103 protein-coding genes and 3 tRNA genes (1 of these 106 running past the window's edge) are annotated in these 112,300 nt (G+C 67.5%); 48 read left to right on the top strand and 58 right to left on the bottom strand.

The window, feature by feature from the left end; all coding sequences use genetic code 11:
* Nucleotides 1–772: 772 nt before the first annotated feature.
* The 6 genes from rsmG to rpmH form a co-directional block, all read right to left on the bottom strand.
* Complete coding sequence (gene rsmG, locus ACFVJ5_RS20730; protein WP_379222251.1) at nucleotides 773–1,519, bottom strand: 16S rRNA (guanine(527)-N(7))-methyltransferase RsmG; 747 nt, start codon at nucleotides 1,517–1,519, stop codon at nucleotides 773–775.
* 84 nt (nucleotides 1,520–1,603) lie between these two features.
* Nucleotides 1,604–2,140 (bottom strand): R3H domain-containing nucleic acid-binding protein, encoded by a 537-nt coding sequence (locus ACFVJ5_RS20725; protein ID WP_056822606.1) that lies wholly within the window; start codon nucleotides 2,138–2,140, stop codon nucleotides 1,604–1,606.
* A 25-nt stretch (nucleotides 2,141–2,165) separates the two neighbouring features.
* Nucleotides 2,166–3,257, bottom strand: a complete 1,092-nt coding sequence (gene yidC, locus ACFVJ5_RS20720) for a membrane protein insertase YidC (protein WP_379222249.1) — start codon at nucleotides 3,255–3,257, stop codon at nucleotides 2,166–2,168.
* Nucleotides 3,258–3,261: 4 nt separating this feature from the next.
* Entirely contained in the window at nucleotides 3,262–3,561 is a 300-nt protein-coding gene (gene yidD, locus ACFVJ5_RS20715) for a membrane protein insertion efficiency factor YidD (protein WP_063005942.1), read from the bottom strand.
* Complete coding sequence (gene rnpA, locus ACFVJ5_RS20710) at nucleotides 3,558–3,977, bottom strand: ribonuclease P protein component (RefSeq protein WP_378634616.1); 420 nt, start codon at nucleotides 3,975–3,977, stop codon at nucleotides 3,558–3,560. Before rnpA ends, yidD begins: the two co-directional genes overlap by 4 nt.
* Nucleotides 3,978–3,999: 22 nt before the next feature.
* The gene (gene rpmH, locus ACFVJ5_RS20705; RefSeq protein WP_082843828.1) at nucleotides 4,000–4,143 is read right to left on the bottom strand and encodes a 50S ribosomal protein L34; all 144 of its coding nucleotides are present in this window, start codon (nucleotides 4,141–4,143) and stop codon (nucleotides 4,000–4,002) included.
* Nucleotides 4,144–4,792: 649 nt separating this feature from the next.
* Here rpmH and dnaA point away from each other — a divergent pair.
* From dnaA to ACFVJ5_RS20650, 11 genes are all read left to right on the top strand, one after another.
* Nucleotides 4,793–7,078 carry a chromosomal replication initiator protein DnaA gene (dnaA, locus tag ACFVJ5_RS20700; RefSeq protein ID WP_379222246.1) on the top strand — a complete coding sequence of 762 codons (2,286 nt, stop codon included), beginning with the start codon at nucleotides 4,793–4,795 and terminating at the stop codon, nucleotides 7,076–7,078.
* Between the two features lie 786 nt (nucleotides 7,079–7,864).
* Nucleotides 7,865–9,040 carry a DNA polymerase III subunit beta gene (dnaN, locus tag ACFVJ5_RS20695; protein ID WP_056822597.1) on the top strand — a complete coding sequence of 392 codons (1,176 nt, stop codon included), beginning with the start codon at nucleotides 7,865–7,867 and terminating at the stop codon, nucleotides 9,038–9,040.
* Nucleotides 9,041–9,064: 24 nt separating this feature from the next.
* A complete protein-coding gene (gene recF / locus ACFVJ5_RS20690; protein WP_379222244.1) occupies nucleotides 9,065–10,267 on the top strand; it encodes a DNA replication/repair protein RecF in 1,203 nt (400 codons plus the stop codon).
* A 132-nt stretch (nucleotides 10,268–10,399) separates the two neighbouring features.
* Entirely contained in the window at nucleotides 10,400–10,936 is a 537-nt protein-coding gene (locus ACFVJ5_RS20685) for a DUF721 family protein (protein ID WP_379222242.1), read from the top strand.
* A gap of 440 nt (nucleotides 10,937–11,376) precedes the next feature.
* Nucleotides 11,377–13,410: a DNA topoisomerase (ATP-hydrolyzing) subunit B gene (gyrB, locus tag ACFVJ5_RS20680; protein ID WP_379222241.1), complete on the top strand. Its 2,034-nt coding sequence runs from the start codon at nucleotides 11,377–11,379 to the stop codon at nucleotides 13,408–13,410.
* A 58-nt stretch (nucleotides 13,411–13,468) separates the two neighbouring features.
* Entirely contained in the window at nucleotides 13,469–15,976 is a 2,508-nt protein-coding gene (gene gyrA, locus ACFVJ5_RS20675; protein WP_379222239.1) for a DNA gyrase subunit A, read from the top strand.
* Between the two features lie 42 nt (nucleotides 15,977–16,018).
* Nucleotides 16,019–16,990 (top strand): DUF3566 domain-containing protein, encoded by a 972-nt coding sequence (locus tag ACFVJ5_RS20670; protein WP_379222237.1) that lies wholly within the window; start codon nucleotides 16,019–16,021, stop codon nucleotides 16,988–16,990.
* 134 nt (nucleotides 16,991–17,124) lie between these two features.
* Nucleotides 17,125–17,198 (top strand) — tRNA-Ile (locus ACFVJ5_RS20665).
* 29 nt (nucleotides 17,199–17,227) lie between these two features.
* A complete protein-coding gene (locus tag ACFVJ5_RS20660) occupies nucleotides 17,228–17,335 on the top strand; it encodes a DLW-39 family protein (protein WP_214516728.1) in 108 nt (35 codons plus the stop codon).
* Between the two features lie 32 nt (nucleotides 17,336–17,367).
* Nucleotides 17,368–17,440: transfer RNA gene (locus tag ACFVJ5_RS20655), tRNA-Ala, on the top strand.
* Between the two features lie 5 nt (nucleotides 17,441–17,445).
* On the top strand, nucleotides 17,446–18,345 hold the full coding sequence (locus ACFVJ5_RS20650) for an acyl-CoA dehydrogenase (RefSeq protein ID WP_379222235.1): 900 nt from the start codon (nucleotides 17,446–17,448) through the stop codon (nucleotides 18,343–18,345).
* 22 nt (nucleotides 18,346–18,367) lie between these two features.
* On the opposite strand, the gene ACFVJ5_RS20645 is transcribed toward ACFVJ5_RS20650, so the two are convergent.
* Entirely contained in the window at nucleotides 18,368–19,951 is a 1,584-nt protein-coding gene (locus ACFVJ5_RS20645) for a serine hydrolase (protein WP_379222233.1), read from the bottom strand.
* A gap of 606 nt (nucleotides 19,952–20,557) precedes the next feature.
* Between ACFVJ5_RS20645 and ACFVJ5_RS20640 the strand changes: the two genes are divergently transcribed.
* Together ACFVJ5_RS20640 and ACFVJ5_RS20635 are read left to right on the top strand one after the other, a co-directional pair.
* A complete protein-coding gene (locus ACFVJ5_RS20640; protein ID WP_379222231.1) occupies nucleotides 20,558–21,559 on the top strand; it encodes an ATP-binding cassette domain-containing protein in 1,002 nt (333 codons plus the stop codon).
* Nucleotides 21,556–22,410 (top strand): ABC transporter permease, encoded by an 855-nt coding sequence (locus ACFVJ5_RS20635; RefSeq protein ID WP_378989384.1) that lies wholly within the window; start codon nucleotides 21,556–21,558, stop codon nucleotides 22,408–22,410. Before ACFVJ5_RS20640 ends, ACFVJ5_RS20635 begins: the two co-directional genes overlap by 4 nt.
* 13 nt (nucleotides 22,411–22,423) lie before the next feature.
* Here ACFVJ5_RS20635 and ACFVJ5_RS20630 read toward each other — a convergent pair whose 3' ends face one another.
* Entirely contained in the window at nucleotides 22,424–22,573 is a 150-nt protein-coding gene (locus tag ACFVJ5_RS20630) for a hypothetical protein (protein ID WP_170112099.1), read from the bottom strand.
* A gap of 52 nt (nucleotides 22,574–22,625) precedes the next feature.
* Between ACFVJ5_RS20630 and ACFVJ5_RS20625 the strand changes: the two genes are divergently transcribed.
* Nucleotides 22,626–23,159 (top strand): peptidylprolyl isomerase, encoded by a 534-nt coding sequence (locus ACFVJ5_RS20625; protein WP_378634585.1) that lies wholly within the window; start codon nucleotides 22,626–22,628, stop codon nucleotides 23,157–23,159.
* Between the two features lie 72 nt (nucleotides 23,160–23,231).
* Here the strand turns inward: ACFVJ5_RS20625 and ACFVJ5_RS20620 are convergent, their stop codons facing one another.
* Nucleotides 23,232–23,681 (bottom strand): PH domain-containing protein, encoded by a 450-nt coding sequence (locus tag ACFVJ5_RS20620; RefSeq protein ID WP_379222229.1) that lies wholly within the window; start codon nucleotides 23,679–23,681, stop codon nucleotides 23,232–23,234.
* A gap of 84 nt (nucleotides 23,682–23,765) precedes the next feature.
* Nucleotides 23,766–24,029 carry a cell division protein CrgA gene (crgA, locus tag ACFVJ5_RS20615; protein ID WP_378634580.1) on the bottom strand — a complete coding sequence of 88 codons (264 nt, stop codon included), beginning with the start codon at nucleotides 24,027–24,029 and terminating at the stop codon, nucleotides 23,766–23,768.
* A gap of 63 nt (nucleotides 24,030–24,092) precedes the next feature.
* On the opposite strand from crgA, the gene ACFVJ5_RS20610 reads away from it, so the two are divergent.
* The 3 genes from ACFVJ5_RS20610 to ACFVJ5_RS20600 all read left to right on the top strand — a co-directional run bounded on the left by ACFVJ5_RS20610 (nucleotide 24,093) and on the right by ACFVJ5_RS20600 (nucleotide 26,041).
* Nucleotides 24,093–24,755, top strand: a complete 663-nt coding sequence (locus ACFVJ5_RS20610) for an aminodeoxychorismate/anthranilate synthase component II (RefSeq protein ID WP_379222227.1) — start codon at nucleotides 24,093–24,095, stop codon at nucleotides 24,753–24,755.
* The gene (locus ACFVJ5_RS20605; RefSeq protein WP_379222226.1) at nucleotides 24,752–25,438 is read left to right on the top strand and encodes a RibD family protein; all 687 of its coding nucleotides are present in this window, start codon (nucleotides 24,752–24,754) and stop codon (nucleotides 25,436–25,438) included. The genes ACFVJ5_RS20610 and ACFVJ5_RS20605 overlap by 4 nt, the downstream gene beginning before the upstream one ends.
* A 144-nt stretch (nucleotides 25,439–25,582) precedes the next feature.
* Nucleotides 25,583–26,041, top strand: a complete 459-nt coding sequence (locus ACFVJ5_RS20600) for a deaminase (RefSeq protein WP_379222224.1) — start codon at nucleotides 25,583–25,585, stop codon at nucleotides 26,039–26,041.
* Nucleotide 26,042: 1 nt separating this feature from the next.
* On the opposite strand, the gene ACFVJ5_RS20595 is transcribed toward ACFVJ5_RS20600, so the two are convergent.
* The 8 genes from ACFVJ5_RS20595 to ACFVJ5_RS20560 all read right to left on the bottom strand — a co-directional run bounded on the left by ACFVJ5_RS20595 (nucleotide 26,043) and on the right by ACFVJ5_RS20560 (nucleotide 36,480).
* Nucleotides 26,043–26,462, bottom strand: coding sequence for a CBS domain-containing protein (locus ACFVJ5_RS20595; protein WP_378634571.1), 420 nt, complete (start codon nucleotides 26,460–26,462; stop codon nucleotides 26,043–26,045).
* A gap of 100 nt (nucleotides 26,463–26,562) precedes the next feature.
* Entirely contained in the window at nucleotides 26,563–28,458 is a 1,896-nt protein-coding gene (pknB, locus tag ACFVJ5_RS20590; RefSeq protein WP_379222221.1) for a Stk1 family PASTA domain-containing Ser/Thr kinase, read from the bottom strand.
* Complete coding sequence (locus ACFVJ5_RS20585) at nucleotides 28,455–29,984, bottom strand: protein kinase (protein ID WP_379222220.1); 1,530 nt, start codon at nucleotides 29,982–29,984, stop codon at nucleotides 28,455–28,457. Before ACFVJ5_RS20585 ends, pknB begins: the two co-directional genes overlap by 4 nt.
* Nucleotides 29,985–30,021: 37 nt before the next feature.
* Complete coding sequence (locus ACFVJ5_RS20580) at nucleotides 30,022–31,494, bottom strand: peptidoglycan D,D-transpeptidase FtsI family protein (protein ID WP_379222218.1); 1,473 nt, start codon at nucleotides 31,492–31,494, stop codon at nucleotides 30,022–30,024.
* On the bottom strand, nucleotides 31,491–32,963 hold the full coding sequence (locus tag ACFVJ5_RS20575) for an FtsW/RodA/SpoVE family cell cycle protein (protein ID WP_379222216.1): 1,473 nt from the start codon (nucleotides 32,961–32,963) through the stop codon (nucleotides 31,491–31,493). Before ACFVJ5_RS20575 ends, ACFVJ5_RS20580 begins: the two co-directional genes overlap by 4 nt.
* Nucleotides 32,963–34,411, bottom strand: a complete 1,449-nt coding sequence (locus ACFVJ5_RS20570; protein WP_379222214.1) for a PP2C family protein-serine/threonine phosphatase — start codon at nucleotides 34,409–34,411, stop codon at nucleotides 32,963–32,965. Before ACFVJ5_RS20570 ends, ACFVJ5_RS20575 begins: the two co-directional genes overlap by 1 nt.
* On the bottom strand, nucleotides 34,408–34,884 hold the full coding sequence (locus ACFVJ5_RS20565; protein ID WP_062992366.1) for an FHA domain-containing protein: 477 nt from the start codon (nucleotides 34,882–34,884) through the stop codon (nucleotides 34,408–34,410). The genes ACFVJ5_RS20570 and ACFVJ5_RS20565 overlap by 4 nt, the downstream gene beginning before the upstream one ends.
* 168 nt (nucleotides 34,885–35,052) lie before the next feature.
* On the bottom strand, nucleotides 35,053–36,480 hold the full coding sequence (locus tag ACFVJ5_RS20560; protein ID WP_378634555.1) for a DUF3662 and FHA domain-containing protein: 1,428 nt from the start codon (nucleotides 36,478–36,480) through the stop codon (nucleotides 35,053–35,055).
* Nucleotides 36,481–36,699: 219 nt separating this feature from the next.
* On the opposite strand from ACFVJ5_RS20560, the gene ACFVJ5_RS20555 reads away from it, so the two are divergent.
* A tRNA-Leu gene (locus ACFVJ5_RS20555) sits at nucleotides 36,700–36,782 on the top strand.
* Between the two features lie 51 nt (nucleotides 36,783–36,833).
* On the opposite strand, the gene ACFVJ5_RS20550 is transcribed toward ACFVJ5_RS20555, so the two are convergent.
* Genes ACFVJ5_RS20550 through ACFVJ5_RS20540 form a run of 3 tightly spaced genes read right to left on the bottom strand, consistent with a single transcriptional unit; the run spans nucleotide 36,834 to nucleotide 38,888 of the window.
* The gene (locus tag ACFVJ5_RS20550; protein WP_379222212.1) at nucleotides 36,834–37,370 is read right to left on the bottom strand and encodes a TetR/AcrR family transcriptional regulator; all 537 of its coding nucleotides are present in this window, start codon (nucleotides 37,368–37,370) and stop codon (nucleotides 36,834–36,836) included.
* The gene (locus ACFVJ5_RS20545; protein ID WP_379222210.1) at nucleotides 37,367–38,206 is read right to left on the bottom strand and encodes an alpha/beta fold hydrolase; all 840 of its coding nucleotides are present in this window, start codon (nucleotides 38,204–38,206) and stop codon (nucleotides 37,367–37,369) included. Before ACFVJ5_RS20545 ends, ACFVJ5_RS20550 begins: the two co-directional genes overlap by 4 nt.
* Nucleotides 38,207–38,249: 43 nt before the next feature.
* Nucleotides 38,250–38,888 (bottom strand): class I SAM-dependent methyltransferase, encoded by a 639-nt coding sequence (locus ACFVJ5_RS20540; RefSeq protein WP_379222208.1) that lies wholly within the window; start codon nucleotides 38,886–38,888, stop codon nucleotides 38,250–38,252.
* A 92-nt stretch (nucleotides 38,889–38,980) separates the two neighbouring features.
* Here ACFVJ5_RS20540 and ACFVJ5_RS20535 point away from each other — a divergent pair, with 92 nt between their 5' ends.
* Complete coding sequence (locus tag ACFVJ5_RS20535) at nucleotides 38,981–40,399, top strand: hypothetical protein (protein WP_379222206.1); 1,419 nt, start codon at nucleotides 38,981–38,983, stop codon at nucleotides 40,397–40,399.
* Nucleotides 40,400–41,210: 811 nt separating this feature from the next.
* Here the strand turns inward: ACFVJ5_RS20535 and ACFVJ5_RS20530 are convergent.
* Complete coding sequence (locus ACFVJ5_RS20530) at nucleotides 41,211–42,245, bottom strand: stage II sporulation protein M (RefSeq protein ID WP_379222204.1); 1,035 nt, start codon at nucleotides 42,243–42,245, stop codon at nucleotides 41,211–41,213.
* 18 nt (nucleotides 42,246–42,263) lie between these two features.
* On the opposite strand from ACFVJ5_RS20530, the gene ACFVJ5_RS20525 reads away from it, so the two are divergent.
* Nucleotides 42,264–43,010 carry an RDD family protein gene (locus tag ACFVJ5_RS20525; RefSeq protein ID WP_379222203.1) on the top strand — a complete coding sequence of 249 codons (747 nt, stop codon included), beginning with the start codon at nucleotides 42,264–42,266 and terminating at the stop codon, nucleotides 43,008–43,010.
* Nucleotides 43,011–43,190: 180 nt separating this feature from the next.
* Here ACFVJ5_RS20525 and ACFVJ5_RS20520 read toward each other — a convergent pair whose 3' ends face one another.
* The 6 genes from ACFVJ5_RS20520 to ACFVJ5_RS20495 all read right to left on the bottom strand — a co-directional run bounded on the left by ACFVJ5_RS20520 (nucleotide 43,191) and on the right by ACFVJ5_RS20495 (nucleotide 49,725).
* Nucleotides 43,191–44,477: a DUF58 domain-containing protein gene (locus ACFVJ5_RS20520; RefSeq protein ID WP_379222201.1), complete on the bottom strand. Its 1,287-nt coding sequence runs from the start codon at nucleotides 44,475–44,477 to the stop codon at nucleotides 43,191–43,193.
* 4 nt (nucleotides 44,478–44,481) lie between these two features.
* Entirely contained in the window at nucleotides 44,482–45,477 is a 996-nt protein-coding gene (locus tag ACFVJ5_RS20515) for an AAA family ATPase (RefSeq protein WP_378634537.1), read from the bottom strand.
* Entirely contained in the window at nucleotides 45,474–46,499 is a 1,026-nt protein-coding gene (locus ACFVJ5_RS20510; protein WP_379222199.1) for a DUF4129 domain-containing protein, read from the bottom strand. Before ACFVJ5_RS20510 ends, ACFVJ5_RS20515 begins: the two co-directional genes overlap by 4 nt.
* Nucleotides 46,496–47,380 (bottom strand): hypothetical protein, encoded by an 885-nt coding sequence (locus tag ACFVJ5_RS20505; RefSeq protein WP_379222197.1) that lies wholly within the window; start codon nucleotides 47,378–47,380, stop codon nucleotides 46,496–46,498. Before ACFVJ5_RS20505 ends, ACFVJ5_RS20510 begins: the two co-directional genes overlap by 4 nt.
* 37 nt (nucleotides 47,381–47,417) lie before the next feature.
* Nucleotides 47,418–49,016, bottom strand: coding sequence for an adenylate/guanylate cyclase domain-containing protein (locus ACFVJ5_RS20500; protein ID WP_379222195.1), 1,599 nt, complete (start codon nucleotides 49,014–49,016; stop codon nucleotides 47,418–47,420).
* Nucleotides 49,017–49,179: 163 nt separating this feature from the next.
* Nucleotides 49,180–49,725, bottom strand: a complete 546-nt coding sequence (locus ACFVJ5_RS20495; RefSeq protein ID WP_379222193.1) for a TetR/AcrR family transcriptional regulator — start codon at nucleotides 49,723–49,725, stop codon at nucleotides 49,180–49,182.
* An 81-nt stretch (nucleotides 49,726–49,806) separates the two neighbouring features.
* Between ACFVJ5_RS20495 and ACFVJ5_RS20490 the strand changes: the two genes are divergently transcribed.
* Complete coding sequence (locus ACFVJ5_RS20490; protein WP_379222191.1) at nucleotides 49,807–51,318, top strand: MFS transporter; 1,512 nt, start codon at nucleotides 49,807–49,809, stop codon at nucleotides 51,316–51,318.
* A gap of 44 nt (nucleotides 51,319–51,362) precedes the next feature.
* On the opposite strand, the gene ACFVJ5_RS20485 is transcribed toward ACFVJ5_RS20490, so the two are convergent.
* Nucleotides 51,363–53,186, bottom strand: a complete 1,824-nt coding sequence (locus ACFVJ5_RS20485; RefSeq protein WP_379222189.1) for a DUF4407 domain-containing protein — start codon at nucleotides 53,184–53,186, stop codon at nucleotides 51,363–51,365.
* Nucleotides 53,187–54,116: 930 nt separating this feature from the next.
* Here ACFVJ5_RS20485 and gltB point away from each other — a divergent pair.
* The 8 genes from gltB to ACFVJ5_RS20445 all read left to right on the top strand — a co-directional run bounded on the left by gltB (nucleotide 54,117) and on the right by ACFVJ5_RS20445 (nucleotide 64,752).
* On the top strand, nucleotides 54,117–58,784 hold the full coding sequence (gene gltB, locus ACFVJ5_RS20480) for a glutamate synthase large subunit (RefSeq protein WP_379222187.1): 4,668 nt from the start codon (nucleotides 54,117–54,119) through the stop codon (nucleotides 58,782–58,784).
* Nucleotides 58,777–60,249: a glutamate synthase subunit beta gene (locus tag ACFVJ5_RS20475; RefSeq protein WP_379222185.1), complete on the top strand. Its 1,473-nt coding sequence runs from the start codon at nucleotides 58,777–58,779 to the stop codon at nucleotides 60,247–60,249. The genes gltB and ACFVJ5_RS20475 overlap by 8 nt, the downstream gene beginning before the upstream one ends.
* A gap of 254 nt (nucleotides 60,250–60,503) precedes the next feature.
* A complete protein-coding gene (locus tag ACFVJ5_RS20470; protein WP_379222183.1) occupies nucleotides 60,504–61,130 on the top strand; it encodes a tetratricopeptide repeat protein in 627 nt (208 codons plus the stop codon).
* 340 nt (nucleotides 61,131–61,470) lie between these two features.
* The gene (locus ACFVJ5_RS20465) at nucleotides 61,471–61,818 is read left to right on the top strand and encodes a hypothetical protein (RefSeq protein WP_379222181.1); all 348 of its coding nucleotides are present in this window, start codon (nucleotides 61,471–61,473) and stop codon (nucleotides 61,816–61,818) included.
* A complete protein-coding gene (locus ACFVJ5_RS20460) occupies nucleotides 61,815–62,747 on the top strand; it encodes a hypothetical protein (RefSeq protein ID WP_379222179.1) in 933 nt (310 codons plus the stop codon). Before ACFVJ5_RS20465 ends, ACFVJ5_RS20460 begins: the two co-directional genes overlap by 4 nt.
* Complete coding sequence (locus ACFVJ5_RS20455) at nucleotides 62,744–63,247, top strand: roadblock/LC7 domain-containing protein (protein ID WP_378897061.1); 504 nt, start codon at nucleotides 62,744–62,746, stop codon at nucleotides 63,245–63,247. The genes ACFVJ5_RS20460 and ACFVJ5_RS20455 overlap by 4 nt, the downstream gene beginning before the upstream one ends.
* 10 nt (nucleotides 63,248–63,257) lie before the next feature.
* The gene (locus ACFVJ5_RS20450; RefSeq protein ID WP_379222177.1) at nucleotides 63,258–63,629 is read left to right on the top strand and encodes a hypothetical protein; all 372 of its coding nucleotides are present in this window, start codon (nucleotides 63,258–63,260) and stop codon (nucleotides 63,627–63,629) included.
* 223 nt (nucleotides 63,630–63,852) lie between these two features.
* Nucleotides 63,853–64,752 (top strand): cutinase family protein, encoded by a 900-nt coding sequence (locus tag ACFVJ5_RS20445; RefSeq protein WP_379222673.1) that lies wholly within the window; start codon nucleotides 63,853–63,855, stop codon nucleotides 64,750–64,752.
* A 67-nt stretch (nucleotides 64,753–64,819) separates the two neighbouring features.
* Here the strand turns inward: ACFVJ5_RS20445 and ACFVJ5_RS20440 are convergent, their stop codons facing one another.
* From ACFVJ5_RS20440 to lysX, 3 genes are all read right to left on the bottom strand, one after another.
* On the bottom strand, nucleotides 64,820–65,440 hold the full coding sequence (locus ACFVJ5_RS20440; protein ID WP_379222176.1) for a histidine phosphatase family protein: 621 nt from the start codon (nucleotides 65,438–65,440) through the stop codon (nucleotides 64,820–64,822).
* Nucleotides 65,441–65,610: 170 nt separating this feature from the next.
* On the bottom strand, nucleotides 65,611–65,928 hold the full coding sequence (locus ACFVJ5_RS20435) for a hypothetical protein (protein ID WP_379222174.1): 318 nt from the start codon (nucleotides 65,926–65,928) through the stop codon (nucleotides 65,611–65,613).
* Nucleotides 65,929–66,090: 162 nt separating this feature from the next.
* On the bottom strand, nucleotides 66,091–69,369 hold the full coding sequence (gene lysX / locus ACFVJ5_RS20430) for a bifunctional lysylphosphatidylglycerol synthetase/lysine--tRNA ligase LysX (protein ID WP_379222672.1): 3,279 nt from the start codon (nucleotides 69,367–69,369) through the stop codon (nucleotides 66,091–66,093).
* Between the two features lie 151 nt (nucleotides 69,370–69,520).
* Between lysX and ACFVJ5_RS20425 the strand changes: the two genes are divergently transcribed.
* Entirely contained in the window at nucleotides 69,521–69,742 is a 222-nt protein-coding gene (locus ACFVJ5_RS20425) for an RNA-binding S4 domain-containing protein (protein ID WP_378637798.1), read from the top strand.
* 22 nt (nucleotides 69,743–69,764) lie between these two features.
* Here the strand turns inward: ACFVJ5_RS20425 and rraA are convergent, their stop codons facing one another.
* The 9 genes from rraA to ACFVJ5_RS20380 all read right to left on the bottom strand — a co-directional run bounded on the left by rraA (nucleotide 69,765) and on the right by ACFVJ5_RS20380 (nucleotide 75,178).
* The gene (gene rraA / locus ACFVJ5_RS20420) at nucleotides 69,765–70,253 is read right to left on the bottom strand and encodes a ribonuclease E activity regulator RraA (protein WP_056822505.1); all 489 of its coding nucleotides are present in this window, start codon (nucleotides 70,251–70,253) and stop codon (nucleotides 69,765–69,767) included.
* Nucleotides 70,254–70,299: 46 nt separating this feature from the next.
* Nucleotides 70,300–70,755: an SRPBCC family protein gene (locus ACFVJ5_RS20415; protein ID WP_378637803.1), complete on the bottom strand. Its 456-nt coding sequence runs from the start codon at nucleotides 70,753–70,755 to the stop codon at nucleotides 70,300–70,302.
* Between the two features lie 65 nt (nucleotides 70,756–70,820).
* Entirely contained in the window at nucleotides 70,821–71,765 is a 945-nt protein-coding gene (locus ACFVJ5_RS20410) for a CopD family protein (protein ID WP_379222171.1), read from the bottom strand.
* A gap of 6 nt (nucleotides 71,766–71,771) precedes the next feature.
* Entirely contained in the window at nucleotides 71,772–72,296 is a 525-nt protein-coding gene (locus ACFVJ5_RS20405) for a copper resistance protein CopC (protein WP_379222169.1), read from the bottom strand.
* Nucleotides 72,296–72,949 (bottom strand): YcnI family protein, encoded by a 654-nt coding sequence (locus ACFVJ5_RS20400; protein ID WP_379222167.1) that lies wholly within the window; start codon nucleotides 72,947–72,949, stop codon nucleotides 72,296–72,298. The genes ACFVJ5_RS20405 and ACFVJ5_RS20400 overlap by 1 nt, the downstream gene beginning before the upstream one ends.
* Nucleotides 72,950–72,990: 41 nt before the next feature.
* Nucleotides 72,991–73,524 carry a hypothetical protein gene (locus tag ACFVJ5_RS20395; RefSeq protein ID WP_379222165.1) on the bottom strand — a complete coding sequence of 178 codons (534 nt, stop codon included), beginning with the start codon at nucleotides 73,522–73,524 and terminating at the stop codon, nucleotides 72,991–72,993.
* 7 nt (nucleotides 73,525–73,531) lie between these two features.
* A complete protein-coding gene (locus tag ACFVJ5_RS20390) occupies nucleotides 73,532–74,206 on the bottom strand; it encodes a DUF6474 family protein (RefSeq protein ID WP_379222163.1) in 675 nt (224 codons plus the stop codon).
* Between the two features lie 143 nt (nucleotides 74,207–74,349).
* Complete coding sequence (locus ACFVJ5_RS20385; protein ID WP_379222670.1) at nucleotides 74,350–74,697, bottom strand: RNA-guided endonuclease TnpB family protein; 348 nt, start codon at nucleotides 74,695–74,697, stop codon at nucleotides 74,350–74,352.
* Nucleotides 74,594–75,178, bottom strand: coding sequence for a helix-turn-helix domain-containing protein (locus ACFVJ5_RS20380; RefSeq protein ID WP_379222162.1), 585 nt, complete (start codon nucleotides 75,176–75,178; stop codon nucleotides 74,594–74,596). The genes ACFVJ5_RS20385 and ACFVJ5_RS20380 overlap by 104 nt, the downstream gene beginning before the upstream one ends.
* A 66-nt stretch (nucleotides 75,179–75,244) precedes the next feature.
* Here ACFVJ5_RS20380 and ACFVJ5_RS20375 point away from each other — a divergent pair, with 66 nt between their 5' ends.
* The 4 genes from ACFVJ5_RS20375 (at nucleotide 75,245) to ACFVJ5_RS20360 (ending at nucleotide 80,220) form a co-directional block, all read left to right on the top strand.
* Nucleotides 75,245–76,879: a TM0106 family RecB-like putative nuclease gene (locus ACFVJ5_RS20375; protein WP_379222668.1), complete on the top strand. Its 1,635-nt coding sequence runs from the start codon at nucleotides 75,245–75,247 to the stop codon at nucleotides 76,877–76,879.
* 13 nt (nucleotides 76,880–76,892) lie between these two features.
* A complete protein-coding gene (gene htpG / locus ACFVJ5_RS20370; protein ID WP_379222160.1) occupies nucleotides 76,893–78,854 on the top strand; it encodes a molecular chaperone HtpG in 1,962 nt (653 codons plus the stop codon).
* A 101-nt stretch (nucleotides 78,855–78,955) separates the two neighbouring features.
* A complete protein-coding gene (locus tag ACFVJ5_RS20365; protein WP_379222158.1) occupies nucleotides 78,956–79,405 on the top strand; it encodes a GNAT family N-acetyltransferase in 450 nt (149 codons plus the stop codon).
* A gap of 8 nt (nucleotides 79,406–79,413) precedes the next feature.
* Nucleotides 79,414–80,220 carry a class I SAM-dependent methyltransferase gene (locus ACFVJ5_RS20360; protein ID WP_379222156.1) on the top strand — a complete coding sequence of 269 codons (807 nt, stop codon included), beginning with the start codon at nucleotides 79,414–79,416 and terminating at the stop codon, nucleotides 80,218–80,220.
* Between the two features lie 57 nt (nucleotides 80,221–80,277).
* Here the strand turns inward: ACFVJ5_RS20360 and ACFVJ5_RS20355 are convergent, their stop codons facing one another.
* The gene (locus ACFVJ5_RS20355) at nucleotides 80,278–81,045 is read right to left on the bottom strand and encodes an SDR family NAD(P)-dependent oxidoreductase (protein WP_379222154.1); all 768 of its coding nucleotides are present in this window, start codon (nucleotides 81,043–81,045) and stop codon (nucleotides 80,278–80,280) included.
* A 149-nt stretch (nucleotides 81,046–81,194) separates the two neighbouring features.
* Between ACFVJ5_RS20355 and ACFVJ5_RS20350 the strand changes: the two genes are divergently transcribed.
* Both ACFVJ5_RS20350 and ACFVJ5_RS20345 read left to right on the top strand, forming a co-directional pair.
* Nucleotides 81,195–82,073, top strand: coding sequence for an SDR family NAD(P)-dependent oxidoreductase (locus tag ACFVJ5_RS20350; RefSeq protein ID WP_379222152.1), 879 nt, complete (start codon nucleotides 81,195–81,197; stop codon nucleotides 82,071–82,073).
* On the top strand, nucleotides 82,070–82,708 hold the full coding sequence (locus ACFVJ5_RS20345; protein ID WP_379222150.1) for a TetR/AcrR family transcriptional regulator: 639 nt from the start codon (nucleotides 82,070–82,072) through the stop codon (nucleotides 82,706–82,708). Before ACFVJ5_RS20350 ends, ACFVJ5_RS20345 begins: the two co-directional genes overlap by 4 nt.
* On the opposite strand, the gene ACFVJ5_RS20340 is transcribed toward ACFVJ5_RS20345, so the two are convergent.
* The 5 genes from ACFVJ5_RS20340 to ACFVJ5_RS20320 all read right to left on the bottom strand — a co-directional run bounded on the left by ACFVJ5_RS20340 (nucleotide 82,705) and on the right by ACFVJ5_RS20320 (nucleotide 89,582).
* On the bottom strand, nucleotides 82,705–86,232 hold the full coding sequence (locus ACFVJ5_RS20340; protein ID WP_379222148.1) for a P-loop NTPase fold protein: 3,528 nt from the start codon (nucleotides 86,230–86,232) through the stop codon (nucleotides 82,705–82,707). The two genes, ACFVJ5_RS20345 and ACFVJ5_RS20340, sit on opposite strands and share 4 nt — an antisense overlap.
* Before the next feature lie 131 nt (nucleotides 86,233–86,363).
* Complete coding sequence (locus tag ACFVJ5_RS20335; protein WP_379222146.1) at nucleotides 86,364–87,071, bottom strand: TMEM165/GDT1 family protein; 708 nt, start codon at nucleotides 87,069–87,071, stop codon at nucleotides 86,364–86,366.
* Between the two features lie 359 nt (nucleotides 87,072–87,430).
* On the bottom strand, nucleotides 87,431–87,958 hold the full coding sequence (locus tag ACFVJ5_RS20330; RefSeq protein WP_378637836.1) for a peptidase: 528 nt from the start codon (nucleotides 87,956–87,958) through the stop codon (nucleotides 87,431–87,433).
* A gap of 152 nt (nucleotides 87,959–88,110) precedes the next feature.
* On the bottom strand, nucleotides 88,111–88,734 hold the full coding sequence (locus tag ACFVJ5_RS20325) for a superoxide dismutase (protein WP_194825332.1): 624 nt from the start codon (nucleotides 88,732–88,734) through the stop codon (nucleotides 88,111–88,113).
* 236 nt (nucleotides 88,735–88,970) lie between these two features.
* Nucleotides 88,971–89,582 carry a hypothetical protein gene (locus ACFVJ5_RS20320; RefSeq protein WP_379222144.1) on the bottom strand — a complete coding sequence of 204 codons (612 nt, stop codon included), beginning with the start codon at nucleotides 89,580–89,582 and terminating at the stop codon, nucleotides 88,971–88,973.
* A 336-nt stretch (nucleotides 89,583–89,918) separates the two neighbouring features.
* Here ACFVJ5_RS20320 and ACFVJ5_RS20315 point away from each other — a divergent pair, with 336 nt between their 5' ends.
* The 4 genes from ACFVJ5_RS20315 (at nucleotide 89,919) to ACFVJ5_RS20300 (ending at nucleotide 93,105) form a co-directional block, all read left to right on the top strand.
* Complete coding sequence (locus ACFVJ5_RS20315; RefSeq protein WP_379222142.1) at nucleotides 89,919–90,278, top strand: rhodanese-like domain-containing protein; 360 nt, start codon at nucleotides 89,919–89,921, stop codon at nucleotides 90,276–90,278.
* Between the two features lie 83 nt (nucleotides 90,279–90,361).
* Nucleotides 90,362–91,348 carry a DUF4328 domain-containing protein gene (locus ACFVJ5_RS20310; protein WP_379222140.1) on the top strand — a complete coding sequence of 329 codons (987 nt, stop codon included), beginning with the start codon at nucleotides 90,362–90,364 and terminating at the stop codon, nucleotides 91,346–91,348.
* Complete coding sequence (locus ACFVJ5_RS20305; protein ID WP_101464998.1) at nucleotides 91,345–92,112, top strand: glycerophosphodiester phosphodiesterase; 768 nt, start codon at nucleotides 91,345–91,347, stop codon at nucleotides 92,110–92,112. Before ACFVJ5_RS20310 ends, ACFVJ5_RS20305 begins: the two co-directional genes overlap by 4 nt.
* A gap of 72 nt (nucleotides 92,113–92,184) precedes the next feature.
* Entirely contained in the window at nucleotides 92,185–93,105 is a 921-nt protein-coding gene (locus tag ACFVJ5_RS20300; RefSeq protein ID WP_379222138.1) for a DUF5926 family protein, read from the top strand.
* A 241-nt stretch (nucleotides 93,106–93,346) separates the two neighbouring features.
* Here ACFVJ5_RS20300 and ACFVJ5_RS20295 read toward each other — a convergent pair whose 3' ends face one another.
* The 5 genes from ACFVJ5_RS20295 to ACFVJ5_RS20275 all read right to left on the bottom strand — a co-directional run bounded on the left by ACFVJ5_RS20295 (nucleotide 93,347) and on the right by ACFVJ5_RS20275 (nucleotide 97,756).
* Nucleotides 93,347–93,895 (bottom strand): ferritin, encoded by a 549-nt coding sequence (locus tag ACFVJ5_RS20295; RefSeq protein WP_379222136.1) that lies wholly within the window; start codon nucleotides 93,893–93,895, stop codon nucleotides 93,347–93,349.
* Between the two features lie 83 nt (nucleotides 93,896–93,978).
* Nucleotides 93,979–94,509: a ferritin gene (locus tag ACFVJ5_RS20290; protein ID WP_379222134.1), complete on the bottom strand. Its 531-nt coding sequence runs from the start codon at nucleotides 94,507–94,509 to the stop codon at nucleotides 93,979–93,981.
* Between the two features lie 9 nt (nucleotides 94,510–94,518).
* Nucleotides 94,519–95,928, bottom strand: a complete 1,410-nt coding sequence (locus ACFVJ5_RS20285; protein WP_379222666.1) for an LCP family protein — start codon at nucleotides 95,926–95,928, stop codon at nucleotides 94,519–94,521.
* Nucleotides 95,929–96,085: 157 nt separating this feature from the next.
* A complete protein-coding gene (locus tag ACFVJ5_RS20280) occupies nucleotides 96,086–96,862 on the bottom strand; it encodes a CPBP family intramembrane glutamic endopeptidase (protein WP_379222132.1) in 777 nt (258 codons plus the stop codon).
* 132 nt (nucleotides 96,863–96,994) lie between these two features.
* Entirely contained in the window at nucleotides 96,995–97,756 is a 762-nt protein-coding gene (locus tag ACFVJ5_RS20275) for a DUF2470 domain-containing protein (protein ID WP_379222131.1), read from the bottom strand.
* A 101-nt stretch (nucleotides 97,757–97,857) separates the two neighbouring features.
* Between ACFVJ5_RS20275 and ACFVJ5_RS20270 the strand changes: the two genes are divergently transcribed.
* Genes ACFVJ5_RS20270 through ACFVJ5_RS20260 form a run of 3 tightly spaced genes read left to right on the top strand, consistent with a single transcriptional unit; the run spans nucleotide 97,858 to nucleotide 99,901 of the window.
* Nucleotides 97,858–98,280: a hypothetical protein gene (locus tag ACFVJ5_RS20270; protein WP_379222129.1), complete on the top strand. Its 423-nt coding sequence runs from the start codon at nucleotides 97,858–97,860 to the stop codon at nucleotides 98,278–98,280.
* Between the two features lie 41 nt (nucleotides 98,281–98,321).
* Complete coding sequence (gene pheA, locus ACFVJ5_RS20265; protein ID WP_379222127.1) at nucleotides 98,322–99,236, top strand: prephenate dehydratase; 915 nt, start codon at nucleotides 98,322–98,324, stop codon at nucleotides 99,234–99,236.
* Nucleotides 99,233–99,901 (top strand): histidine phosphatase family protein, encoded by a 669-nt coding sequence (locus ACFVJ5_RS20260; RefSeq protein ID WP_379222125.1) that lies wholly within the window; start codon nucleotides 99,233–99,235, stop codon nucleotides 99,899–99,901. The genes pheA and ACFVJ5_RS20260 overlap by 4 nt, the downstream gene beginning before the upstream one ends.
* 78 nt (nucleotides 99,902–99,979) lie before the next feature.
* Here the strand turns inward: ACFVJ5_RS20260 and ACFVJ5_RS20255 are convergent, their stop codons facing one another.
* The 6 genes from ACFVJ5_RS20255 to ACFVJ5_RS20230 form a co-directional block, all read right to left on the bottom strand.
* On the bottom strand, nucleotides 99,980–100,816 hold the full coding sequence (locus tag ACFVJ5_RS20255) for an ESX secretion-associated protein EspG (protein ID WP_379222124.1): 837 nt from the start codon (nucleotides 100,814–100,816) through the stop codon (nucleotides 99,980–99,982).
* Nucleotides 100,813–101,934 (bottom strand): PPE family protein, encoded by a 1,122-nt coding sequence (locus ACFVJ5_RS20250; protein ID WP_379222122.1) that lies wholly within the window; start codon nucleotides 101,932–101,934, stop codon nucleotides 100,813–100,815. Before ACFVJ5_RS20250 ends, ACFVJ5_RS20255 begins: the two co-directional genes overlap by 4 nt.
* A 46-nt stretch (nucleotides 101,935–101,980) precedes the next feature.
* Nucleotides 101,981–102,292: a PE family protein gene (locus ACFVJ5_RS20245; RefSeq protein WP_378637867.1), complete on the bottom strand. Its 312-nt coding sequence runs from the start codon at nucleotides 102,290–102,292 to the stop codon at nucleotides 101,981–101,983.
* A 109-nt stretch (nucleotides 102,293–102,401) separates the two neighbouring features.
* Nucleotides 102,402–102,740, bottom strand: coding sequence for a metallopeptidase family protein (locus tag ACFVJ5_RS20240; RefSeq protein ID WP_378661368.1), 339 nt, complete (start codon nucleotides 102,738–102,740; stop codon nucleotides 102,402–102,404).
* Nucleotides 102,741–102,754: 14 nt separating this feature from the next.
* Nucleotides 102,755–103,822 (bottom strand): septum formation family protein, encoded by a 1,068-nt coding sequence (locus ACFVJ5_RS20235; protein WP_379222120.1) that lies wholly within the window; start codon nucleotides 103,820–103,822, stop codon nucleotides 102,755–102,757.
* 36 nt (nucleotides 103,823–103,858) lie between these two features.
* A complete protein-coding gene (locus tag ACFVJ5_RS20230; protein ID WP_379222118.1) occupies nucleotides 103,859–105,541 on the bottom strand; it encodes an aldehyde dehydrogenase family protein in 1,683 nt (560 codons plus the stop codon).
* A gap of 80 nt (nucleotides 105,542–105,621) precedes the next feature.
* Here ACFVJ5_RS20230 and serS point away from each other — a divergent pair, with 80 nt between their 5' ends.
* From serS to ACFVJ5_RS20205, 5 genes are all read left to right on the top strand, one after another.
* Nucleotides 105,622–106,878, top strand: coding sequence for a serine--tRNA ligase (gene serS, locus ACFVJ5_RS20225; RefSeq protein WP_379222117.1), 1,257 nt, complete (start codon nucleotides 105,622–105,624; stop codon nucleotides 106,876–106,878).
* Between the two features lie 77 nt (nucleotides 106,879–106,955).
* The gene (locus ACFVJ5_RS20220) at nucleotides 106,956–108,788 is read left to right on the top strand and encodes a putative bifunctional diguanylate cyclase/phosphodiesterase (RefSeq protein WP_379222115.1); all 1,833 of its coding nucleotides are present in this window, start codon (nucleotides 106,956–106,958) and stop codon (nucleotides 108,786–108,788) included.
* A gap of 88 nt (nucleotides 108,789–108,876) precedes the next feature.
* Nucleotides 108,877–110,238, top strand: coding sequence for an MFS transporter (locus tag ACFVJ5_RS20215; RefSeq protein ID WP_379222113.1), 1,362 nt, complete (start codon nucleotides 108,877–108,879; stop codon nucleotides 110,236–110,238).
* Between the two features lie 37 nt (nucleotides 110,239–110,275).
* The gene (locus tag ACFVJ5_RS20210) at nucleotides 110,276–111,256 is read left to right on the top strand and encodes a DMT family transporter (protein WP_379222111.1); all 981 of its coding nucleotides are present in this window, start codon (nucleotides 110,276–110,278) and stop codon (nucleotides 111,254–111,256) included.
* A 96-nt stretch (nucleotides 111,257–111,352) separates the two neighbouring features.
* A protein-coding gene (locus ACFVJ5_RS20205) for a protein kinase (protein ID WP_379222109.1) crosses the window boundary here: on the top strand, nucleotides 111,353–112,300 show its 5' end (the start). Its footprint extends 948 nt past the window's final position; only the first 948 of its 1,896 coding nucleotides appear in the window; its start codon is at nucleotides 111,353–111,355; its stop codon lies beyond the right edge, outside the window.

Below are 112,300 nucleotides of genomic sequence, written 5' to 3'. Positions count from 1 at the left end.
CGGTTAGCGCTCGAAGCGCATGCGCCGCAGGCGCGAGTCTCGAGCGCTAACCGGCGGCCCCTCAGGGCCGCGGACACGCGCGCGCCAGCGCGCCAACAAACACAGCGTCAAACCTCCTGGGACTACCGCACACCCAATCCCAGCCACCAACACACCAACACCCCGCACCACCCACGCACCCCGCATCCAGCCATCGCCGACCCGCAAACGTAGACCGCCGACCACACAAGCTCACAAAAATCCCGACCCCGACTTCACCAACGCCCCGGCGCACCCCATCATCGACAGACTCACCCCGACGATCACCTAACCAGCAAGCTGAAGATTCGATCTCACCAACCGCGACTCGCCCCAGACAACGCATCTCCCGACAACGACGCCCGGCACACGTGCAACGAGCGGAGCCGAACCGAGTAGCCGAGCCACCAACGAATCGCAGTCACGCACATCGCTGACAAGAAGCCCCTTGCGGCGATCCAGCCAATCGAGCAGATCCACCGCCAGTGCGATCCAACTCCGCAAACCCCCGTACTGCAATCACGAAGTCAGATCCGCAGCGCGGAGGGGAGGGGAGGGGAGGGGAGGAAGCGGGGAGGGGGAGGGAAAAGAAGGTATCCCACGTTCCACGTGAAACACTTCCACACCACAAACGCGACACCCCTCCGCACCTACCGAAAATAGACCCGTTCCAACCCCATGCAACGACCCTCGCCCCAATTCGTCACGTTACGAAACACGCAATCCCACCCAGCCAACCAAAACCGAAACCCAATCAGGATTCCCGACGCTTCCGCGCCTTCTTCTCCACCCCAGCAGCCTTCCGCTCACTCCGACGAGTCGGACGCTCACCCCGGGGGAGAAGCTCAGCACTGATCACCAAAGTCGGAATCTCCACGACCCCAGCCCCACACCCGACAACCCGAAGATCAGTAGCACCATCCCGAATCAACTCAGCACCATCACGCTCGAGTTCCTCAGCAGCACTCGTCCCCTTGAGCGCAAGCATCCGACCATGGTCACGAAGCAGGGGCAGCGACCAGTGCGCGAGCTTCGCAAGAGGAGCGACCGCACGCGACGTCACAACATCCGCACCCCCCGCTTCCTTGATCACCCCGGACTGCTCGGCACGACCACGAACCACCGTCACATCCAACCCGGCTTCTTCGATGAACTCGCTCAGGAAGATCGTGCGGCGCAACAGCGGTTCCACGAGCGTGATCCGAAGATCAGGCCGAGCGATTGCCAGCGGGATCCCGGGAAGCCCGGCACCGCTACCGATATCGACAACCGAAGCGCCCTCATCGATCAGCTCGCCGATGACAGCACAGTTGAGGATGTGACGCTCCCACAACCGGGGAACCTCGCGGGGACCGATGAGACCACGTTCCACACCGGCCGTCGCCAGCGCCGCGCAGTAGCGACGAGCGATGTCCAAGCGGTCACCGAACACGCGGGCAGCGGCGGCGGGCGGTTCCAGCTCGTCGGCCGGCGCACCCAGTTCTCGTTCCACGTGAAACATCCTTCCGAGTGATGGCAATGAAAAAGCCCCCGGTCCGAGACCGGAGGCCTAATCACATCGTTCGTGGTTACGGCGGAAGTCAGCCTACTCGGGCACTACCACCACGTGACGATTCGGCTCGACGCCTTCGCTCTCGCTCGCCACACCCTCGATATCGGCGACAGCGTCGTGCACGATCTTGCGCTCGAACGGAGTCATCGCGGACAGCGCTTCGGGCGCGCCCGACTCGAGCACCCGCTTCGCGGCGGCGACGCCGATCTCGCTCAGATCGGTCCGGCGCTGTGCACGCCAACCGGCCACATCGAGCATCAGCCGGCTACGCACTCCGGTCGCCTGCTGCACGGCGAGCCGGGTCAGCTCCTGCAGCGCGTCGAGCACTTCACCGTTGCGCCCGACGAGCTTGGTCAGATCACGGCCGCCGTCGATGCTCACGATGGCGCGGTCGCCCTCGACATCGAGGTCGATATCGCCGTCGAAGTCGAGCACATCGAGTAGCTGCTCGAGGTAGTCGCCCGCGATCTCGCCCTCTTCGATCAACGCTTCTTCGGCGTCGTTCACGACGTCAACAGCAGTCGTCGCCACAGTGGCGTCCCCTCCGTCGGTCTCGGTCTCAACAGTCATTGGATTCCCTCTATCCGATCGCGTCTCAGCGCTTACGCTTCTGGTTCGCACGGCCACGGTTACCCGGCCGCTGCTGCCCGCCGGGCTTGCGCTTACCGCCGCCCTGCTTGGCCGACTGCTTGGGGGCGCCGTTCGTCGCGGCGGTGCCGTTCGTCGAAGAGGTGTCTGCGGCCGGGGCGTCCTGCACTCGTTTGCGGACGTCGACCGGCTTCGCACCGGGCTTGGGTGTCGTCTCGGTACGAACAGCGGCCTTCCTGGCCTTCGCTTCCTCTTCCTTCGCCTTGGCTTCCTGGTCCATCCGGCCGAAGACCAGATGCTGCTGGCCGTAGGTCCAGATGTTGTTGGCCACCCAGTAGATCAGGATGCCGATCATCAGGAAGGGGCCACCGACCATCACGCCGAGCGGGAAGACCCACAGCGACAGCTTGTTCATGATGGCGGCCTGCGGGTTGGCGGCGGCTTCGGGCGTCTGCCGCTTCACCGAAGCCCGTGCGTTGAAGTGCGTCGCCAGACCGGCGATGATCATCAGCGGGATGGCGACGAGCGCGATGCTCAGCTTCGTCGGCGTGCCACCCCAATCCGCGAAGGCTTCCAACTGCTCGGGCGGCGCGGTGATGAACGCCGCGATCGGCGCACCGAAGATGCGGGCGCTCAGGAAGGACTGGACGTCGGCCGCGCTGAAGATGTAGTTCGCGGTGTGCGCGTTGTCGTAGTTCGACATCCCGATCTGGCCCCAGCCGGTGCCCGTTCGGTTGAACGAGCGCAGCACGTGGAACAGACCGAGGAAGACCGGCACCTGCACCAGGACGGGCAGGCAGCCCATGAGCGGGTTGAAGCCGTGCTCCTTCTGGAGCTTCTGCATCTCCTTCGCCATGGTCTCGCGGTCGTTCTTGTACTTCTTCTGCAGCTCCTTGATCTGGGGCTGCAGCTCTTGCATCTGTTTGGTTGTGCGTACCTGCTTGACGAACGGCTTGTACAGCACCAGGCGCAGCGTGAACACGAGGAACACGATCGCCAGTGCCCAAGTGAGGCCGCTGTCAGGCCCGAACACAAAGCCGAAGGCTTTGTGCCAGAACCACAGAATTGCGGATACCGGCCAATAGATGATGTCGAGCACGGCTCTAGGTACTCCCGTCGTTCGTATCGCCGATCAGCGCGGGCGATGACTGTGTGCAGGCTTTCGACCCGCGCTCAGGCACGGGATCCCACCCTCCAGGGTGCCAGGGCGCGCATTTCGCGAGCCGCACGACCGTGAGTGCCGATCCGACGACCAACCCGCGGGTACGCAAGGCAGTCACCGCGTACTCACTGCAGGTGGGGGTGAACCGGCAGATCGGCATCCGGGTGGGGGAGACATAGGTCCGGTAGAGCTCGATCAGGGCGATCAGGGCTTTCGCGGGCAGGCGGGTGAGGGTCCTCATCGCCGTTCACCGGCCGAGGTGCGACCGAGCGCGAGCTCCGGTTCCCCGCGCAAGCCGAGCTTGCGCAGGCCGGTGCGCAGCTGGCGCAGCAACTCGGCGGAATCGGCGGTGGCGGCACCGGGCAGGGCCCGGATCACGACATCGGTGCCGACCGGCAGTTCATCGACCACCTGGGCGCACATATGACGCAGGCGGCGGGCCACCCGGTGGCGAACCACCGCGTTTCCCACCGCCTTGCTGACAATCAGTCCGAACCGAGGACCACCTACGCGGACCAGAGAATCGCCGTCGGCGACATCGTCGTACGCGTGTGTGAGCGCGTGTACGACGAGATCTCGCCTCCCGATTCGCTGACCGCGGCGCACCGTGCGGGAGAATTCGGCACGGTGGTGCAACCGATACGGCTCAGGCAACACCCGAGCGTCCGACTACGCGCGATCAGGCAGTCAGTTCGGTACGGCCCTTACGGCGACGCGCCGCAACGATGGCGCGGCCCGCACGGGTCCGCATCCGGAGACGGAAGCCGTGGACGCGCGCCCGACGACGGTTGTTCGGCTGGAACGTCCGCTTGCCCTTGGCCACGGTCAACACTCCTGTAGTAGGTGGGCACCATTCGGCGCCCGAAGTCTGTACAAATGATTTGTCTGCGCTGCGGACCGCGGTCTACGCACAGATTGCCTTGGCGATCGATGTGCAGCAGACAGCCGCCAACCGCGCCAAGGGGTGACTGTACGAGGGTACTTATCCCGAAGGGACGGGTCAAACTCGGCCCCCACGTACCTGTCACCGGCACAGGTCAAGGCTACCGGACGCCCGAACGGACCAGAGGCCCGGCCCGACCAGGCACGACACGCCCGGGCCGCAGTGACGCATGCGGCCACTTTTCGTGAGTTCTTCCACACCCCTGGCGTTGCGTGGCGCGGCCAGCTAACCTCTGTAGCCGGGGGATTGCTGAAGAACCGCAGGTCCAGCCCCATTCACTGCCACACGCTGGCAGAATTCCTTTATCCCCAGGTTTGTCCACATCTGTGGATAATTATGTGGACAGACGGCCGCAGTGGCATATTCGTAAGGCCGTCGGTGCCCGCGCCGCAGTCCGGAACAACCGGACCACAGCGTTCGAACCGGCTTCGGTTGTACGCAGGATCACTGGATTACACCTGTTCACGGGTGCTTTCCGGCGTGCGCGAAGGCCGTGGGCCCCAACAAACCGGTCCGGGGAGGACGCTGTATGGACGACGAGCAGAACGTGCTGGCCACAGTGTGGCCGGAGGTGGTTGCCGAGCTCACCACCGGCTCTGCCGACGGCGCCATCCCCGCGGTGAGTCGCGCACAGCAGGCCTGGTTGAAGCTGGTGAAGCCACTCACCGTCGCGCAGGGTTTCGCGTTGCTGTCGGTCCCGTCCTCGCTGGCACAGGAGGCGATCGAGCGTGATCTGCGGGAGCCGATCCTGCGATCGCTCGGCCGTCGACTGGGTCCCCAAGTGGAAGGACTCGGGGTGCGCATCGCCGCGCCGAGCCCGGCCGCGGGGGAGCGGGCCGGTAGTTCGCCCCGCCACGCGAGGATGACGAGCAGGCCGGAGCGTCCGCGCGAGCAGGTGCGCCCGCCCGCCGGTTATCCCGGCCCCGATTTCAGTGTTCCCGATTACGCCGCCCGCGGTGAGTACGGCAGGCCGCGTTACGGCGCGGGCGAGTACCCCGTCCAGGGCGGCGAGTACGGCAACGACTATCAGTCGTCTCCCGACTATCCGGCCAACGGCGAGTACCCGAACAGCTACGGCGGCCGCGAGTACCCCGGGCAGGCCGGCGAGTACGGCGAGCGCAACGACTACGCGGGGCACCGCGAGTACCCGGCTGAATCGGAGTACCAGCAGCAACAGCCCGAATACCAGCAACAGCCGGAGTACCAGCAGAACCCGTCGGAGTTCGGCCAGCAGCCCGAATACCAGCAGGCTCCGTCGGAGTACGGCCAGCAACCGGAGTACAAGCAGCCGCCCTCGGAATACGGCCAGCAGCCGGAATACCAGCAGGCTCCGTCCGATTTCAGCCAGCCTGCCGAGTACCAGGGCGACCGCAACGAGTTCCACGGCACCGATTTCGAGCCGACCGCGGCGTACCCCGTACCCGACTATCCCGGCGCCGAGTTCGGCGGCCGCGGTGAGTTCCGTGGCGCGCGTCCGGACCAGCGAGTCCCCGAGACCGCACCGCCCGCCCGCCGCGAGCAGGCCGCGCCGCCGCGCCGCGACCATTCCGGCCAGGAGTCGCTGTTCACTCCCGACCCGGCGCCGCAGCGCGCGCCGAACCGCGGCAGGCCGTCCGAAGAGCCCGCCGCCGCTCGTGCCGAGGAGCCGAGCGCCGAGGGGCAGGACAAGCCGTTCCCCGGTCAGCCCGGCGCGCAGCCGGTCGACGACGAACCCGTGGTGAGCAACCGCAACAACTGGCCGACCTATTTCAACAAGTCGCCCGAGGCGCCGCCGCAGTCCTCGTCGTCGGCAAGTCTCAATGCCAAGTACACGTTCGAGACCTTCGTCATCGGCGCGTCCAACCGGTTCGCACACGCTGCCGCGGTCGCCATCGCGGAGGCGCCCGCGCGCGCCTACAACCCGCTGTTCGTCTGGGGCGCTTCGGGATTGGGAAAAACCCACCTGCTGCACGCGGCGGGTCACTACGCGCAGCGACTGTTCCCCGGCATGCGGGTGAAGTACGTCTCGACCGAGGAATTCACCAACGACTTCATCAACAGCCTGCGCGACGACCGCAAGGTCGCGTTCAAGCGTCGCTACCGCGAGACCGACATCCTGCTGGTCGACGACATCCAGTTCATCGAGGGCAAGGAAGGCATCCAGGAGGAGTTCTTCCACACCTTCAACACCCTGCACAACGCGAACAAGCAGATCGTGGTGTCCTCGGACCGCCCGCCCAAGCAGCTGGCCACCCTGGAGGAACGGCTGCGGACCCGCTTCGAATGGGGCCTGATCACCGATGTGCAGCCTCCTGAGCTGGAGACACGCATCGCGATTCTGCGCAAGAAGGCGCGGATGGATCGGCTCGATGTGCCGCACGACGTGCTCGAGCTGATCGCGAGCCGGGTGGAGCGCAACATCCGCGAGCTCGAGGGTGCGCTGATCCGGGTGACGGCGTTCGCCTCGCTCAACGGTCAGCCGCTCGACCTCTCGCTGGCCGAGGTGGTGCTGCGCGACCTGATGCCCGACACGGCGGCCCTGGAGATCAACGCGGCGACGATCATGGCCGTCACCGCCGAGTACTTCAACACCACGCTCGAGGAGCTGACCGGCCCCGGCAAGGCGCGTCCGCTGGCGCAGGCCAGGCAGATCGCGATGTACCTGTGCCGTGAGCTCACCGATCTGTCGCTGCCCAAGATCGGGCAGGCGTTCGGTCGAGACCACACCACGGTGATGTACGCCGAGAAAAAAGTGCGCAAGGAGATGACCGAGCGCCGTCGGGTCTACGACCAGGTCCAAGAACTCACAGCCCGAATTAAACAGCGCTCCCGCTGATTTCATCCCCAACCCTGAACACCGCCCTGACCTGGGGCGGTGTTCTTTTTTGCCCTGGGGATTCCTCGAGGAATTCCTGTGGATTCCTCGAGGAATCCCCACCTTTGTGCACCGGTCGGTGCACAGGGTGTTGGGCGAGGGTGTGCAGCGTTCATGCACAGGCAGTTGTCCACATCATCCACAAGACGCTCCACTAACACCTGTGCACTAGCGGTGACCTGCGGCGTCACCGAATCCGGCCTGTGGATTCCTCGAGGAGTCCCTGTGGAGTCCTCGAGGAATCCCCACCGTTGCCACCAGGCTGGCCCGACGTGTGAACAACTGGGTGAATCCGGTGGAACAACTCGAGGACAACTCGAGGATGGAATGGGGACAACTTCGCGCCTCCACAGCCACCGCTGATTCATCCTCGAGTCACCCCAAGGCCATCCCCATGCCATCAAGCGCTCTGACCTGCGGATTCGGGCGAAATCCACAGATTCCACAGTGCCTACTACTACTTCAGTTCTCCTTCTAGAGAGAACTCTTTTAAAACAGGGTGTGTGGAAACTCGGTTGGGGAGGCTCGAGTCAGGCGGTCGTTCACTCACAAGCAGGCAAGGAGGAGCGGGGCGGTTCGACGAGCAGAAATCGACCGGGAGGGTCGATGCGGAGTTCGCGCACTGCACGGGTACCGTTTGGTTGTCGGTTGGTTGTGCGAGACTCAATGCGCGGCCGACACAGCAGTTCAACTCCGCTGACACACCCCCGCACACGGATTCGAAACTCGGAGAGGACAAATCGGGCGATGGAGCTTGCGAGCATGAAGTTTCGGGTCGCCCGAGAGGACTTCGCCGAATCGGTGGCCTGGGTGGCGCGCAGTCTCCCGTCCCGGCCTCCGGTGCCTGTTCTCGGCGGTGTGCTGCTGGTGGCCGACGAGAACGGCCTGACGGTCTCCGGGTTCGACTACGAGGTCTCCGCGCAGATGCGCGTCGCGGCCGAGGTCGCCGGTCCCGGCCAGGTGCTGGTCTCGGGCCGCCTGCTCGCCGACATCACCAAGTCGCTGTCGAACAAGCCGGTCGATGTGTCCGTCGACGGCACCCGCGTGCTCATCGCCTGTGGCAGCGCGAAGTTCTCCCTGCCGACCATGCCGGTCGAGGACTATCCCCAATTGCCCGAGGTGCCGCAGCAGACCGGTGAACTCACCGTCGACGTGTTCGCCGAGGCCGTCGGCCAGGTCGCCGTCGCCGCGGGTCGCGACGACACCCTGCCGATGCTCACCGGCATCCGGGTCGAGATCGAGGGCAACGACGTGGTGCTCGCCGCCACCGACCGCTTCCGCCTCGCCGTGCGCCATCTGCAGTGGCAGCCCACCCGCTCCGATATCGAGACCGCGGTGCTCATTCCCGCGCGCACGCTGTCCGAGGCCGCCAAGACCCTCGGTGCCGCCGAGGCACCGGTCCAGCTGTCGCTGGGCAGTGGTGGCGGCGCCGACGGCCTGCTCGGCATCGTCAACGGCGGCCGGCGGACCACCACCCGATTGCTCGACGCGGAATTCCCCAAGTTCCGCCAATTGCTCCCCAAGGAGCACACCTCCATCGCCACCCTGCCCGTCGCCGTGCTGTCCGAGGCGATCAAGCGTGTCGCCCTGGTGGCCGAGCGCGGTGCCCAGGTGCGGCTCGAGTTCTCCACAGACGGCGTACTGCTGTCGGCGGGTGGGGACGACGCGGGCCGGGCCGAGGAATGGCTGGAAGCCGATTTCCGCGGCGAACCGCTCACCATTGCGTTCAACCCCGGTTACCTCACCGAGGGCCTGGCCGCGCTGCACACCGACCGGGTCACGTTCGGGTTCACCACTCCCAGCCGTCCGGCGGTGCTGCTGCCCGCCTCCGACGAGGAGCCCAAGGTGCTCGAGTCGGGCGCGTTCGCGGCGCTGGAGAGCCAGTACATCTACCTGTTGATGCCGGTCCGGCTGCCCGGCTGAGCAGGCAGGGGCGGCTAGGCCTACATGTTCATCCGTGAGCTGTCGGTCCGTGATTTCCGTTCGTGGGAACACGCCGATCTCGAGTTGTCCCCAGGGCGCACGGTGCTCCTGGGGGCGAATGGCAACGGCAAGACGAATCTGCTCGAGGCCGTCGGTTATCTGGCGACGCTCGGCTCACACCGCGTCTCCGCCGACGCGCCGCTGATCCGGATGGGCGCCACCCAGGCCAGGATCGGGGCCACCGTGGTGAACACCGGGCGGGAACTGCGCGTGGATGTGGAACTCAAGGCGGGCAGTGCCAACCGCGCGCAGATCAATCGCTCGCCGGTGCGCCGCTCGCGCGAGATCCTGGGGATTCTGCAGACCGTGTTGTTCGCGCCGGAGGATCTGGCGCTGGTGCGTGGGGATCCGGGGGAGCGGCGGCGGTTCCTCGACGAGTTGTCCACAGCCCGGTTGCCCAGGCTCGCCGGCGTGCGCGCCGACTACGACAAGGTGTTGCGGCAGCGTTCGGCGCTGTTGAAAACCGCTGGGCGCCAATCGCGTTCACGTGCCGATCTGGGCACCCTCGACGTGTGGGACGGGCACCTCGCCGAGCACGCGGCGGTGCTGCTCGCCGAACGATTGCGCCTGGTCCACGACCTGTATCCCCATCTGTCCCAGGCCTATCGGTCGATCGCACCCGAATCACGTCCTGCCGCAATCGCTTACCGCTCCGGGTATCTCCCACCGGAACTCCTCGATCCGGCCAGGGCGCCCGAGGCGAGTGATGCACAGCTGCTGCACGAGATCATGCTGCGCGAACTGGCCGCCGCCAGGAATCGGGAACTCGATCGCGGGGTCTGTCTGGTCGGCCCGCATCGCGACGATCTGGAGTTGCTGCTCGGCAGCGCGCCCGCGAAGGGATTCGCCAGTCACGGCGAGTCCTGGTCGTTCGCCCTCGCGCTGCGGTTGGCCTCGTTCGAGCTGTTGCGCGGTGAAGGCTCCGAACCGGTGCTGCTGCTCGACGACGTGTTCGCCGAGCTCGACCGCCGCCGTCGCACCGCGCTCGCGGAGGTGGCCGCGGGTGCCGAGCAGGTATTGATCACGGCCGCGGTGGCCGAGGACGTGCCGTCGGAACTGGCCGCCGAACCGCTGCGTGTGCACACGACCGGCGAGGCGGACCGCCGTACCTCACAGATCGTCACCGAAGTCGTCCAACACGCCGAAGATATGCACAGATCGCGATAGTTATCCCCAGCCCCTGTGGAAAACCGGCAACATGCTGGAAATATGCCGGATCGCTGCTCGACGAGGCCGTCGGCGCCCCGGCGTAGACTCCTTCCACACTCGGCCACCCTCGACACCGGAAGGCGGAAACCCGTGCCGGAAGAACCCGCACCGGAACTGCGCGGCATCGATCTGGCCCGCCGGGCGCTGGAAGAGGCGCGGGCCGCGGCCAAGGCCAGCGGCAAGTCCGTCGGTCAGGGCAGGGCCTCCCCGGTGCGCAAGCTGCGGGCCGGTGGCAGGCGTCGCAGCGGCTGGTCCGGGTCGGGTCCCGATGCCCGTGATCCTCAGCTCCTCGGCGCGCTCAGCGGCACGCTCGCGAAGAATCGTGGCTGGTCAGGCAAGGTAGCCGAGGGCACCGTGTTCGGCAGCTGGCCGCGGGTGGTCGGTGAGGACATCGCCTCCCACGCCACTCCGGTGACCCTGGAGAACGGTGTGCTCAAGATCGCCGCCGAGTCCACCGCGTGGGCCACCCAACTACGCATGTTGCAGAGCCAGATCCTGGCCAAGATCAGTGCCGCGGTCGGTCATGGAGTGGTCACGTCGCTGCGCATCACCGGCCCCGCCGCGCCGAGCTGGCGCAAGGGCGATCGCCACATCAAGGGTCGTGGCCCGCGCGATACCTACGGGTAGCCGCGCGGTGACCGGAGCGAGATCCGTTGCGCCCGCGCCGCTCTCAGGCCCCAAGTTGTGGACATGTGCATAGAGCCTGTGGATAACTTCGAAGGCGACATCTGATTTCGCGAGGACATGGGTAACTCCCCTGGAACCCCACAAATCTCACGTGTCCCGACCGCAGGTCCGAGGACATACTCTATTCGCGCCTACGACCGGCAAAATACCCGGGGAGGCGGAACCGCCTCGCGGTCGGACGATTTCTTGCATTCACGGCGAAGCCAGGGGTGTCGTAGGTGCACTGTAAGTTGGGCTTACCAGTAGGATGGTGACGTAACCAGCGGCGAACCCTCGGCGCGTGCTGTGCAGTCCGTGATATCTGATGGCTCTTCCGAGCCGTGCGCGTGCTGCCCGGATCGCTGCGCCAGGGATCAGCAAGTAAGGAGAGCTACCGAGAAGTGGCTGCCAACGACTCCAACGCATCGGGCAACAATTCAGGCTACGGTGCCTCTTCCATCACGGTCCTCGAAGGCCTCGAGGCGGTGCGCAAGCGCCCTGGCATGTACATCGGTTCCACCGGTGAACGCGGTCTGCACCACCTCATCTGGGAGGTTGTGGACAACTCGGTCGACGAGGCGATGGCCGGCTACGCCACCAAGGTCGAGGTGACCTTGCTCGCCGACGGCGGCGTCGAGGTGATCGACGACGGTCGTGGTATCCCGGTCGGGATGCACGCCCAGGGCGTGCCGACGATCGAGGTCGTCATGACCCAGCTGCACGCCGGCGGCAAGTTCGACTCCGACTCCTACGCGGTGTCGGGTGGTCTGCACGGTGTCGGTATCTCGGTGGTGAACGCGCTCTCGACCAAGGTCGAGGTCGAGATCGACGTCGACGGCTACCACTGGACCCAGACCTACAAGGACGCCAAGCCCGGCAAGCTGGTGCAGGGCGAGCCGATCAAGGCCACCGGTACCACGGTGCGTTTCTGGGCCGATCCGGACATCTTCGAGACCACGACCTACAACTTCGAGACCGTGGCGCGGCGCCTGCAGGAGATGGCCTTCCTGAACAAGGGCCTCACCATCAAGCTCACCGACGAGCGGGTCGCCGTCGGCGACGTCATCGACGAGGTTGTCAGCGAGACCGCCGAGGCGCCCAAGGACGCCGAGGTCGTCGCCGCCGAAGCGGTCGAGCACAAGGTGAAGACCCGCACCTACCACTACCCGGGCGGCCTGGTGGACTTCGTCCGCCACATCAACCGCACCAAGTCGGCCATCCACAACTCGGTCGTCGGCTACACGGTCAAGGGCACCGGCCACGAGCTCGAGGTCGCGATGCAGTGGAACTCGGGTTACTCCGAGTCGGTCCACACCTTCGCCAACACGATCAACACCCATGAGGGCGGCACCCACGAAGAGGGCTTCCGCGCGGCGCTCACCACGGTGGTCAACAAGTACGCCAAGGAGAAGAAGCTCCTCAAGGAGAAGGACGGCAACCTCACCGGTGACGACATCCGCGAGGGCCTGGCCGCCATCGTGAGCGTCAAGGTCGGCGAGCCGCAGTTCGAGGGCCAGACCAAGACCAAGCTGGGCAACACCGAGGTCAAGTCGTTCGTGCAGCGCGCCTGCAACGAGCACCTGCAGCACTGGTTCGAGGCCAATCCGGCCGACGCGAAGACCATCGTGCAGAAGGCGGTGTCCTCGGCGCAGGCCCGGATGGCTGCCCGTAAGGCGCGCGAGCTGGTGCGTCGCAAGTCGGCGACCGACCTGGGCGGGCTGCCGGGCAAGCTGGCCGACTGCCGGTCCAAGGATCCGGGCAAGTGCGAGATCTACATCGTCGAGGGCGACTCCGCCGGTGGCTCGGCGAAGTCGGGCCGCGACTCGATGTACCAGGCGATCCTGCCGCTGCGCGGCAAGATCATCAACGTCGAGAAGGCCCGCATCGACCGCGTCCTCAAGAACAACGAGGTCCAGTCGATCATCACCGCGTTCGGCACCGGTATCCACGACGAGTTCGATATCGCCAAGCTGCGCTACAACAAGATCATCCTGATGGCCGACGCCGACGTGGACGGTCAGCACATCGCGACGCTGCTGCTCACGCTGCTGTTCCGCTTCATGCGTCCGCTGGTCGAGCACGGTCACGTGTACCTGGCCCAGCCGCCGCTGTACAAGCTCAAGTGGATGCGCTCGGACCCGGAGTTCGCCTACTCCGACCGTGAGCGCGACGCGCTGGTCGAGGCCGGTCTCGCGGCAGGCAAGAAGATCAACAAGGACGACGGCATCCAGCGCTACAAGGGTCTGGGCGAGATGAACGCCAAGGAGCTGTGGGAAACCACGATGGACCCCGCGGTTCGGGTACTTCGTCAGGTGACGCTCGACGACGCGGCCGCGGCCGACGAGCTGTTCTCCGTGCTGATGGGCGAGGACGTGGAGGCACGTCGCAGCTTCATCACCCGCAATGCCAAGGACGTCCGTTTCCTCGACGTGTAAGCGGCGCGGCGCCTGAAGGGCGCGCCCGCTCGCATGTCGGCCCCTCGAAGGAGATTTGATGACTGAGACCACGCTGCCACCGTCCGGCGGTGCGGGCGACCGGACCGAACCGGTCGATATCCAGACCGAAATGCAGAACAGCTACATCGACTACGCGATGAGCGTGATCGTGGGCCGTGCGCTGCCCGATGTGCGCGACGGCCTCAAGCCGGTGCACCGGCGCGTGCTCTACGCGATGTACGACAACGGCTACCGCCCCGATCGCGGCTATGTGAAGTCCGCGCGCCCGGTCGCCGAGACCATGGGTAACTACCACCCGCACGGCGACTCGTCGATCTACGACACCCTCGTGCGTATGGCCCAGCCGTGGTCGCTGCGCTACCCGCTGGTCGACGGCCAGGGCAACTTCGGTTCTCGGGGCAACGACGGCGCGGCCGCCATGCGATACACCGAGTGCCGCCTGACGCCGCTCGCGATGGAGATGCTGCGCGATATCGACTCCGAAACGGTCGATTTCGTCCCGAACTACGACGGTCGCTCGCAGGAGCCGACCGTGCTGCCCGCGCGCGTGCCCGCCCTGCTGATGAACGGCTCCAACGGCATCGCGGTCGGCATGGCGACCAACATCCCGCCGCACAACCTCAACGAGCTGGCCGAGGCCATCTACTGGGCGCTGGAGAACTACGAGGCCGACGAGGAATCCACCCTCGCCGCCTGCATGGAACGCGTCAAGGGCCCCGACTTCCCGACCCACGGCCTGATCGTGGGCGGTCAGGGCATCCAGGACGCCTACACCACCGGTCGCGGTTCGATCCGGATGCGCGGTGTGGTCGAGATCGAGGAAGACGCGCGCGGGCGCACCACGATCGTCATCACCGAACTGCCGTACCAGGTCAATACCGACAACTTCGTCAACTCCATCGCCGAGCAGGTGAAGGACGCGAAGATCGCGGGTATCTCCGATATCCACGACGAGTCGTCCGACCGCGTCGGCATGCGCATCGTGGTCACGGTCAAGCGTGACGCGGTGGCCAAGGTGGTGCTGAACAACCTCTACAAGCACACCCAGCTGCAGACCAGCTTCGGCGCGAACATGCTCTCGATCGTCGACGGCGTCCCGCGCACGCTGCGACTGGATCAGATGATTCGCTACTACGTGAATCACCAGCTCGAGGTCATCGTCCGGCGCACCCGCTACCTGCTGCGCAAGGCCGAGGAGCGGGCCCACATCCTGCGCGGCCTTGTCAAGGCCCTTGACATGCTCGACCAGGTCATCGCGTTGATCCGCGGGGCGGCCAACACCGACACCGCGCGCACCGGCCTGATGCAGCTGCTCGACATCGACGAGATCCAGTCGACCGCCATCCTCGACATGCAGCTGCGTCGACTGTCGGCCCTGGAACGTCAGCGCATCATCGACGATCTGGCCAAGATCGAGATCGAGATCGCCGACTACAAGGACATTCTCGACAAGCCCGAGCGTCAGCGCGCGATCGTGCGCGACGAGCTGGCCGAGATCGTCGAGAAGTACGGCGACGACCGTCGGACCAGGATCATCGCCGCCGACGGTGACGTCGCGGACGAGGATCTGATCGCGCGCGAAGACGTGGTGGTCACGATCACCGAGACCGGCTACGCCAAGCGCACCAAGACCGACCTGTACCGCTCGCAGAAGCGTGGCGGCAAGGGCGTGATGGGCGCCGGTCTCAAGCAGGACGACATCGTCAAGCACTTCTTCGTGTCGTCCACGCACGACTGGCTGCTGTTCTTCACCAACAAGGGCCGCGTCTACCGGGCCAAGGCCTACGAGCTGCCCGAGGCCAACCGGACCGCGCGCGGTCAGCACGTGGCCAACCTGCTCGCCTTCCAGCCGGATGAGAAGATCGCCCAGATCATCCAGCTCAAGACCTACGAGGACGCGCCGTACCTCGTGCTCGCGACACGCGCGGGTTTGGTGAAGAAGTCGAAACTCACCGATTTCGACTCCAACCGCTCCGGCGGCATCGTCGCGGTGAACCTGCGCGATGACGACGAATTGGTCGGTGCGGTGCTGTGCTCGTCCGACGATGACCTGCTCCTGGTCTCGGCGCACGGTCAGTCGATCCGCTTCGCGGCGACTGATGAGGCGCTGCGTCCGATGGGTCGCGCCACCTCCGGCGTGCAGGGCATGCGCTTCAACACCGACGACGAGCTGCTCTCGCTCAATGTGGTGCGTCTGGAGACATATCTGCTGGTCGCAACGGCCGGCGGGTACGCGAAGCGGACCGCGATCGAGGAGTACACGGCGCAGGGACGCGGCGGAAAAGGCGTATTGACAATCCAATACGATCCGAAGCGTGGCAGCCTGGTGGGTGCGCTCATCGTCGATGACGAGGACGAGCTGTACGCGATCACTTCCAGTGGTGGCGTCATCCGCACCGCAGCCAAGCAGGTTCGTAAGGCCGGACGCCAGACCAAGGGCGTGCGATTGATGAACCTCGCGGATGGCGATACCTTGCTAGCGATCGCGCGCAACGCCGACGAGCCCGATCCCGATCAGCTCCTCGGCGACGTGGCTTCGGAGTAACACACCAAATAGCGGCGGCAACGAACGGATCTGAGGATTCCATTGACCACACCGAATCAGTCGAACGACGATCGGAACCAGACCAACGGCGTCACCGAGCGGATCGCCACGTCTCCGATCCCGCCGCGGCCGATCCCACGCCAGGGCGGTCCGGCCGAGGGCGCGGCGCCGGAATCCGGTGCGGCCGGGACCGATTCGTTCGACGGCAAGGGCAGCAAATCGTCGCCCTACCAGGACGGGTGGGCTCAGCTTCCGCAGCGTGAACCGCAGTCGAACCTGTACCGGCCCGGCGAAGCGCCGAGTCAGGGGCGGCCCTCGTCCGGGGCATCGGGCGGCGGCGGTCTCAAGGGCAGTGGGGCGTCCAACGCCCGCACCACTGCCGACCTGGCGGCCAAGGCGGCTCGCAAGGAAGCGGCGATGGTGAAGTCCGTCGGTATCGACGGGCCGACCCGCAGTATCGCGCGTCCGGAACTGGTCAAGGACATGCCCGACCTGTCCGACGTGCGCCACCCGGCACCCGAGGCGCCGGTGGCGCCGCCCGGGCTGCCGATGGCGCCGCAGCCCCAGCACCACATGGGGCCGAGCGCGCGGGCAGCCGCGGCGGGCAGCGTCTCGCCCGCGGTGCCGGTGGCCATCGCGGCCGCCGCGTCGGGTGAGCCACTACGCGCGACCGTGCAGATCCGCCGGATCGACCCGTGGTCGACCCTGAAGATCACGCTGGTGATCAGTGTCGCGCTGTTCTTCGTGTGGATGCTGGCCGTCGGCCTGCTCTACATCGTGCTGGCGGGCATGGGCGTGTGGGACAACCTGGACAACTCGCTGGGCGAGATGCTGAACCAGGAGGGCAGCTCGTCGAGCCTGATCGACGCGGGCACGGTGTTCGGCTACGCGGGCGTGATCGGCCTGATCAACGTGGTGCTGTTCACTGCGCTGGCCACGGTCGGCGTGTTCATCTACAACCAGTGCTGCGATCTGGTCGGTGGCATCCAGGTAACCCTGGCCGATCCCGACTAGAAACAGGTTTTCCGGTACGGCCGGTCGGTCCCAGGAAACTGGGTCTGACCGGCCGTTTTGGTTATCGGCAGGCAGGTAAGGTAACCTCGTTTCTCGTTGCGGTTCACTGCTCCGGCGGGGATCGAAACGAGTTCGGGCCTATAGCTCAGGCGGTTAGAGCGCTTCGCTGATAACGAAGAGGTCGGAGGTTCAAGTCCTCCTAGGCCCACTCCCGAACAGCACAGTAGGGTGGGAATCATGAAGATTGTCCTCATGGTCGGTGTTGTGATCGCCGTTCTCATCGGTGTCAACAAATTCCGCAAGCGCGACGACGCAGACCTCTGGCGCGAGGTCACCACCCGCTGATTTCGGGTTGCCAACCGGTCGATGACCGGTAAGGGGCCTTAGCTCAATTGGCAGAGCACTGCCTTTGCAAGGCAGGGGTTAGGGGTTCGATTCCCCTAGGCTCCACATCTGTGAATTCCTCGGTATTCGATTTTCTTCTCACCACCACTCCCGCCGACGCCGTTTCGGCTGATTTCGCGGCGGACTGGGCGCGCCACCGCACCAGGACGGCCGGGTTCGCGAGTTCGCTCGATCGGGCCGCGATCGCCGGATTCGACGGCGCGGGAACAGGTCCCGCTTTCCTCGGTGGATATCAGGAAGCCCTGCACGCGCTGGTTCCCTCGCTCGATCCCGCCGAGCTCTCCTCGATGTGCGCGACCGAGGGCGCCGGCGCGCGACCGTCGACGATGACGACAACCGTGCGCGCCGACGGCACCGTCAGCGGCACCAAATCCTTCGCCACGCTGGGCGCGTTCGCCGATCGGTTCCTGGTGATCGCCCGCTCCGGCACCCAGCCCGACGGCAGGCCGCTGCTGCGCGCCGTGCTCGTGTCCGCCGGTGCGTCCGCCGCGGTGACGCCGCTGCCCGCGCTGCCGTTCGCACCGGAGATCCCACACGCGGAAGTCGTCTTCGATGCCGCGCCGGGCGAACTGCTGCCCGGCGACGGCTACGCCGACTACCTGAAGCCGTTCCGGACGGTCGAGGACCTGCATGTGGTGGCCGCTGTGCTCGGTCAGCTCGTTCGGGTTGCCCGGCTAGCGCAGTGGCCCGCGGAGCCCGTAGAACAGCTGCTGGCGCTGTTTGCGGCGGTGCGTGGGGTCGGTGCCGAGGACCCGAGCTCCCCGGGTGTGCACATCGCGCTCGGGGGCATCTTCGATCGGCTGAGCGGCCTGCGTACCGAACTGGAGCCGCTGTGGGCGCCGGTGGATCCGGAGGTCAGGAAGCGCTGGGAGCGTGATGCGCCGCTGCTCGGGGTCGCGGGCAAGGTCAGGGCGGCGCGGCTGGCGACCGCGTGGCGCGCGCTCGCCTGATCGACCGGCGCTCGGTGCGGTGTCAATCGGTTCTGGTGAACGTGCCGAGGCCGCTCTCGTCGAAGTAGTCGATGGTCAGTGTGCCGTCGGCGAACCGTGCGGAGGTGACGCTGCCGGGCGGGGCGTTCTCGCCGCTCAGATCGAAGGCGAAGGTGTCGCCGTCCCAGTGCCGGAGTTGATAGGTCCGCTGTTCGGGGCCGATGGTCAGGCGCAGGCCGGTGTCGGTGGCGACGATCGTGGCGGGACCCCAGTAGGCGCTGTCGTAGGTGCCCTCGTAGGTCGGTAGTGGCTGGGCGGGGGCCGGATTCGCCGGGGCGGGCTTGCCCGACAGGTCGCCTTCGGGATCGTCCATGGTGGCGAACGCGTCGCGGTACAGGCCGCGCCAGTCTTCGCGTATCTCGCCGAACTGCACCAGATCGGCGAACTCGGCGGTCAACGTCTCCGGGATGCCGAGCGGCGCGGCGTTGGTCAGCGCGACGATGGCCACATCGGCGGACGGGATCACCAGGAAGTTGGTCGCCGCGCCGAGGCCGAAGGCGCCGGAATGACTGGTGGCGGTGCGCCCGGCCGCGGAGACCGACACATTGAAGCCGTACCCGTAGCTGCCCGCCCGCGCGGTGGGGGAGGTGGGCGGCGCCGAGACGATCTGGGGTGTGACGGCGGGCAGCAGCGCTTCGGCCGGGGCGATGGTCGTCGCGCCGGCCGTGCCGCTACCGAGCAGCATCGTGAGCCAGCGGGCCATGTCGTTCACCGAGGAGCTCGCGCCGCCCGCGGGGGACTGGGGGTCGGGGTCGCGCACGTAGCGGGCCACCCAGTCGCCGTCGATGTTCACGTGTCCCACCGCGTGATTCGGCCGGGCCAGGAAGTCGTCGAAGCGAGAGCTGGTGTCGCGCATGCCGAGTGGCGTGTAGAGGGAATCCGACGACAGTTGGGCCCAATCCTTCCCGGCCGCCGCGGCCACGGATTCGGCGCCGGCGGTGAGCCCGAAGTTGGTGTAGTGGTAGGTGATCCGGAATGGGTCGAGGGGTTCGAGGCGCAGCTTGTCGAAGATCGCGGCCTGGTCGTAGCCGAGATCTTCGAGCCGGTCGCCCGCGTGATCGGGCAGGCCGCTGCGGTGCGCGAACAGGTCGCCGACGGTGAGCTGGGCGGTGGTGGCGGGATCGGCCAGCGCGAACGACGGGAGGTGGGTGACCACCGGGGTCGTCCACTCGATCGCGTCCGCGCCGACCTGGTTGGCCACGACGGTCGCGGCGAGCGACTTCGACACCGAGGCGAGTTGGAAGACGGTGTCGGCGTCGACCTTGTCGGGCGCGCCTGCGTCACGAACACCGAAACCCTTGGCGTACGCGGTCTTTCCGCCGTGGACCACGGCGACAGCCATGCCGGGAATGCGGCTGGAGTCCATCAGCGAGCCCACCAGTTCGTCGAGCTGTCCGACGGCTTTGTCGACCGCGTCGGCGGGCAGGGCGACACCGGCGACTTGATTCGGGGGGAGCTCGGCGGTGGCCGGCGTGGTGGTGTGCGCGTCGTCGGTGGATCCGCTACAACCAACGAGGATCGTCATCGATAAGACGACCCCGGCGATCGCACCGCGACCAGGCACCATGGGCCGACGATAACCCTGGTTGCCGGGTGATCGCCGGAACGTGGCCGGACTGTGACGCCCGGCATTGGGTGCGCTTCGGCTGATCTGCCGAGCTGCGACCTTGCCGGAAAATGGGGAGCGGGCCTCGGCGAAGGGGGGGAGTTAGCCGAGGCCCGCGTAGGGTCGGCCCGGGGGGGAGGGGCCGACCTGAACGATCCTACGCGATACGCGCGGAATTCGTGTACGCGCACCGGGCGAGTTCGCGAGATTTTTCGGGTGTCGGTGCGGGTGGCGGCGGTGGCCCGCGGTGTGGCGATCGGCCGGTGCGCGCTCCCGGTACCTGTCAGGTGTCGTACGAACATCGGAATCTGCTGGTACGCAAGGTTTTACGGGGAATTGCCGATGAACAGGTTCTTGTCTGGCGTGTGGCGACCGTCCAGCGAACAGGCATTCTCGTTCGTGTCGGGAGACAGAAAATCAGTCCGATTCGCCGCGTGTCGCGACACGTCGGCATGTCGAACAATTGTGTACATCTGACATTCGGTCGCGCGGAAATTTGGGGTGCGACTTGTCGGTGGGTAGGGCAATACTGGGCACAGCATCGCCAACCACGACTTCAGGAGAATCATGCCCGACGCAATCGTCGCCGAGGGTCTGGTCAAACGGTATGGGCAGCTCGTCGCCCTCGACGGACTCGACCTGTCCGTTCCGGAAGGTACCGTCACCGCGCTTCTCGGCCCCAACGGCGCGGGAAAGACCACGACTGTTCGCGTTCTCACCACTCTGCTGATACCCGACGAGGGCACCGCCACCGTCGCCGGTATCGACGTGCTCGGCAATCCGCAGGCCCTGCGCTCGCGCATCGGCGCCTCCGGCCAGTATTCCGCGGTCGACGAATACCTCACCGGTTTCGAGAACCTCGAAATGGTCGGCAGGCTCTACCACCTCGGCACCCAGCGAAGTAAGGAGCGGGCCCGCGAACTGCTCGACCGCTTCCGCCTCACCGACGCCGCCGACCGGCCGGTGAAGGGCTACTCGGGCGGTATGCGCAGGCGCCTCGACCTGGCAGGCGCCCTGGTGGCCAACCCGCCGGTGCTGTTCCTCGACGAGCCGACCACGGGTCTGGACCCGCGTGCCCGGCTCGACCTGTGGGACGTCATCGAGGAGCTGGTCGCCGGCGGCACCACCCTGCTGCTCACCACCCAGTACATGGACGAGGCCGACCGCCTCGCCGATTCGATCGCGGTGATCGACCGCGGCAAGGTGATCGCCCGCGGCACCGCCGACGAACTCAAGGCCCTCGTCGGTGGCGACCGGATCGAACTCACCGTCGGCGCCGCCGACCAGCTCGCCGTTGCCCAGCAGGTGCTGAGCGGGCTCGCCGACGGCGAGATCCATCTCGAACCCGGCCTGCGCAAGCTCATCGTGCCCGTCGCCGACGGGTCACAGGACCTGGTCACCGCCATCGGCAGGCTCACCGAGCACAAGGTGACCATCAACGATGTCGCCCTGCGCAGACCCTCGCTCGATGACGTCTTCCTGACGCTCACCGGGCACGAGGCCGAAGAACTCGTCAACGGTGATCGCGAATCCGAGACCGTGGGCGCCGCGGAAGGAAAGAACCGATGACCGTCGCACTCGACAAAGCCGAGCTGCACCCTCCCAGCCTCGGCGAACGACTGTCGATGGTGGTGAGCGACAGCATCACCATCGCCAAACGCAACGTCATCAAGATCAAGCGCGTACCCGACGTGCTGATCTTCACGACGCTGTCGCCGATCATGTTCGTGCTCCTGTTCGCCTACGTCTTCGGCTCGGCGATTTCGATCCCCGGGCTCGAAGGCGGCTACCGGGAGTTCCTGATCGCCGGCATCTTCGCCCAGACGGTGGTGTTCGGTGCCACTTTCACCGGCGCCGGCCTGGCCGAAGACATGCAGAAGGGCATCATCGACCGGTTCCGGTCGCTGCCGATGGCGCCGTCGGCGGTACTGGTCGGGCGCACGATCAGCGATGTGGTGATCAACGTCGTCAGCCTGGTGGTGATGTCGCTGACCGGTCTGGTCGTCGGCTGGCGGATCCGCGGATCGTTCCTCGACGCGGTGCTGGCGTATGCGCTGATGCTGCTGTTCGCCTACGCGCTGTCGTGGATGATGGCCGTGGTCGGCCTGATCGTGCGCGCGCCGGAGGTGTTCAACAACGCCAGCTTCATGGTGATCTTCCCGTTGACGTTCCTGTCCAACGCGTTCGTTCCGCTCGACAACATGCCCGCCCCGCTGCGGGTGTTCGCCGAATGGAACCCGGTCTCGGCGCTCACCCAGGCGGTGCGTGACCTGTTCGGCAACGTCAACCCGATGGCGCCGCCCTCGGACGCGTGGCCGATGCAGCATCCGGTGACCACCACGCTGATGTGGATCGTGGTGATCCTGATCGTCTTCGTGCCGCTGGCTCAGATCCAGTACAAGAAGTCGGTCAGCCGCTGAGGAACAGCCGGAACTAGTGCGCCGAGCCGTTGCGGGAATACCCCAGACGCGGCGGCTCGGCGGCCGGTTCCGGCAATTGTGGACGCTTGGCGCGGGCCAGGTAGGCCAGGGCGCCGGCCCCGGCGAGCGCGATCGACGCGAGCAGCGGATTACGAAGCTTCATTCGACCACTGTGGCACAAACAGATTCGACGTGTCGCGTGGCACCATAACTGCGTGACCTCACCCAACCAGACGGCCGTGGCAACTCTGCACACCAACCACGGCGATATCAGGATCGCGCTTTTCGGCAACCACGCCCCGAAGACGGTGCGCAACTTCGTCGGTCTCGCCGACGGCACCGCGCCGTACTCCACCGTCAATGCCGGTGGTACGGAAAGTGGCCCGTTCTACGACGGCGCCGTCTTTCACCGGATCATCCCGGGGTTCATGATCCAGGGCGGCGATCCGACAGGCACCGGCCGTGGTGGGCCGGGCTTCGAGTTCGCCGACGAGTTCCACCCGGATCTGCGCTTCGACCGCGGCTATCTGCTCGCGATGGCGAATGCGGGCGCGGGCACCGAGACCAATGGTTCGCAGTTCTTCATCACCGTCGGCGCGCAGCCGCACCTCAACCGCAAGCACTCGATCTTCGGCGAGGTGGTCGACCCCGATTCGCGCAAGGTCGTCGACGCGATCGCCTCGGTGAAGACCGATCGCAATGATCGCCCCGACGAGCCGGTCATCATCTCGGCCGTCACGATCGACTGATCAAGGCCACACACAGAACTCCCCGCCGCGGATCATCGCGGCGGGGAGTTCTTTGCTTCACGTGAAACAACGTCAGTCGGTGGTCACCGAGGCGAAGCCGTTGACGACCAGAGCGTCGTACACGTCGTGGGGATTGGTGCCGAGGTCCCAGCGGCCGAAGATCAGCAATCGCTCGGTGTCCTCGTGGCGCACGTCGATCTCGAGCATCGCGGATTTGCGGCCGATGCGGCGGTAGGAGACCATCCGGATCCGGTCGATCCGGTCGAGTGGGTAGTCCTTCGGACCGGTGAGCGTGCCGACCACCAGGCGCGGCGCGGGGCCGGGAACCATGGTGAGCCGGGGGCGCTGCCGGATACCGAGCGCGGACATCGCCAGCACGGCGACCGCGGCGATACCGATGAGCAGCCTGCTCGGGCCGTCCTGGGCGAGGATTGCCATCACGGCCAGCAGGATTCCGCCGCCGCTGATGGCGAGCAGGCCTGCGACAGGGGTCGACCACGAGACGGGTTGTGCATCGTTCACGCGGTAGTTCGCCCCTCTATCCTCGAGTTGTGCACAGGGTTATCCACAGGTGTGCATGAATAACACCGGTGTAATCCGCTGCGATCAGCGCCATCGCATGGTCATGACCAGGCCGATGACCATCAGGCCGAACCCGATCAGGAAGTTCCAGGCGCCCAGATCGAGCATGAAGCCGATGTGGTCCTGCGCCAGGTAGTAGACGATCAGCCACACCAAGCCGGCGAGCATGAAGCCCAGCATGATCGCGACGTACCAGACCGGCGACGGCCCCGCTTTCACCTTCACCGGCGTGCGGCTGGCGGGGCTCGGGGTGTAGTCGGCCTTCTTGCGGACCTTGGACTTGGGCATGACGTCCTCGAATTCGGAGTACAGGTAACTCCTAGGCTATCGCAACTCCCGTACCCTCGACGCATGCGTGTATTGGTCGTCGACAACTACGACAGCTTCGTGTTCAACCTGGTGCAGTACCTCGGCCAGCTTGGTGCCGACGTCGTGGTCTGGCGCAATGATGACCCCCGCCTCGACGATCTGGACACCCTGCTCACCGATGGGGACGAAGGTGGCGCGTTCGACGGCGTGTTGGTGAGCCCGGGCCCCGGCAGCCCCGACCGGGCGGGCGCGAGCATCCCGCTCGTGCACGCGGCCGCCAGGCACAACAAGCCCCTGCTCGGCGTGTGCCTCGGGCACCAGGCGATCGGCGAGGCCTTCGGCGGCACCGTCGACCGCGCGCCCGAACTGCTGCACGGCAAAACCAGTGACGTTTTCCATCTCGGGTCCGGCGTGTTGGCCGGCCTGCCCGACCCCTTCACCGCCACCCGCTACCACTCGCTGACGGTTCTCCCGGAAACCATCCCCGAGGAGCTGGTGGTCGTCGGCCACACCGAGAGCGGCATCGTGATGGCGATGCGCCACCGCACGCTGCCCATCCACGGCGTGCAGTTCCATCCCGAGTCCGTGCTCACCCAGGGCGGCCACCGGATGCTCGCCAACTGGCTCGAGGTCTGCGGCGAACGTCCGTCGGAGGCACTCGTCTCCGCGCTCGAGGCGGAGGTCGCCGCGCTGGTGACACAGTGAGGCCGTGGGTTCTGCTCTCGGTGGCGGCGAGTCTGGACGGCTACATCGATGACGCGAGCGCGCAGCGCCTGCTGCTGTCGAACACCGCGGACTTCGATCGGGTCGACCAGATCCGGGCGGAGTCCGACGCGATCCTGATCGGTGCGCACACTCTGCGCACCGACAATCCCCGCCTCCTGGTGAACAGCGCCGAGCGCCGGGCCGCTCGGATGTCGGCGGGCAAACCGGAGTTCCCGGTGAAGGTGACCGTCACCGATTCCGGTGATCTCGATCCGGGGTTGCGTTTCTGGCACACCGGCGGCGACAAACTCGTCTACACCTCCGATGCGGGCGCCGTGAGGCTGGGTAACCGGCTCGACGGGCTCGCCGAGGTGGTCGGCCTCGGCGAGCGACTCGCGCTCCCGGCCCTCGTCGCCGACCTCGGCACGCGCGGTATCCACCGGCTGATGGTCGAAGGGGGCACCGGTATGCACACCGGCTTCCTCGCGGCCGACCTGGTCGACGAGATCCGCCTGGCGATCGCGCCGATCCTGGTCGGCGATCCGGCGGCGCCGCGCTTCGTCGGACCGGCGCAATTCCCCGGTGGCGCCGGTCGCAGGCTGCACCTGGCGGGTGTGGAACAACTTGGGGATGTCGCTGTGCTGAACTACCTGGTCAGCCCCGATCCCCAGCCCCGCAACTAACTGGTACCGCGAACAGAATCACTGCATTGACCTGGGAAAATTCAGCTGTCCACAGTTCGCGGACAACTTTGCTCCACACCTGAACATGACCGATTCCACATCACGCGAGGGTTGTGGATAACTCGCCGACCACAGGGAAACGACATGAGCCACGACGACACCGACCACCGGTTCATGCACAGGGCGATAGAGCTCGCCAGGAACTGTCCGCCCAGCGAGACGGCTTTTTCGGTCGGCGCCGTGATCGTCGCCGACGGGGTGGAGATCTCGACCGGCTACTCCCGCGAAACCGACGAGAAGGTGCACGCCGAGGAGTCCGCGCTGAACAAGCTCGACCCCGACGACCCCCGCCTGACCAGGGCCACGATCTACAGCACCCTCGAACCGTGCTCCACCCGCGCCACTGCGACCCGGCTGCCGTGCACCGATCGCATCCTGGCCGCGGGCATCCCCACGGTGGTGATCGCCTGGCGCGAGCCGAGCCTGTTCGTCGCCGCCTGCGAGGGTGTGGACAAACTCCGCACCCATGGCGTGCGGGTGGTGGAGCTCACCGACCTGGCCGCGGAAGCCATGTCGATGAACACCCACCTGGATTTGAGTTAGCTCAGGGCCGCCCGTAGATGGCGGTCACGAACTCGCCGAGCTGATTGTCGTCGAGGTGCCGAGCCAGATCGGCCTCGCTGATCATCCCGACCAGGCGCTTGTTCTCGATCACCGGCATCCGCTTCACCCGGTGCGATTCCATCTGGTCGAGCACGTCTTCCACATCGGCGTCCGCGCTGACCCATCGCGGCGTCGACTCGCACAGTTCCGCCGCTGTCGTCAGATCAGGTGACAGACCGAGCGCGACGCACTTCACCACGATGTCGCGGTCGGTGATGATGCCGCACATGCGCTCGTCGTCATCGGCGACGACGATCGATCCGACCCCGAGATCGGCCATCGCCGTCGCCGCGGTCGTCACGGTGTCACCGCGGGTGATCCACTGCGCACCGGGCTTCATGATGTCCCTGGCTGTCGTCATAGGGGGCTACCTCCTCGTCAGCAACGCTGGATGGGATGAAAGCAGCCTCATTCTGCGCCCGCACGGCCGCGGCGGACGCGTTCGCCATCCAATCGAGACCTCATCGCGGAATCGGCGACGCTCCCACGTGCAGCACCACATTGCCGTTGATCGTCACCGAGGAACCCGCCGCCGGGCTCTGCCCGACGACCTTGCCCGAGGCACTGCCGTCGAGGGTGATCACCGTGGTTTGGCTGAGCTGACCGGTCCACCCTTCGCTGCGCAGCCGTTCCTGGGCTTGCACCGGCGTGAGCCCGGTGAGATCGGGGACGGTGATGCGGTCACCGGCGGAGACATGGACCGTGATGGTCGAGCCCTTCTCCGCGTTGCTGCCGCCTGCCGGGTTCGTGGCGAGCACCTGGCCCTTCGGCAGCGAGGATTTCATTTCCTGGATCTCGACCTTGAAACCGGCGGAATCCACCAGATTCGGCTGGGCGACGGAGATGTCCTGGCCGACCACGGAGGGCACTCGGACCTCTTCCGGCCCGCCGCCGATGGTGACGATGATCGGCTGATCGATGTCGACCCGCACACCAGCACTCGGTTCCTGCGCGATCACCTTGTCGGTGTCCGCCGTACTCGACGGCTTGCGGGCCACATTCGGATCGAGTTGCAGCCCGAGCGAATTCAGCTGCCGTTCGGCGTCGGCCTGACTCATGCCGATCAGTCGCGGCAACTGCACCTGCGTCGGCCCGGTCGAGATCTGCAGCGTCACGGTGCTGCCCTCGTCGATGCGCGAACCGCCGAGCGGCTGGGTCGCGATCACATTGCCCGGCGCGACCTTGCCGTCCGGCTTCTCCTGCACGGCCACATAGAAACCGGCCTGCTGCAGTGCGGTCTGCGCCTGCTGGGCGGTCTTGCCCGACAGATCGGGGACGGCGACCTGATCGGCCCGGCTACCAGGGCCGACCAGCACCCAGAACAGCCCGAACGCCACGGCCAGCGCGGCCGCGACGCCGAGCGCGATCAGCCCGGTGCGGTTGCGTTCCTCGCCGTCGGGCCCGACCACGGGGTGTTCGGAGGTGTCGTCGCGGCGGTCGTGAAAACTGCGCGGGCCCGGCTCGTCGTCGTAGTCGGTGCGGTCTTCCTCGTTCATCACCATCGGCGCGCTGGGCTTCTGCCCGCCGAGCACCCGGATCAGGTCGGCCCGCATCTCCGCGGCCGTCTGGTAGCGGTTGGCCGGGTTCTTGGCCATCGCCTTGAGGATCACCGAATCGAGCTCACGCGGCACGCCGGGATTGACCGACGACGGTAGCGGCGGATCTTCCTTCACATGCTGGTAGGCGACCGCGACCGGCGAGTCACCGGTGAACGGCGGCTGCCCGGTGAGGATCTCGAAGAGCACACAGCCCACCGAGTACACGTCCGAGCGCGCGTCGACGGTCTCCCCGCGCGCCTGCTCGGGCGAGAGGTACTGGGCGGTGCCGATCACCGCGGCGGTCTGGGTCATCGGGTTGGCGCTGTCGGCGATCGCGCGCGCGATGCCGAAGTCCATCACCTTCACCGCACCGGCGCGGTTGATCATGATGTTGGCCGGCTTCATGTCGCGGTGCACGATCCCGGCTTTGTGGCTGAAGTCGAGCGCGGCGCACACGTCGGCCACGACTTCCATCGCCTTGCGCGGCGCGAGCGGTCCCTTGCCGCGCACGATGTCGCGCAGGGTGTCGCCCTCGACGTATTCCATGACGATGTAGGGCAGCGGCCCGCCGTCGACGGTGGCTTCGCCGGTGTCGTACACGGCCACGATGGCCGGGTGGTTCAGCGCGGCCGCGTTCTGGGCTTCGCGCTTGAACCGCAGGTAGAACGTGGGATCGCGGGCCAGATCGGCCCGCAGCACCTTGATCGCCACGTCGCGGGACAGCCGCACGTCGCGGGCGCGGTGCACCTCCGACATGCCGCCGAACCCGATGATCTCGCCCAGCTCGTACCGCGAGGAGAGATTCTTCGGGGTCGTCATGGTTGTCCTATGGTCGGGCCTACCGCCGTGTCGCTATCGGGGAACGGCAGGTCGAAGGTGGGCAGCCGGGGACGGCCGACGGTGGTGGTGCCCGCGGCCGGCGCCGTGGTGGTCGGCTCCGGTTTGGTCGGCTTCGGCGTGGTCGTCGGCTTGGTCTTGGTCGTGGTGGTCGGCGGCACCGTGGTGGTGGTCGGCGGCTCGGTGGTGGTGGTCGGCGGCTCGGTGGTCGTCGTCGGGCGTTCCGTCGTGGTCGGCGGTTCCTCGGTGGTCACCGGCGGCGGCGGGACCGGCCGGGTGGTGGTCACCGGCGGCGGCAGCGGTCTGGTGGTCTGCACGGTGGTGGTCGTGGTCCCCGAATCCCGGTTCGGTTCAGTGCCGAACAGCAGCCACAGCACACCGCCGCCGAGCAGCAGCGCGCCGACACCGAGCGCGATAAGCCACTTCTGGTTGTTCTTGGCGTTGCTCGCGGGCACGGGCGCCGGCGCGGAAGCTTGGGTGGCCGGACCGCTGTAACCGCCGGTGGGAGGACCGACCGGACCGCCGGGCTGATGGCCGAAGCGCATGGTCGCGCCGTCGTATTCGGCCGCGGCCGCGGCTGCCGCGGCGGCGGGGAGCACCACGGTCGGGCCGGGCGGAAGTACCCGGGTGGCCCCCGTCATCGATGGACCGGTGGCGCTACCGGGGATCGGCGGCATGTGTCCGGCACGCACCGCGGCCACGGCATCGGCGAACTCGCCGCCGCTGCTGTAGCGCTGCAACGGGTCCTTCGCCATCGTGATGGCGATCAGTTCGTGCACGTTCGCGGGCAGGTCGTCGGGCATCGGCGGCGGCGCGTCGCGCACGTGCTTCATCGCGACCGTGATCGCGCCCTCACCGGTGAACGGGCGGACACCGGCCAGTGCTTCGTAGCCGACGATGCCGAGGGAGTAGACATCCGACGCCGCGGTGGCGTCCTCGCCGACGGCCTGTTCGGGCGCGATGTACTGGGCGGTGCCCATCACCATGCCGGTCTTGGTCACCGGCGAGGCGTCGACCGCCTTGGCGATGCCGAAGTCGGTGATCTTCACCTGCCCGGTCGGCGTCACCAGGATGTTGCCCGGCTTCACGTCACGGTGCACCACACCGGCCGCGTGGGCGACCTCGAGCGCGCGCCCGGTCTGCTCGAGCATGTCGAGACCCTGGACGACCGAGAGCCTGCCCATCCGGTTGAGTACCGCGTTGAGCGGTTCGCCCTGCACGAGCTCCATCACCAGGTAGGCGGTCTCGCCGCCCGACGGGTCGGTGGTCTCGCCGTAGTCGTAGATGCCCGCGATCCCGGGCGCGTTGAGCTGCGCGGTGGTCCGCGCCTCGACGCGGAACCGCGCACGGAAGGTCGGGTCGGCGGAGAACTCGGTCTTGAGGACCTTGACCGCCACCCGGCGGTCGAGCCGGGTGTCCATCGCTTCCCACACCTGACCCATACCGCCCGTGGCGATGAGCCGCTGCAGGCGGTAGCGGTCGGCGATCATGGCGCCGTTGTTCAGCATCGGGGCCCCCGTGTTGTCACTCGCACACTCATTTCGTTCAGCCGCCTGCCAGGCCCGCGTCCAGTACCGACCTGGCGATCGGCGCGGCTACCGAACCTCCGGTGGCCGCCAGCGCCCGATCGCCGCCGTTCTCGACGATCACCGCGATGGCGATCTTCGGGTTCTGCGCGGGCGCGAAGGCCATATACCAGGCGTGTGGCGGGGTGTTACGGGGATTACTGCCGTGTTCGGCGGTTCCGGTCTTGGACGCGATCTGGTACGGCGACCGTCCACCGCCCGCGGTATTGGCCTCCGAGGCGACCATCAGATCCGTCAGGGTCGACGCTACCTGGGGGCTCACCGCCTGCCCGATGCTGACCGGCTTGGTCTTGCTGAGTTCCGACAGATCGGGCGCTTGGGTCTGATCGACCAGGTACGGCTGCATTCTGGTGCCGCCGTTGGCGATGGTCGCGGCGATCACCGCGACATTGAGCGGCGTCACCGACACATCGCGCTGACCGATGCTCGACTGGCCGAGCGCGGCGTTGTCCGGGATCGGGCCGACGGTCGATTCGGCGACCGGGATCGGTACGCCGGGCGGATCCTCGACGCCGATGCCGAACGCGGCGGCCTCATCCTTGAGCTTGGCCGCGCCGACCTTCACGCCGAGTTCGACGAACGCGGTGTTGCACGAACGCCGGAACGCGTCGTAGAGGCTGGCCGTCGGCTGGTCGCCGCAGGTGCTGCCGTTGTAGTTCTCCAGTGTGGTGCTGGTCCCGGGCAGGGTGATGTTGGGCGCGGCCGTGAACTGGTCGTTCGGACCGGCGACACCGTTGGACAGCGCGGCCGCGGTGACGACGGTCTTGAACGTCGATCCCGGCGGATAGGTCTGCGAGACGGCGCGATTGAGCATCGGCTGACTCGGATCGGTGCTCAGGCGTTCCCAGGCCGCGCGTCCCGCCGCGCCGTCGTGGCCCGACAGCTCGTTGGGGTCGTAACTGGGCGTGGAGACCATGGTCAAGATCTTGCCGGTGCTCGGCTCGATCGCCACGACGGCACCGGTGTAGCCCTTCGACGTCATCTGTTCGTAGGCGACCTGCTGCATCATCGGGTTCAGCGTGGTGAGCACGTTCGCGCCGCGCGGATCGCGCCCGGAGAACATGTCGATGAGCCGACGGCCGAACAGGCTCGAGTCGTTGCCCGAGAGCAGCGGGTCCGCGGCCAACTCGAGCCCGGTCTTGCCGTACTGCATCGAGTAGAAGCCGGTGACCGGCGCGTACGCCGAGGGGTCGGAGGGGTATTCGCGCAGGTACTTGTACCGGTCGTCGGTCGCGACGGAGCCGGCGAGCACGGTGCCGCCCGCGGAGATCTGACCGCGCTGGCGCGAGTACTCGTCGAGCAGCACCCGCGAGTTGCGCGGATCGCTACGCAGATCGTCGGCCTTGACCACCTGCAGATAGGTCGCGTTCACGAGCAACGCCACCACCATCACCATCACGGCGACGGCGACGCGACGCAGAGGCGTGTTCATTCGCTCACCCTGCTTTCCGGCCTGCGGACCAGTTCCGTGGCCGCGTCCGCGATCGGGGCGGGCGCGCGCTTACGGGTCGGTGCCGGTGCGCGGGCCGCATCGGAGATCTTGATCAACAGCCCGAGCAGCGCGTAGTTCGCCAGCAGCGACGAACCGCCGTAGGAGATGAACGGCGTGGTCAGACCGGTGAGTGGAATCAGTTTGGTGACACCGCCGACGACCACGAAGATCTGGATCGCGATGGTGAACGACAGGCCGGCCGCGAGCAGCTTGCCGAAGCTGTCACGCACGGCCAGCGCGGTGCGCAGCCCTCGGACGATGAAGATCAGGAACAGCATCAGCACCGCGGTGAGCCCGATCAGGCCCAGTTCCTCGCCGATGGTGGTGACGATGAAGTCGGTCTTGGCGAAGGGCACCTGCTGGGGACGTCCGCTGCCGAGGCCGGTGCCCGCGAGCCCGCCCGTGGCGAAACCGAACATCGACTGCGAGATCTGGTAGCCGGTGTTGTGGTAGTCGTCGAACGGGTGCAGCCAGGTGTCCACGCGCACGCGCACATGCCCGAACAACTGATAGGCGAACACGAAACCGAGCCCGAGCAGCCCGCCGCCGATGACCAGCCAGCCCACCCGCTCGGTGGCGATGTAGATCATCACCAGCACCGTGCCGAAGATGAGCAGCGAAGTGCCGAGGTCCTTTTCGAGCACGAGCACGCCGATGCAGACGATCCACACGATCAGGACCGGGCCCATATCGCGTGGTCGGGGCCATTCCATGCCGAGGAAGTGCTTGCCCGCCGCGGTGAACAGGTCACGCTTGGCCACCAGCACGCCCGCGAAGAAGATGATCAGCAGGATCTTCGCGAATTCGCCCGGCTGCATGCTGAATCCGGGCAGCCGGATCCAGATCTTGGCGCCGTTCACTTCGGAGAACCGGCTCGGCAACAGTGCCGGAATCGCCAGCGCGACCAGGCCTACCAGGCCTAGTGTGTAGGTGTAGCGCGCCAGCGTGCGGTAGTCCCGCAAGACGATGAGCAGGCTGATGAACACCACGATGCCGAGGCCGGTCCACATGATCTGCTGGTTGGCGTCGGGGGAGGGGACCGATGTCGCGTCGTACGCCGCCTTCTGCGCTTCGGCGAGATCGAGCCGATGGATCAGCACCAGCCCCAATCCGTTGAGCAGCGCCACAATCGGTAGTAGGAGCGGGTCGGCGAACGGCGCGAACCGGCGCACCGCGAGATGGGCGATGCCGAACAGCGCAAGGAACGCCACCCCGTACTTGGCGATGTCGGTGGTGATCGACTGTTCCTGGCTCGCCTCGACGATGAACAACGACACCGTCGTGATGCCCGCCGCGCCCGCCAGCAACAGCAACTCCTGGTTGCGTCGCGTCGACGGCGGCGGCGCCGGCGCGAATCCACCAGGGGGACTGGGGAACGCCCCAGCCGACGGCGGTGGCGGTGCGGACATCAGTCCGTCACCCGGCAGTTCTCCCCTGAGATCTGCGGGGTTGTCGGGGGGACGGTGGTGGTCGGGGCAGGCGTGGTCGTGGTCGGAGTCGCGGGCTGGTCGGGACCGGGAGTCGGTGCGCCACCGGGGATCACCGGGGTCTGCTCGGGCGGCAGCACGCCGGGCTGCGGCACCGATTCCTTCTTCGGGCACGGCGGCAGGAGCTCGTTCTGCGCCAGCACCTTCATGCTGCCGCGCGCCTTGTCCAGCGAATCCGGCGGCAGGCCCTTCTGTACCTGGTCGCGCCCGGTCTGCTTCAGATCACTGACCATCAGCGGCTTGCACCCACTCGGCGCGGACTTGCCCACCTCGACGAGCGTGAGTTCGCTCTTGCTGTTCACACAGCCCGTCAGCTCCACATCGTGGATCGAGTAGCCGAGGATCGAACCGGGCAGGCCGCGCATCACGACCACCTTGTCGTTGTCGGCGCCCACGTAGTAGTTGCTGCGAATCATCTTGTAGCCCACCACGAGTCCGACGGCGACCGCGGCGATCAACGCCAGCGACAGCAGCAGCCAGCGCAGCTTGTGCGACTTCGTCTCCGGCGGCGGCGGTGCGGCGGCGGCCCGGCGCGGTTGCGCCCGCGGCGGACGCATGGCGGCGGCACGCCCTGCGGCGGTGTTCGGCGGCGGGGAGTCCTCCTCCTCCTCGGTGGAGGCGGCGCCCGCGAGAATCGGGTGGCTCTGCCCGTAGTCGAGGTCGATCACATCGGCGACGACGACGGTCACATTGTCGGGACCACCACTGCGCAGCGCCAGTTCGATGAGCCGGTCGGCGCACTCGTCGGTGTTGCCCTCGCGCATGGTGTTGCCGATGGTCTCGTCACTCACCACGTCCGAAAGTCCGTCGGAGCACAGCAGATAACGATCACCGGCGCGGGCCTCGCGCATGATCAGCGTCGGCTCGATCTCGTTGCCGGTGAGGGCACGCATGATCAGCGAACGCTGGGGATGGGTGTGCGCCTGCTCGGCGGTGATCCGGCCCTCGTCGACCAGCGACTGCACGAACGTGTCGTCGCGGGTGATCTGGGCGAGTTCGCCGTCGCGCAGCATGTAGGCACGCGAGTCGCCGATGTGGACCAGGCCGAGTTTGCGGCCCGCGAACAGGATGGCGGTGAGCGTGGTACCCATGCCGTCGAGTTCGGGTTCGGCCTCGACGTGGTCGGCGATGGCGGCGTTGCCGGAATGCGTGGCGTGGTCGAGCTTGCCGAGGATGTCGTCGCCCGGCTCGTCGTCGTCGAGATGCGCCAACGCGGCGATCATCAACTGGGAGGCCACTTCTCCGGCGGCATGGCCACCCATGCCGTCGGCCAGCGCTAGCAGGCGTGCGCCCGCGTAGACCGAATCTTCGTTGTTGCCCCGGACGAGTCCGCGGTCGCTTCGCGCGGTGTAGCGCAGAACAAGTGTCACGATCGCAGCTCGATCACTGTTTTGCCGACTCGCACAGGAGTGCCGAGCGGAACACGGACGGCGGTGGTGACTTTCGCGCGGTCGAGATATGTGCCGTTGGTGGAACCGAGGTCTTCCACGTACCAGTCGTCACCACGCTGAGACAGTCGCGCGTGCCTGGTCGAGGCGTAGTCGTCGGTGAGTACCAGCGTGGAATCGTCGGCGCGTCCGATGAGAACCGGTTGCGTGCCGAGGGTGATTCGAGTGCCGGCGAGTGAACCATGAGTCACCACTAGATACTTGGCGCCCTTCTGGCTTCGGCTGAAGGAGGGCAGACCGATGGATCCCCGATTTCCGCGGGTTGCCCTCGGCTGTATCCGTATGCCGGATGCCGCGTAGATATCGCTGCGCAAGGTCCGCAGAACGGCCCAGACGAACAACCAGAGCAGCAGCAGGAACCCCGCGCGGGTCAATTGCAGGATCAATCCCTGCACGGCGTTCCACCTCCTGTTCGCCCGGGTACGTCGGTACGGCAGGTGCGGGGCGAACCACCCCCACCAGCGTGCTGGCTTGCGGGCCCCGAGGTCGGGACCGTGCGTGTAATGGCAGCATCATAGAGCCGACCGCGTCGACTCGTGACGTGCACCGCGCAGCTTACGGGATCAGACGATCCGGATCAGGATCTCGGAATGTCCGGCCCGGATCACGTCGCCATCGGCGAGCTGCCAATCCTGCACGGGGGAACCGTTGACGAGGGTTCCGTTGGTGGAACCCAGGTCGGAGAGCATGGCCGTCTGGCCGTCCCAGCGCACCTCGATATGACGACGCGACACACCCGTGTCGGGTAGCCGGAAGTGGGCGTCCTGGCCGCGGCCGATGATGTTGGAACCCTCGCGCAGCGCGTAGGTGCGGCCGCTGCCGTCGTCGAGCTGGAGCGTGGCCGAGTAGCTCGACTGGGCGGCGCCGTAGCCCGCGCCCTGCGGCTGGCCGTAGCCCTGCTGGCCGTAACCGGCGGCGGGCTGGGCGTAGCCGCCCTGCTCCTCCTGGCCGTAGGCGGGCTCGGCGTAACCGGGCTGCGCACCGTATCCCTGCTGGCCGTAGCCCTGCTGCTGGGGTTCGGCGTAGCCCTGCTGGCCGTAGCCACCCTGCTGGTCGTAGCCCGGGTCGGCGTAGCCCTGCTGGCCGTACCCACCCTGCTGGCCGTAGCCCTGCTGCTGGGGTTCGGCGTAGCCCTGCTGGCCGTAGCCACCCTGCTGGTCGTAGCCGGGCTCGGCGTAACCGGCCTGGCCGCCCTGCGCGCCGTAGCCGCCCTGCTGGCTGTAGGCCTGCTGGCCGTACCCGCCCTGCTGGTCGTAACCGGGCTCGCCGTACGCGGGCGCGGCGCCGTAGCCACCCTGCTGGCCGTAGCCCTGCTGTGCGGGTGCGGCGGGGTCGTAGCCGTTCTGGTATTCGCCACCCTGCTGGCCGTACGCGTCGCCGTATCCGGGCTGCGCCTCGGGCGCGCCGTAGCCGCCACCGCGGCCGTAATCGTCAGCCGGGTAGGAAGCCCCTGGTGCGCCGGCGGGCGGCGGTGCGTACCCGCGGTTGCGTGGATCGGACTCCGCGGGCTCTCGGCTTGGCTCGTAGCCTGAGTTATGCGTCATGGGGCCAGCTCCTGGTTGCGGGTGTGCGGGTCGTTGTGGCGGTCCGGGGCGAGGTGGGGCCGTCCCACGACCGGCGTCGGGGTCGACGCGGCCGCTCGCTCTGAACATTCCGGTGTGCAGCGTAGGTGATGCCTCGAACGCCACGTGTACTTCGCCGTAGGTCTGCCAGCCCTGCTCGCGGATGTAATCCTGCAGATGTTTGGCGAACGCTTTGGTCGTCAGGTCGTGATCGGCGTCGAGCTTGCCGTGATCGGTTTCGTTGATCGTGATCACGTAACTGTTCGGCGCGAGTCGGTGCCCGCCCTCCAGATCCTGGATCTGATCTGCGGCTTCCTGCTGCAGCGCGGCCTCCACCTCCTGGGGAACCACGCTGCCGCCGAACACTCTCGCGAACACGTCACCGACAGCGCCCTGCAAGCGACGTTCGAATCTCGACACGATGCCCATCACAGCCCTCCCTTCGGTGCGCGTGTCCGCCCTCCTCGACACGCTGGTTACGGCGTGTCCGGACCCGACCACGTTCCTTGCATGATATCCACGATCCTCTACCTGGGTAACTCCCGGCGGCGCGACCCAGTTCCCCTGTCCTTTCAAGCGGCATCAGCGCAGGTCAGGGAATCGATTTTATTTTCGCCCGCGGGGCATGTTAGATTTTTCCAGTCGCTCGGGCGAGTGGCGGAATGGCAGACGCGCTGGCTTCAGGTGCCAGTGTCCGTAAGGACGTGGGGGTTCAAGTCCCCCTTCGCCCACAAGACTAAAGGCTCGATCCTTCTGGATCGGGCCTTCGGTCGTTTCCGGGGTCAGTGACGGGCGATGCGAAGCAGGGCCGCGCGCAGATCCGGCCGGGGCGACTGTGAGTCCAGCTCGAGCAGGGCGGTCTCGGCGATCGCGGCTACCAACAGGACCGCGACCGGCGCCGCGTCGGACCAGCCCATCGCCGTGAGGTTCGTGGCCAGCAGGCCGGCGGCGGCGGAATTGCGGGCGCTCACCTCGGTGGCCAGGCCCGCGTCGGTTCTGGCCTGTACCAAGAGGCCCTTCGTCGCGGAGGCGGCCAGACAACCGTCGAGGTAGGCGGCGATCCCGGCCGCGAGCCGTTCTTCACCGGGCGGAAGGTCGGCGGTCGCCGCGCTGACCTGATCGTCGAGATCGTCGTGGAAGGCACGGTGCAGGGCGAGTATGTAGGACTCTCGGCTCGGCCAGTGCTGGTAGAAGCTGCCCTTGGCCATCTTGGCCTCGGCCGCGATCGCGTTGACCGAGAGCTTGCTCAGATTCTCGGTGGCCAGTAGCTGCCTGCCCGCGTTCAGGAGGGCGCGGCGCCCGGGTTCGGCGGATCTCATTGCCGCATTCCAGCACGGGTGGCGAGGAACTCGCGCACGGCGTCGAGGAACAACCCGGGCGCCTGTGCGAACGGTTCGTGCCGGGTGGGCAGTACGACGACCCGCGCGTCGGGCAGGGCGCGGGTAATGCCGCGCCGGTTCACCAGCCAGGGATTGGTGGGGTCGTCGCGGCCCCAGACGACCTGGACGGGGAGGCCGGGCAGCAGGGGCGCCGCGGCGGGCAGGTCGACGCGCGGGTCGTCCAGGCTCCGCCAGAGACTGCGGTACACGGCGAGCCGGATCGGATCTCCGGATACCTCGCGGGCCCGCTCGAAGAGGGGGCGAACACCCTCGTTGCGCAGCGAGCCCAGATACAGCCGCGCGTGCGGGACGACGAACCACCGGGCGATCGAGGGGCGGGCGATCAGCTGGAACATGGCTCTGGTCAACCGATTCAGCGGTGCGAAGCCTGCCGACTGCACCAGGACCAGCCCGCGCACCAGGTCCGGTGCGCGCTCGGCCAGCCGCACCGCGGCGTAGCCGCCGACACTGTTGCCGATCACGGTGAGCGAACCGAAACCACGCTGCGCCAACGACTTCGACACCTGCACGGCGATGTCGCCGAGTGCGTCGACGGTGATGGTGTTCGGGTCGACGGCCGTGGACGCGCCGTAGCCCGGCCAGTCCACTGCCGCGACGGCCCATGTCTTGCCCAGCACGGGGACGATCTGATCGAAGTCGCGATGGTCACCCGGATTCGCGTGCAGCAGGAGCAGTCCCGGTGCGTCGTCGGGCGAGCATCCGCTCAGGTGGACCGCGATCGCGCCGTACCGCGTGGTGACGGTGATCGGTGTCATGGACTGACGGTAGCCATGACCGACCGGTCGGTCAAGGGCTGGGTCAGTCCTTGCGGGCGATCAGCAGGTGATGGGGGATCGGCGGATTCGGCACGGTGCGCTGCTCCACCGTCAGTCCCGCGGAGCTCAGCGCCGCCACCACATCGGCAACCGGACGCAAGGTGAATCCATAAGGAGTGAAGGGCATTTTCGCCATGGCTTCGGGATCGCCGATGCCGATCACCGCGGCGCCGCCGGGGCGAAGGACACGGGCGAGTTCGGTGCAGGCGGCCGGCAGGTCGGCGAGGAAGTAGATGGTGTTGACGGTGATCGCCGCGTGCAGGCTCGCGTCGGGCAGTGGGAGCGCGGTGAGAGTGCCGTCGGCGAGGACGAGGCGACCTTCCGCGACCTCCACCGCGAAACGGCCACGGGCGCGGGCGCGCATGTCGGGGGAGGGCTCGATGCCGTGCACCGCGCCCTCGGCGCCGACCCGGGCCAGCAGCAACTCCAGTCCCACCCCGCCACCGAAGCCGATATCGGCGACCGTCGCCCCGGTGGTCGGCGCCGCGGCATCGACCGCCGCCGCGATGGCACGCTTGTTTCCGCGATTGAGGACGAACGCCACACCCTTGCCGAGCACACCGTGCGGATTGCCGAGCTGCCCGGCGATTGTCGTGAGCAGGCGATCTTTGACCCCGGTCATTTCGCCATCGTAGGCGGCATTTTCTCGCCGCCGGTCCCGCAGGGTGATCCGAACACTTCTCCCCGGCCCGGAATTCGGGTTCGATACACATCGTGCCGTCTGTAACCCGCCGCCGCCTCGCCCGTGCCGCCGTCCTGACCCTCGTCTCGGCATGCGCCTGGTCGGGTCCGGCGTCGGCCGCGCCGCCGGTGACCGGACCGCTCGCGGCCAATCCCTTCCTGGGCCCCCTCGGGACGGCGACGATGCACGGGGACGCGGGCTCCTCGGATGTGACGCCGCTGGCCGGGCCCGCGCCCGGAGCCGGTGTCACGGTGTATCCGCTCGGAGCGGCGTGCCCGACGCTGCTCGAAGGCGCGGATGGCTTGGTGGTCGGCTTGTGCACCGCCATCGCGGGGCAGACGCCGACGGTGTTCCTGTTCGACTCGGCCGCGTCGGGGCCGGTCGGTGGTGCGCTGGCTTCGTTGCCGTTGACCAAGGGGAGCTTGCTCGGCGGCGTGTACGCCTATCTCGACAACGAGGATCGGCTGGTGGTCGTCGACGGTGGGCGACGGCTGTTGCGGGTCGCCCACGTTCGCGGTGACGACGGTGCGTGGCGGTTGACCGCCACGGTGCAGGCGGACCTGAGCGGCGCGATTCCGCAGGGCGACAATGTGACCGGACTGGTTCCCGATTGGTCGGGCAATGTCTGGTTCGCGACGGGACACGGGGTTGTCGGCCTCGTCGGACGCGATGGGCGAATCGGGACGGTGGCACTGCCGTCCGGGGAACTGGTGGCCAACAGCATCTCGTCCGCCCCCAATGGCGGTGTCGCCGTGGCGAGTACGCACGCGCTGTACGAGCTGCGCGCGAAAGCCGGTGAACCCGAGATTCTTTGGCGAGCCGCCTACGATCGTGGATCAGCGCGGAAGCCGGGTCAGCTCAGCTGGGGCACCGGCTCCACGCCGACGTACTTCGGGCCGGTGCGCGGCGACGAATATCTCGCCATCGTCGACAATGCCGACGACCTGGTGCGTCTCGTCGTGGTGCGTTCCGGTTCGGGTGAGCAGGTCTGCTCCCTCCCGGTGCCCGTCGGCGGCAGCGAGAATTCGCCGATCGGGGTCGGTGCGTCGATCTTTGTCGCGAGTACCTACGGCTACCCGTATCCCACCGTTCCCGAGGGCGCGGGCCCGGCCGTTCCGGCGAGTGCGCCGTTCGGCGGTGGTCTGAGCCGGGTCGACCTCACCGCCGAGGGCTGTGTCCCGGTGTGGGACAGCCGGGTACGCAGCGCGGCCGTTCCGCGGCTGTCGCTCGCCGACGGCGGCATCCACACCCTGCGGCGTGTCGGACCCGACGCGACAACCCCCCTCGACGGATTCGACTATGTCGTTCTCGACCCCTCGACCGGCGCCGTACGCACCTCGACTCCGCTGCCGGGCACGGTCGCCGAGGACCCGCTGCAGATGGCCGCGCTCATCACCCGGGGCGGCGCGCTCTGGCAGGGAACCGTCACCGGGGTCGTCCGAATCGGCTGAGCCCGTCTCGCGCGCTGAACCCGACCTCGCGCCTGTTTCGCGGCCCGATGACCACCGTGGCCTGCCGGTATAGCTGCTGCCCTGCCGAGGGGCGCAGCGGGCTCACATGCCCGCTCGCACCGCAGGCTACTCCCAATTCTCGCAGGTGAGGCGAAGGTCACACTGCCCGTGCAACCTTGTATTCCGGATGTTCTTCTGCCGATTTCTGTCCGTTCGGCGGACAGTTCGCAACCAGTCGTTCGTCCAGTTAGAGGCGATGAATTCGGTGTTTCACCGTGATTGCTGGGCGCGCATCTCGTTTGCAACGTAGTTAACAAACCTGAGGTTTCTTTTAACGTTTCAAGTAGGCGGCAACTGTAATTCCGTTGCCGAAACCCCAGGTGACAGCTATGCCAGGGCCCCGGTGTGATCCGAAGCAACCTTGCCCGACATTCGCGCGCGGGACCCCTCGGGGCTGCGTGATTCGTTATCGAAGGTTTGCTCGGGGTGAATTCTCGGTGCCGCCGACTGCGCGGTGAGGGTCACGCCAGAAGTTTGCTGAAGGTGTGAAAATCGCTGCGTCCACAGGGCATTACAGGTTCACAATTCCTACCTCGGACCTGCGCGTTGGGGGTTGCGTGGGCATAACGATTGTGTACAGTTGACGGTAACGCTGGCCGCAGTTCGAGCCCGACTCGCTGCGGCCAGCGGAACTCAAATGGGGGAGTTCGTCACCGTCTCTTAATCTTCCGTAGCTGCCGATTGTCCGGTGCTGTCCCGGCGCGGTGTGCTCGGAGTTGTCGGCCTCACAAATGCACGCACAGTTGCGAACTCACGCCCGGTCAAGGGCCTTCGCCGGCGCCATCAGCCACCGATCGGCCGGATCCGCCGACGTGACCGGCACCACCGCCGCGGCATCCTGTTCCTCGGCCACCCGCCTGCCGATCCCGAAGACGTAGTAGAGGAACAGCGCCTCGGCCGCGAACCCCAGCGCGATCCGTACCGGCGCGGGCAGCGGACTCGGCGTCACGAAACCCTCGAGCAGGCCACACACCAACAGCACGCACACCAGCCCGAGGGCCACGGTCGCGGTCGCACGCCCCTGCCTGGCCATCGCGGCCGCTCTGCTGCGCCGTCCCGGGTCGACCAGCGTCCACCCCAGCTTCAACCCCACCCCGCCCGCGACGAACAGCGCGGTGAGCTCCAGCGTGCCGTGCGGCAGGATGAAGCCGAAGAACGAATCCAGTCGCCCCGCCTCGGCCATCAATCCACCGGTTATCCCCAGATTCAGCGCATTCATGAACAGTGCGTACACAGCCGGGAGGATCAGGACACCGGTGAACAACGCGATCGCCGACACCAGCGAATTGTGTGTCCAAACCTTCGCGGCGAAGGCCTCGTTGGGGTGCGCGGAGTAGTACGACTCGAACGAACCCCCAGGTCCAGTGACATCCGACAGGTCGCCCTCCGGTATCCCCAGCGCATCGCGGGCCGCCGCCGAACGATCCACAAGCACGGCGATCACGCCCGCGACGGCGAGGAAGATCGCAGTTGTCCCCAACCACCACGGCCAGGCTCTGTACACAGCCGCGGGAAAGTGCCGGGTGAAGAACCGGCCGACTTCGCGCCACGGCTGCGACCGCGCCGCCAGCACCCGCCCGCGGGCCCGCGCCAGCAGCGCGCTCAGCCGGCCGACGAGCTCCGGGTCCGGATGATGGCCCTGCAATCTCGCCAGCTGCTGCGAGGTGGACCGGTACAACCGGACCAGCTCGTCGGCCTCCGCGCCGGACAGCTTGCGCTGGCGGACCAGCTGATCGAGCCGATACCACGACCGTTGACGTGCCCAGCTGTAGGCATCGGTGTCCATATCGGGAATGCTAGCCACATGGCTGAATTCACCACCGGCGAAGCGGTGGCGCTCGACCTCCCCATCGCGCGCATCCCCAGCCGTGCGGGCGCTTTTCTGCTCGACCTGATGCTCCAGATCGCCCTCGCCGCGACGCTGGAGTACGTCTTGATGCTCGTGCTGTTGGCCACCGATGCCGACTCGGCCTGGTTCTCGGTGACGGCGGTCATCACGCTGGTGGCCGTGCTGATCGCCTATCCGGTGGTCAGCGAAACCGTCTCGCGCGGCCGGTCGCTGGGCAAGCTGGCCTTCGGCTTGCGCGTCGTGCGCGCCGACGCCGGGCCGATCGACTTCCGGCACGCGCTCACCCGCGGCCTCGCGGGCGCGATTGTGGATTTCTGGATGCTCGGTGCGTTCGGCGCGGTCGCCGTTGTCACGTCGCTGTGTTCGCGCGAGGGCAGGCGGGTGGGTGACGTGCTCGCCGGGACGGTAGTTGTGCACACTCGCCAGACCATGCCGGTGCCGTCGCTGGCCGTCGCCCCGCCGTGGCTGACCGGCTGGTCGGCACAGCTGGATCCGAGCGGGATCTCCGACGAACTGGCCGCGGCGGCACGGCGGTATCTGACCAGGCTGCCCACGCTGACGCCGCCCACACAGCACTATTTGGGTACACAGCTCGTCGAGTCCATGTGCGCTGCGCTGCGCTGCCCGGTGCCCGTCGGCTACCCGCCCTATCACGTACTCGGCGCGATTCTCGCTCGGCGACAGCAGCTTTCACGGGTGTAGCTCAACAGCCTGTGGATGAATCAGCCTGTGCACGAATCAGGTTGTGCGGGAACCCACCTGTGCACAAACCCGCCTGTGGATGAATCTGTTGGTGAGTCGGTGGATGAACTGTGAGTACCGGTGGAAACTGCGGTTATCCACAACCACGTGCGGTTGTGCACAATTCGCGATGTCCTCCGATCACAGCGAGCCGGACTGCTTGAGCTCGAGGTATTCGTCGGCCAGCGCCTCGGGCAGTCGATCGGGGTCGGCGGCCACCACGGCCACACCGCGCCGCCGCAGCGATTCCTGCACGAGCGCGCGTTCGGCCAGCACAGTTTCGGCGGCGGCCGCCGTGTAGACCTGCGAACTGTCACCCGCCGCGGCGGCGATGTCGGGATCGATCACGGAGACGATCAGCACCCGGTGACGCCGCGTGAGCGTCGGCAGCGCGGGCAACAGGTGCTCGGTGACGGTCGGCCCGTCGAGACTGGTGAACCACACGATCAATGCCCGCCGGCGAACCCGCGAGATCACGGTGCGCACCAGCCCGTCGGTGTCGGTGTCCACCAGCTGTGGAGTAACACCGGCGAGGGTGTGCATAAGTTTCAAGGGCAGCTGATTGCCGCCCACGCCACTCACTTCCGCGCGGACTCGACGGTCGTAGGCCAGCAGGTCGACCGTGTCGCCCGCGGCGGCCGCCAGACCACCGAGCAGCAGCGCCGCTTCGATCGCACTGTCGAGCCGCGTTCCCTCACCGACCCGGCCCGCACTGGCCCGCCCGGTGTCCAGGACCATCAGCATGTGCCGGTTGCGTTCCGGCCGCCAGGTCCGCACCAGCACGTCATTGGCGCGCGCGGTGGCCCGCCAGTCGATGCTGCGCACATCATCGCCCGCCACGTACTCGCGGAACGAATCGAACTCGGTGCCCTGCCCGCGCGTATTGGCGACATTGCGCCCCTCGAGATGATGCAGCCGCTTCACCTTCGAACGCAGCAGTCGCTCACTGCGAAACGCGGGCAGCGCGCGCACCCTGGCAGGCACGTCGACCCGGCTCTGCCGTCCGGCCAGACCCAGCGGCCCGAGCAGTCGCACCGTCACCGGGCCCGCGACCCGATCACCGCGATAGGTGGGAGTCAGGCTGGTGCGCAAGCGGATTCGGGTGTGCGGGGCCAGATCCAGATGGTGTTCGCGGATGTCGGCACGCGCGCTGTCGGGCCAGGCGTCCCACAGCAGGCCGCGCACGGTGGCCGTGCCGGTATTGGTGACCGCCAGTTCCACCTCGGTGCCGCGACCGAGCCGCACCACCGTCAGCGGATCGCGGGTCAGCGACAGCGCGTCCGCCCGTGCGGTGAGCGCGATATCGGTCAGCAGCAGCGCCACCAGCACCGCGCAGGCGCCGAGCACGCCGACCCACGTCGGCACCACGAACATCACCACCGCCGCCGCCACCGTGGCGAGTAGCGCGAACCGGCCTGTGACCACCACGTCGCTAGACCGGAACCGGCACCGAGACCAGCAACGACGAGAGCACGCCCTCGGTGCTCACCCCGTCCAGCTCGGCCTCCGGCCGCAACTGCAGACGGTGCCGAAGTACCGCCATCGCCACGGTTTTCACGTCGTCGGGCGTCACGTACGCGCGGCCGTTGAGCCAGGCGAAGGCGCGGGCGGCGGCCAGCAGCGCGGTCGCGCCACGGGTGGACGCGCCGTGCGCGACGGCGGGGGAGGAGCGGGTGGCACGGCACAGATCGACGATGTAGGCCAGCACCTCCGGACTCACGGTCACCTGGCCCACCGCGGCGCGCGCGGCCGCGATGTGTTCGGGTCCGGCGACCGGGCGCAGTCCGGCGGCGCCGAGGTCGCGCGGATCGAAGCCGCTCGCGTGGCGTTGCAGGATGCGGAACTCGTCGTCGCGGTCGGGCAGCCGGATGTCGACCTTGAACAGGAACCGGTCGAGCTGTGCCTCTGGCAGCGGATAGGTGCCCTCCTGCTCGATCGGGTTCTGGGTGGCGACCACCACGAACGGATCGGGCAGCGGCCGCGGCTGACCGTCCACCGAAACCTGGCGCTCCTCCATCGATTCCAGCAGCGAGGACTGGGTTTTCGGTGGGGTGCGGTTGATCTCGTCGGCCAGCAGCAGGTTGGTGAAGACCGGACCCTTGCGGAAGGTGAACTCGGCCGAATGCGGGTCGTAGATCTGGGAACCGGTGACATCGCCCGGCATCAGGTCCGGGGTGAACTGCACGCGTGCGTGCTCGAGCGCCAGCGAGGTGGCCAGCGCGCGCACCAGCAGCGTCTTCGCCACGCCGGGAACACCTTCCAGCAGCACGTGGCCGCGGCACAGCAGGGCGAGCACGAGGTACAGCACGGCCTGGTCGTTGCCGACCACCGCCTTGCCGATCTCGGTGCGCAGCGCGGCCAGTGCCGCCGCGGCCTCCTGCGCGCTCGGCGTCTCGAGCAGCACAGCGTCCTTGGAAATATTTGTCATCCGAGCTCCGTCTCGATCCATTCGAGGTGTGCGGCAATGTAATGGAGGGTTGTCTCGTCCGGCACATCGCCGAACAGGACAGTGCCGATCTGCTGACCGGGTACGCCGAGACGGCTGGACACGGCTTCGACGAGTTGATCGTCGGTGAGTTCGCCGCCCAGCCGCGGCTTGATCCGGCGCAGCGTCGCCGCGCGCAGGACATGGGCCACATGGGCCACGTCGCCGGAGCGGCGATACAGGCCCGCCTGCCCCGCGAGCAGTTCGTTCGCGGGGACCTCGACCGGGCGCGGCTCGCCGACCAGCGCGCCACGCCTGCGCGCCCGCCACCAGATCAGCGCCGCGAAGGCGAGCAGGAACTGCAAGCCGCCGAACGCCAGCCAGCCGGGCAGGCGGGTGAAGATCGAGTCCTTGCCGCTGCCGAAATCGAGGTCGTTGTCATCGGGGGGCGGCTCGGGCGGGTCGGGTGGGTTGGGCAGATCGGGAGGGTGGGGCGCGTTGGGGGCGCCGCACGACTGCATGGTGGCGTAGACCAGCAGGGCGATGGCGAGTCCCGCCGCGAGCACCGCCCAGAAGCGGGGGCTGCGCAAGATCGGGGGCAGCGGCGGAAGCTTCCTGCGCTGCTTGGGTTCTCGCTCGACAACCTCGACCTCGAGCGGATCGAGGACGGGCGGTGGTGCGGACTGGGAGTACCGATCGGCGTATTCGAGGCGGCGGTACTCGTCCTCGGTCGCGCTGCGTCCGCCGTAGACGACCTCGTCGAAACTCCGCGCCGCCGGATGCAATTCGGTGGACTGCTCCAGCGGCAGTGCCGTGGTCGCGTCATCGGCGGTCTCCTGCGCGGTGCGCGAGCGGCGCACCGGCAGGCTGCCGTCCTGTTCGAGTCCGCGCAGGACGGCGCGGAAGCGTTCGCGCAGTGCTCGGTCGTAATCGCGGCGGCCCGCGGCGTTCTCGGCGGCGGCGCGGTGTTCGGCGGCGGCGCCGAGACGAGGCTTCGGTGGGACACCGTCAGGAAACTCGGTCACCGGCGATCACCGGGAATGCGAATGTCCATGCCTTCGCGCACACACCGCCGACTGATGTAGCAGAGCACGCGGCTGGTCGCCTCGACGATCTCGCTCACGGTCACCACCAGTACGAACCCGCCGACGAGCAGGGTGATGAAGGCCCAGCGATGAGTACCGGAGAAGTCGGAGAGGAAGAACGGAATACCGAACGCGGGCACCGCGAGGACCGCGAAGATGCACCGCTGGGTGAGCCACAGACCCGCGGTCGACCAGTCGGCACCGTGCACGAGCTCCTTCGAACGGGCAACGCCCCTGCTGAAACCCGCGTGTTCGGCCATGATCACCGGTTCGGTGACGAACCGTCGCGCCCGCACATGCGAGAGCCAGATCAGCGCGAGCGGATAGGTGATCACCAGAATGCTGCCGAGCAGCAGCACCCCGATTCCGGTGAGCGTGAACATGATCTGCGCGAGCACCAGCGGCGTCGCTCGCCTGGCCGCGGCCCGCAACCCGTCGAGCACGCCGTAGCGCACCCCGTGGAAATCGGCGAGCGCGATCGCGACGGTCGCGCCGCGCAGAACAAGGCGTACCAGCCACACACCTGCCGCGGTGGCCAGGATCGCGGCCCACGCGGTACCCGCGTCGGAACCGTCGGTGAGGTGGGAAACCAGCCCGGTGACCCCCAGCACGCCGAGCACCGCCAGCACCAGCGCACTGCCGCCGAGCACCGCGAAGGTCCGAAGATGGGCCTGGATCAGGGCGAACGGCTCATCGAGCAATTCGCGGAAACGCAGGGGGCGGATCGGCACCGTCGGCGGTGTTGGCGGCACCGGCGCGGGCGCCCGTGCCGGATCGACTCCCGCCCCGACGGCGCCAACCGTTTCGACGGCGGGACGCACAGGCCCGAGTGTAGTCAATCCCACCCGAACCGCCCGGTCATGCGTACTGCGCCGGGGCACCCTCGTCAGCCCGCTCGGACAGCCTCGGCAGCGCAACCTGCGTGGGCTTCAAACGCCCACGGAGCGTGACCGTCTCACCGAGAATCCACTGCGCGGATTCGGAGTCGGCGGCGGCGGCGAGCGTGGTCGCCGACGTGAGCAGACGTTCGTCGTGCTGCTTGGACAGCTCACACAGCCGAGCGGCCTCGTTGACCGCGTCGCCGATCACCGTGAATTCGTACCGGTTGTGCGTACCGACATTGCCCGCGACCACCCGTCCCGCCGCGACACCGATACCCGCGTCGAGATCGGAAGCATCACGCAATCGACGCTGGATCGCACGCCCGCACGACAGCGCCGCACCCGCCAGGTCGTCGAGCGGAGCCGGAGTGCCGAACACGGCCAGCGCCGCGTCGCCCTCGAACTTGTTGAGCAGCCCGCCGTGCCGTTCCACCTCGTCGACGACGATGTCGAAGAACCGGTTGAGAATGCCGACGATCTCGGGCGCGGGCAGCGTGGCCGCCATCGTGGTGGAGCCGATGATGTCGATGAACAGGGCCGCTGCCTCGGTTTCGGTGCCGCCGAGCACCGGCTGGGAGGCGATCGCCGCCATCGCGACATCGTGGCCGACGTGCTTGCCGAACAGGTCCTCGATCATCGCCCGCTCGCGCAGCCCGTGCACCATCGTGTTGAAGCCGCTCTGCAGTTCGCCCAGTTCGGTGCCGTCGTAGAGCGCGATCTCGGCGTCGAGGTCACCGTTCTCCACGCGGCGCAGCGCCTGCCGTACCCCCTTGATCGGGGCCACCGTCGCCGCGACGACCTGGGCCATCAGGATCAACCCGAACACCAGCGCCGAGCCGCCGAAGCTGAGCATGCAGACCGCGAGCCTGGCCTTGCTCACCGCGGGATCGGCCAGCGCCCACACCGCCACCGTCATCGTCAGCGCCACTGGCACCCCGACGCCGACGAACCACGACAGCATGGTCCGGCCGAACACGCCGATGCCGCGGCGGCGGTGCGGGTCGGCGGCCAGTACGCGCGCGGTCACCGGACGCAGCGCGAATTCGATGATCAGGTAACTGTTGGCGCACACGACGATCGCGGCGGCGCCGGTCGAGAGGATGACCTTGGGAATCAGCGCCGGCTCCAGCACCCCGTAGACGACGGTGAGCACGGTCAGGGTCAGCGTCCACAGGATGGCCTGCTGCAACACCATCCAGCGCGGCGCCGACACGGTGACCTGTTGCTCGGCCGGCGTCGGCACGTGTTCGGGATCGGTGGCCCAGCCCATCGAGCGCACCCCGGCCACGGTGCCCCACACGGCGCCGCCCACCAGCGCGAGCGCGGCGCACAGTGGCGTGAAAACGCTGTTGACCAGCAGGAGTTGCCGAGTGAACACGGTGGGACCTGGCAGGACGAAGCCCGCGAGCACCACCACCATGGCGATGCCGATCAGATTGGCGATGAGCAGCGGAACGGTGAGCAACAACTGCACCCGAACGCGACGGATCTTCGATGCCTCGTCGACCGGCCCGAGCAGCGGCGAGCCCCATGGCGCTGATCTTGCCGCGCCCGCTGGTCCATCGCGGTTGATCACTTCTGAACTGTAAACCGGTGAACCCGGTATCGGCCACAGAGTTGCGCAGGTCACTGCATCAGTCAGGTGGCTATACCAACTGGTCGCACCCAGTTTTGTGACCGTCCACCGGCCTGTCGACCGTGCTGTTGTCCACAGCGCCGGTCGGTGTACATATGTGCACTCAACTCTGGAGCAGGCTGTCGACGACGGCGCGGTAACGCGCGGGTTCGATCTGCGGCAGACCGAGCAGGGCGCGCAGGTAGACCCCGTCGCCCACCAGTCGGATGGTGTCGGCGCGGACGGGGTCGGCCACCTCGGTCTCGAGATTGTCCGACCAAGCCGCCATCACCGCGTCGAGCGCGCGCTGTACCTCGTCGGGTTCGCTGCCCGCCGACGCGTCGATCGTGCGCATGGTCGCCAGCAATGAGCGGTACAGGGCGAGTTCGACGGCGTCGTCCTGCGCGGTGGGATCGGGCGTCTGCAGGTACCACTCGGCGATCGAGCTCCCGCTCGCTCTGGCGGCGTCGAGTTGGGAGCGGGCCCGCTCACCGAGTCGCTGGACCAGGCCGACGAGCAGGGCGTCCTTGCTCTTGAAGTGGTACAGGAGCCCGCCCTTCGACACGCCCGCCGCGGCGGCGACGTTGTCGAGGGTCATCTGGGCCGCGCCGCGTTCGAGCAGCAGGGTCTCCAGGGCGTCGAGGATGCGATCACGGGTGTCAGAGCTCACGGCAATCACTGTACCGTCTGGACGGTTTTCTTGTTACTGTACCGTCTGGACGGTTTACCAACCCCGAAAGACGAGAGAGCGATGAACACCCCCACAGCACTCACCCCGCCGCGCGCCACCCCGCGTGAATGGGCGGGCCTCGGCGTACTCGCCCTCGCCCTGCTGCTGCTCGCCGTGGACGCGACCGTGCTGGATCTGGCCGTGCCCGCGATCAGCGCCGACCTGGCCCCGAGCACGCCACAGCTGCTCTGGATCATCGACGTGTACTCGTTCGTGCTCGCCGGTCTGCTGGTGGTGATGGGCAATCTCGGCGACCGGATCGGCAGGCGCAGGCTCCTGCTGATCGGTGCGGTCGGCTTCGGCATCGCCTCGGCGCTGGCGGCGTGGGCGGTGTCGCCGGAGATGCTGATCGCGGCGCGCGTCCTGCAGGGCGTCGCGGGCGCCACGCTGATGCCCGCCACGCTCGGCCTGATCCGATCGATGTTCCAGGACCCGCGTCAGCGCACCGTGGCGATCGGCGTGTGGAGCGCGATGGCCGGTGGCGGCGCCGCGGCCGGTCCGCTGGTCGGCGGCTGGCTGCTCGAGCACTTCTGGTGGGGCTCGGTGTTCCTGGTGAACCTGCCGGTGATGCTGGTGCTGCTGGCACTCGCCCCGCTGCTCATCCCCGAATCACGTGACCCGAACCCGGGCCGTTTCGACGCGCTGAGCGCGCTGCTGTCGATGCTGGCGCTGGTGCCGGTGGTCTACGCGGTGAAGGAAACCGCCGCGCACGGTCCGGCGGTGGGCGCGCTGCTGGTCGGCCTGGTCGGTGTGGTCTCGGCCGTGCTGTTCGTGCGCAGGCAGCGTCGTCTCACCGATCCGATGCTCGACCTGCGGCTGTTCGAACTGCCGAGGTTCCGGGTGGCGGTGTTCACCAACCTGCTCGCGGTGTTCGCGCTGGCAGGCGTGCTGTTCTTCGGCTCGCAGTACCTGCAGCTGGTGCTCGGCCGCACGCCCTTGGAGGCGGGTCTGCTGATGCTGCCGGGGCTCGCGGCGAGCGTGCTCGGTTCGCTGGCGGCGGCCTGGCTCGTGCGGCGCTGGCGCGCGGCGCTGGTGCTGGCCGGTGCGCTGGTCGTCACCGCGATCGGCGCGGCGGCTTTCCTCGCGGTCGACGCGGTGAGCGGCGCCGAGGCGTTCGTGCTCGGTTTCGTCGGCATCGGTCTCGGCGCCGGCGTGGCCATGACCGTGGCCGCCGACCTGGTCGTCGGATCGGCGCCGGAGGAACGTGCCGGTGCGGCCGCGGCGATCTCCGAGACCGCCTACGAGACGGGGCTCGCCCTGGGTGTCGCCCTGCTCGGCAGCACCGTGATGGCGATCTTCCGGCGTGGCCTCGACGTGTCCTTGCTGCCGGATGACGCGGTGGCGGCCGCGTCGGGTTCGCTCAGCGGCGCGGTCGAGGTGGCCGGTGAGCTACCCGCCGCGGTGGCGGAGGAGTTCCTGTCGTCGGCGAATCAGGCGTTCGTCAGCGGCATCCATCTGACGGTGCTCGGCATCGTCGCGGTGCTGTTGTTCGCGGCCTACAGCGCCGTGCGGACGAAGACCACGCGCGGCTGAGCCGAGGGGTGGCCGACAGCGGGCTGTCGGCCACCCTCGTGCGATCAGCGGGCCGGCGGCAGCTGACGCCGGTTGCCGGGGAGTTCGTTGGCGTTGCCGCCTGCGAGCTCGCCGTGGCCGTCCGCCTCGGGCAGGCCGTTGCCCTGACCGGCGGGCAGCGCGGTGTAGTTCGGCGCCGAGGGGTACTGACGCGGGTCCGGGTGGAAGCGGCTCGACGGTGCGTCGACCACGTTCGAGGCGATCTGCTGGGCGTAGGGCTGGTACGGCTGCTGGTACTGCTGCTGCGGGTACGCGCCGGGCGGCAGGAAACCCTGCGCGGGCTGACCCTGCAACTGATATCCGGCGGGGACCTGCTGCTGCTGCGCGGAATCCTGTGTGTCGACGGTGACCTTGCGCGTGCGGCGCAGCGTGAACGTCACCTCTTCGACCTCTTCGAACGCCTGTCGCGCGGTCCGCATCGGGTGGGTGGCCGAGTCGAAGGCATTGGCCACGAAGGCCGGTACCAGCGGACGGATCCAGCGGGCGGCGGTGTCGGTGAACGGCACCGTCCCGATGATCGGCAACTCCAATCCGCCACCGCTGGTCGGCGCCTGCGCGGGCGGCTGCTGCGTGGGCGCCTGGTGGGCGGGGACGAGAGTCCCGGCGGTGCCGGCAGGCAGCGCGTGCTGGATGTACCCCGCGGGCAGCTGCGATGTCACGTTCGGCTCCAGAGACACGGAGTCGTCCTTTCGATGCGGCTCGGTGAACCCGAGCTCGAAACCGCCGATCGCGGCGATGATCCTGGTGCGCTGACGTTCTCGATCGATCACGGTATCGGCTTCGATGGCCAGTTGCGCGGCGGTGAGCTCGTGTTCGGCGCGCAAGGCGGCCGTCTCGGTGCGTACCTCGGCGCGTTTCACCGCGATGGCGGCGTCGGCCTCGCGCTGGGCCCGATCGGCCACCTCCGCGGCGTCGACCCGGCGATCGAGCGAGGTTTCCCCGCGCCACCAGCGCAGCAGCAGCGGCAGCAGGGCCACGACGATGCCCGCGAGCAGGATCAGCAGGCGCAGCGACGCGGCGCCGGCGTGTGACGCGGTGTAGCTGTTCATGGCCAGCCAGCGGGCGCCCAAACCACGGTCCCCGTCGGCGAACGCGCTGTTCCGTGCGGTGGCGAGCGCGGCGGATTCGGTGCGGACCCGCTGGTCGAGGCCCTCGATGCGGCCCTGCGCCGCGGCGAGCTGTTTGCGGGCGTCGTCGAGCATGTCGTTGGCGGTCTGGGTTTCCGGACCGCGACCCGGTACCCCGGTGATCCTGGTCTGCGGGCATTCCGCGGTGGGGTTGTACTCGCAGCGGGCGATCACCAGCGCGCGGTCGATGTCGGCCTGCGATTTGGCGATGCTCAGATCGAGCGCGGCACGGTCGGCGGTGGACAGGTCGAACGAGGTGCGGGCGGCGACCACGGCGGGCGCGTTCTCGGCACTCGCCTGGGCGCGCACATCCAGTTCCCGGTCGACGGTCCCGCCGAGCAGCACGGTGGCGGCGAGTTCGGCGACGAAGACCCCGGCCAGCACCCCGACCCCGATCCGGGCCGCGATACCGAACCGATCGTCGTCGGCACCCGGCCGCGTGGTTGCCAGCGCCCGGCCGAGCGCACCCGCGGCGACCGCGATGACCAGCGCGAACAGCACCGCGACGAGCACGCCCGCGTCGGCGGCGAGCAGTGCGGACACCGCGACGAGACCGGCGATCACCGCGAACAACGTCACGGCGGCGCCGGTGACGAGATAGCGGCCCTGTTCATGGCTGAAAGCGAGGTCGGCGCCCGATTCGTGGTCCCGGCGCCGTGGCGAGGCGAGGCCTCCGCCGAGCCAGGTGAGTAAGCCGGTCATGAGTTCTCCCCGGGTCGTGCGCTCCACTGGGCATGGCGAAACTGGTAGGTAAGGCGAAACTGGCATGGATTCGTTGTGTCAGCGTGACAGGCCGGAGACCGACACACCGAGTGCCGAGGTACTGCTTGTGGTCAGCCTCACAGTCGAATGGGTCCACTCATCGCGCTGACCGAAATATTTCTGTGCCGACCTCGGCGTGTCGTGCGCGGCGAGCCGGGCCGCACCGCCGTCCGCGCCCGATTTGTGTCGAACGACACTGCCAGAAGTTTGCCAGCGGTGTGCTGTGGCGCACATTTCGCAATACAGACCGTACGGTCGGCTGACTGGAGCGCTTGTGGGGGCCCGTGTCGGGAATATCTCACAGTCGCCACCCCCGGTTAGCGGAGGTGGGAGGTTTGACCAGGGCATCTGCAGGGAAATCTGCTGCGGTGCAGGTGAGTTCAGCTTTCGGCCCCCGGCCGACGGTGGAACCGAGTCTGCTCGTCGACAGTGTTCACGCAGGTAGGCGGGGGTTGTCCGGGATCGATCCGGTCCCCGGTCTGCTTTACACTGGACGACGCGCGCGACGATGCAAGCAGCCGTTACAAACCCCAGCTAGACGGGTTACTTAGCACAACCTTAGTTGGTTGGGTCTGCGGTCTGACTTATCGTTTGCTCTTACGCCGAACGCACCCATGTTCGGCACAACCACCTGTTCGAGGTCCGGTGAAACCGGGCCAAGAGTAGCGGGTGAAACCCCGCGCAGAGGTAAGGGAGAAGTAAGCATCCCGTTACCTCTGAGCACCCCAACTACGTCAACGCCGCAAACCACCACCGTCGCTGGTTTCGGATCGTACGGACGCAGTCTTGACGGAGGCGAAACGACGAAGGGCCCACGCTCAGCTTGCTGGGTGGCCGACATCGACAGCCGACTTTCTTGAAGGCAGAGGCATGACGCAACTTCCTGGCCACAGGTCACCCGGAGTCACCGGGCTCTACGATCCGGCATTCGAACACGACGCCTGCGGCGTCGCGTTCGTCGCCGACATGCATGGACGACGCAGTCGAGACATCGTCGACAAGGCCATCACGGCCCTCCTGAACCTGGAGCACCGCGGTGCTGCGGGTGCCGAGCCGAACTCCGGCGACGGCGCGGGCGTCCTGATCCAGCTCCCGGACAAGTTCTTCCGCGCGATCATCGCCGAAAGTGCAGCCCCCTTCGAGTTGCCGCCGGAAGGCTCCTACGCCTCCGGTATCGCCTTCCTGCCGCAGGCCCGTCGCGAAGCCGCGCGTGCCGCCTACGGCGTCGAGAAGATCGTCACCGAAGAGGGCCTGGCCGTGCTCGGCTGGCGCGAGGTGCCGATCGACGAGACCTCGCTCGGCGCGCTGGCTCGCGACGCCATGCCTACCTTCCGGCAGATCTTCATCGGTTCGCCGAAGAACTCGGCCGAGCAGCTGTCGGGCATGGACCTCGAGCGTCGCGCCTACGTGATCCGCAAGCGGATCGAGCACGAGCTCGGCAAGGCAGGCCCCGGCGAGGGCACCGTCGGCAAGGAATCGGTGTACTTCCCGAGCCTGTCCGGCCAGACCTTCATCTACAAGGGCATGTTCACCACGCCCCAGCTGCGTGCGTTCTACCTGGACCTGCAGGACGAGCGCGTCGAGTCGGCCATCGGCATCGTGCACTCGCGCTTCTCCACCAACACTTTCCCCTCGTGGCCGCTGGCGCACCCGTTCCGCCGGGTCGCCCACAACGGTGAGATCAACACCGTCACCGGTAACGAGAACTGGATGCGCGCCCGTGAGGCGCTGCTGCGCAGCGACGTGTTCGGCAAGGACGAAGCGGGCAAGGACCGTCTGCAGAAGATCTTCCCCGTCTGTACCCCCGGCGCTTCCGACACCGCGCGTTTCGACGAGGTGCTCGAACTGCTGCACCTGGGCGGTCGCGAACTGCACCACGCCATCATGATGATGATTCCCGAGGCGTGGGAGCGCAACGAGAACCTCGACCCCGAGCGGCGCGCGTTCTACGAGTACCACTCGATGCTGATGGAGCCGTGGGACGGCCCGGCAGCGGTGTGCTTCTCCGACGGCACCAAGATCGGCGCCGTGCTCGACCGCAACGGTCTGCGCCCCGGTCGTATCTGGGTCACCGAAGACGGTCTCGTCGTGCTGGCCTCCGAGGTCGGCGTGCTCGACATCGACCCCGCCACCGTGGTCCAGAAGATCCGCCTGCAGCCGGGCAAGATGTTCCTGGTCGACACCGAGAAGGGCCGCATCGTCACCGACGAAGAGGTCAAGTCGGAACTGGCCGCGGCGCAGCCGTACCAGCAGTGGCTCGACGAGGGCGTCAGCCGCCTGGCCGACCTGCCCGACCGCCCGCACGTGCACATGTCGCACGACCGCGTGCTGATCCGTCAGCAGATCTTCGGCTACACCACCGAGGACCTGAACCTGCTGATCACGCCGATGGCCAAGACCGGCGGCGAGGCACTCGGCTCGATGGGTACCGACACCCCGATCGCGGTGCTGTCGAACCGGTCGCGTCTGCTGTTCGACTACTTCTCGCAGCTGTTCGCGCAGGTCACCAACCCGCCGCTCGACGCCATCCGCGAGAAGGTCGTCACCAGCCTCAAGCGCAACCTCGGCCCCGAGGCCGATCTGCTGCACCCGGGCCCCGACTCCTGTCGCATGATCGCGCTCGAACAGCCCATTCTGGACAACGACGAGCTGGCCAAGCTCGTCCACATCAACGACGACGGCAGCCAGCCGGGCCTGCGCTCGGTGGTCGTGCGCGGTCTGTACCCGGTCGCCGAGGGCGGCGAGGGTCTGCGCAGGGCACTGGCGGCCATCAACACCCAGGTCTCGGCCGCCATCGACGGCGGCGCGCGCATCATCGTGCTGTCCGACCGTGAGTCCAACGAGAAGCTGGCGCCGATCCCGTCGCTGCTGCTCACCTCGTCGGTGCACCACCACCTGGTGCGCGAGCGGACTCGCACCATGGTCGGCCTGGTCGTGGAGGCCGGTGACGCCCGCGAGGTGCACCACATGGCCCTGCTGATCGGTTTCGGCGCCGCCGCGATCAACCCGTACATGGCCTTCGAGACCATCGAGGACATGCTCGAGCGCAGCTCGCTGCAGATTCCGGGCAGCACCGGCGATCTGGCCGCCGACTTCCGCAAGGCCGTCGCGAACTACTGCACCGCGGCCAGCAACGGCGTGCTCAAGGTGATGTCGAAGATGGGCATCTCCACCCTCGCCTCCTACAACGGCGCCCAGCTGTACCAGGTCATCGGCCTGGCCCAGGACCTGGTCGACGAGTACTTCACCGGCCTGCGCTCCCCGCTGGGCGGCATCGGTCTCGACGAGATCGCCGAAGAGGTGGCCATCCGCCACCGCGTCGCGTTCCTGGAGAACCGCAACGAGCGCGCGCACCGCGAGCTCGAGGTCGGCGGCGAGTACCAGTGGCGTCGTGAGGGCGAGTACCACCTGTTCAACCCGGACACGGTGTTCAAGCTCCAGCACGCGACCCGCACCGGTCAGTACTCGATCTTCAAGGAGTACACCAAGCTGGTCGACGATCAGTCCGAGCGCCTGGCGGCGTTGCGTGGCCTGTTCAAGTTCAAGTCGAACCAGCGCGCGTCGATCTCCATCGACGAGGTCGAGCCCGCGAGCGAGATCGTGAAGCGTTTCTCGACCGGTGCGATGAGCTACGGCTCCATCTCCGCCGAGGCGCACGAGACCCTCGCCATCGCGATGAACCGCATCGGCGCCCGCTCGAACTCCGGTGAGGGCGGCGAGAGCCCCGCTCGCTTCGAGGTCGAGGAGAACGGCGACTGGCGTCGTTCGGCGATCAAGCAGGTCGCGTCCGGTCGCTTCGGCGTCACCGCGCACTACCTGACCAACGCCACCGACATCCAGATCAAGATGGCCCAGGGCGCCAAGCCGGGCGAGGGCGGCCAGCTGCCCGCGCACAAGGTGTACCCGTGGGTCGCCGAGGTGCGTCACTCCACGCCGGGCGTCGGCCTGATCTCGCCGCCGCCGCACCACGACATCTACTCGATCGAGGATCTGGCGCAGCTGATCCACGACCTGAAGAACGCGAACCCGCAGGCTCGGATTCACGTGAAACTTGTCGCGGAGCCGGGCGTCGGCACCGTCGCCACCGGTGTGTCCAAGGCACACGCCGACGTCGTGCTCATCTCGGGCCACGACGGCGGCACCGGCGCTTCGCCGCTGACCTCGCTCAAGCACGCGGGTGGACCCTGGGAGCTCGGCCTGGCCGAGACCCAGCAGACCCTGCTGCTCAACGGCCTGCGTGACCGCATCGTCGTTCAGGTGGACGGTCAGATGAAGACCGGCCGCGACGTGATGATCGCCGCGCTGCTCGGCGCCGAGGAGTTCGGTTTCGCGACCGCGCCCCTGGTGGTCTCGGGTTGCGTCATGATGCGCGTGTGTCACCTCGACACCTGTCCGGTCGGCATCGCCACCCAGAACCCGGTGCTGCGCGAGCGCTTCACCGGCAAGCCGGAATTCGTCGAGAACTTCATGATGTTCATCGCCGAGGAGGTGCGTGAGCTGCTCGCCGAGCTGGGCTTCCGCACTCTCGACGAGGCCGTCGGCCGGGTCGACCTGCTCGACACCGCCAAGGCCAAGCAGCACTACAAGGCCGCCAAGCTGGACCTGTCGCCGATTCTGGACATGCCGGAGACGGCGTTCATGAACCAGAACACCCGGTGCACCGGAACCCAGGACCACGGTCTGGACAAGGCGCTGGACAACGAGCTGATCGCGCAGAGCGCCCCCGCGCTCGAGCGTGGCCAGGCGGTCAAGATCGAAACCAAGATCACCAACGTGAACCGCACGGTCGGCACCATGCTCGGCCACGAGGTGACCAAGCTCTACGGTGGCGCGGGCCTGCCCGACGACACCATCGACATCACCTTCACCGGTTCGGCGGGCAACAGCTTCGGCGCGTTCGTCCCGGCCGGCATCACGCTGCGGGTCTTCGGTGACGCCAACGACTACGTCGGCAAGGGTCTGTCGGGTGGCCGCATCGTGGTCCGCCCGTCGGCTTCCGCACCGGAAGCCTTCGTCGCCGAGGACAACATCATCGCGGGCAACGTGATCATGTTCGGCGCCACCAGCGGTCGCATCCTGATCAACGGTGTCGCGGGCGAGCGCTTCGGCGTGCGTAACTCCGGCGCCACCGCGGTCGTCGAGGGTGTGGGCGACCACGCGCTCGAGTACATGACCGGTGGCCGTGTGGTCATCCTCGGTGACACCGGCCGCAACCTCGGCGCCGGTATGTCCGGCGGCGTGGCCTACATCTACGACCCCGAGGGCAAGCTGCCCGGCCGGGTCAACCCGGATCAGGTCGACGCGATCGAGCAGCTCGCCGGTGACGACTTCACCTGGCTGCGCGACATCATCGCGACCCACCGTGACGAAACGGGATCGGCTGTGGCCGAACGCATCCTGAGCGACTGGTCCCAGCAGGTGAACCACTTCGTGAAGGTCATGCCCCGCGAATACAAGAAGGTTCTACTCGCCATTTCCGAAGCCGAGAAGGCAGGCAAGGACGTGGATACCGCGATCATGGAGGCGGCTCGTGGCTGACCCACAGGGATTTTTGAAGCACACCTCGAGGGAAACCCCGGCCCGTCGCCCGGTCGAGCTGCGTCTGCTCGACTGGAAAGAGGTCTACGAGGAGAAGAAGTTCTCCCAGGACACCTTGAAGAACCAGGCCAGCCGCTGCATGGATTGCGGAATTCCCTTCTGCCACCAGGGCTGTCCGCTCGGGAACCTGATTCCCGAATGGAACGACCTGGTCTACAAGGGTGCGTGGCGCGAAGGCATCGACCGCCTGCACGCCACCAACAACTTCCCGGAGTTCACCGGCCGCCTGTGCCCGGCTCCGTGTGAGGCGTCCTGCGTGCTCGGCATCAACCAGGAGCCGGTCACGATCAAGCAGGTCGAGGTCGAGCTCATCGAGAACGCCTTCGACGAGGGCTGGGTCACCCCGGTGTACCCGACCCGCCTCACCGGCAAGAAGATCGCCGTCGTCGGCTCCGGCCCGGCCGGTCTGGCCGCCGCCCAGCAGCTCACTCGCGCCGGTCACACCGTGACCGTGTTCGAGCGTGACGACCGCATCGGCGGCCTGATGCGCTACGGCATCCCGGAATTCAAGATGGAGAAGTCGGTCATCGACCGTCGTCTGGCCCAGATGGAAGCCGAAGGCACCATCTTCAAGGCGGGCGTCAACGTGGGTGTCGACATCACCGCCGAGCAGCTGCGTGAGCGTTTCGACGCGATCGTGCTGGCCGGTGGCGCCACCATCGCCCGCGACCTGCCGATCCCGGGCCGCGAGCTCGACGGCATCCACCAGGCGATGGAATTCCTGCCGCTGTCCAACCGGGTGCAGCTCGGTGACGACATCGCCGACGCGGACGGCCTGCCGCCGATCCACGCCAAGGGCAAGAAGGTCATCATCATCGGCGGTGGCGACACCGGCGCCGACTGCCTGGGCACCTCGCACCGTCACGGCGCCGAGTCGGTGCACCAGTTCGAGATCATGCCGCGTCCCCCCGAGGAGCGCGCGGGCTCGACCCCGTGGCCGACCTACCCCCTCATGTACCGGGTCGCCTCGGCACACGAAGAGGGCGGCGAGCGTCTGTTCTCGGTGAACACCGAGCGTTTCGTCGGCAAGGACGGCAAGGTCACCGGCCTCGACGCGCACGAGGTCAAGATGGTCAACGGCCGTTTCGAAAAGGTCGAGGGCACCGACTTCACCCTCGAAGCCGACCTGGTCCTGCTGGCCATGGGCTTCGTCGGACCCCAGAAGCCGGGCCTGCTCACCGATCTCGGCGTCGGCTACGACGGTCGCGGCAACGTCCAGCGCGACAAGAGCTGGGCCACCAACATCCCCGGCGTCTTCGTGGCCGGTGACATGGGCCGTGGCCAGTCGCTCATCGTCTGGGCCATCGCCGAGGGCCGCGCCGCCGCGTCGGCCGTCGACAAGTTCCTCGAGGGCGAGACCGCGCTGCCCGCGCCGATCCCCCCGACGGCTGTCGCCCAGCGCTAGCCGCTGAACCAACTAGGCGCCCGCAGGCTTCCGAGCCCGCGGGCGCTTTTTTTGTCATTCCCCCCACACGAGGCATGTGTCGCTGCGAATCCGGATGCGTTGCCGGATACCTGCGGGTTTGCGGGGAATGTGCGTAGGGAGTGAACGGGGAAGGGGTGCAAGGGGTTCGGTAGGCGGCCAAACGACGTGGCTGATCTTCCCTGCAGCACATAGACTTTCCGTGTCGAGGTGTACGGGAGATCCGAGGGGGAGCTGTGCCGTTGCCGCCGGAAGCGTTGGCGAACCTTCGCCGCGCCGCAGAGCGTGGTGACGGTACCGCCATGCACAATCTCGCCCACTTCTACCATGACCACAGCGATTTCGAAGCCGCCGAGTACTGGTTCCGGCGCGCCGCTGCCGCGGGGCACACGCGTTCGATGAACAACCTCGCCGTGCTGCTCGACCAGTTCGGTGAACTCGACGAGGCCGAATCCTGGTACCGCCGTGCGGCTGCCGCGGGTAATGCCAACGCCATGTTCAATCTGGCCACCATGCTCTACCAGTGCGGTGACCGCCGTGATGCCGAAACCTGGTACCACCACGCCGCGATGGCGGGCCATGTCGACGCCATGTACAACCTCGCCCGCCTCTTCGAGGATCAGGACCGCCTCGACGACGCCGAAGCCTGGTTCGGCGAGGCCGCCGACCACGGCGACATCGATGCTGTGAACAACCTCGGCATCCTGCTGCGCCACCGCGGCGCCACCACCGAGGCCCGTCGTTGCTTCCGTCGCGCGGCCGATCTCGGCCACCCCCGAGCCATGGCCAACCTCGCCGCCCTGCTGGAATCCCAAGGCGCCCACCGCGAAGCGGAGACCTGGTACCGCCGCGCCGCCGGCTGATCGCACACTTCGAGCACATCGGTGGGGGACCGGTGTGCGGGGAGATCGGCGAGGTCTGCGAAGACACAATTTTCGATGTTTACGCGATGATCGCTGGCGAGTGGAATAGGCGAGTGATCACCGGTTATAGCGGTCCGCAGCGAATGGGCGTCGAAGTTACTCAAAAGTATTGATACCGAGCGGTTTTCCAGCAACCATCAGCAAACATATTGTGCGGCAGCAATTTTCCGGCGTTCAAGATGCGAGGAATAGCCGAGGGGTATAACGTCTCGTCTCGATCAATAGTCGATGACGGTTCGGGGGCTCGGTGAATTCTCTTGATGGGTGTCTGAAACGCATCATGGATATTCCTGGAGCGCGCAGTGTGACGCTGGTGGACGGGGCGAGCGGGTTGGCTGTCGCCGGCGCCGGCGAGCGCCAAGGCGTCGACGAGCACGAGGACGCGGCGGGGACCACCGATGTGGTGCGGGCCGCCCTCGCGTGTCCGGCCCTGGGGAGCGCCGACGACGACCTCACCGAGATCGTGGTGTGCCGGACCAGGGGATTTCACCTCCTACACCTTGTCGACGGCGATTTCGACGGCAGGTTGTTCATGCATGTCGTCTTCGACGGCGACACCGGCAATCTCGGGATGGCCCGCTATCAACTCAGGTCGGCACTGGAAGAATTGACGGGCGGGAATCGATGAGTGTCGCGCTCGCCGATGAATTGCATCGGCTCGGCGAAGAAGGCTCGACCGGAGTATTGCGCGCAGGCGACGGCGAATTCCACTTGGTGCGTGGAACTATCGCCTCGGTCGGCTGCGGACGCACCATCGGACTCGACCGATTGGTAGTCGAAGCGGGGGTGGCAACGGCGGAGGACTGGCGTCGCGCCGGTGCGGGCGACCCGGGTCCACTGCTGGACCAGCCACAACTGGAAACCCTTGCGCTGCTGTCGGTCTTCGATGCTGCCTACTTTTTGCTGGCCTCCGCGGGCGAGCCGGAATTCCGGCCGACGCCCGAACATTGGCTGGCCCCGGTCTGCCACATCGCACCCCGCGCACTTGTTCACGAATGCGAACGCCGCACCGACAACGAGTACGGCCCGTGGACCGCCGACCTCGTCACCGCGGTCCCGGTGGTCCCGGCACGCCGGATCAAACGGAACCAGGTGGTGATCACCGGAAGTCAGGCCGAAGTTCTCGCCGCCGCCGACACCCGCCGCAGCATCGCCGACATCGCCCGCGACCTGGGCCGCACGACCTACGGCTGCCTCGTCGCGGTCCGCGACCTGACCACAGCGGGCCTGATCGAAGCGCCGGAACCTGTCGCGACCGAACAACCACAGCGCGGGCGCCACCTCGCCCTCGCACCGGACCCGGCCGACCACCGAACCTCGGCTCGGTCGACAACATCCGTGCCCACGCTGCCCCGACGTGTTCCGGGCAGCGCGGGACCGATCCGCCCCCATCAGGAGGCGGGTGCACGACAGGGTAGGCACGCGATCGACGAGGAAGCGACCGCGACCGCCCGACACCGCGGAAAACCGGCCGGCGCAGCGGAACCCGAACGCTGGCGACAGGTCGACCGCGAAACACTCATCCGGCTCAGGGCGGCGTTGGAGGAGCTTGCGTGACCGTGCGGAAGAAGCTGCTCGGTGAATGGAGGGGAAGGTTGACCAAACCGGCGATGACCGCGCCCGAACCCCGGGCGCCCGAACACACAGCGCCAGAACACTATCCGGCCGTGCTGGCCGAATTGAAGGCGTTGCGCGAGCGGCTACCGCAGCTCACCGGGTCGCTGGTGGCCTCCAGCGACGGGCTGCTCATCGAACACGACCTGCCCGTCCATCTGGAACCCGCGGGCATGGCGGCGCTGTCGGCCGCACAGTTGTCGCTGTCGTATCGGCTGGCGAACGTCGCGCACGGCGGCGGGTTCAGCGAAGTCGTCGTGCACGGCACCGAGGGGCAGGTAGTGATCTACGCCGCCGGCTACACCTCGTTGACCGTGCTCGCCGGACCAGAGGTGAATGTCGGTCGGCTCCACCTGGAGTCGCGACCAGTAGCTCGCGCCATCGCCGGCCATCTGGCGGCGGCGCACTCGCCCGGGAACGACCTGGCGAAGATCGACGAATGAAAGGCACGATATGTCGAACATGGATCTTGCTCTGAAGGACATGATGGTGATCGAAGGCGCGATCGGCGCCGCGATCGTCGACTACAGCAGCGGGATGGCGCTCGGAATGCTCAGCAGCACCAAGTCGCTCGACCTGCAGATCGCCGCGGCGGGCAATACCGAGGTGGTGCGGGCGAAGATGCGCACTATCGAGCAGCTCGGGCTCAACGAGGACATCGAGGACATCCTGATCACCCTCGGCACGCAGTACCACCTGATCCGCCCGATGACAGGACGCAAGTCCAAAGGGCTCTTTCTCTACCTCGCCCTCGATCGTGGCCGGGCCAATCTGGCGCTGGCGCGGCACAAGCTCAAGGGCATCGAAGAAGACCTGGAGGTGTGAGTTCCGCGAACGGGGGGTGTGTCGGCGGTGACGTGCCGCCGACATCCCATCACTCCGGTGCGTGGCCTGCTCGATCCGCCGGTGTTTTCGGCCATGAAATCGAGAGGTCGTGTGGCACGGGATCGCTCGTACGCCTATTGTGATTCGCGGCGAGGTCTGGGGCCACAACGTCAGTATTCGGGGTTTGCTCTCACATCGACGAGCAAGGGTGAACTGGAGCGGTATGCAGGTGAAGAAGGTTGTCGCGGCTCTGGGAGCGTCCGCGGCGATGATGTCCGGAATTGTTGTCGGCAGCACGAGCGCCAGCGCGGCGCCCGCCTGCCCGAGTCTGTATGTGGTCGCCATTCCCGGCACCTGGGAAACCGGCCACGAGAAGGCCCCCGGCCCCGGCATGCTCGCCGGCGTCACCAACGGCCTACCGAGAAACACCGACGTCGACTACGTCACCTATGCCGCGACCGCGTTCCCCTGGGAGGGCGATGTCTACGGCAACTCCAAGAAGCAGGCGGTCGACGCCGCCCGCGGGCTGATCAGCGAGAAGCTGGCCTCCTGCGGCAACACCAAGGCCGCGATCGTCGGCTACAGCCAGGGTGCCGACGCCGCAGGCGATCTGGCCGCCGAGATCGGCACGGGCATCAGCCCGATCCCGCAGGACCGGGTCGCCGCTGTCGGCCTCATCTCTGATCCTCGTCGTTCGCCGACCGATATCCAGGTCGGCCCGCACGCCGCGGGCGCCGGTGCCGGTGGCGCTCGGCCGGGTGGCTTCGGTTGGCTGAGCGACCGCACCCGCACGATCTGCGCGGTCGACGATCTGTACTGCGCGACCGCCACCGACGACTTCGTGACGCGGTTCGCCGGCTTCCTCGCACAGAGCTCGGATGCGAACCCGGCCAACCTGTGGCGCTACCAGCTCGAGGCCGGGGCGATCGTGAGCGACCTGATGTCGTTCGGCGGCATCCCGACGCTGGGGGCGCAGCTGACCGACGCGGCCAACCAGAAGCGGGCCAAGGACCTGGAGCAGTTCTACCGCTCGCAGGCGCACACGCTGTACGGCAGTTACTCGGTGGGTGGCGGGCAGACCGCGATCACCTGGATGCACAACTGGATCGCTCAGCAGGCCTGAGTCGTTCGCGCAGAGCCCGGTATCGCTTCGGTGGTGCCGGGCTCTTCCGTATGTCGGCAACCGCGGATCAGGGTGTGCTTCGCGACAGGGCCCTGGGGAGCAGGTTCCAGACGTGGCCGTTTTCGTTGATGGTTGCCGCTGTGCGGGTGCCGGTGCGGGAGTAGAGGATTCGGGTGATCGAGCAGTAGTCGATCGGGAAGGTGAGGGGGCGGGGAAGGGCGAGGATGTCGGCCAGGAGGACGTTGATGACGCCGCCGTGGGCGAAGGCTACGACCGTGTCGCCGGGAGCTGTCGCGGCGACCAGGGTTTCGACGGCGGTGAGGACTCGCGCGGTGAAGGCGGGACCGTCGATCTGGTCGGGGAGGTGGCCCGCCTTGATGCGGGCGTAGGCGTCGGCGAATTCGGTTTTCGCGTCTTCGATCGGGATGTAGGCGGGCAGGTCGCGGTCGTACTCGGCGAGGTCGTCGACGACGTCGACCGGTAGGTCGCGGGCGGTCGCGGTGGGGAGCGCGGTGTCGCGGGCGCGGCGCTGGGGGCTGCTGACGATGCGAGCGATGTCATGGGATGCGAGCGCGGCGGGGACGCGGTCGGCTTGGAGCTTGCCGATGTCGGTGAGGCCGGGGTCGGCGGCGGTGGTGTCGCCGACCACGCGTTCGGGTTGGGCATGACGCACGAGTATCAGCTGCACGGTCAACACTCTGCCCTATCCGCCGGGGACCAGGGCTGCGGGTCGACCTCCTCGCGGCCGGTGATGTCATCCCGTGGCGGAGAGCCCCTTGGCGAACAGGTGGTCGTTCGAGGACTCGCGGGGATCCCTCGTCATCGACGGAGGGTATCGCCGCGAGTCCTCCGGTCAGGTCAGGACTGGCCGTAGGGCGGCTGGCCGTACGGCGGCTGACCACCCTGCGGGCCGTTGTACGGCGGCTGACCACCGTTGTGCGGCGGCTGGTCGCCCTTCTTCTTGTTCTTGAGCAGGAAGATGCCGCCGACGATGAGCACCACGATGATCAGGCAGCAGATACCGCCGATGATCAGGCCGGAGCTGTTCTTCTTTTTCTTCTTGGCCGCGAGTTCCATCGCGGTGTTGACTGCGTCCGAACTCGCCAGGGTGTCGAAGCTGCTGGTGAGCATGTGCGGATCGACGAGTGCGGCTGTGGTCAGCAAGTCCAGATACATGAAATCCCATCCCGATGTGTTGGTGGCCCGACATCCTCCCGGTGCCGGAACTCCGAGAGTAACGGTCTCACTGTGGCTTTCGGTACGAAAGCCTCGCAAGCGCCACACAGAGCATTTGTTGATCGCGAACGCGCCGCGATCCGTATACACCTGTACCCGAATTCATCGTGGTTTCACCAACGGGAACGGCAGGGTCTCGCGGATGCTGCGTCCGGTGATCAACATGACCACCCGGTCGACGCCCATTCCGAGCCCGCCGGTGGGCGGCATCGCGTGTTCGAGCGCGGTCAGGAAGTCCTCGTCGAGTTCCATCGCCTCCGGATCGCCGCCGGCGGCCAGCATCGACTGCTCGGTGAGCCTGCGCCGCTGGTCCACCGGGTCGGTGAGTTCGCTGTAGGCCGTGCCCAATTCGACGCCCCAGGCCACCAGGTCCCAGCGCTCGGCCACCCCCTCGATGCTGCGGTGCGAGCGGGTGAGCGGGGAGACCGAGGTGGGGAAGTCCAGGTAGAAGGTGGGGTAGGTGGTCTGCGATTCCACCAGGTGCTCGTACATCTCCAGCACCACTTGGCCCGCGTCCCAACCGTGTTGGTAGGCCACGCCCGCCTCGTCGCACAGCTCGCGCAGCCGGGCCAGTTCGGTGCGCGGGGTCACCTCGGTGCCGATCGCCTCGGAGACCGCGCCGTGTACGGTCTTGACCCGCCACTCGCCGGAGATGTCGACGGTGTCGAAGCCGCCGTCGTCGTTCGGCCGCAACGCCACCTCGGCGCCGTTGGCGGCCATCGCCGCGTGCTGGATCAGCCTGCGGCACAGGTGCATCATCTGCTGGTAGTCGCTGTGCGCCTCATAGGCTTCCAGGATCGTGAACTCGGGATTGTGGCTGAAGTCGACGCCTTCGTTGCGGAAGGTCCGGCCGATCTCGAACACCTTCTCCATGCCGCCGACGCACAGCCGTTTGAGGTAGAGCTCGGGGGCGATGCGCAGGTACAGGTCGAGATCGTAGGCATTGATGTGGGTGCGGAACGGAGTGGCGTTGGCGCCGCCGTGCACCTGTTGCAGGATCGGTGTCTCCACCTCGAGAAAGCCCCAGACATAGAGCGAATCGCGCAGCGAATGCAGGACCGCGCTGCGCTTGGCCATCACCTCGCGGGTCTCGGGGTTGATCGCCATGTCCACATAGCGCTGCCGGACCTTGGCTTCCTGATCGGCCAGCCCACGCCACTTGTCGGGCAGCGGATGCAGGCATTTGCCGTTCATCCGCCAGTCCTGCGCGAGCAGCGAGAGCTCACCGTTGCGGCTGGCGCCGATCTGTCCGCTCACCTCGATGAGATCGCCCAGGTCGAAGAATTCGGTGAACTCGTTGCTGCGATCGGCGCCCACCCGTTCGCGATCGATCACCAGCTGGATCTCGCCGGTCCAATCGCGCACCAGCGCGAAGATCACGCCGCCGTAGTCGCGAATCCGCAAGAGCCTGCCCGCGATACGTACGGTGGTGCCCTTGGGGCAGCGTCTCGCCTGGGCGATGTCGTGGGTCGGCGGGTAGGCCACCGGATAGGCATCGATGCCGGAAGCCGTGAGCCGGTCGAGTTTGTCCAGGCGCACCCGCACCTGCTCGGGCCTGCGTGGACCCTGTTCGGCGTCGGCGCCCTCCGGTGCGTCCGGTGCGCTGCCGTCGGCGTGCAGGCCGGTGACCGTCGCGGGGACCGCCGCCTTCGTGCCGGTGTGCACCCCCGCGTCGGGCGCCTTGCCGATGCGCGGCAGGAACCCTTCGGCCAGCCCGCTGGCCGTGGCCACCCGCGGCAACTGCCTGCGTTCCTCGAACAGGAAGAATCGCGGCACCCAGCGTGGGTGGTATTTCACATTCGACCGGTACAGCGCCTCGAGCTGCCACCAGCGCGAGAAGAACAGCAGCACTCCGCGCCAGGCCCGCAGGATCGGACCGGCGCCGATCCGGCCGCCCTCCTCGAACACCGATCGGAACACCGCGAAGTTCAGCGACACCTTGGTGATGCCGTACTGATCGGAGTTCAGGGCGAGCTGCGAGATCATCAGCTCCATCACGCCGTTCGGGCTCTGCGGGTCGCGGCGCATCAGTTCCAGCGAGACGCCGGTGCGGCCCCACGGGACCAGCGAGAGCATGCCGTGCACGCGGTCGTCGTGATCCACGGCCTCGACCAGCAGGCAGTCGCCGTCGAGCGGGTCGCCGAGGCGGCCCAGCGCCATCGAGAAGCCGCGCTCGGTCTCGGTATCGCGCCAGGCGTCCGCCCGCGCGACGATTTCGGCGAACTCGGCGGCGGGGATGTCGCGGTGCCTGCGGATCCGCACCTCGAGGCCGTTCTTGCGCAACCGGTTCGCGGCCTGACGCACCTGCTTCATCTCCGGGCCCGCCAGCGAGAACGTGCGGGTGTCGAGAATCGCCTCGTCGCCCAGCCGCAGCGCCGACAGGCCCGCCTTGCGGTACGCGGTGGCGCCGAGTTCGCTCGCGCCCATCACCGCAGGCTGCCAGCCGAACCGGTCGGCCTGCTCCAGCCATGCCCGAATCGCCTGTGGCCACGCCTGTTTCGGACCGATCGGATCGCCACTGGCCAGGCACACACCCAGCTCGACGCGATAGGTGATCGCCGCCTTACCGTTCGGCGCGAACACCACCGCCTTGTCGCGGCGGGTCGCGAAGTAGCCGAGCGAGTCCTCGACATCGCTGCCGGCGAGCAGGCCGCGGATCGCCGACTCGTCCAGCGCGGTCATCGCGTTGTCGGCGCGCTGCGAGCGCAGCAGCACGACCACCGCGGCCAGCAGCGCGAGCGCGCCGAACAGGCCCAGCAGGAAGTTCACCCAGGCTCGCGGATGCCCGTCGAAATGCTCGTTGTTCACCAGCACGGCGGCGGTGACCCGATACACCGCCCACAGCGGACGCTGCACACCCGAGGGCAGCGAACCGGGGAACAGTTCGACCAGTCCCCAGCCGAGCAGGCAGCCGAGCACGAGCCCGGACACCAGCACGCCCAGCGCCTTCCACAGCGCGCCGGGCCGAACCCGGGTGTAGAACTCCTTACGCGCGGCCAGCAGTATCGCGATGACCGCCACGTGCACGATGAAGGCGACCAGCGCGTCCACATCGTCGTCGGCGAAGAAGTCCAGGATGTTGGCCACCGCGTACAGCAGCAGGTACACGACCAGCAGCCACCAGGCGATCCGCTTGCGAGCCGCGGTCGCCCCGGCGAGCAAGCCGACGATCAACGCCCACACGAGGCTGGTGTCGGGGGCATCGAAGTAGTAGGTGTCCACATAGTGGCGCGGCACCTGCGTGAGGATCCGCAGGCTGGGCGAAACACTCCACAAGAACAGCAGCACCGCGAACACACCGAGGATCAATCCGGCGATGTGCGGTACCTCGGACAACTTGCCGTGCGCGCGATGGGGCACCGGCGTGCGGTCCTCGACGATGGGGTGCTGCTCGGCCTGCGTGGGAGTCACCGATCCAGTGTGCGTCCAATCGAGCCGGATCCGGGTGGCGGCGGCTGCGGCGTGTTCGTCACCGCCCGCAACGCCGGGGCCGGTGGCGACCGGTTTCGCGCGACCGGGTAAGTATTAGCGCATGTCGGAACCAGTTGATGTGCCGATCGATGACGTTGTCATCCGGCTCGGGCAATTCCTGAAACTGGCCAACCTGATCGATTCGGGTTCCGAGGCCAAAACGGTGATCGCGCAGGGATTGGTGCGCGTCAACGACGAAGTGGAGTTACGCCGCGGCAGGCAACTGCAGATCGGCGACATCGTGATCCTCGCCGGAAACAAGGTACGGGTGTCCGAGGGCTGACCCTCGAACACCCGCGTCGCCGTCAGTCTTCGGCGCGAACGACCACGCCGTCGGAGTCGCTGTAGAGCATCTCGCCCGGCACGAAGGTGATGCCGCCGAACTCGACGGGCACGTCCTGCTCGCCGCTGCCGGTCTGGGTGCTCTTGCGCGGGTTGGTGCCCAGCGCCTTCACCCCGATGTCGAGGGTGCGCAGGATCGCGGAGTCGCGCACGGCGCCGTTCACGATCACGCCCGCCCACCCGTTGTCCACGCCACGGCCGGCGATGATGTCGCCCACCAGCGCGGTGTGCACGCTCGCGCCGCCGTCGACGACGAGCACCTTGCCCTCGCCCGGCTCGCTCAGCGTCTGCTTGACCAGCAGGTTGTCCTGGAAGCAGCGGATCGTGGTGATCCGGCCCGCGAATTCGGCGCGGCCGCCGAACTGGATGAACTGCGTATCGCAGCTACGGATCTCGGGGCCGATCTCGTCGGCCAGATCGGCGGTGGCCACAACATTCGCTGATTCGGTCATGGATCAGATTGTGTCAGGCCCGCCCGGCCGCGCCATTCGTAGGCTCTCAGACCTGCTCGCTGTGTGATTTCTCGATCTCGCGAATGAGCGCGTCGGTGGTGTGCTGAACCGCGATCTTCACGAACGGCTCGATCGTCTTGCTGAGCATCTTGCCCGTGATGCCGCCGCCGACGGAGAAATCGATGTCCGCGTCCACTGTGCACGCGATGTCACCCTTGGGGATGAACCTGAAGGTCGCGACGATCTCGATGCCCTTGATCGACTTGGTGGCGATCAACCGGCCCTCTTCCCAGCCGACGACCTCGACACGCGAGGTCAGCGACGCGGGGCCCAGCTTCATCTTCCCGTCGAACGTCGCGCCGAGGCCGTCGGTCTGCGCGGTGAGGGGTGTGAAGGATTCGATGCCGTACCAGAACTTCGGCAGATTGCGGTAGTCGTTCATGAACGCGAACGCCGCTTCGGCGGGCGCGGCGCAATCTTCGGCAATCCTCACTTCGGTCATACCGGCCACTCTAATCGGTGGAATCGACGTCGAGCGGCACTCGGCGCCGAACGTGATCGAGGTGACTACCCGGTCACCGCCAGCGTCGCTGCCAGGCCGAACGCCACCGCCATCACCAGTACCTCGGTCGCCGCGTTGCGCAGGGAGACCTCGGCGGTGACCCGGTGGTCGGCGGCTTTGCGGACCCAGGATCGACGCCACCACCAGCCCAGCGCGACAAGCGCACACAGGATGATGAGCTTCGCCAGCAGAATCCGTCCGTAGCCGCTGGTCAGCAGCGAGGTGATGCCGCCGAGGCGGACCAGGCCGTTGATCAGGCCGGTGAGCGCGACGACAACGACCAGGGGCGCGGCGAGCCGCGAGTAGTGGGGCAGGGTCGCGGCCCATTCGCCCCGGGTGCGCAGGATCAGGACCATCGCGAGCAGCAGGCCGAGCCACAAGGCGGCGGCGAGTGCGTGGACCGCGGCGAGTACCGAGCCGAACATCTGCTGGGACATGTGCCCGGTGATCGGCCGCAGCGACAGCGCGACTGCCGCGAACACGAGCACCAGATCCGCCGACGCGGTGTCGGGTCTGCGGAAGGCCAGTGCCGAGTAGCAGGCGATCGCGCCGGTGCAGAACAGGATCGCGATCCCGATCTGGCCGCCGCTGAGCCTGCCGAGGAAGGTGAGGAAATCGCCCGCGTCGAGCTGGGTCACGGGCACGCCGACGATCTCGGCGGCCTCACACACCAGCACGGTGAACTCGGCGGCGAACCAGACACCGGCCAGCGCGGCCAGCGGTCGCCAGGTGACCGTCAGCCGGTCGTTGAGCCGGGGCAGCGCGGCGAGGCCGATCACGACCGCGCCGACGCCGTCGGCGAGCACGCGCGCGAACGCCACCCACGCGAACCCGCCGGAGCTGCGCAATATCCAGGCCAGCACCACCCCGAGCAGCGCGGCGACCACGACCGGCACCAGGACACGCCACTGCCGCAGCACGGCACGGGGCGCCCGGCGACCGGTCGTCATCGTCGACTACTTCTTGCGACCGGACCGGCCGCCGAGCAACGCCACCGCGAGGCCGGCGCCGAACAACACCACGCCGCCGGCGATGAACACCCACACGGGCACCCCGCCGTCGCCGCCGTCGTCGGCCTTGTCCTCACCCGGACGCGCGCCCGGCGTGCCGGTGCCCGCCTTGCTCAGCGTGAAAGTCCTCGTGCCGCTCACGGGATGACCGTCGGCCGAGGTGACCCGGAACGCGATCGTGTACTCGCCGACCGGCCCCAGCTCACCCAGTTCCACACTGACACTGCGTCCTTCGACCAGCGCCTTGCCCTTCGACCACAGCCTGCCATCCGGGCCGACCACGGTCAGCGACGGAAAGTTCTGCTGCAGTTCCTCGTTGAAGGTGACGCTGGCCCGCGCCGGTCCGGCCTCGACGGTCGAACCGTTCTCGGGAACGCTGCTCACCGCGCCGGAATGCGCACTCGCCGTGCCCGCCGCCGCGAAGGCGCAGGCGAACAGCACCGCGAGCAGACCGACGAGCATCTTGCGCATCACGACGACCGCCGGGAGCGGAAGACCAGGCCGAGGCCGAGCGCGGCGGCGAACAGGCCGAGGGCCAGGCCGATCCCACCCATCCAGCGGGCGACGCTGTCGGTTTCCGACTGGGTCGACTCACCGGAGGCGACCTGGTGATCGCCTCCCTCGGCGCCGCCGTTCGCGGTCAGCGTGATCGCCGGCGCGGGGTGCTCGGGCTCGGCGCCGCCGGTGCTCGGCTGGTCCCAGGCCACGACCTTGCCGTCGCTGTAGGTCTGCTGGGTCGGGAAGTTCACGGTGTCCTGCGTCGGCAGCGGGCCGAGCGAGAGCACGAACCGCTGGAACTGGCCCGGGCCTACCCCGGGGTTGCCCGGATCGGCGGACCACGCGACGGCTACCGTCTCGCCCTTGTCGTTGCGCTCGACCTTCGACGTCCAGCCCGGCATCGGCTCGGTCCGAACACTTTTCAGGTTCGGCACGGTCACGCGCAGCGCGGTGGTGGACGCGGTCTCGGATTCGGTCGGCACCTTGAAGGTGGCGACGGTGTACTTGCCCTGGGCGGCGCCCGGAGCATCGACGGTTACGTGGGCGGCCGCCGAACCGCAGGCAGCGAGCACCAGGCCCGTCGCGAGAGCGACGGTGCCGGTGCCGCGGGTGATGAAGTTGTGCATGGAATGCCTTGTCGTCCGAAGAATACTGAAGTGGTCGCGAATCAGGCGAACAACGGCGGTGCGCGCGGACATCGCGCACCCTTCGGACGAGCCCCACGCGCGACGGTGGGCGCGGCGAACCAGCGAACGGTCCGGTGGACAACAGCGGAGGGCCTGCCGAGCACAGCCCGAAGCACGCTCGACGCAACGAGATACAGCCGCTCGGCGACGAGAATCAGTGCGGCACAGGCACCCGCCGCCACCAGGTGCGCGGCGATCATCGGCAGACTCGGGAGATGCAGTAGTCCGTGATGGTCGAGTGTCGCCGACAGCGCGAAGTGCCCGGCCCACTGACCACCGATCAACGCGGCGCCCGTGCGCATCGTCGCGGCATTCGTGAATCGGGACGAGTGCCCGCGTGGCCCGGCGCCATGGGCGAACATCCCGGCGGTCAGCGAAACCAGCAGCAGCAGTGCGATTTCCGACGACCGTGGCACCCCGCCGCCGCCGATCCCGTGTGCGGCCGTCGCCAGCGCACCCACGAGTACGCCGCAGCCACCACCGCGTAAGCGGGAGGTGAGCTGCGGCGTTGTCACGGCAGGATCAGCGGACGCCGAGGCGGGCGAGCACGTCGTTCTCCAGCACGGACAGCTCGGCCGAGATGGACGCGTGCACGGCCTTGCGACGCGCGGCCGGCATCTGCTCGGCCGTGCGCACGGCCACGTTCAGATCGGCCATGCGCGAGCGGGCCGCTTCGACGAACTTCGTGGTGTCGGCGTCGCCCGCCTTGTCGGCGGCGATCTTGTCGAGGGCTTCCTCGGTGTTGGTGATGCGGGCCTGCAGGCGCGCACCGTGCCCGCTGAACTCGCCCAGCTGGTCCATGCCGATACCGAGCTGCTGGGCCTTGCGCGCGTCGAGCTGCCCGCGCACCATCGTCGCGCCGCGATAGGCCAGCGGGGCAAGCACGGGGATCAGCACCCTGGCCACGCCGATGTACTTGCGGATCTGGCTCGCGCTGAACAATTCGCGATCGGCCTTCGCGGCCGCCTTCTGCGCGGCCTTCTCCTCGGCGTGCAGGGTCGCGATCTGCGCCTTGGCCACCTTGTCGGCCGTGCGTGCCTGAGCCTTGGCCGCGCGCCGGTTGACGCGCTCGCCCGCCTTGGCCGCCTTGCGCTCGTTCTTGGCGCTCAGCTTCGCCTCCACCGCGGCTTTGTGCTTGAGTGCTTTCGCCTCAGCGCGTCGGCTCGGCCGCCGCTTCCGCTTGCTGAACAACCCCATGGGATCAGGCCCTCCGTCATGCTCGCCAAGTCATGAGGCAGGACCGCCTCCAAGCGGCCTGCCGTTCTTCGTAGCGTAGTGGGTTGACATCCCCCAGCCGTGAACGACTGGGATTCCCTGCTTCACAACACAGAGTTCCTGTTTCATCGACGGTTGCCTTCCCGCGCTGGACGCGGGGCGGTCTCACACCATCTCCGCAGGCGAGCACCGCAAGCCCTGCGGCGCGTAGTATCGCTGATTCGCCCGCATGTCGAACATGTCTTCGACGACGGGTAGAACCGGTCCACGGTCACAACGGTGCGCCCGTACCAGTGGGCCTTGTACTCCAGCATCGACCGGAACTCCGACCACGACGCGTCCGAGATCGCGCGAGCGAGGCGGTGGTTGCTAATCATGTTCCGAACACTCAGATGCTCGATGGCGATCACTTGATTTTCGCGAACCAACCGAGTTGAGAGCTCGTGTAGATGGTCGCGGCGACGATCCGTGATCCGAGTATGAATACCGGCTACGAAAGACGTGCCTTTGTCCGATTCGCTGAGCCTTTCTGTTTCTTCGACAACATTCGTTGGGCTTTGACCAGGCGGCGCGGTCATGCTTTTCATGGCGAGGATTGGACACCTTCTCACTGGTCGAGAACGTGTACAGCGAAGTGGTTCCCGCATCCGAACCGATGGCGGTGTCGGTGCGGACATGGTCAGCGATCGTCTCCTCGACCAGGATCGAGATGTGATAGCGGCCTGCGCTGTCGCGTGACACCGTCACCTGCGTTGGCACCGAACTGTCGGGCAGTGGTCGAGACCATCGGATATCGAGTGGCTTGGAGTGCTCAGCGAGCAACGCCCGGTTGTAGACGTACCTCGCACACCCAAAGGTTCGTGAGAGCTGCTCGACTGTTCGGAGGTCGGGTAGATGCGGTTTAGCAAACCCGGAGGACTGACGGTTTGCGCGCTCAGGGGAGCGATTGGGCATCGTGTCGGGGGTAGAGGCCATACTGCTTGCGTGCGTGCAGCCGAGGACGACTTCGACGGCGGGCCGGTGCGTAGCCCGGTCCCCGCTTCCGCTGCGGATTTCCGCACCGCCTTCCTGGACGCGCGTTCACTGATCGGATGCAGGCATCGGCTGCGCCTCGATGCCGAGAATCCGGGCGTGCTCGCCGAGGTCCGCGAGGATCCGGGCGTGCAGCAGCGGCGCGATGCCGCCACCGCCCATCGCACCAAGGTCCGCGACGAACTGGTCGCGGCCGCCCCCGCCGACTGGGTGGTGATCGACCCGGAACTGCGTGGCGCCGCCAAGGCCGCGGCGACGATGGCCGCCATCGAGGCGGGCGCCCCGCGCATCTGGGGCGGGCTGCTTCCCCAGGAAGCCGATACCGGGCGGCGCGGCGGCGTCGAAATCCTGCTGCGCGACGAGGATCGCGGCGGCTATATCCCGATCATCGTGGTCAACCACAAGGTCACCGACCCGCGCAGGCCCGACCCGGCCGATTTCCACCCGCTGACCTCGGACCTGTTCCGCTGGCAGCCCCGCCGCGACAAGCACGTGAAACTGCGCCCGCAGCCGCGCGACCAGCAGCGCCTCGCCCACCTGTACCGCATGTTGCAGCGCTACGGAATGGCCAGCCCCGCCCTGATCGGCGGCGCGATCGGCCTGGTCAGTGACCGCATCCTGGTGCACGATCTGACGAATGTGCTGGCCGACTACGACCAGCGCTACGCCGACCGGATCGCGGTGGTGCGCGGCGAATTGCCGACCCAACCTTCGAAGGTGCCCGAGTGCAGGCAGTGCCCGTGGTGGGTGCGCGGGCCGGACGGTGAACCAAGTTGTGAGGCCACGCTGGCGCAGATGCGAGATGTGAGCCTGGTCGCGCCGGGTTCGCGGGCCGACGTGCTGCGCCTGCACGGGATCGAAACGGTCGACGAACTGGCGGCGTGGGAGGGCGACGATCCCGACGACTGGCAGCACGGACCGTTCGCCGAAACCGTCGTCACCGCCCGCGCCTGGATCGACGGCGCCCCGCTGGTGCGCCGGTTCGAGCAGGTCAGCGTGCGTCGCGCCGATGTGGAGATCGACGTCGACCTGGAGAGTTACCAGGAAGACGGCGCCTACCTGTGGGGCACCCTGCTCGACGACGTCTACCGCCCGTTCGTCACCTGGGATCCGCTGCCCACCGAGGATGAGGGCCGCTCGTTCGGCGAGTTCTGGACCTGGCTGATGCAGCGGCGCGCCGAAGCCCATGCCCAGGGCAAAACCTTTGCGGCCTACTGCTATTCGCGAACCGCCGAGGACAAGTGGCTCTACGAATCGGCCCGCCGGTTCGCGGGCCGCCCCGGCGTCCCGACCCACGAGGAAGTGCGCGCGTTCGTCGACTCCAAGGAATGGGTCGACATGTTCCAGGCTGTCACCGAGCAGTTCATCTGCCCGAACGGCAAGGGGCTCAAGAAGATCGCGCCGGTCGCCGGATTCGGCTGGCGTGATCCGGAAGCGGGCGGCGAGGCCTCGATGGGCTGGTACCGCCGCGCCGTCGGTTACGACGACGCCATCGACATGTCACAGCGCACCCGCCTGTTCGTCTACAACGAAGACGATGTCCGCGCCACCCAGGTGCTGCGCGACTGGATGTCGAAGCGCGCGGTTGCCGAGGTGCCCTCACTGGCCGATTTCGGGCGGTAATACCATCGAGGGCGTGACTGAGCAGCACGTCGAAACCCTCGAGTTCCAGGCCGAGACCCACCAGCTCCTCGAGCTGATGATCCACTCGGTCTACTCCAACAAAGACACCTTCCTGCGGGAGCTGATCTCGAACGCTTCCGATGCGCTGGACAAGCTCAAACTTGCCACCTACCAGGACAAAGACCTGGGCGCAGACACCTCCGACCTGCACATCGAGCTGGAGGTCGACCAGGACAAGCGTGTCCTGACCGTCCGCGACAACGGCATCGGCATGTCCCGCGCCGAAGTGATCGACCTGATCGGCACCCTCGCCAAATCCGGCACCGCCGACCTGCGCCGCAAGCTGACCGAGGCCAAGTCCGACGCCGCCGCCGAGGAGCTGATCGGCCAGTTCGGCATCGGCTTCTACTCCACCTTCATGGTCGCCGACAAGGTCGTCCTCACCACCCGTAAGGCGGGCGAGACCGAAGGCACCCGCTGGGAAGCCGCCGCGGGCAGCTCCACCTACTCCATCGACACCGTCGCCGACGCACCACAGGGCACCTCGGTGACCCTCGAGCTCAAGCCCGCCGACGAAGACGATCACCTCTTCGATTACACGCAGGAATGGAAGCTGCGCGAGATCGTCCGCAAGTACTCCGACTTCATCGCCTGGCCGATCCGCATGCAGGTCGAGCGCACAGTGACCGAGGGCGAGGGCGAGGACAAGGTCGACAAGACCATCGTCGAGGACCAGATCCTCAACTCGCAGAAGGCGTTGTGGACGCGGCCGCGCAGCGAGGTGAGCGAGGAGGAGTACAAGGAGTTCTACCACCACGTCAGCCACGCCTGGGACGAGCCGCTCGAGATCATCCCCATGAAGGCCGAGGGCACCTTCGAATACCAAGCGCTGCTGTTCATTCCGTCGATCGCGCCGTTCGACCTGTTCACCCGTGAGCACAAGCGCGGTGTCCAGCTCTACGTGCGTCGCGTGTTCATCATGGACAACTGCGAAGAGTTGATGCCGGAGTACCTGCGTTTCGTCAAGGGAGTCGTCGACGCCCAGGACCTTTCGCTCAATGTCTCCCGCGAGATCCTGCAGCAGGACCGCCAGATCCAGATGATCCGCAAGCGCCTGGTGAAGAAGGTGCTGTCCACGGTCAAGGACATGCAGGGCGCCGAGGATCAGACCAAGTACCAGACGTTTTGGGCGCAGTTCGGCCGAGTCCTCAAGGAGGGCTTGCTCTCCGATACCGACAACCGCGAAACTCTGCTCACCGTCTCGTCTTTCGCCTCCACCGCCTCGGAGTCCGAGCTCACCACGCTCGCGCAGTACGTGGAGCGGATGAAGGACGGCCAGGACTCGATCTACTACATGACCGGTGAAAGCCGTGCGCAGGTGGAGAATTCGCCGCACCTGGAAGCCTTCACGGCCAAGGGTCGTGAGGTGCTGATCCTCACCGATCCGGTCGACGAGATGTGGGTCGGTTCGGTACCGGAATTCCAGGGCAAGACGTTCCAGTCCATCGCCAAGGGCGAGGTCGACCTGGAAACCGAGGACGAGAAGAAGGAAACCGAAGCCCTGCGCGAACAGCAGGACAAGGACTTCGGCGACCTGCTCACCTGGCTCGGCGGCACGCTGACCGATGTCGCCAAGGAAGTGCGCCTCACCAACCGTCTCACCACCTCGCCCGCCTGCCTGGTCGGTGACGTCTACGACTTCACCCCCATGCTCGAGCGCATGTACCGGGCCTCGGGCCAGGCACTGCCGGAGTCCAAGCGCATTCTGGAGCTCAACCCGACCCACCCCCTGGTGACGGGCCTGCGCGACGCCTACGACGCCCGCAAGTCCGACGCGGACGAGGGCAAGGTCCCCGAACTCGCCGAAACCGCCGAGCTCCTCTACGGCACTGCGGTACTCGCCGAGGGCGGCGAACTCAAAGACCCGGCCCGCTTCGCCCAGCTGCTGACCGAGCGCCTCACCCGCACGGTCTGATCTGGGAAATCCTGAACTGCCCGCTGCCGTTTCGGCGGCGGGCAGTTTTGTTCACCAGCAATTCCGGTGCTGAGCGCCCACATCGGGGTCACCATGGAGTGATGGTGGGGCACGAGATTCGTCGCGCAAGACCCGATGACTACGACAGCATCATCGGCGTGGTCGACAACTGGTGGGGTAGAGCGGCCGTCCACAACCTTCCCCGCATGTTCCTCGACCACTTCCATCGCACCAGCCTGATCGCCTCCGACGACAACGGGATCTCCGGTTTCCTGGTGGGTTTCGGCTCACCCTCCGACCCCTACACCGCCTACATCCACTTCGTCGCCGTCCGCCCGGATGCCCGCAAGGCCGGCCTGGGCAGAACCCTCTACGAAGCGTTCTTCACCATCGCCCGCTCCGACAACCGCACCACGGTCACCGCGATCACCTCGCCCGCCAACTTCACCTCGATCGACTTCCACCGCAGCCTCGGCTTCGCGGTCGCCGGCCCCGTCCCCGACTACAACGGCCCCGGCCGCGCCCTGATCACCTTCTCCCGCCCGGTATGAATGTTGTTATGTCAGAACAGTTGTCCTCCGATGTTCGTCCGTGGGACCTCGTCGCCGAGGGATATGCAGAGACCGGTGCGACCGTGCTCGCGCCCTTCGCCGCGCACGCGCTCGAATACGTCACTCTCAGCTCGGAATCGGAGATCGTCGACGTCGCGGCGGGTACCGGGTTGTTGAGCATCGCCGCCGCCGAGCTCGGCGCTCGGGTGCAAGCCATCGATCTCTCGCCGTCGATGATCGACCAGCTGGTCGCGGCGGCCGCCGATCACCCCACGATCACCGCGCAGGTCGGCGACGGACAGGCCCTGCCTTACGAGGACAACCGATTCGACGCGGGCTTCTCCCTGTTCGGGCTGATGTTCTTCCCTGACCGGCCCGAGGGCTTCGCCGAGCTGCGTCGCGTCCTGCGCCCCGGCGGCACCGCGGTGGTCGCCGCCTGGGCGCCCGCGGCCGAATCCTCCCTCATGCGTGCACTGTTCGGCGCACTGACCGCGGCGGACCCGACAGCCACACTCCCGCAGCCGGATTCGCGCAGCCTCCAGAATCCCAAGGTGTTCGACGCGGAGATGCGCGCGGCGGGCCTGCTCGACGTGCGGATCCAGCAGCACACCGCCGAGATCCGCTACCCGGACGCCACCGCCCTGTGGGAATCGGTGACCCGCAGCAGCGCGCCGCTGGCTGTCGTGAGAGACGAAGTGGGCGAAGAGGAATGGCAGCGGCGCAGCGAAGCGGCCATCGCCCACCTCACCGTCACCTACCGCCCGAACACCCCGCTGCGCACCACCGCCCTCTTCGGCATCGGCACCGCGCCCTGAAGACGCCGACGGCGCCCTGCCCGGGTGGGCAGAGCGCCGTGAGGGTGTGCCGCGTGACTAGCGCGGGGCCATGCGCAGCGCACCATCCATGCGGATGGTCTCGCCGTTGAGGTAGTCGTGGGACGCGATGTACTCCACCAGCTGGGCGTACTCGTCGGGACGGCCGAGGCGCGACGGGAACGGGACGCCGGCTTCGAGGCCCGCGCGGTATTCGGGGGTGACGCCGGCGAGCATCGGGGTGTCGATGATGCCGGGGGCGATGGTGTTGACGCGGATGCCGAACTGGGCGAGGTCGCGCGCGGCGGGGACGGTCATGCCGTGGACGCCGCCCTTGGACGCGGAGTAGGCGATCTGGCCGACCTGGCCCTCGAAGGCCGCGACCGAGGCGGTGTTGATGACCACGCCGCGCTGGCCGTACTCGTCGACCGGTTCGGTCTTGGCGATGGCGTCGGCGGCCAGGCGCATCACGTTGAACGTGCCGAGCAGGTTCACGGTGATGACGGTGCGGAAAAGCTCCAGGTCGTGCGGGCCGTTCTTGGACAGGATGCGACCCGCCCAGCCGACACCGGCACAGTTCACCACGATGCGCAGCGGCGCCGGGCCCTCGGTGATCTGGGCGATCGCGGCGGCGACCTCGTCACCGCTGGTCACGTCGGCCGCGATCAAGGTGACGCCGGCGGGCACGTTGTCGCCCGCGCGCTCGATGGACGCGGGAACGTCAAGTCCGAACACAGTGGCGCCCGCGTCGGCGAGGCGCTTGGCGGTGGCGGCACCGAGACCGGACGCGCCTCCCGTAACGATGGCAGCGGAACCCGAAATCTCCACGACAAATCCTCCTGTATTGAATGGCGGCTTATTGTGCCGCTTGCCAATAGTGGCACCCTAGCGTGAACCGGGTGTGGTCTGGAACACGCATCCGCAGTGCTGGGGAAATCGTCGTGAACACCGGTGTTTACCGGTGGTAGCGTGCCGTCATGAGATCGTTCGCCGGTCCTTCGGTAGCCGGACGCAAGGTCCTGATCACCGGGGCTGCTCGTGGGATCGGTGCCGCGCTCGCTCGCAGGCTGGCCGCGCACGGAGCCCATGTCGCCTTGCTCGGGCTGGAGCCGGAACTGCTGGCCGAAGTGGCCGCAGAATGCGGTGATGTGCCGTGGCGGTATTGCGATGTGGCCGATCGGGCGCAGGTCGAGCGGGTGGTCGAGGTGCTGGTCGCCGAACTCGGCGGGCTCGATGTGCTGGTGGCCAACGCGGGAGTCGCCAAGCAGATGGCGATGATCGGCGGGGATCCGTCGGTGCTGGAGGAAACCCTCGCGGTGAACGTGCTCGGGGTCGCCTACACGGTGTCGGCGGCGGGCGCGCATCTTTCGCATCCGGGCGGGTATGTGCTGATGATGTCGTCGATCTCCACCGCCGTACAGTTGCCGCTCGGCGGGGCCTACAGCGCCTCGGCCGCGGCGGTCGCCTCGCTCGGCGCCACACTGCGCGCGGAACTCCGGTCGACCGGGGCCAAGGTGGGGGTCAGCTATTTCGCCGGAATCGACACCGACATGACGGTGCGTGGATTCGGTACGGCGGCCGCGCACACCGTGCTGGGGGAGACCAGCCTCACCGGGAGTTCACCCGTCGGCCCCGCGGTCGAAGCGCTGGAACGAGCCATCGCCCGACGGCGCAAGACCGTGGTCTCACCCTGGTGGGTAGCGTTGGTCCGGCCGTTCCGGCTGCTGGCCCAACTGGTCGTGCAGCGCGTGCAGGGTGACCGCCTGGCCCGCGCCATCGACATCGCCCGCACCGAGGACGTCCCCTTCACCACCGAACAACCGGCCCGGCCCCGCAGAATGGAACGGCAACCATGAGCGATTCGACACTGCGGCAACAACTTCCGCGTGGACGCCACCACCTCTCACGCGAAGAAGTCATCGCCTCTCAGCGTGAGCGCATTCTCGTCGCGATGGGGGAGGCGATGACCGTGGGCGGCTATGTCGGCACGCCGGTCGCGGCCGTGCTCAAGCGCGCCGGGGTTTCACGGGAAACGTTCTACGAGCTGTTCCGGTCGAAGGAGGACTGCTTCAACGCGGCCTTCGACCGGGTATCGAGCGCGCTGGCCGAGAAGCTCCAGACGGTGATCGCCGACTGCGCCGACACCGACGCACTCACCAGAATGGACCGCATCCTCACCGCCTACTTCGACCACATGATCGACGACCCGGCCTCGGCCCGGCTGTTCCTCGTGGAGGTCTTCGCGGTCGGTCCGTCGGCCATCGAGGCGCGCATGGCCCTGCAGCAGCGATTCGTCGAGGTGGTCTCCACCATGCTCGGCGCCGAAACCGAGGACCAGCGATTCGCCTGCGCGACCCTGGCCGCCGCCATCGGCGCCATGGTCACCGGCCGCATCGCCGCCGACGACCCGGAAAGCCTGCGCGGCATCAAGGACCAGCTGATCGCCCTGGCCCGCCGCTCCGGCACCCTCTACGGCAACGCCTTCGCCTAGCCCTTTTTTCGGCTGAGCCCGGAAACCACCCGACCCGCTGGGAAGGACAGCCTGCCGACCTGGTGAATCCACCGCTGCCACGCCGTGATGTCCTCGGGCAGCACAATCCCGACCTGTTCGGCGCGCGTACCGATACCGCGCAATGCCGACGAAAGCAGCTGCCACGCTTCGGCTTCGGACGCTGTGAGCTTGGTGTCGGCGGCGTTGGCCCACTGTTCGGTGGACGACTGTGGGTACAGTCCATCGACGAATTCGGGCCAGGTCGAGGTCGAGGGTGCGGCGTCCAGATGCGTCAGCAGCACCGGCCCCAGCTGGGGGAACGCGACCAGAGTTCCGAGCAGCACGAGGGCGGGAAGACGGGCTTCGTCGGTACCTTCATCGGATCGGATGCGCTCGATCGCGGAGAACAAGCCGTAGCTGTTGGCCAGGCGTTTGACCGAGCGCGGCGTATTGATGAGTGGCGGACCGAGGAGTCCGAGCAAGGTGATCTCGTTGTCGCTCATGGTCATCGGCGCGATGGTCTCGGTGAGCTCGATGTGGCCGAGGTCGGGGACCGTGGTGGTGCTGCGTTGCTTCGCGGGGAGGGATTCCTGGCGATGGGTTTGCACCTGCGGTGGGGGAGTCGCTGTCACGGTGGACCGTTCGACCGGCACGGCATCGTTCGGCGCCTCGCCTCGGCGACCGATGAGTGTGTTCATCATCGACAGATACCCGCCGGATGCGAGCGGAGGCAGGGTGAACACCACCTGGAAGATCTTCTCCAAGTACTGCGGCGGAGTCGACGACCAATGGCCGTCATCATCGGGATCGACCACCAGGCCGTCTGATTCAGGTCCGGACATGAGCATTTCGCGGTAATGCGTGGCGATCGAACGCAGCATCCAGCGTGGGTCCACGGCAACGACAACGACGAACAGCTCGACCGCGAGTAGAAGGTGGATGGCCTCGAGGAGCTGCACGACGCGCTGGGGCGGGCAACGGTCCAGGTCATCGATGTAGAGGACGATGCGGTCGATGGACGGTAGCCCGTCTCCCACAGAATCCACTGCGGTGCGCGGAGAGTCCGGTTCATTGCCGAGCAACAGCCGCGACATCTCCTCGAAGTCCTCGCGGATGCGGGTCATCACGCCGAGGCTGCTTCGGTAGCCGCCCTCGGCCGCGCGGTCGGTGACCAGGCCCGCCAATTGCCCTGCGGCAGTGAGTCGGTGCTTCTCGCGGCGCAAGGCGTCGAGATTTGCCCGGCTGACTGCCAACGCCGTCGCGCGCTCGCCTTCGATTCGCGTGCGTTCGATGTCCACCTTGCGCATGAGCTCGGCGATCGAGTTAGTGTACCGCTTACTCGTGTGGTGCAGCCGCTGCAGGAACGCGATGGCGATGACCACTGCGGCCGTGCTGGCGCCACGGGCCAAATCGGTGAGGAAGAACAGGCCGACGACGCCGGTGGTGATCAGGATCATTGTCAGCGTCCAGCGGATTCGGTTTCCCTTGTTACACAACGCTGCTACGTCGCGCGCGTCTTTCCACCACTGCTCGTCGGTGGCGGTCTGGATCCGCTGATCCAGCGCATCGCTCTGCTGCTTCGCCTGCTCCCACAATGTGTTCGAGAACGCAACGCGCAAAGCTGACAATTCCATCCGCCACCACGGTGGGGTCGGGTCGGACTCCAGTTCCGCGATGCGCTCCGACTCCGCAGCGATCCGTTCGTCGATACGATGCGCGGCAACGAGTTTGGCCTCCAGCCGCGACATCTGACGTTGCGCGGTCACGAGATCGGTGCCTTCAGGGCGGGACAACTGCCCGAACATCTCGGTGACCAGACTGGACCACAGATCGGTTTCGGCATAGTGCCAGGCATTGAAACTTACCTGCCGTACGTGGTGGCACGCCCATTGCTGCTTCTTGGCGTCGCGCACTTGTTCGCGCAAGAGCCCGAGGAAATGACTTTTGCCCTCGCCCCACTCACCGAACAGCCCAACGGCGAGCGGGAGGCTGGTCGAGGCGGAGGTGACAAGTTCGGCGAGAGCTTTTGCCTCGGTGGTTCGGTCCAGCTGGTCGACGGTGGTGGTGTTGTCGGTGCGGTAGGCGGGGAGTCTGGGGTGTTGGACTTCGGCGTGGAGTCGCCAGACGGTGACAGTTCCGCTGGTCGCGTCGCCGGTGGTGAGCGTGGGGATGTCGTCGATCAGCTGCCACATTCCCCAATTGCCTTGGGATCGTCCCGATGTCAGGTCGACTACCAACCGATGATCGAAGACGTGCAGCTGCACGCTGCCGTTGGCGTAGCCGGCCGCCAACACTGGGATGTCATTGACCTTTGCCCACGAGCCCCAGGTGCTCGGTCCGATCGGTGAGGGAGGCAGCTCCATATGTGCCACCTCGATTCCCGCGGGATTCAGCGGGTCGGGTGCTCGGGAGGGCCGGACGTCGATGCGGACCTTCGACAGGACAGACAAGCCGTCGTCGAAGCCGCACGCCAACCAGAGGTATGTGTCCTCGAACGAGGTCAACCATCGGGCGCCTCTGCCTTGCGTGTTTGCCACGCTGGCTTGACGTGCGGGGTGGTTGTCGAACAGTGGGGTGCGCTCGAGACGTCTGTCCCCGACGGACAGGAAAGCTTCGACCTCCCCGCGCTCGGTGCCGACGATCAGCAACCGATCGTCTTCGGTGTGATCGATCCAGGTGCCGCAGGTGACGGCGCTGCCGACCTCGACTCTCCCTACGCTTTCCCAAGGGACGGGGTCGTTCGGTCGAATTCGCCAGACGATGATGACGCCGTCGTCGTCCCCGGTAGCGAGCAGTTGTGAGCCCTCGTTCCACGCACCCCAGCGCGTCGGGGCGACGTGGCCCCGGAGTAGGTGTTCGATGTCGCGTGAAGCCGGATTGCCCGCGGCGGAGGCAGATCGCCTGCCTGGGACTTGACGGATGACCACCGCACCGTTGCCGTATCCGCAAGCCAGGGTCGGCCGCCCGTCGATCGAGGACCACGCGCCCCATCGTGCCGGGCCGCCCGGTTGGGCGCTGAAGACCCAGAGCGGGTCCCAGTCGGGGATCTCGGGAGGGATCCGGCGCGCCGAGAGATCCGTGTCGCTCCACTCGGGTGGGGCGCAGACGCGAACATCGCCATTGCCCATCCCGACAGCCAGCAACCACTCCCCATCCGCCTCGGTCTGCACGCCCCACAGCGCAGGCCCGCTGCCGTCGACCCGCGAGTACATCGACCGCCCGGTGGATTCCTCCCGCGACTCGCTCCGGGTGAGAACAGACCTTATGACGCTGCTCGAGCGGCGGCCCGTGAGGTGTCCGGTATCCCCCGACTGAAATCGCAAGGTCCCATCGCTGCAACCACAGACCAGCACCTGCTGACCCTCGATCGTCGCCCACAGACCCCATTCGGTAGGGGCTGCCGCGAGGCTGTCGGGGTCATCACCGCCGAAATAGGTGGCGGACGGCGCGAGATGTAGATGATCAAAGGCCGTCGTCGATCGGCCGAGTGTCGCTGAGCCCGCATCGTCGGCGGCCGCTGTCATCGAGTAATTCAACCGCCGAATGCTGGGGACACGCAACAGACTCGCCCGTATCGAACTTCGTGGGGTGGCCCAGATCCAGTGCAAGCGGCGCGGCGACCGCTCGGTGCCGCGCCCCCCGAAGGTTTCCGAACTCAGCTCTGGACGTCAGCGAGCTCGCTCGCCCGCGCTGCGGACAGCCCGCGCCGACGCCACACCAGGACGCCGAGGCCGAGCACCGCGGGCGCGATCAGGGCGACGCCCGCCGAACCCCAACCGCTGAGCGCGGGGACGAACGCGTCGAGGACGGTTTTGCCGGCGAAGAACAGGAACAGCAGGCCAGAGGCGATGGCGATGCCGCGTTCGGGAAGATGCTTGCCCGCGAGCTTGCCGACCAGGATCGCCAGTCCGCCCGCGGCGACCATGCCGGCGACCGAGCCGATCCACACGGCCAGCCAGTTGTTGTTGGAGGCGAGGGCGGCGGCGGCGAACATGGTGCGGTCGCCGAGTTCGGCGAGGGTGAAGGCGGAGATGACCACCAGGAAGGCGTTGCGGGCGCTCGGCGGCTCCGGGGCTTCGTCGGAGTCGTTGTCGCTGCTCAGCGCGTCGCGCAGGGTCCAGAGGCCGACCACCAGCAGGGTGAGCGCGGTGATGACGGCGATGGCGTTGGCGGGCAGGGCGGCGCCGAGGAAGTGGCCGACGCCCGCGGCGATGAGGTTCACGGCCACGCTGGCGACGCTGATGCCCGCCAGCACCACCCACCAGCGGTAGCGCAGCGAGAAGGTCAGCGCCATGAGTTGCGATTTGTCGCCGAGTTCGGCGAGGAAGAGCACGCCGAAGCTCAGCAGGATCGTGGCGATCATGAAGTCAGCTCCCAGGAAAATACTCCGGCCTGTGGCTGAAAGACGGGTGCGCCCTCAGCCACACCGGTCGACGGATCGGTTCGTGGCCGAAGGTCTCGCCCACCGGTGATCACCGGTTCACACAGCCGGACCGCGCCGAATTCGGCGGCGATCAGTATGTCGACTGGGCGATTGCGGGCTACTCCCCTTCGCTGTCCACCACTCTAGTCCGGTTGCTCCCGGTATGCCAAGTCCTGGTAATCCAAATCTCAATGGGCACAATAAGTTTGGGTATACGGCGGTGATAGTTCGGTTTCCCTGATTTCTGTGGCACGCAGACCCGTTGCTGAACATTCGCCCGCCCGTCGCGGGCGAAAGATTCAGGCCGCCAGCAGCATTGCGAGCACGGCGGTATCGGGGTCGCTGATCAGATCCATCCCGACCCGGCTCACCAGCGAGGTGATCGTGCCGTCGAGCTCGGCCTCGGCCCATGCCGCGCGATGCTCCAAACCGAGGTGCGGCACGCCGGGCAGCAACACGCAGCCCGAGGCTGCGCCCGCGCATTCGGGCAGCGATGGACGGGTCTCCGACGGCGGATGCAGCATCAGCAGCGCCGGCGGGGTGTGCGCGGCGAACCGGCCTGGTTCGATCGCTTGATCACCGAGTACCGGCCCCTCGGCCATCACCAGGCCCACCGTGCCCGGTTCCGGGTCGTCGGGTAGCTCCTCGCGCACCCCGAACACCGTGCTGGTCACCAGCAGGCCAGGCATCGACGCCACCCGCACGGCCAGCACCAGCACCTGAGCCCATTCCTTGGTGGTATCCGGCCACCGCCCCGACACCACGAACCCGCTCAATCGTCCACGCGCCTGAAACGGCGTGATCCCGATCGGACCCTGTGTATTCATGATGGCCTCCCGACTAACGGGGGCGACTGTGCCCGTATGACAGGAATAGCCCCAAACCCGTCTGGCACACAAGTACCAAAGAGTGCTAATCGGGCAAAACGACAACGGGCCCGCATGCGAAAGTCGCATGCGGGCCCGTTGAAAGGCTTAACTCACCCGAAGATGAGGCCCTTGCCCTGGCCGACGGCCCGGGCGAAGCGGTCCTGCACGTCAGCCCAGTTGACGACGTTCCAGAACGCGGTCACGTAATCGGCCTTGACGTTCTTGTACTGCAGGTAGAAGGCGTGCTCCCACATGTCCACCTGCAGCAGCGGGATGATGCCGGTGGGCACGTTGGCCTGCTGGTCGTACAGCTGGAAGGTCAGCAGCTTCTGGCCGAGGGTGTCGTAACCCAGGACGGCCCAGCCGGAGCCCTGCAGCCCGTTGGCGGCAGCGGTGAACTGCGCGCGGAACTTGTCGAACGAACCGAACTGGTCGGCGATGGCCGCGGCCAGGTCGCCGTCCGGCTGGTCGCCACCGTTGGGGGAGAGGTTCTTCCACCAGACGGAGTGGTTGTAGTGGCCACCGAGGTGGAAGGCCAGGTTCTTCTCCAGCAGCAGGATGGCAGCCAGGTCGCCGGACTCACGGGCTTCCTCGAGCTGCTCGAGTGCCTTGTTCGCGCCTGCGACGTAGGCGGCGTGGTGCTTGGTGTAGTGGATCTCGTTGATCTCACCGGAGATGTGAGGCTCCAGTGCGCCGAAGTCGTAATCCAGTTCCGGCAGCGTGTAGACGGCCACGATGTCCCTTTCCGTGTGTCGGGCTGTGTGCGCCCAGTTCGGACGACAACACCAACCATCATTCGTACACCCGCCCCGTGCAACCCGCGAACCGTGCCCCCGATTCCCTGAGGCCCGGATGTCTCTGAAGGGGCCCGCCCTGATCTGGCTGAGTGGAGGGTGCGACGAAGGAGTACCCGGAGGGAGGGAAGATCAGGGGCCCGAAGGGCCCCGCTCGAGCGCGCCAGCGCTCAAAATTACAGCGGCGGTGCGATGTCGGCTTTGGTGGTCCTGGCGTCGCCGGTGGCGTGCGCGTCCCACCAGCGCCGTCCACCGTCGATGAATTCGTTCATCGGAATCTCACGCCCCGTGGTGTCGGTGACGGAGATCTTGTCGAACCACACGCGGACGTCGAGTTCGCGCGGGTCGATGCCTTCTTCCTGGGAGAACTCGATGACGTGCGCGGCGATGCGCTGATCGAGCACCGTGTCGAAGCTGAGCAACTCGCTCCACAGCGTCCAACCGCTGTCGTCGAGGTCGATGAACTCCCAGCCGTGCAGCCCGCCGCCACCGAAGCTCTCGATGGCCTCGTCGAGCTGGTCGAGGCTCAGGGGAAGCACGCGGGCGTCGACATCGTCCCAGCGCTGGATGCGCAGGGAGGCCGCGACGCGGGTGACTCCGGTGAAGGTGAGCAGAACTTTCGTGTCGATCGGCGCGGGTCCATCCGTGGGTAGCGTCAGCACCTCCAGAGCGAGTTGCAGCCGGCCCGCCGCGGCATCCACTTCTACCCCTAGACACGTGGATTCGGACAAAGCGGTATTCAAGCCGTTGATGTCGAAACTGTCGAGTAGCCCCCTGCTCACGTTCATGCGCCCAGGCTACCGATCTGGCCGCCCAGATCCCAGGATTTAAGATTTTCTCTAGTGTTCTCGTTTTTATGGAACCGAATCGGTCCCGCTTGCGTCCAAGTAGATGTCGGGACAGAACACACTCCACGAATCCCGACGTCAGCGGCGAACGACCGCTCCGGGATGACATGGAGGGGAGTCCCGGATCGGTCGTTCCCGGCTGGTTCCACCCGGCTGTCGGCGTTGTCGGCAGCCGGTTCCCGTTGACTGTGTGCTGACCGATAGCTGAGGCCCGCGCAGCACCTCGTCCTCGCACAGGCTCGCCCGGCAACGCGCGTGGCATGGCAGGATCGAGGCGTGACGAGCTCCGATGTCCCCGCCGTGCCGGTGGGTGCGGTACCCGCCGCGTTCGACAACGCGGACCCCGCGCCGGGTGCGCAGCTGCTCGACGTGCGCGAACCCGACGAATGGAACCTCGGGCACGCGCCGGGCGCGATCCACATCCCGATGGTCGACGTGCCAGCCCGCCTCGACGAGCTCGATATCGACGCCGAGCTCTACGTCGTGTGCAGACAGGGCGGCCGGTCCATCGAGGTCGTCCGGTATCTCGCCCACATCGGGTACGAAGCGGTCAACGTCGCGGGGGGCATGGTGGCCTGGCAGCAGACCGGCCGCCCGGTGGTCGCCGACGGCGACCACGAAGCCAAGATCTACTAGTCCGGAAGCGGGGTGCGCGGGTGAGTTCGGTGGTGCAACCATGTGCACGCTGTGGTGCGCGGTGGGCTGTGCAGGGCGCGCCGATGCACTGGTGCCCGCGCTGCCGAGGGGTGCTGCTCTCGCCCGGCAAGGTCGACGCGCCCGCCACCCAGCGCAACTACCGCTGGGTCGCGCGCCGACCCGACCACCGCACCCGTAAGGCGGGCGCCACCACCTCGGCCCCGCTCGGGCCGACCCCGCGCTACACCCAGACCCCGCCCTGGGGCCTGCTCGACCCGCCACCGTCGCCGGCTCCCACGCCGGAACGTCCACTGCGCGGCATCGCCGCCCAGCGCGACCGGCTGCTGATCGGCACCACGATCGTCTTCCTGCTCGCCGGGCTGGCCGAGTACGGCCGCTACCTGATCCTGTTGCAGAACCGCGCCCGGCTCATCCCCGGCTGGCTGCTGTCGATCTCCGACGCGACGGTGCTGGTGTTCGGCGTCATCGCGCCGATCTACGCGCTGGTGACCGCGGTGGCGCTGGTCGCCTGGCTGATCGAGGCGCGCACGATCGTGTTCACCGCCTACGGCAGGCGTGACCCGCGCAAGCGCTGGTCGCTGATCGCGGGATGCCTTGTGCCGGGCGTCAATCTGATCTGGCCGGGAGTGTTCCTCACCGAGCTCCTCGGCACCGACCCCGATCCGCGCTCGTGGCGGGCCGTGCGGATCTGGTGGGCCGCCTGGGTGTTCAGCGGGCTGCTGTTGATCGCGGCGACGCTGTGGCGCGACGCGTCGACCCTGCAGGCCGAGGCCGACGGTGTCTCGTTCACCGGTTTCACCAACCTGTGCGCGGCCGGGTTCGCGGTGCTCACGCTGTGGATGGTGCGCACGCTGGAAGGTCGCGACCTGCGCGGCGACATCAGGTCCGCGCATCGTTGGGTGATGGCGGCCGACCCCGCGGAGGTCGTCATCGCGCCCGTCGAGCCGGGCGCTGTCGCGGCGCTCGACGATGCCGGGCACGATGAGGTCGAACGCGCGGATGCTGTCCGGACAGGCGAGAATACGCAGGAGGAGGTCGTGGCCAAGTGAGCCAGAACAATCGTCCACCCTTCGTGGTGGCGCATCGTGGCGCGTCGGCGGCACGACCCGAGCACACTCTCGCCGCGTACGAGCTAGCCCTGCAGGAAGGGGCCGACGGTGTGGAATGCGACGTCCGGCTCACCCGCGACGGCCACCTGGTCTGCGTGCACGACCGCACCGTCGACCGCACCGCCGACGCCACCGGCCTGGTCAGCGAACTGACGCTGGACGAGCTGCGCGACATGAACTTCGGGACCGACGAAGCGCCGCAGGGCGTGCTCGCGCTCAGCGACCTGATCGGACTCGTCCTCGACTGGCGCACCCGCCCGACGAAACTGTTCATCGAGACCAAACACCCGGTGCGCTACGGCGCGCTGGTGGAGAACAAGGTGCTCGCCGAACTGCAGCGCTTCGGCATCGCCACGCCCGCTTCGGCCGATCATTCCCGCGCGGTGGTGATGTCGTTCGCGGCGACCGCGGTCTGGCGGATCCGCCGCGCGGCACCACTGCTGCCGACGGTGCTGCTCGGCGAATCGTCGCGGTTTCTCGGCGGCGGCGCGGCCACCACGGTCGGCGCTACCGCGGTGGGCCCGTCGGTGAAAACCCTGCGTGAGCATCCCGAACTGGTCGACAAGGCCGCCGCCGCGGGGCGGGCCACCTACTGCTGGACCGTCGACGATCCCGAAGATGTCACGTTGTGCGCCGACCTGGGCGTCAGCTGGGTCGCGACCAACCACCCCGGTCGCACCAAGGCGCTACTCGCCGGAGTCTGACCGGACGCGGCTTTCGGCGGGTCGGCAGGGGGCGCGGTAAGCGAACGTGCCGCTCGGCCATAAACTCCACGCGTGGGTAAAAGCAAGCGGAACAGTCCGAAGCCCGACAGTAATCGGGCTCAGCGTCTCGCGCAGCGGCGTGCGGCGCAGGAGCAGGCATCCGCGGCCGTGACACGGCCGTTCGAGGGTCTTGCCGCCGAATGTGATCTGGTGGCGCTGCGGGAGTTCGTGCCGTCGGCGACCGCGACCTTGAAGCTCGCGTCCGGTGTGGCCGCGCAGCGTGAGGTCACCCTGGCGACGGTGCTGCCCGGCGCGGTGGCCGCGCTGGTGCGCGCCGGTGACGAGCCGGTCGGCTTCGTCGGCACGCAGATGCAGTTCCGTGGCGAGGACCCGTCGGCCGATATCGCGGCGGCGATCCTGTGGACCCAGTCGGCCGAGCCCGGTGAGTCGCTGAACTCCGCCGACGCCGCCGATGGTGGTCCGCGCCTGGCCGATGTCATCGATCCCGGCGCCGATCTCGAGCTCACCGTGCACCAGGACTTCGACTGGTGGGTGCCCGAGGGCGTCACCCCGGATCCGCAGGTGGCGGCGACGATCGAGCAGGCCAAGCAGGCCATCATGCCGTCGGCGCGTCTGGACCTCGGCCCGGATTCCGTCGGCGCGGCCTGGTGGGTCGACGCGGGCGAGAAGGCGCATGTGCGCTGGGTGCGTCCCGAAGACGAGGACGCGCTGATGCTGGCGCTGGCTCGCGTACACGCCACCGGTGGTCTGCACCTGGGTGAGGGTTCGCGTTTCGCCGGTTCGTTCCGCACGCACGGTCTGCTGGTGCCGGTGTTCGACCTCGATCCCGAGCGGCACCCGGCCGAATGGGAGGCTCCGGCACGTGAATTCGGTGCTCGCCTGGCCGAGGCGCTGGCCTCCGACGCGCCGATGACCAGCGAAGAACGTCGTTCGCGCGACGGTCTGCGTTCGCGTCAGGTCACCCTGCGCTGAACTTAATGAAACATGCCTCTTTCACAGATTTGGTCGGCTAGGTTCACGACTGAACCGGACAATCGGTGACAAGGAAAGTAAGAGGCATCGTGGAATTTCTCGGATCTATCGCCGGTCTCGCCCAGATCTTGATCGGCACCGTGCTGGCCAACACCGGCTCGGGCGGCTCCGGCTCCGGCTGGTAAAACGCACACAAAGGATTCGGCTCGCAGCCCGCGAGCCGAATCCTTGCGCGTTCGAGCTAGACGCTGCCGCCGGCAACCGACGGTGCGCCGGCCGCGTCCTTCGGGGTGCTCAGCTCACGCCACATGAACGCCTCCAGATCGAACAGGTTCGACCCGGCGCGATCGGCGATATTGAGCAGCGTCGTCATGTGCGCCACTTCCTCGACCTGTTCCTTCAGGAACCACTGCATGAACTGCTCGCCGAGGTAATCGCCCTCTTCCCGGGCGGTGCTCGCCAGCTGCACGATCTGGTCGGTGACCGTCTTCTCCTGGGCCAGCGCCAGCTCGATCGGCTCACGGGCGGACTCGAACTTCGACTTCGCCGCATCGATGCCCGAGATCTCCACGGAGATATCGCGGTCGACGAAATACTGCACGATCATCATCGCGTGATTTCGCTCTTCCACCGACTGCGCGTAGAAGCGCTTGGCCAGCTGCGGCAGGTCGTTGTTGTCGAACCACACCGCGATCGCGATGTACTGGTGCTCGGCATTGAACTCATGCCGGATCTGGTCTTGGAGCAGAGTGTGGAACTTGCTTCGCGGGCTTTCCGGATGAATCGACATGGCGGCAACATTAATGCTGGTCATAGGGGGTTGTCATCCAAGTGCAGCCTTATTGAGGACAGTATTCCCTAACCAAGTATTTCCTAAGCCGCGCCTGCCATTCGGGGTGCGGTGGTATCGATTCGCACCGTTCCGCGCAGCTCACGGCGGATGAATTCCTCGACGTCGAACAGGTTGTCCTGTCGGTCGAGAACGGTGAGCAGGGTGGTCATTCCGGCGACATCGTCGACTTGCTCACCCAGGAACCACTGCATGAATTGTTCGCCGAGGAAGTCGTTTGTGTCACGCGCGGCCGCGGCAAGAGCGCTGATCTGCGCGGTGGTGACTCGTTCACGGTCGAGCAGAAAGGCGATCGCGGCACGCGGGGAATCGAATTCGGAACGTACTTCGTCGAGACCGCCGATCGCGATCGGCATATCGCGGTCGAGCAGGTACTGCACCATGCGCATCGCGTGCCCGTGGTTCGCCGTCGAACGCGCGTAGGTTTGCCCGGCCAGCTCGGGTAAGTCCTGGGCGTCGAAATAGACGGCGGCGGCCAGATACTGATGAGCCGCGGTCAGACCAGCTCTGACCTGGTCACGGAGGAGTTCGGTGAACGACAGGTACTCGGGCATACCTCGACGTTACCGCGTGAGCAGCTCCTCCGGAATCTGCTGATCGGTCGCGAGCGCCTCGAAGAACCCGGAGGCCTTCGACTTGTCCCAGAGCAACACGTTGCCCACGTCGGTGTCGTCGAAGCCGCCGATCGGGACGCTGGTGGTGACGGTGTCGCCGCGCATCGCCCAGCCCAGCGCGGCCAGGTTCCAGATGTGGTCACCGTCGTCGACCTTCAGCGAACCCGCGACCCCGGTTGCCATGGGCCACAAAGCGAACGGATTCGCGAGGGTGCCCATGCTCGTCGCCTTCTTCAGCAGCGCCGCCATGAACATCCGCTGATGGTTCATCCGGTCGACATCGGCGTTCGGGGTGGCCCTGGTCCGGACGAAACCGAGCGCCTGCGGACCGGACAGTTCCTGGCAGCCCGCCGGCAGGTCGAGCCCCGCCAGCGGGTCGACGATCGGTTCGTCCAGGCACATCTCCAGCCCACCCAGCGCGTCGACGACGCTGGCGAAACCACCGAAACCGATCTGCGCGTAGTGGTCGATCCGCACGCCCGTCGCTTCCTCCACCGTCTGCACCAGCAGCGACGCGCCGCCGATCGCGAACGACGCGTTCAGCTTGTCCTTGCCGTGGCCGGGAATGTTGACGTAGGAGTCGCGCGGGAGGCTGACCATGGTGGTCGCGCCGGAGGACGGGATGTGCACCATCATGATCGTGTCGGTGCGCTCGGGCCCGGTGTCGCCGCCGGTCGCGAGTTCCTGTTCCTGCTCGGTCGAGAGGTCACCGCGGCCGTCGGAGCCGACCAGCAGCCAGTTGGTGCCGGGGGTATTGCTCACGCGGTCGCTGTAGGAGGGCAGCGCGGTGATGCGGGTGAGCGAGTTGTCCAGGTGCACGACCGCGGCGATGAGGCCGGCGATCAGCAGCACGACGATCACCGTGAACCACCGGAACGGATGACGTTTGCGCCTGCGCCGTGGCGGCTGCGGCTGCCTGCCCGCGTCGACCGGCGGCGGCGTGCGGCGGGGCGGCAGCGCGTCGTGATGGGGGACCGGCCGCTGGGTCGGCGCATGTCTGACCTGCTCACGACGTGGCGGCGGCGGTGGTGGGGGCTGACGAGGCTTCTCGCGCTCGTACGGCATCTGCGAATAGGCCAGCGGCTGGTCGCCGGAGTTGCCGCGGTGCAGCACCTGGGTGGGTTCTACGTGCGATGCGCCGCGGCGGGGCGCCGGGTTGTAGCGCACCGTCGGCCCGTCCTCGGGATTCGGGCGCCGATCGTTGCCCGGCGGGCGACCGTAGCGCGGATCGGGCGGCATCGCGCGGCCCGGCGGCGGCACGGGACGACCTGGTGGGGGCACCGCGGGACCGCCTGGGCGGCCGGACGTCGGCGGCACCCGGCGTCTACGGGGGTCCTCGCGGGGATCGTCGCCGTTCATCACCGTCAAACTCTACTGATCGTGGAGAGCGCGAGTCGGTTCTGCGCGCTCGGTTACTACTGGGATACCCCGTCGGCGGGCCACTGTTAGCGCGAAACGCGGTGATGTGGTGAAACTCGCCGCGACACGCCGTCCACATCAGTGCGTTGGCACGGTCTCACGGCAGCCAGCCGACACGTCCGCGCAGCACGTTGTAGCCGAGATAGGCGACAGCGTCGATCGTCGCGTGGGCCAGGATCAGCGGCCACAGGCGGTTGGTGCGCTGCCAGTAGCGGCCGAAGATCAGGCCCATCACGATATTGCCGAGGCCGCCGCCGATCCCCTGGTACAGGTGATAGCTGCCGCGCAACAGCGCCGACGCGGCCAGCGACGAGTTCTCCGACCAGCCGAGCCTGCGCAGCCGGGTGATCAGATAGCCCACCACCAGTACTTCCTCGGCCACGGAATTCGCGCACGCCGACAGGATCAGCACCGGCAGCCGCCACCAGTGTTCCGACAGCGAACTCGGCACGATGGTGACGCTCACCCCCATCGCGTGCGCGATCAGATACAGCGCGAGCCCCGGCACCCCGATCACCGCGGCCAGCACCAGACCCGCCACGACATCGCCGCGCCGGATCCGCGCCAGCCCGATCATTTTCGGCCCGATCCCGCTGCGCCACAACAGATACAGACCCAGCGCAGCCCACGCCAACAGCCGGGTCACCCCGACGAGCTGGAACAGCAGATCGAGGAACGAGTTGTTCGACCGCGACGCGTTCAACGCCACCGTCCGCCCACCGACCCCACCCGGCGACAACGCCGAATCGAGCAGGGACAGACCGGCGCTGATCCCACTCAACCCGAAGGTCACGAGCAGAACGATCGCGATCTCGACTCGCAGCCCGAGCCTGTCCCGCTCGCTCAGCGGGGCCTGGGGAGGATCGACACGCATGCCGCGCAGTGTAAGCAGCGAACCTGTCGCAGTCGGTTGTGCCCACCGTCCGGGCCGGGTAATCCCGATGTGTCTCTGCACAAGGGGCCTCAGGGGCCCCGCTCGAGCGCGCCAGCGCTCCGAAAGCACAACTCAGATGCGGCGCAGACCATTCAAGAACGGGCAGCCGGCCAGCACCCGCACCGCGCGGCTCAGCGACTCGATGTCGTCGGCCGGGGTGGGGAAGGGCAGCCGCACATCGTGGTCGCCGTCGTTGCTCTCGACCCGCAGCGTGAGCCCGTAGCGGTCGATGGCCAGCGGATGCACCAGCCCGCCCCGCAGCCGAGTCGGCAGGTGGCGGGCCAGCTGGGCGACAACGTCGGCGTGATCCTCGGACATGTGTTGCAGCCAGGCGCTTTCCAGTTCGCAGAACGGGTCGGCAGTGGCGGCGCGCAGGTCGGCGTGGTCGACGGATTCGGCGCCTGCCGTGTCGGCCAGCACCGCCGAGTTCACCACGATCCGCAGCAGTGTGACGCCGTGCCCGACATCGAGCAGACCCGGATGCGGGTACTCCTTGGCGATTTCGATGGCGAGCGCGCGTTGCGCCTGCTCGGGCACCTGGCGCACCCAACCGCGCAACCACACCAGCGCCCTGACCGGCTCACGCAGCGGCAGCGGCGCGTGATCGGTGAGTTCGAGGACCGCGGAGGTCTCGTTGGCCGTGGCGGCCAGCGCGGCCGCGAGTGAGGACCCGGGCACCGCGATCACCGCGTCGCCGCAGCGACGCAGGTGGTGCAGCGTGGTGGGGACCGGGTCGATACCGGGGAGCGCGAGCACCGCAGTCTCGGCATGGGTGCACGCACTTCGCACCCGCTCGGCGGTGGTCGGCGCGAGGATCGTGGTGGGGCTCGACATGACAACCTCCGCGAACGTTTGATTAGGTAAACCTAAGCTAAGTTACAAACGCCCGACGCGCAAGAGGACACCCCGATGAATCGAGCCGATACGGTGGACGGATGACGCACGACGACCACGGCGACGACCATTCCGCCCCCGCCGAACCCGTCCTGCTGAATCTGTCGGCCCCCGCCCGCCGCAGCCTCGTGGCAGACCTGGTCCGCCCCGACGGCAGTTCCCCCACCCCCGTCGACGTCGACATCCCCGACCCCGACCTCACCGCCTTCCTGGCCGGCATCGCCCACGCCGACCGCGGCTTCGTCGCCCGCACCACCAGCGGCCCCCGCGCCCTGGCCATCGTCGCGGGCACCGTGGCCGCCCTCTGCGGCGACGACATCCCCACCGCCCTCACCACCCCCGACCTCCCCTTCCTGAAATCACTGAAACCCGCCGCGATCGAGGCGACCCGTACCGTCCTGCTCGCCATCGAAACCCCCAACCAACAGGAAATAGCCGAAGCGCTGCGCATCCTGGATTCCTGAGGCGGGCCGTCCCACGGCGGCAGTCCAGCTAATCTTTCTGTGTGCCGTCTATTGCGTATTTCGGGCCGTCCGGGACCTTCACCGAGATGGCTCTGGTCAAGTTCGAGAGCTCGGGGGCCTTCGACGGGCCGGTCGAGCGGATCGCCGCGCCCAGTCAAGGGGCGGCGCTCGACCTGATCCGGACCGGCGAGGTCGACGGTGCGGTGGTGCCGATCGAGAGTTCGGTCGAGGGCTCGATCCCGGCGACCCTGGATTCCCTCGCCATCGGACCGCGCCTGCAGATCATGGCCGAAACCGAGCTCGAGGTCACCTTCACGATCCTGGCGCGATCGGGCACCTCGCTGGCCGATGTGCGCACCCTCGCCGCCTATCCGGTGGCGGCGGCGCAGGTCAGGGAGTGGGTGGCCCGCAACATGCCCGAGGCGCGCCCGTTCACCTCGGCATCCAACGCGGCGGCCGCCGAAGACGTGGCCGCGGGCACCGCGGATGCCGCGATCTCGACCGCGCTGGCGGGCGAACGACTCGGCCTGCAGACCCTGGCCGCGGGCGTGGCCGACCACGACCAGGCCATCACCCGCTTCGTCCTGGTCACCCAGCCGGGCATCGCCCCCGCCGCCACCGGCGCCGACCGGACCTCCGTCGTCCTGGAACTGCCCAACGAGCCCGGTTCGCTGATGCGCGCGTTCGCCGAATTCGCCACGCGTGGCGTCGATCTCACCCGCATCGAATCGCGCCCGACCCGCACCGGCATGGGCACCTACCGGTTCTACCTCGACTGTGTCGGCCACATCGACGACCCGGCGGTAGCGGAAACTCTGAAAGCCTTGCACCGCACGACCCATGTCCGGTTCCTCGGATCATGGCCTGCGACAGCGGCAGTCGGCACGCCACCGCCGTCGGACGAGCCGGCGGCAGAATGGTTGACGCAATTGCGAAAGGGGGTCGCGGACCTATGACTACCCGCGCGAAACTGATTCTGGTGCGCCACGGCGAGACCGAGGGCAATGTCGCGAAGATCCTCGACACCGCCGTGCCCGGCCTGCCGCTGACCGAACGTGGCGTGGCACAGGCGAAAGCGTTCGGTGCGGGCCTGGAGCGCGCACCCCAGGTACTGGTGTCGTCGGACGCGCTACGCGCCCGCCAGACCGCGAGCCACATCGAAGAAGCCACCGGCACACCGGCTCACGTCCTCGACGGCCTGTACGAGGTGCAGGTGGGCGATCTGCACGGCCGCTCCGACCGGGAAGCGCACGAACTCTTCCAGCAGATCTATCGCGGCTGGCACCTCGGCGAACTCGACGTGCGAGCCCCCGGCGGCGAATCGGGACACGAAGTGCTGGCCCGCATCCTGCCCGTCCTCGACGGCCTGCGCGAGGAATTCCTGACCGCCGACGCCGACGGTGACGTAGTGGTGGTGAACCACGGCGCCGCCATGCGCCTGATCGGCAAGGCACTGGCCGGGGTGGCGCCGCCGTTCACGACGAACAACCACCTCGACAACACCGAGACCATCGAACTGCTCCCCACCGAAGACGGCGGCTGGGAATGCCTACGGTGGGGCAAATTCACCCCACCGTTCACCATCAAAGCCGACCCTTCCGCCGACGACCCCATGGGTTGAACGCTCCGGCTGCGCCTACGGTTTACAGCTGAGTTGTGGGGGCGTTTGGTGGGGCGGTTCCGGTGGGGTGGGGTGGGCTTACGCCGGGTTACTGGCTGCCGCGGTAGGGAATTCGGTGCGGACTGGGAGGGACTCGATGAGGTCGGCTACCGCGGTGCGTAGGCGGGCGTTGGTGCCGCTGGCGATGGACGACCACTTCACCCCGTCGTCGGCGACGCTGGCGGTGATGATGAATCTGCCTGCGCGCGTGTTGAATACGGCGATGTGGTTGTCCTGGATATCGCGGGTGCCGTCGCCGTAGGCCACGCCGACGATCTCGGCGTAGGAGTGGATCTCCACCAGCGCCGAGGCCAGTGCCTGCGCGTCGGTGGCCGGATTGCCCACCGCTGTAAGGCGCTTCGTGGTGGCGGCCGCGTCACCGGTGTCGCCGAAGATCGGCGCCAATTGTTCGGTGGGAGCGTTCATCCCGTACAGCTCGAGCGCTTCGACCGGACCGAGCGCCTGCAGCACCGCGCCGGGCAGATCGAGCCCGGCGTCGTCGATGACGTAGGACTCCGGCCCGCGCAGGGCGACGACCGCGCGGTCGTCGCCCTGCGCCAGACAGAATCGGTTGACCTGGCCGGCCACCACCCACCGCAGCGCGATGATCCACTGCGGCCGGTAGAGCACCCGCAGCCGTTCGGCGAGCTCGGGTGCCACCGCCTGGCCGAACAGCAGCTCGCGTTCGGCCAGGGCGGCCTGTGCCACGTTCATGGCGGCGTCGTGCGCGGTGACGTTGTCATAGCGGCCCATGGCGTCGAGCACCACGGGCATCTCGTCGAACTCCAGTTTCTCCAGGAGGAACTGCATGTCGTCGAGCGAGAGCACGACGGCGCCGAGCAGCGAACCTCCGCTGCCCGTGCCGAGAACCGTCACTTGGCCGTTCCGGCGAGGTCGGCGCCGATCACACCTTCGGCCGCGTAGCGACCATCGGTGAACTCGTCGGAGCGCACGTAGTCGACGCCATCGTGCTCGTCGTCTTCCTCGCCCTTCTGCCGGTTGCCCATCAGCGGGTTGCCGCCGCTGTTGGCGTTGCGCACGGGTGCGCTCTCGACCCGGTTGACGATCGATTCCGAGACCGGCGCGCTCGCGGACGCGCTCGCGGCGGGCGCACCCCAGCCCTCGGGCAGCTTCAGCGACCCCGCGCTGACGCCACCGAGACCGGCCGAGGTGGTGGCCATGCCACCCACCGCGGCACCGGCGGCCCCGACACCCGCCATGACGGGCGCGGCGGCGGTGCCCGCGGGCACGGTGGCCGTGGCCGCCGAGATCGCGGAGGCGCCGATATTGCCGACCGTGCTGACGCCGCTGGTGAGCACGCCACCCGCGGTGTTGGCCGCCTGGGTGGCCGCGCTGACCACACCGGGGTTGGAGACGAAGGCCTGCGCCGCGGCGACCGCGGTCTGCAGCGGATCGCCGCCACCGAAGTCGCCCTCCGAGGCGGAGCCCGCACCGCTGGCGATGGCGGGCGGCATGGTGAACTCGCTGGGGATGGCGACGGTGGCCGACGTGGCGGCCTCGTAGGTCTCCATCACCAGCGCGGCGCGGATGTCCATGGCATGGCGCGCGACTTCGGCGACCTCGAAGGCGCCGGAGACGACACCGGGCGGGTTGGCCGAGGCGGCCACCGCGGCGTTGGTGCCGACGATCTCGGGCAGGCTCGGCATCGCGATCGAGGCGACGGTGTAGGCGGTGGCGTTGGCCGCGCACTTGGCGCTGATCGCCGCGGACGCGATGCCCTGCTGGCTGGCCCAGCCCGCGAACGGCGCCAGGCGGGCGAGCACGGCGATGCCGTTGACGCCCTGGAGGCCCACACCGACTTCGGCGATCACGCGCGTGATGGTGAAGGCGGCGTCGCCCCACGCGGCGGCCAGCGTGCCCCACGAGGTGGCGGCGGCGCTGATCGGGATGGCGTGTGCGCCCGTGTTGAGGGTGGTTGAGTTCACTTCGGCCATACGAGGCAGCCAGAACACCCCGGTGATCCCTGCGGTCATGCTTGTTTCTCCCCTGAGTAAATGATCGTCGACAGGATCGGTGCGACTACACCTGGACGGCGTTGATCGTCGCCGCGCGAGCCACGTCTTCCCCGATATGAGTGGTCAGCTGCGAGCGCAGGGTCGCGGCCGCGTGATGCAGCTCGAGGATCGCCTGGGCGACCGAACCGTCGTGCTTGCCCGCCGCGGTGTTGAAGTGGGTCGCCGCGAGCAGCGACACCTCTTCGGCGCCGGAAGGCAGCACGTGCGTGGTCGGCCCGGCGAGCCCGGCCGCGATGGCGAGGCGCTCGGCGAGCAGATCCAACTCCGCGGACGCGGCGAGGACGATTTCAGGTGCAACGAGAACGTGTCCAACCATGACCCGACTCCTTCTGGTGGCGGCTATCGGGAACCACGAGAATTCCCCCTACGAGTACTAGGACGCGAGAGCGGTTCATTCGGTTCCATCGATTCCCCACCCAGTTTCGCTAACCCCATCCCAGCTCATGCAACCGGTCGTCGTCAATCCCGAAATGGTGTGCTATTTCATGGATCACGGTGATCGCGACTTCTTCGACCACCTCGTCGTCGCTGTTGCAGATGTCGAGAATAGCTTCTCGATAGATCGTGATCGTATCCGGCAACGATCCGGCGTAGTAGCTGTCGCGCTCGGTGAGGGCGATGCCGTGGTACAGCCCGAGCAGCGACGGTTCCTCGTCGTTTCGGGGCTCTACCAGCACCACAACATTGTCTATGGCACTGGACAGCTCCGCCGGGATCTGGTCGAGCGCATCGCTCACCAACTCCTCGAAACGCCGCTCCGGCATCCGCTCGGACAACGTCACCTCGGCTGGGGCTGCGGCGGCAGCGGCGCGGCACCCGGCAGCGGCGCGGGGGTGGACCGTCCGGTGTTGGGCGGGGGCACCGGGGCCTGTCCGTCGATCAGGATCTCGCCGCGGGCCGAGCCGACGATGGGCGCGAAACCCTCACGGTCGGCGCCTTTTCCGAGCCAGCAGTCCAATTTGTGGCTGCCCGCGAGCCAGCTGGCGGGCTCCAGATAGTCGAAGAACAGGGTGAGTGTCTTGTTGCGGATGGCATCGGGGCTGCCGAGGTAGTCACCCGAGAGCCGGTTGCATTCGGCCTCGACGAACTTGTCCTGATCGGCCTCCGACGGGGGACCGCCGGTGAAGGCGGTGGCCAGATCGACGGTGCCGACGATCTCCACCGAGTGCGGCTGGGTGCAGTCGACCGGGTCGGTGGGCAGGTTCTGATTGATGCCGAGGCAGGTGCCGGTGGCATGGATCTTGGACTGATCGCTCTCGGCGAGGCTGCCGGTGGTTGCCGGGCTCGTGGCGGTGGCCGCGACCTGGACACCGCAGCGCAGAGTCCGGTCGCCGTGCTGCCAACCGGCCGGGCTCGGCGACATCACATTCACCATGAACTTGCCGCGCGGGTCGAACCGACCGCCCAGGTATTTCTGGACGGCGGTCACGCAGTGCTCGTCGCGCAGCTCGGTCATCCGCAGTGAATCGGGGTGACGGGTGCCTTCGGCGAACTCACGCCCCGGATAGGCGCTGAGGTCGATGACACCCGCCACCTCGAAGAGGTGCTTGTCGCCGCAGCCCACCTTCACCAGGTCGCTGCGGTCGGGTTTGGACCAGGTCAGACAGTCGCCCCGCGCGGCGCTGCTGAACTCTTTGTCGCGCACGACCGGTTCGGCGCCGGGCTGGTGCGCTTCCACCTTGTCGGTGTCGAAGCCTGTCACGGTCATGGTGACCATGGCCGCGATGATCGCCCCGAGGGCGCCTATCAGCAGCCCCCAACGCAGTTTCGTCGCGGACAGGTGCAGGGCGCCGCCACGACTGGGCGCGGCGGGTCCCTCGGCTGGGTTGCTCTGCTTCTTCGACATCGTCGACGAGTGTATTTGTCGTGGCGGACTGCCGGGTCAGCCCCGCAGAGCCGACACGAAGATGCCCGGTATGCGGCGCAGTTTGCCGTCGCCGTAGAAATCGGTCAGTTTGCGTCCGGTGGAGGTGCCGGTCTTGTTCGAGACGAACCACGGCGGCTTCGGGGTCAGCGCGAATTCACCGCGCAGAATCGAGCGCGGAGCGGGGCGGAAGGGACCGCGGACCACGGTGCGCTCGACGTCGTCGAGGAGGAAGGCGTTGTGCACTACGCCGATGCCACTCTGGATGTCGTCGATGGTGTGGCCGGGGTAGGCGCCCCAGCTGGCGCGCGGCGTCAGGAACGCGAGACCGGTCCAGGCGTTGAGCGCGACGGTGCCGTAGCGCAGGTTCTCGATCGCGGTGTCGAGTTTCGCGCCGAGCGCGGTGATGGTCGCGGGGTCGGCGATGATGTTGGCGCCGAGGGTGCCCATCAGCTCCTCATTGGCGAAGTCGACCGCGTTGCCGAGGAATTCGGCCCCGGCGCCGGGGAGCTCGACCACGCCGAGCACCGGCGAGAAGTACTCGGTGCGCAGCAGGGGAGTGTCGCCGGCGGGCAGGTTCTCGACCAGCAGGCGGCCGTTGGCGCGGGCGGCGTCGGGGTAGGACTCGAGCGCGCCCGCCACGCGGTTGTCGCTGCCCGGGTAGTAGGCGGTGCGGGCGGGAGCGGTGTCGATCGCGGCGCGCAGTTCGGTGAGGAACTGCTCCTTGAGCGGCCAGTCCGCGGCGAGCACCACGGTCTGGGCGGCGACGCAGTTGTAGCCGCCGTTGTGCAGGCGCTGGGTGGCCACGTGCTCGGCCTGGAACTTCAGGTCGGCGGCCGACCACTCACCGGGCACCACGATGCACGGCGCGACACCGCCGAGCTCGCTGGTGATCGGCTTGTCCAGGATGGGCTCGCCGGTCTTGTCGGCGCCCGGACCCCAGACGATCGCGTCGTGGGTCGGCGCGCCGCCGGTCATGTGCACGTGCGCGACCAGCGGATGGTTCACCAGGTAGCCGCCCTCGGGGGCCCCACCGGTGAGGATGCGTACCACGCCGAGCTCGATGAACGGCGCGAAGATCGCCTGGAACACCGGCAGCAGCGGATCGGTGATCGGGTTGAGCTTGAGCGCGACGACGCGGTTGTTGGCGTAGAGCTCGTAGAGGGTGTCCAGCGGCGCGATCGACATGATGTTGCCCGCGCCGAGCACCGCGCCCACACCGTTGGTCTTCGCGGGGTCGCGCTGGGCGAGGCCGGCCTTACGGCGCGCGGTCGCGGCATCGACGCCGGGCTTGAGCCACACGTCGGCGCTGAAGCCACTCAGCAGCAGCTTGTCGTAGACGCCGTGCGGCAGCGCGGGCACCGCCACCCGGCCGCCGGGCGCGGTGGTGAGGTCGACGCCGTCGATCGGGCTCGCGCCCTTTTCGAGGGCCGCCATCGACTCGCTCAGCGCCTGCGCGCCCGCGAGCATCGTCATCGGGCCCGACATCCACTCCTCGCCGAGCAGCGGGCTGTCGGCGTCGAGTTTCTTGATGGTGCGGGCGGCGGCGACCCAGGCCTCGGCGTCGCGGGCGGTGAGCGCGTGCAGTTCGTCGAGCAGTTCGCGGCGGCGACGCAGGTCGGTCGCGGCCCAGGTCTTTTCCCCTTGGGTGAGATCGGCGAGCGCGGTATCGATGACGGCGGTGTCGAAAGAGGTACTCACACCGTAACTATGCCCCTGTCCTGCCCGATTGGCATAGGCCGAAGAATTAAGGGTTGCGTAAACAACTAGGCTGTTTTCTCATGATCGACCTCCGATTCCTGCGCGAGAACCCGGAAGCCGTCCGTGCCTCGCAGCGGACCCGCGGTGAGGACCCCGCGCTCGTCGACGCCCTGCTCGAAGCCGACGCCGCGCGCCGGGCCGCCGTGGCCACCGCCGACAACCTGCGCGCCGAACACAAGGCCATGGGCAAGGTGATCGGCAAGGCGAGCAAAGAGGAGCGCCCCGCGCTGCTGGCCGCCGCCACCGACATGTCCGCCAAGGTCAAAGAGGCCGAGGTCGCCCAGAACGCCGCCGACGCCGATTTGGACGCCGCGCAGCGCGCGATCTCCAACGTCGTCCAGGAAGGCGCGCCCGCGGGTGGCGAGGACGACTATGTCGTGCTCGAAACCATCGGCACCCCACCGGTTTTCGATTTCGAGCCCAAGGATCACCTCGAGCTCGGCGAGTCGCTGCACATGATCGACATGGAGCGCGGCGCGAAGGTGTCGGGCTCGCGGTTCTACTTCATGACCGGCTACGGCGCGCTGCTGCAGATGGGTCTGTTGCAGTTGGCCGCGCAGAAGGCCGTCGCCAACGGCTTCACCATGATGATTCCCCCGGTGCTGGTTCGCCCGGAGATCATGGCGGGCACAGGTTTCCTCGGCCAGCATTCGGCCGAGGTCTACCACCTCGAAGAGGACGACCTCTACCTCGTCGGTACCTCGGAGGTGCCGCTGGCCGGCTACCACTCGGAGGAGATCCTCGATCTGAGCACGGGCCCGAAGCGCTACGCGGGCTGGTCGTCGTGCTTCCGCCGCGAGGCGGGCAGCTACGGCAAGGACACCCGCGGCATCATCCGCGTGCACCAGTTCGACAAGGTGGAGATGTTCGTCTACACCACCCCTGACCAGGCCGAAGCCGAGCATCAACGGCTGCTGGCGTGGGAACGCGAGATGCTCGACGCGATCGAGGTGCCGTACCGGGTGATCGATGTGGCCGGTGGCGACCTGGGTAGCTCGGCGGCGCGCAAGTTCGACTGCGAGGCCTGGGTGCCCACCCAGCAGACCTACCGTGAACTCACCTCCACCTCGAACTGCACCACCTTCCAGGCGCGCAGGCTCTCGGTCCGCTACCGTGACGAGAACGGAAAAGCGCAGGTCGCGGCCACGTTGAACGGAACTTTGGCCACCACGCGCTGGATCGTGGCGATCCTGGAGAACCACCAGCAGGCCGACGGTTCGGTGCGGGTGCCCGAGGCGCTGGTCCCGTTCGTCGGTACCGATATCCTGAAGCCGTAAGATGCTCATTGTTTGCTGGCGACCCATTTGTCGGATGTGGCAAACACCCTGACCCATCAACATCTAGGCTGGTGCACGTGCGAGGAATCGGGGCGCGCGGCGATACCCGAACCCGGGTGCGGGCGGCATCGGCGTTGGCGACGGCAAAAGTCATGGCCAGGACAACGGGGGCGTTCTACGTTCTCGGTGGTGTCCTCGGCCTGATGATCACTGCCGTCGCACCGGGCGACGACGGCAATCGCGCCGTGGTCGGCACCGCGGCGGCGATCTCGGTGGTACTCGGTCTCACGCTGCTCGCGTGGGGCCCGCGGATGCCGCACGGCCTGCACCACGCCTACCTCGCCACCGCGGCGGTGCTCGTCGCGATCGCGGTCTACGACTTCCCCAACCTGGTCGGCGCCATCACGCTGGCCTCGTTCTTCGTCTTCGTCGCCTGTGACGCGGCGCTGTTCTTCGCCTGGACCCAGGCCGCCGCGCACATCGGTTTCGCGATGGTGCTGTGTCTGCTGGTGTTGCCCGCGCGCGGGTTGCCGTGGTGGTCCGGGCTCATCCCGGCCGGTGTCACCTTCGGCGCGGGCGTGGTGGTCGGCATCCTGACCAGGATGGCGTCCGAAGCGGATATCGACGTGCTCACCGGCCTGCTCAACCGGCGCGGTTTCGAGAAGCAGCTCAACCCCGCGATCGACGCGGCCGGTCGCGGGGGCCAGGGCATGGCCCTGGTGCTGGTCGACCTCGACCGATTCCAGAAGATCAACGACCACCTCGGCCACCGCGCGGGCGACGCCGTCCTGCAGCGGGTCGCCGATACCTGGCTCGACCTGCTCGCACCCGGCCAGGTGCTGGCCCGCTTCGGCGGCGACGTGTTCGCGCTGCTGTTGCCCGGGACCACCGAGCAGGCCGCGATCCTGCTCACCGAGCAACTGCGGGCCGCGGTGACCATGGGCTGTTCGGCCGGTGTCACTTCCTGGCAGCCGGGCGAGTCCGGATCGCTGCTGGTCAGCCGCGCCGACGTGGGCCTGTATCGGGCCAAGCAGGCGGGCCGCAACCGCACGGTGCTGGAATCGTCGCGTCAGCTCCCGCTGGCGGTGGAACTGCGCGAGGCCATCGACCGCGGTGCGCTCGACGTGCATTACCAGCCGATCGTCAGCCTCACCGAGGACGGCGGCCAGGCGGTCGGCGTCGAGGCGTTGCTGCGCTGGTCGTCGAGCGCGCAACCCGAGGTCACCACCGAGGGCCTGATCCGCGTCGCCGAGGAATACGACCTCATCTCCGACCTGGACGAGCTGGTCCTGCGCCGCGCCTGCGCCGACGCCGCCCGCCTGCAGGAGAGTTTCGCCTCGCTGAACCTCACCCTCAACGTGAACGTCTCCGGCCTCGAACTGGCCGAAACCGAATACGCCGAGCGGGTCGCGACCATCCTGTCCGATACCGGCTGGCCCGCCGATCAGCTCGTCCTCGAGGTGACCGAGAGCGAGCTCGCCGCCGAATCCCAGACCGCGATCACCAACCTGCACACCCTGCGCGACCGTGGCGTGCGCATCGCCATCGACGATTTCGGCACCGGCTACTCCTCGCTGAGCCGGCTGGCCACCATCCCCAGCGACATCCTCAAGGTCGACCAGTCCTTCGTCGCCGCCATCCGCTCCGATTCCCCCGCCCCGCCGCTGCTGAGCGTCATCGCCGCGCTCAGTAAATCGCTCGACCTGCAGGTCATCGCCGAGGGCGTGGAAACCGAATACCAGGCCGCCGTCCTCACCGAACTCGGCTTCGCCCTGGCCCAGGGTTACCACTACAGCGACTCGCACCCGGTCTCGGAACTCATCAACGATCTCAACGACGGCCGTCCGCTGGTGAGCACCACCGACGAGGACGATTCCCTCGCCGCCAACGGCTGGATCCCGCTCGGATAATCGCTTGACCCGGCCGGTCGTGGCGCGAACGATAGAACCCATGCGGATGCTCGTCTACGGCTGTTGATCTTCCCCGCTCCGGCACGCGGTGGCCTGGTTGAGGCGTGAGCCGACCGGTGTCCGCGACCTCACGGTGCGCGCGGTCCTGTTCAAGGGCACCCGCGACCTGCTACCGATCTATGCCCTCTACGGCGTTCTCTTCGCCGATCACGGGCTGAGTACCGCACAGATCTCGCTGCTGTTGGCGATCTGGTCGGTGACCGCGTTCCTGCTCGAGGTGCCTTCGGGTGCGTGGGCCGATACGGTGTCGCGCCGACGCCTGCTCGTCCTGAGCTGTCTGTTGCAGGCCGCGTGTTTCACCCTCTGGATGCTGGTGCCGTCGTTCGTCGGCTTCGCGCTCGGCTTCCTGGTCTGGGGTATCGCGGGCGCACTGGAATCGGGGACTTTCGAGGCGTTGATCTACGACGATCTGGTCGCGCGTGGTGAGCCGTCGGCCTATGCGCGAATCATGGGGTGGACGCGCGGCGCGCAGGAGAGCACCGTGCTCGTGGCGATCGTCGCCGCCGCACCCTTGTTCGCCCTCGGCGGTTATGCGCTGGTCGGCTGGGTCAGCGTCGGCGTCGGCCTCCTGCACACGCTGACCGCGCTGGCTCTGCCCAGCGCCCCCGTCGCCATCTCCGCCACCGCGGTCGACGATCTCGAGGACGAGCCCGCACCCGGACCGGTCGGCCCGCACGTCAAACCGGGAGCGGTGGCGCCGCAGTCGAGTTCGGACGGTTCCACCTCGTCGCGCTACCTCGCCATGCTCAAAACCGGCCTCTCCGAAGCACTGCACGTCCGCAGGGTGCGTCGAGGCGTGCTGCTCGGCGCACTCCTGTACGGCGTCACCGCCTTCGACGAATACTTCGGCCTGCTCGCGGTGTCCGGCGGCGCGTCGACGGGCACCTCGGCGTTGCTGGTCGGCGTCACCGTCGCGGGTTCGCTGATCGGTTCACTGCTGGCGGGCCGCACCGAGGTCGTGTCGTCTCGCACGTTGGCGATCGCGCTGTTCGTCGCCGGAATCCTGTTCATCGCGGGCGCGTTGGCTGTTGGGCTGGCGGCGGGCCCGGCGCTGGTCTGGGTGGGATTCATCGGCATCGGCATCGCCTACGGCATCGACTTCAATGCCGAGGTCATCGCGGGCGCGCGGCTTCAGGATGCGATCGAGGGCCCGGCCAGGGCCACCGTCACCTCGGTGTCCGGGCTGCTCTCCGAGATCGTCGCGCTGGGTGTGTTCGCGTTCGTCGCGGCCGCGACGCAGTGGCTCGCGATGTCCACGACTATCGCGCTTCTCGGGTCGGTGATATTGGTCGCCGCCGCGTTGACGCCTACCTGGCTGCCGCCGCGGCACGGTGCCGAGCGTGGTAGGACTGAGAACGCAACCCCTGATCACGGGGGAGAACCCGGGTAGCTCGCCCCACCCACCTCGCATCAAGGACGCCCATCACGTGACGCCGACTGCCAACCGTCGAGGTCCCGGACGAGCGACGAGCTTCGCTGGGAGGCGCAAGACCGTCGGGCTCGTATTCGGGTTCGGTATCGGGGCGGGGGTCGCGGTACAGGGGCGGATCAACGGTGCGCTGGGTGCGCGGCTGGCCGACGGGATCGCGGCGGCCACCATCAGCTTCGGCACCGGGCTCATCGCTCTGCTGATCGCCTTCGCGGTCAGCCCGGCGTTGCGAGCGGGTGTCACCAAGGTGCGTGTGGCGGTATCGGAGGGCAGGTTGCCGCCGTGGCAGTTGCTCGGCGGATTGTGCGGCGCGTTCTTCGTTGCGGCACAGGGACTCACCATCGCGGCGATCGGCGTCACCGCGTTCACTGTCGCGGTGGTCGCGGGCCAACTCCTGAGCAGCCTCGTCGTCGACCGGCTCGGCCTCGCCCCGAACGGCCGAACCCCGATCACTCCGTGGCGCATCGTCGCGGCCGCGCTCGGCATCACCGGGGTCGTGCTCTCGGCAGGCGGCAGTTCCGCCCCGACCACCGTCGCCACCGGCGTCCCGGACATCCCCGCCCTGCTCATCGTCCTGCCTGCCCTCGCGGGTATCGGACTGGCCTGGCAACAGGCGATCAACGGCCGGGTAGGCGCCACCGGCGGCCCTTTCACGGCCACCCTGATCAACTTCGGCGTAGGCCTGATCGCGCTGCTCCTGCTCGACCTGTACACCCTCGCCACCACGGGCCTGCCCACCGAATTCCCCACCGACCTCTGGCTCTACACCGGCGGCCTGATCGGCGTAGCGTTCATCGCCCTGGCCGCCGTGACGGTCGGCCTGATCGGCGTCCTGCTGCTCGGACTCACCTCGGTAGCGGGCCAGCTGGTCGCCGCGATGGTCCTCGACGCCGCCGACGGAAAACTGTCGCTCACCACCGCTGTGAGCTGTGCGATCGTGCTGGCTGCGGTGGTGGTGGCGAGCCGGAGCAGTCGCTGACCCAGACGCCGAAATGCTAGGTTTCTGGCGAAGTGCGGCTGGGATCTCGGCCGTTCCGCCCGGTGCGGCGGAGAAGCGAGTTGGGGGAGTACCGAATTGATCGAGCCGCTGTCGACGAGTGACTCGCCGATGATCGGGCGCTATCGGGTGCGTGGTGTGCTCGGTGCGGGCGGGATGGGCCGGGTCGTCCTGGCGACGGGCCCCGACGGGCGCTTCGTCGCGATCAAGCAGATTCATTCGCATCTGCTCGACGATCGTGAATTCCGGGCGCGTTTCGAACGCGAAGTCGCGATCTCCGCCCGGGTTTCCGGGGCATTCACGGCCGCAGTGGTCGATTTCGAGACCACCGGCGAAACACCCTGGCTCGCTTCCGTATTCATCGCAGGGGTCGAGCTGGACAAAGCGGTGCGTGAGCTTGGCCCACTGCCGGTCCCCGCGCTGCGCACCCTGGCTTCCGGCATGGCCTCCGCACTGCACTCGATCCACAGCACCGGCCTGGTGCATCGAGATCTCAAGCCCGCCAACGTGATTCTGGCTGCCGACGGACCACGCGTGATCGACTTCGGCATCGCGCAGGCGGTCGGCACCGGTGCGCAGCTCACCGAAGTGGGCGCCGTGGTCGGCTCGCCCGCGTACATGTCACCGGAACAGGCGAACAGCGAACCGATCACCTCCGCGAGCGATGTCTTCTCGCTCGGCTCGCTGCTGTGCATGGCCGCGACGGGAACGGCACCGTTCGCGGCGTCCTCCGCTCCCTACACCTTGTTCAACATCGTCCACAGCGAGCCGCAACTCGATCAGGTCCCCGCGCCGCTGCGCGACCTGATCGCGGGCTGTCTGCGCAAGGACCCGAGGGCCAGACCGACACCCGCTCAGATCCTGGACTACCTGGGGGTCCTGCCCGTTCAGGCGCAGCCGTGGCCCGCCCCTGTCCATGCCGAAATCGCCGCCCAGACACAGAAACTGGTCGCGCTGACCTCGGACCCCGAAGCGACGCAGATCATTCCGGCCTACACGCCGATCGCACCGACGCCTGTCGATGTG

The organism is Nocardia sp. NPDC127606 (assembly GCF_042671725.1).
Taxonomy (GTDB): domain Bacteria; phylum Actinomycetota; class Actinomycetes; order Mycobacteriales; family Mycobacteriaceae; genus Nocardia.
Note: the sequence above shows the minus strand (reverse complement) of the source record. Positions and strands in the feature narration are given on the sequence as shown.

Excerpts from the sequence above, each read along its gene's own strand:
- ACFVJ5_RS20635 (WP_378989384.1), top strand. The coding sequence starts at position 21,556 with ATGACCGTCGCACTCGACAAAGCCGAGCTGCACCCTCCCAGCCTCGGC.
- ACFVJ5_RS20270 (WP_379222129.1), top strand. The coding sequence starts at position 97,858 with ATGACGCACGACGACCACGGCGACGACCATTCCGCCCCCGCCGAACCC.
- ACFVJ5_RS20250 (WP_379222122.1), bottom strand. The coding sequence starts at position 101,934 with ATGACCGCAGGGATCACCGGGGTGTTCTGGCTGCCTCGTATGGCCGAA.
- dnaA (WP_379222246.1), top strand. The coding sequence starts at position 4,793 with ATGGACGACGAGCAGAACGTGCTGGCCACAGTGTGGCCGGAGGTGGTT.
- gyrA (WP_379222239.1), top strand. The coding sequence starts at position 13,469 with ATGACTGAGACCACGCTGCCACCGTCCGGCGGTGCGGGCGACCGGACC.
- ACFVJ5_RS20290 (WP_379222134.1), bottom strand. The coding sequence starts at position 94,509 with ATGCCCGAGTACCTGTCGTTCACCGAACTCCTCCGTGACCAGGTCAGA.
- ACFVJ5_RS20425 (WP_378637798.1), top strand. The coding sequence starts at position 69,521 with ATGTCGGAACCAGTTGATGTGCCGATCGATGACGTTGTCATCCGGCTC.
- rraA (WP_056822505.1), bottom strand. The coding sequence starts at position 70,253 with ATGACCGAATCAGCGAATGTTGTGGCCACCGCCGATCTGGCCGACGAG.
- ACFVJ5_RS20610 (WP_379222227.1), top strand. The coding sequence starts at position 24,093 with ATGCGTGTATTGGTCGTCGACAACTACGACAGCTTCGTGTTCAACCTG.
- serS (WP_379222117.1), top strand. The coding sequence starts at position 105,622 with ATGATCGACCTCCGATTCCTGCGCGAGAACCCGGAAGCCGTCCGTGCC.
- ACFVJ5_RS20485 (WP_379222189.1), bottom strand. The coding sequence starts at position 53,186 with ATGACCGGCTTACTCACCTGGCTCGGCGGAGGCCTCGCCTCGCCACGG.
- ACFVJ5_RS20330 (WP_378637836.1), bottom strand. The coding sequence starts at position 87,958 with ATGAATACACAGGGTCCGATCGGGATCACGCCGTTTCAGGCGCGTGGA.
- ACFVJ5_RS20340 (WP_379222148.1), bottom strand. The coding sequence starts at position 86,232 with ATGACAGCGGCCGCCGACGATGCGGGCTCAGCGACACTCGGCCGATCG.
- ACFVJ5_RS20280 (WP_379222132.1), bottom strand. The coding sequence starts at position 96,862 with ATGCGTGTCGATCCTCCCCAGGCCCCGCTGAGCGAGCGGGACAGGCTC.
- ACFVJ5_RS20600 (WP_379222224.1), top strand. The coding sequence starts at position 25,583 with ATGAGCCACGACGACACCGACCACCGGTTCATGCACAGGGCGATAGAG.
- ACFVJ5_RS20630 (WP_170112099.1), bottom strand. The coding sequence starts at position 22,573 with ATGAAGCTTCGTAATCCGCTGCTCGCGTCGATCGCGCTCGCCGGGGCC.
- ACFVJ5_RS20320 (WP_379222144.1), bottom strand. The coding sequence starts at position 89,582 with ATGAACGTGAGCAGGGGGCTACTCGACAGTTTCGACATCAACGGCTTG.
- ACFVJ5_RS20415 (WP_378637803.1), bottom strand. The coding sequence starts at position 70,755 with ATGACCGAAGTGAGGATTGCCGAAGATTGCGCCGCGCCCGCCGAAGCG.
- recF (WP_379222244.1), top strand. The coding sequence starts at position 9,065 with ATGTTCATCCGTGAGCTGTCGGTCCGTGATTTCCGTTCGTGGGAACAC.
- ACFVJ5_RS20295 (WP_379222136.1), bottom strand. The coding sequence starts at position 93,895 with ATGTCGATTCATCCGGAAAGCCCGCGAAGCAAGTTCCACACTCTGCTC.
- ACFVJ5_RS20240 (WP_378661368.1), bottom strand. The coding sequence starts at position 102,740 with ATGCCGGAGCGGCGTTTCGAGGAGTTGGTGAGCGATGCGCTCGACCAG.
- yidD (WP_063005942.1), bottom strand. The coding sequence starts at position 3,561 with ATGAGGACCCTCACCCGCCTGCCCGCGAAAGCCCTGATCGCCCTGATC.
- ACFVJ5_RS20235 (WP_379222120.1), bottom strand. The coding sequence starts at position 103,822 with ATGTCGAAGAAGCAGAGCAACCCAGCCGAGGGACCCGCCGCGCCCAGT.
- ACFVJ5_RS20550 (WP_379222212.1), bottom strand. The coding sequence starts at position 37,370 with ATGAGATCCGCCGAACCCGGGCGCCGCGCCCTCCTGAACGCGGGCAGG.
- ACFVJ5_RS20400 (WP_379222167.1), bottom strand. The coding sequence starts at position 72,949 with ATGCACAACTTCATCACCCGCGGCACCGGCACCGTCGCTCTCGCGACG.
- ACFVJ5_RS20435 (WP_379222174.1), bottom strand. The coding sequence starts at position 65,928 with ATGTATCTGGACTTGCTGACCACAGCCGCACTCGTCGATCCGCACATG.
- ACFVJ5_RS20450 (WP_379222177.1), top strand. The coding sequence starts at position 63,258 with ATGTCGAACATGGATCTTGCTCTGAAGGACATGATGGTGATCGAAGGC.
- ACFVJ5_RS20545 (WP_379222210.1), bottom strand. The coding sequence starts at position 38,206 with ATGACACCGATCACCGTCACCACGCGGTACGGCGCGATCGCGGTCCAC.
- ACFVJ5_RS20345 (WP_379222150.1), top strand. The coding sequence starts at position 82,070 with ATGAGCGATTCGACACTGCGGCAACAACTTCCGCGTGGACGCCACCAC.
- ACFVJ5_RS20560 (WP_378634555.1), bottom strand. The coding sequence starts at position 36,480 with ATGGGCATCGTGTCGAGATTCGAACGTCGCTTGCAGGGCGCTGTCGGT.
- ACFVJ5_RS20645 (WP_379222233.1), bottom strand. The coding sequence starts at position 19,951 with ATGGTGCCTGGTCGCGGTGCGATCGCCGGGGTCGTCTTATCGATGACG.
- ACFVJ5_RS20285 (WP_379222666.1), bottom strand. The coding sequence starts at position 95,928 with ATGAACGGCGACGATCCCCGCGAGGACCCCCGTAGACGCCGGGTGCCG.
- ACFVJ5_RS20390 (WP_379222163.1), bottom strand. The coding sequence starts at position 74,206 with ATGGGGTTGTTCAGCAAGCGGAAGCGGCGGCCGAGCCGACGCGCTGAG.
- ACFVJ5_RS20595 (WP_378634571.1), bottom strand. The coding sequence starts at position 26,462 with ATGACGACAGCCAGGGACATCATGAAGCCCGGTGCGCAGTGGATCACC.
- ACFVJ5_RS20405 (WP_379222169.1), bottom strand. The coding sequence starts at position 72,296 with ATGCGCAAGATGCTCGTCGGTCTGCTCGCGGTGCTGTTCGCCTGCGCC.
- ACFVJ5_RS20260 (WP_379222125.1), top strand. The coding sequence starts at position 99,233 with ATGACTACCCGCGCGAAACTGATTCTGGTGCGCCACGGCGAGACCGAG.
- ACFVJ5_RS20360 (WP_379222156.1), top strand. The coding sequence starts at position 79,414 with ATGTCAGAACAGTTGTCCTCCGATGTTCGTCCGTGGGACCTCGTCGCC.
- ACFVJ5_RS20445 (WP_379222673.1), top strand. The coding sequence starts at position 63,853 with ATGCAGGTGAAGAAGGTTGTCGCGGCTCTGGGAGCGTCCGCGGCGATG.
- ACFVJ5_RS20310 (WP_379222140.1), top strand. The coding sequence starts at position 90,362 with ATGCACTGGTGCCCGCGCTGCCGAGGGGTGCTGCTCTCGCCCGGCAAG.
- ACFVJ5_RS20410 (WP_379222171.1), bottom strand. The coding sequence starts at position 71,765 with ATGACGACCGGTCGCCGGGCGCCCCGTGCCGTGCTGCGGCAGTGGCGT.
- ACFVJ5_RS20460 (WP_379222179.1), top strand. The coding sequence starts at position 61,815 with ATGAGTGTCGCGCTCGCCGATGAATTGCATCGGCTCGGCGAAGAAGGC.
- ACFVJ5_RS20725 (WP_056822606.1), bottom strand. The coding sequence starts at position 2,140 with ATGACTGTTGAGACCGAGACCGACGGAGGGGACGCCACTGTGGCGACG.
- pknB (WP_379222221.1), bottom strand. The coding sequence starts at position 28,458 with ATGACGACCCCGAAGAATCTCTCCTCGCGGTACGAGCTGGGCGAGATC.
- ACFVJ5_RS20660 (WP_214516728.1), top strand. The coding sequence starts at position 17,228 with ATGAAGATTGTCCTCATGGTCGGTGTTGTGATCGCCGTTCTCATCGGT.
- ACFVJ5_RS20575 (WP_379222216.1), bottom strand. The coding sequence starts at position 32,963 with ATGTCCGCACCGCCACCGCCGTCGGCTGGGGCGTTCCCCAGTCCCCCT.
- ACFVJ5_RS20275 (WP_379222131.1), bottom strand. The coding sequence starts at position 97,756 with ATGTCGAGCCCCACCACGATCCTCGCGCCGACCACCGCCGAGCGGGTG.
- rsmG (WP_379222251.1), bottom strand. The coding sequence starts at position 1,519 with ATGTTTCACGTGGAACGAGAACTGGGTGCGCCGGCCGACGAGCTGGAA.
- ACFVJ5_RS20540 (WP_379222208.1), bottom strand. The coding sequence starts at position 38,888 with ATGACCGGGGTCAAAGATCGCCTGCTCACGACAATCGCCGGGCAGCTC.
- gltB (WP_379222187.1), top strand. The coding sequence starts at position 54,117 with ATGACGCAACTTCCTGGCCACAGGTCACCCGGAGTCACCGGGCTCTAC.
- ACFVJ5_RS20245 (WP_378637867.1), bottom strand. The coding sequence starts at position 102,292 with ATGGTTGGACACGTTCTCGTTGCACCTGAAATCGTCCTCGCCGCGTCC.
- ACFVJ5_RS20365 (WP_379222158.1), top strand. The coding sequence starts at position 78,956 with ATGGTGGGGCACGAGATTCGTCGCGCAAGACCCGATGACTACGACAGC.
- ACFVJ5_RS20335 (WP_379222146.1), bottom strand. The coding sequence starts at position 87,071 with ATGATCGCCACGATCCTGCTGAGCTTCGGCGTGCTCTTCCTCGCCGAA.
- ACFVJ5_RS20640 (WP_379222231.1), top strand. The coding sequence starts at position 20,558 with ATGCCCGACGCAATCGTCGCCGAGGGTCTGGTCAAACGGTATGGGCAG.
- ACFVJ5_RS20585 (WP_379222220.1), bottom strand. The coding sequence starts at position 29,984 with ATGCTGAACAACGGCGCCATGATCGCCGACCGCTACCGCCTGCAGCGG.
- ACFVJ5_RS20580 (WP_379222218.1), bottom strand. The coding sequence starts at position 31,494 with ATGAACACGCCTCTGCGTCGCGTCGCCGTCGCCGTGATGGTGATGGTG.
- ACFVJ5_RS20515 (WP_378634537.1), bottom strand. The coding sequence starts at position 45,477 with ATGACAAATATTTCCAAGGACGCTGTGCTGCTCGAGACGCCGAGCGCG.
- ACFVJ5_RS20350 (WP_379222152.1), top strand. The coding sequence starts at position 81,195 with ATGAGATCGTTCGCCGGTCCTTCGGTAGCCGGACGCAAGGTCCTGATC.
- crgA (WP_378634580.1), bottom strand. The coding sequence starts at position 24,029 with ATGCCCAAGTCCAAGGTCCGCAAGAAGGCCGACTACACCCCGAGCCCC.
- ACFVJ5_RS20380 (WP_379222162.1), bottom strand. The coding sequence starts at position 75,178 with ATGCCCAATCGCTCCCCTGAGCGCGCAAACCGTCAGTCCTCCGGGTTT.
- ACFVJ5_RS20525 (WP_379222203.1), top strand. The coding sequence starts at position 42,264 with ATGGCTGAATTCACCACCGGCGAAGCGGTGGCGCTCGACCTCCCCATC.
- ACFVJ5_RS20465 (WP_379222181.1), top strand. The coding sequence starts at position 61,471 with ATGGATATTCCTGGAGCGCGCAGTGTGACGCTGGTGGACGGGGCGAGC.
- ACFVJ5_RS20530 (WP_379222204.1), bottom strand. The coding sequence starts at position 42,245 with ATGGACACCGATGCCTACAGCTGGGCACGTCAACGGTCGTGGTATCGG.
- ACFVJ5_RS20490 (WP_379222191.1), top strand. The coding sequence starts at position 49,807 with ATGAACACCCCCACAGCACTCACCCCGCCGCGCGCCACCCCGCGTGAA.
- dnaN (WP_056822597.1), top strand. The coding sequence starts at position 7,865 with ATGGAGCTTGCGAGCATGAAGTTTCGGGTCGCCCGAGAGGACTTCGCC.